The 113,012-nt window shown below is 71.0% G+C and carries 98 protein-coding genes and 7 pseudogenes (1 of these 105 running past the window's edge); 51 read left to right on the top strand and 54 right to left on the bottom strand.

Annotation, left to right across the window (positions count from 1 at the left end; genetic code table 11):
• On the top strand, positions 1-824 hold the 3' portion of the coding sequence (locus tag ACL02O_RS05140; protein ID WP_412816778.1) for an acetyltransferase. Its footprint begins 148 nt before the window's first position; 824 of the gene's 972 nt are visible here — the last part of the coding sequence; the start codon falls outside the window, past its left edge; its stop codon occupies positions 822-824.
• Here the strand turns inward: ACL02O_RS05140 and ACL02O_RS05135 are convergent.
• Complete coding sequence (locus ACL02O_RS05135) at positions 803-2,332, bottom strand: RNA-guided endonuclease InsQ/TnpB family protein (protein WP_412816777.1); 1,530 nt, start codon at positions 2,330-2,332, stop codon at positions 803-805. The genes ACL02O_RS05140 and ACL02O_RS05135 overlap by 22 nt on opposite strands.
• A 66-nt stretch (positions 2,333-2,398) precedes the next feature.
• Here ACL02O_RS05135 and ACL02O_RS05130 point away from each other — a divergent pair, with 66 nt between their 5' ends.
• Both ACL02O_RS05130 and ACL02O_RS05125 read left to right on the top strand, forming a co-directional pair.
• Positions 2,399-2,614: a hypothetical protein gene (locus ACL02O_RS05130; RefSeq protein ID WP_412816776.1), complete on the top strand. Its 216-nt coding sequence runs from the start codon at positions 2,399-2,401 to the stop codon at positions 2,612-2,614.
• A gap of 38 nt (positions 2,615-2,652) precedes the next feature.
• Positions 2,653-2,852: pseudogene (locus tag ACL02O_RS05125) on the top strand (helix-turn-helix domain-containing protein); the annotation flags it as partial.
• 160 nt (positions 2,853-3,012) lie between these two features.
• Here the strand turns inward: ACL02O_RS05125 and ACL02O_RS05120 are convergent.
• Positions 3,013-3,516 (bottom strand): P-loop nucleotide/nucleoside kinase family protein, encoded by a 504-nt coding sequence (locus ACL02O_RS05120; protein ID WP_412816775.1) that lies wholly within the window; start codon positions 3,514-3,516, stop codon positions 3,013-3,015.
• A gap of 334 nt (positions 3,517-3,850) precedes the next feature.
• Here ACL02O_RS05120 and ACL02O_RS05115 point away from each other — a divergent pair, with 334 nt between their 5' ends.
• Complete coding sequence (locus ACL02O_RS05115; RefSeq protein WP_412816774.1) at positions 3,851-4,690, top strand: alpha/beta fold hydrolase; 840 nt, start codon at positions 3,851-3,853, stop codon at positions 4,688-4,690.
• A 343-nt stretch (positions 4,691-5,033) separates the two neighbouring features.
• On the opposite strand, the gene ACL02O_RS05110 is transcribed toward ACL02O_RS05115, so the two are convergent.
• Positions 5,034-5,780, bottom strand: a complete 747-nt coding sequence (locus ACL02O_RS05110) for an N-acetyltransferase (RefSeq protein WP_412816773.1) — start codon at positions 5,778-5,780, stop codon at positions 5,034-5,036.
• A gap of 102 nt (positions 5,781-5,882) precedes the next feature.
• Positions 5,883-6,842 carry a helix-turn-helix transcriptional regulator gene (locus ACL02O_RS05105; protein ID WP_412816772.1) on the bottom strand — a complete coding sequence of 320 codons (960 nt, stop codon included), beginning with the start codon at positions 6,840-6,842 and terminating at the stop codon, positions 5,883-5,885.
• 167 nt (positions 6,843-7,009) lie between these two features.
• On the opposite strand from ACL02O_RS05105, the gene ACL02O_RS05100 reads away from it, so the two are divergent.
• Entirely contained in the window at positions 7,010-7,447 is a 438-nt protein-coding gene (locus ACL02O_RS05100; RefSeq protein WP_412816771.1) for a VOC family protein, read from the top strand.
• A 20-nt stretch (positions 7,448-7,467) separates the two neighbouring features.
• Here the strand turns inward: ACL02O_RS05100 and sthA are convergent, their stop codons facing one another.
• Positions 7,468-8,871, bottom strand: a complete 1,404-nt coding sequence (gene sthA / locus ACL02O_RS05095) for a Si-specific NAD(P)(+) transhydrogenase (RefSeq protein WP_412816770.1) — start codon at positions 8,869-8,871, stop codon at positions 7,468-7,470.
• A gap of 59 nt (positions 8,872-8,930) precedes the next feature.
• Here sthA and ACL02O_RS05090 point away from each other — a divergent pair, with 59 nt between their 5' ends.
• Positions 8,931-9,353 carry an acyl-CoA thioesterase gene (locus ACL02O_RS05090; protein WP_412816769.1) on the top strand — a complete coding sequence of 141 codons (423 nt, stop codon included), beginning with the start codon at positions 8,931-8,933 and terminating at the stop codon, positions 9,351-9,353.
• Positions 9,354-9,368: 15 nt separating this feature from the next.
• Here the strand turns inward: ACL02O_RS05090 and ACL02O_RS05085 are convergent, their stop codons facing one another.
• Both ACL02O_RS05085 and ACL02O_RS05080 read right to left on the bottom strand, forming a co-directional pair.
• Positions 9,369-9,836, bottom strand: a complete 468-nt coding sequence (locus ACL02O_RS05085; RefSeq protein ID WP_412816768.1) for a hypothetical protein — start codon at positions 9,834-9,836, stop codon at positions 9,369-9,371.
• A 91-nt stretch (positions 9,837-9,927) separates the two neighbouring features.
• Positions 9,928-10,128, bottom strand: a pseudogene (locus ACL02O_RS05080) (DNA-binding response regulator); the annotation flags it as partial.
• Here ACL02O_RS05080 and ACL02O_RS05075 point away from each other — a divergent pair.
• Positions 10,129-10,416 (top strand): DUF1905 domain-containing protein, encoded by a 288-nt coding sequence (locus ACL02O_RS05075; RefSeq protein WP_412816767.1) that lies wholly within the window; start codon positions 10,129-10,131, stop codon positions 10,414-10,416. It abuts the pseudogene before it with no gap.
• Between the two features lie 37 nt (positions 10,417-10,453).
• On the opposite strand, the gene ACL02O_RS05070 is transcribed toward ACL02O_RS05075, so the two are convergent.
• The 3 genes from ACL02O_RS05070 to ACL02O_RS05060 all read right to left on the bottom strand — a co-directional run bounded on the left by ACL02O_RS05070 (position 10,454) and on the right by ACL02O_RS05060 (position 13,590).
• A complete protein-coding gene (locus ACL02O_RS05070) occupies positions 10,454-11,314 on the bottom strand; it encodes an SAM-dependent methyltransferase (RefSeq protein WP_412816766.1) in 861 nt (286 codons plus the stop codon).
• Between the two features lie 75 nt (positions 11,315-11,389).
• Positions 11,390-13,018, bottom strand: a complete 1,629-nt coding sequence (locus ACL02O_RS05065; RefSeq protein WP_412816765.1) for an isovaleryl-CoA dehydrogenase — start codon at positions 13,016-13,018, stop codon at positions 11,390-11,392.
• Positions 13,015-13,590, bottom strand: a complete 576-nt coding sequence (locus ACL02O_RS05060) for a TetR/AcrR family transcriptional regulator (RefSeq protein WP_412816764.1) — start codon at positions 13,588-13,590, stop codon at positions 13,015-13,017. The genes ACL02O_RS05065 and ACL02O_RS05060 overlap by 4 nt, the downstream gene beginning before the upstream one ends.
• A 269-nt stretch (positions 13,591-13,859) precedes the next feature.
• On the opposite strand from ACL02O_RS05060, the gene ACL02O_RS05055 reads away from it, so the two are divergent.
• The 4 genes from ACL02O_RS05055 (at position 13,860) to ACL02O_RS05040 (ending at position 18,121) form a co-directional block, all read left to right on the top strand.
• Positions 13,860-14,678, top strand: a complete 819-nt coding sequence (locus tag ACL02O_RS05055; RefSeq protein ID WP_412816763.1) for a basic amino acid ABC transporter substrate-binding protein — start codon at positions 13,860-13,862, stop codon at positions 14,676-14,678.
• An 81-nt stretch (positions 14,679-14,759) separates the two neighbouring features.
• Positions 14,760-15,554 (top strand): amino acid ABC transporter permease, encoded by a 795-nt coding sequence (locus ACL02O_RS05050; RefSeq protein WP_412816762.1) that lies wholly within the window; start codon positions 14,760-14,762, stop codon positions 15,552-15,554.
• Between the two features lie 5 nt (positions 15,555-15,559).
• A complete protein-coding gene (locus ACL02O_RS05045) occupies positions 15,560-16,399 on the top strand; it encodes an amino acid ABC transporter ATP-binding protein (RefSeq protein ID WP_412816761.1) in 840 nt (279 codons plus the stop codon).
• Between the two features lie 105 nt (positions 16,400-16,504).
• Positions 16,505-18,121 (top strand): FAD-dependent monooxygenase, encoded by a 1,617-nt coding sequence (locus tag ACL02O_RS05040; protein ID WP_412816760.1) that lies wholly within the window; start codon positions 16,505-16,507, stop codon positions 18,119-18,121.
• Between the two features lie 37 nt (positions 18,122-18,158).
• On the opposite strand, the gene ACL02O_RS05035 is transcribed toward ACL02O_RS05040, so the two are convergent.
• From ACL02O_RS05035 to ACL02O_RS05025, 3 genes are all read right to left on the bottom strand, one after another.
• A complete protein-coding gene (locus ACL02O_RS05035) occupies positions 18,159-20,402 on the bottom strand; it encodes a hypothetical protein (RefSeq protein ID WP_412816759.1) in 2,244 nt (747 codons plus the stop codon).
• A gap of 108 nt (positions 20,403-20,510) precedes the next feature.
• Complete coding sequence (locus tag ACL02O_RS05030) at positions 20,511-21,407, bottom strand: universal stress protein (RefSeq protein ID WP_412816758.1); 897 nt, start codon at positions 21,405-21,407, stop codon at positions 20,511-20,513.
• Complete coding sequence (locus tag ACL02O_RS05025; RefSeq protein WP_412816757.1) at positions 21,404-24,106, bottom strand: cation-translocating P-type ATPase; 2,703 nt, start codon at positions 24,104-24,106, stop codon at positions 21,404-21,406. The genes ACL02O_RS05030 and ACL02O_RS05025 overlap by 4 nt, the downstream gene beginning before the upstream one ends.
• Positions 24,107-24,432: 326 nt before the next feature.
• Between ACL02O_RS05025 and ACL02O_RS05020 the strand changes: the two genes are divergently transcribed.
• A complete protein-coding gene (locus ACL02O_RS05020) occupies positions 24,433-25,197 on the top strand; it encodes an alpha/beta hydrolase family protein (protein WP_412816756.1) in 765 nt (254 codons plus the stop codon).
• 78 nt (positions 25,198-25,275) lie between these two features.
• On the opposite strand, the pseudogene ACL02O_RS05015 reads toward ACL02O_RS05020, so the two are convergent.
• Positions 25,276-25,390 (bottom strand): annotated as a pseudogene (locus tag ACL02O_RS05015) (IS5/IS1182 family transposase); the annotation flags it as partial.
• Positions 25,391-25,464: 74 nt separating this feature from the next.
• On the opposite strand from ACL02O_RS05015, the gene ACL02O_RS05010 reads away from it, so the two are divergent.
• Positions 25,465-26,211: a hypothetical protein gene (locus tag ACL02O_RS05010; RefSeq protein ID WP_412816755.1), complete on the top strand. Its 747-nt coding sequence runs from the start codon at positions 25,465-25,467 to the stop codon at positions 26,209-26,211.
• Here the strand turns inward: ACL02O_RS05010 and ACL02O_RS05005 are convergent.
• Positions 26,192-27,439 carry an ROK family protein gene (locus ACL02O_RS05005; RefSeq protein ID WP_412816754.1) on the bottom strand — a complete coding sequence of 416 codons (1,248 nt, stop codon included), beginning with the start codon at positions 27,437-27,439 and terminating at the stop codon, positions 26,192-26,194. The two genes, ACL02O_RS05010 and ACL02O_RS05005, sit on opposite strands and share 20 nt — an antisense overlap.
• 68 nt (positions 27,440-27,507) lie before the next feature.
• Positions 27,508-28,320 (bottom strand): helix-turn-helix domain-containing protein, encoded by an 813-nt coding sequence (locus tag ACL02O_RS05000; RefSeq protein ID WP_412816753.1) that lies wholly within the window; start codon positions 28,318-28,320, stop codon positions 27,508-27,510.
• A 133-nt stretch (positions 28,321-28,453) separates the two neighbouring features.
• Here ACL02O_RS05000 and ACL02O_RS04995 point away from each other — a divergent pair, with 133 nt between their 5' ends.
• Complete coding sequence (locus tag ACL02O_RS04995) at positions 28,454-29,371, top strand: SDR family NAD(P)-dependent oxidoreductase (protein ID WP_412816752.1); 918 nt, start codon at positions 28,454-28,456, stop codon at positions 29,369-29,371.
• A gap of 35 nt (positions 29,372-29,406) precedes the next feature.
• On the opposite strand, the gene ACL02O_RS04990 is transcribed toward ACL02O_RS04995, so the two are convergent.
• Positions 29,407-30,372, bottom strand: a complete 966-nt coding sequence (locus ACL02O_RS04990) for an SDR family NAD(P)-dependent oxidoreductase (RefSeq protein ID WP_412816751.1) — start codon at positions 30,370-30,372, stop codon at positions 29,407-29,409.
• An 84-nt stretch (positions 30,373-30,456) separates the two neighbouring features.
• Between ACL02O_RS04990 and ACL02O_RS04985 the strand changes: the two genes are divergently transcribed.
• On the top strand, positions 30,457-31,362 hold the full coding sequence (locus ACL02O_RS04985) for an AraC family transcriptional regulator (RefSeq protein WP_412816750.1): 906 nt from the start codon (positions 30,457-30,459) through the stop codon (positions 31,360-31,362).
• 56 nt (positions 31,363-31,418) lie between these two features.
• Here the strand turns inward: ACL02O_RS04985 and ACL02O_RS04980 are convergent, their stop codons facing one another.
• A complete protein-coding gene (locus ACL02O_RS04980) occupies positions 31,419-32,459 on the bottom strand; it encodes a LacI family DNA-binding transcriptional regulator (RefSeq protein ID WP_412816749.1) in 1,041 nt (346 codons plus the stop codon).
• Positions 32,460-32,726: 267 nt separating this feature from the next.
• On the opposite strand from ACL02O_RS04980, the gene ACL02O_RS04975 reads away from it, so the two are divergent.
• Entirely contained in the window at positions 32,727-33,677 is a 951-nt protein-coding gene (locus tag ACL02O_RS04975) for a LamG-like jellyroll fold domain-containing protein (protein WP_412816748.1), read from the top strand.
• A gap of 38 nt (positions 33,678-33,715) precedes the next feature.
• Positions 33,716-35,821: a PQQ-dependent sugar dehydrogenase gene (locus ACL02O_RS04970; RefSeq protein WP_412816747.1), complete on the top strand. Its 2,106-nt coding sequence runs from the start codon at positions 33,716-33,718 to the stop codon at positions 35,819-35,821.
• Positions 35,822-36,022: 201 nt separating this feature from the next.
• On the opposite strand, the gene ACL02O_RS04965 is transcribed toward ACL02O_RS04970, so the two are convergent.
• A complete protein-coding gene (locus ACL02O_RS04965) occupies positions 36,023-36,313 on the bottom strand; it encodes a glycosyltransferase family protein (RefSeq protein ID WP_412816746.1) in 291 nt (96 codons plus the stop codon).
• A gap of 152 nt (positions 36,314-36,465) precedes the next feature.
• Here ACL02O_RS04965 and ACL02O_RS04960 point away from each other — a divergent pair, with 152 nt between their 5' ends.
• Positions 36,466-37,119, top strand: coding sequence for an ATP-binding protein (locus ACL02O_RS04960; RefSeq protein WP_412816745.1), 654 nt, complete (start codon positions 36,466-36,468; stop codon positions 37,117-37,119).
• 75 nt (positions 37,120-37,194) lie between these two features.
• Here the strand turns inward: ACL02O_RS04960 and ACL02O_RS04955 are convergent, their stop codons facing one another.
• Complete coding sequence (locus ACL02O_RS04955) at positions 37,195-39,255, bottom strand: amylo-alpha-1,6-glucosidase (RefSeq protein WP_412816744.1); 2,061 nt, start codon at positions 39,253-39,255, stop codon at positions 37,195-37,197.
• Positions 39,252-39,650 carry an SCP2 sterol-binding domain-containing protein gene (locus ACL02O_RS04950; RefSeq protein WP_412816743.1) on the bottom strand — a complete coding sequence of 133 codons (399 nt, stop codon included), beginning with the start codon at positions 39,648-39,650 and terminating at the stop codon, positions 39,252-39,254. The genes ACL02O_RS04955 and ACL02O_RS04950 overlap by 4 nt, the downstream gene beginning before the upstream one ends.
• A 358-nt stretch (positions 39,651-40,008) precedes the next feature.
• Here ACL02O_RS04950 and ACL02O_RS04945 point away from each other — a divergent pair, with 358 nt between their 5' ends.
• Positions 40,009-41,472, top strand: a complete 1,464-nt coding sequence (locus ACL02O_RS04945) for an amino acid permease (protein ID WP_412816742.1) — start codon at positions 40,009-40,011, stop codon at positions 41,470-41,472.
• A gap of 406 nt (positions 41,473-41,878) precedes the next feature.
• A complete protein-coding gene (locus ACL02O_RS04940) occupies positions 41,879-43,255 on the top strand; it encodes a hypothetical protein (RefSeq protein ID WP_412816741.1) in 1,377 nt (458 codons plus the stop codon).
• 174 nt (positions 43,256-43,429) lie between these two features.
• Here the strand turns inward: ACL02O_RS04940 and ACL02O_RS04935 are convergent, their stop codons facing one another.
• Both ACL02O_RS04935 and ACL02O_RS04930 read right to left on the bottom strand, forming a co-directional pair.
• Complete coding sequence (locus ACL02O_RS04935; RefSeq protein ID WP_412816740.1) at positions 43,430-44,608, bottom strand: GDSL-type esterase/lipase family protein; 1,179 nt, start codon at positions 44,606-44,608, stop codon at positions 43,430-43,432.
• A gap of 234 nt (positions 44,609-44,842) precedes the next feature.
• Positions 44,843-45,121, bottom strand: coding sequence for a hypothetical protein (locus ACL02O_RS04930; protein WP_412816739.1), 279 nt, complete (start codon positions 45,119-45,121; stop codon positions 44,843-44,845).
• A gap of 105 nt (positions 45,122-45,226) precedes the next feature.
• On the opposite strand from ACL02O_RS04930, the gene ACL02O_RS04925 reads away from it, so the two are divergent.
• On the top strand, positions 45,227-46,189 hold the full coding sequence (locus tag ACL02O_RS04925) for a hypothetical protein (protein ID WP_412816738.1): 963 nt from the start codon (positions 45,227-45,229) through the stop codon (positions 46,187-46,189).
• A gap of 105 nt (positions 46,190-46,294) precedes the next feature.
• Here the strand turns inward: ACL02O_RS04925 and ACL02O_RS04920 are convergent, their stop codons facing one another.
• Both ACL02O_RS04920 and ACL02O_RS04915 read right to left on the bottom strand, forming a co-directional pair.
• Positions 46,295-46,936, bottom strand: coding sequence for a GNAT family N-acetyltransferase (locus ACL02O_RS04920; protein WP_412816737.1), 642 nt, complete (start codon positions 46,934-46,936; stop codon positions 46,295-46,297).
• A gap of 193 nt (positions 46,937-47,129) precedes the next feature.
• Complete coding sequence (locus ACL02O_RS04915; protein WP_412816736.1) at positions 47,130-48,113, bottom strand: PucR family transcriptional regulator; 984 nt, start codon at positions 48,111-48,113, stop codon at positions 47,130-47,132.
• A gap of 146 nt (positions 48,114-48,259) precedes the next feature.
• Between ACL02O_RS04915 and ACL02O_RS04910 the strand changes: the two genes are divergently transcribed.
• Both ACL02O_RS04910 and ACL02O_RS04905 read left to right on the top strand, forming a co-directional pair.
• Entirely contained in the window at positions 48,260-49,153 is an 894-nt protein-coding gene (locus ACL02O_RS04910) for an alpha/beta hydrolase (protein WP_412816735.1), read from the top strand.
• A gap of 17 nt (positions 49,154-49,170) precedes the next feature.
• Positions 49,171-49,698, top strand: coding sequence for a hemerythrin domain-containing protein (locus ACL02O_RS04905; RefSeq protein ID WP_412816734.1), 528 nt, complete (start codon positions 49,171-49,173; stop codon positions 49,696-49,698).
• An 89-nt stretch (positions 49,699-49,787) separates the two neighbouring features.
• Here ACL02O_RS04905 and ACL02O_RS04900 read toward each other — a convergent pair whose 3' ends face one another.
• Genes ACL02O_RS04900 through ACL02O_RS04870 form a run of 7 tightly spaced genes read right to left on the bottom strand, consistent with a single transcriptional unit; the run spans position 49,788 to position 56,796 of the window.
• Entirely contained in the window at positions 49,788-50,882 is a 1,095-nt protein-coding gene (locus ACL02O_RS04900; RefSeq protein ID WP_412816733.1) for a glycerate kinase, read from the bottom strand.
• Positions 50,882-51,721: a sugar phosphate isomerase/epimerase family protein gene (locus ACL02O_RS04895; RefSeq protein ID WP_412816732.1), complete on the bottom strand. Its 840-nt coding sequence runs from the start codon at positions 51,719-51,721 to the stop codon at positions 50,882-50,884. The genes ACL02O_RS04900 and ACL02O_RS04895 overlap by 1 nt, the downstream gene beginning before the upstream one ends.
• Positions 51,718-52,881, bottom strand: coding sequence for a dihydrodipicolinate synthase family protein (locus ACL02O_RS04890; RefSeq protein ID WP_412816731.1), 1,164 nt, complete (start codon positions 52,879-52,881; stop codon positions 51,718-51,720). Before ACL02O_RS04890 ends, ACL02O_RS04895 begins: the two co-directional genes overlap by 4 nt.
• Positions 52,878-54,029 carry a Gfo/Idh/MocA family protein gene (locus tag ACL02O_RS04885; RefSeq protein ID WP_412816730.1) on the bottom strand — a complete coding sequence of 384 codons (1,152 nt, stop codon included), beginning with the start codon at positions 54,027-54,029 and terminating at the stop codon, positions 52,878-52,880. Before ACL02O_RS04885 ends, ACL02O_RS04890 begins: the two co-directional genes overlap by 4 nt.
• A gap of 28 nt (positions 54,030-54,057) precedes the next feature.
• A complete protein-coding gene (locus tag ACL02O_RS04880; protein ID WP_412816729.1) occupies positions 54,058-54,879 on the bottom strand; it encodes an ABC transporter ATP-binding protein in 822 nt (273 codons plus the stop codon).
• 4 nt (positions 54,880-54,883) lie between these two features.
• The gene (locus ACL02O_RS04875; protein WP_412816728.1) at positions 54,884-55,900 is read right to left on the bottom strand and encodes an ABC transporter substrate-binding protein; all 1,017 of its coding nucleotides are present in this window, start codon (positions 55,898-55,900) and stop codon (positions 54,884-54,886) included.
• 17 nt (positions 55,901-55,917) lie between these two features.
• The gene (locus ACL02O_RS04870) at positions 55,918-56,796 is read right to left on the bottom strand and encodes an ABC transporter permease (RefSeq protein WP_412816727.1); all 879 of its coding nucleotides are present in this window, start codon (positions 56,794-56,796) and stop codon (positions 55,918-55,920) included.
• Positions 56,797-56,991: 195 nt separating this feature from the next.
• Between ACL02O_RS04870 and ACL02O_RS04865 the strand changes: the two genes are divergently transcribed.
• Both ACL02O_RS04865 and ACL02O_RS04860 read left to right on the top strand, forming a co-directional pair.
• Positions 56,992-58,023, top strand: a complete 1,032-nt coding sequence (locus tag ACL02O_RS04865; RefSeq protein ID WP_412816726.1) for a LacI family DNA-binding transcriptional regulator — start codon at positions 56,992-56,994, stop codon at positions 58,021-58,023.
• On the top strand, positions 58,020-59,186 hold the full coding sequence (locus ACL02O_RS04860; RefSeq protein WP_412816725.1) for a mandelate racemase/muconate lactonizing enzyme family protein: 1,167 nt from the start codon (positions 58,020-58,022) through the stop codon (positions 59,184-59,186). Before ACL02O_RS04865 ends, ACL02O_RS04860 begins: the two co-directional genes overlap by 4 nt.
• 59 nt (positions 59,187-59,245) lie before the next feature.
• Here ACL02O_RS04860 and ACL02O_RS04855 read toward each other — a convergent pair.
• Positions 59,246-59,356: pseudogene (locus ACL02O_RS04855) on the bottom strand (phosphotransferase); the annotation flags it as partial.
• 28 nt (positions 59,357-59,384) lie between these two features.
• On the opposite strand from ACL02O_RS04855, the gene ACL02O_RS04850 reads away from it, so the two are divergent.
• The gene (locus ACL02O_RS04850) at positions 59,385-59,627 is read left to right on the top strand and encodes a hypothetical protein (protein WP_412816724.1); all 243 of its coding nucleotides are present in this window, start codon (positions 59,385-59,387) and stop codon (positions 59,625-59,627) included.
• On the opposite strand, the pseudogene ACL02O_RS34510 reads toward ACL02O_RS04850, so the two are convergent.
• Positions 59,614-59,751 (bottom strand): annotated as a pseudogene (locus tag ACL02O_RS34510) (ISL3 family transposase); the annotation flags it as partial. The gene ACL02O_RS04850 and the pseudogene ACL02O_RS34510 sit on opposite strands and share 14 nt — an antisense overlap.
• Positions 59,752-60,290: 539 nt before the next feature.
• Between ACL02O_RS34510 and ACL02O_RS04845 the strand changes: the two are divergent.
• Positions 60,291-61,487 (top strand): epoxide hydrolase family protein, encoded by a 1,197-nt coding sequence (locus ACL02O_RS04845; protein ID WP_412816723.1) that lies wholly within the window; start codon positions 60,291-60,293, stop codon positions 61,485-61,487.
• 353 nt (positions 61,488-61,840) lie between these two features.
• Here the strand turns inward: ACL02O_RS04845 and ACL02O_RS04840 are convergent.
• A pseudogene (locus tag ACL02O_RS04840) lies at positions 61,841-62,486 on the bottom strand (HAD family hydrolase).
• An 823-nt stretch (positions 62,487-63,309) separates the two neighbouring features.
• Between ACL02O_RS04840 and ACL02O_RS04835 the strand changes: the two are divergent.
• Complete coding sequence (locus ACL02O_RS04835) at positions 63,310-64,200, top strand: phosphatidylinositol mannoside acyltransferase (RefSeq protein ID WP_412816722.1); 891 nt, start codon at positions 63,310-63,312, stop codon at positions 64,198-64,200.
• A gap of 84 nt (positions 64,201-64,284) precedes the next feature.
• Here the strand turns inward: ACL02O_RS04835 and ACL02O_RS04830 are convergent, their stop codons facing one another.
• Positions 64,285-65,181, bottom strand: a complete 897-nt coding sequence (locus ACL02O_RS04830; RefSeq protein ID WP_412816721.1) for a hypothetical protein — start codon at positions 65,179-65,181, stop codon at positions 64,285-64,287.
• Positions 65,182-65,413: 232 nt separating this feature from the next.
• Between ACL02O_RS04830 and ACL02O_RS04825 the strand changes: the two genes are divergently transcribed.
• Together ACL02O_RS04825 and ACL02O_RS04820 are read left to right on the top strand one after the other, a co-directional pair.
• The gene (locus ACL02O_RS04825; RefSeq protein ID WP_412816720.1) at positions 65,414-66,253 is read left to right on the top strand and encodes a hypothetical protein; all 840 of its coding nucleotides are present in this window, start codon (positions 65,414-65,416) and stop codon (positions 66,251-66,253) included.
• Between the two features lie 332 nt (positions 66,254-66,585).
• Complete coding sequence (locus tag ACL02O_RS04820) at positions 66,586-67,479, top strand: GNAT family N-acetyltransferase (protein WP_412816719.1); 894 nt, start codon at positions 66,586-66,588, stop codon at positions 67,477-67,479.
• Positions 67,480-67,545: 66 nt separating this feature from the next.
• On the opposite strand, the gene ACL02O_RS04815 is transcribed toward ACL02O_RS04820, so the two are convergent.
• Positions 67,546-68,652, bottom strand: coding sequence for a questin oxidase family protein (locus ACL02O_RS04815; RefSeq protein WP_412816718.1), 1,107 nt, complete (start codon positions 68,650-68,652; stop codon positions 67,546-67,548).
• 120 nt (positions 68,653-68,772) lie between these two features.
• Between ACL02O_RS04815 and ACL02O_RS04810 the strand changes: the two genes are divergently transcribed.
• A complete protein-coding gene (locus ACL02O_RS04810) occupies positions 68,773-69,858 on the top strand; it encodes an ArsR/SmtB family transcription factor (RefSeq protein WP_412816717.1) in 1,086 nt (361 codons plus the stop codon).
• Here ACL02O_RS04810 and ACL02O_RS04805 read toward each other — a convergent pair.
• From ACL02O_RS04805 to ACL02O_RS04795, 3 genes are read right to left on the bottom strand one after another with little or no spacing between them, the layout of a single operon-like run.
• The gene (locus ACL02O_RS04805; RefSeq protein ID WP_412816716.1) at positions 69,824-70,396 is read right to left on the bottom strand and encodes a TIGR03086 family metal-binding protein; all 573 of its coding nucleotides are present in this window, start codon (positions 70,394-70,396) and stop codon (positions 69,824-69,826) included. The two genes, ACL02O_RS04810 and ACL02O_RS04805, sit on opposite strands and share 35 nt — an antisense overlap.
• Entirely contained in the window at positions 70,383-70,808 is a 426-nt protein-coding gene (locus tag ACL02O_RS04800) for an SRPBCC family protein (protein ID WP_412816715.1), read from the bottom strand. The genes ACL02O_RS04805 and ACL02O_RS04800 overlap by 14 nt, the downstream gene beginning before the upstream one ends.
• Positions 70,798-71,193: an ArsR/SmtB family transcription factor gene (locus ACL02O_RS04795; RefSeq protein ID WP_412816714.1), complete on the bottom strand. Its 396-nt coding sequence runs from the start codon at positions 71,191-71,193 to the stop codon at positions 70,798-70,800. The genes ACL02O_RS04800 and ACL02O_RS04795 overlap by 11 nt, the downstream gene beginning before the upstream one ends.
• A 110-nt stretch (positions 71,194-71,303) precedes the next feature.
• Between ACL02O_RS04795 and ACL02O_RS04790 the strand changes: the two genes are divergently transcribed.
• Entirely contained in the window at positions 71,304-71,696 is a 393-nt protein-coding gene (locus tag ACL02O_RS04790; protein ID WP_412816713.1) for an STAS domain-containing protein, read from the top strand.
• Here the strand turns inward: ACL02O_RS04790 and ACL02O_RS04785 are convergent.
• Complete coding sequence (locus ACL02O_RS04785) at positions 71,610-72,587, bottom strand: sigma-70 family RNA polymerase sigma factor (protein WP_412816712.1); 978 nt, start codon at positions 72,585-72,587, stop codon at positions 71,610-71,612. The genes ACL02O_RS04790 and ACL02O_RS04785 overlap by 87 nt on opposite strands.
• A 132-nt stretch (positions 72,588-72,719) precedes the next feature.
• Here ACL02O_RS04785 and ACL02O_RS04780 point away from each other — a divergent pair, with 132 nt between their 5' ends.
• Entirely contained in the window at positions 72,720-73,541 is an 822-nt protein-coding gene (locus ACL02O_RS04780; protein ID WP_412816711.1) for an alpha/beta fold hydrolase, read from the top strand.
• A gap of 147 nt (positions 73,542-73,688) precedes the next feature.
• On the opposite strand, the gene ACL02O_RS04775 is transcribed toward ACL02O_RS04780, so the two are convergent.
• The 3 genes from ACL02O_RS04775 to ACL02O_RS04765 all read right to left on the bottom strand — a co-directional run bounded on the left by ACL02O_RS04775 (position 73,689) and on the right by ACL02O_RS04765 (position 77,838).
• On the bottom strand, positions 73,689-74,561 hold the full coding sequence (locus ACL02O_RS04775; RefSeq protein WP_412816710.1) for an LLM class F420-dependent oxidoreductase: 873 nt from the start codon (positions 74,559-74,561) through the stop codon (positions 73,689-73,691).
• Positions 74,562-74,760: 199 nt separating this feature from the next.
• A complete protein-coding gene (locus ACL02O_RS04770) occupies positions 74,761-75,705 on the bottom strand; it encodes a sugar phosphate isomerase/epimerase family protein (RefSeq protein ID WP_412816709.1) in 945 nt (314 codons plus the stop codon).
• A gap of 21 nt (positions 75,706-75,726) precedes the next feature.
• Complete coding sequence (locus ACL02O_RS04765; protein ID WP_412816708.1) at positions 75,727-77,838, bottom strand: PQQ-dependent sugar dehydrogenase; 2,112 nt, start codon at positions 77,836-77,838, stop codon at positions 75,727-75,729.
• Between the two features lie 778 nt (positions 77,839-78,616).
• On the opposite strand from ACL02O_RS04765, the gene ACL02O_RS04760 reads away from it, so the two are divergent.
• The 3 genes from ACL02O_RS04760 to ACL02O_RS04750 all read left to right on the top strand — a co-directional run bounded on the left by ACL02O_RS04760 (position 78,617) and on the right by ACL02O_RS04750 (position 82,081).
• On the top strand, positions 78,617-80,101 hold the full coding sequence (locus ACL02O_RS04760; RefSeq protein WP_412816707.1) for a S1 family peptidase: 1,485 nt from the start codon (positions 78,617-78,619) through the stop codon (positions 80,099-80,101).
• A gap of 169 nt (positions 80,102-80,270) precedes the next feature.
• Positions 80,271-80,438, top strand: a complete 168-nt coding sequence (locus tag ACL02O_RS04755; protein ID WP_412816706.1) for a hypothetical protein — start codon at positions 80,271-80,273, stop codon at positions 80,436-80,438.
• 419 nt (positions 80,439-80,857) lie between these two features.
• Positions 80,858-82,081, top strand: a complete 1,224-nt coding sequence (locus tag ACL02O_RS04750; RefSeq protein WP_412816705.1) for a PP2C family protein-serine/threonine phosphatase — start codon at positions 80,858-80,860, stop codon at positions 82,079-82,081.
• Between the two features lie 425 nt (positions 82,082-82,506).
• On the opposite strand, the gene ACL02O_RS04745 is transcribed toward ACL02O_RS04750, so the two are convergent.
• From ACL02O_RS04745 to ACL02O_RS04720, 6 genes are all read right to left on the bottom strand, one after another.
• A complete protein-coding gene (locus ACL02O_RS04745; RefSeq protein ID WP_412816704.1) occupies positions 82,507-84,156 on the bottom strand; it encodes a glycoside hydrolase family 13 protein in 1,650 nt (549 codons plus the stop codon).
• A gap of 68 nt (positions 84,157-84,224) precedes the next feature.
• On the bottom strand, positions 84,225-85,805 hold the full coding sequence (locus ACL02O_RS04740; RefSeq protein WP_412816703.1) for a glycoside hydrolase family 66 protein: 1,581 nt from the start codon (positions 85,803-85,805) through the stop codon (positions 84,225-84,227).
• 11 nt (positions 85,806-85,816) lie between these two features.
• Positions 85,817-86,662 (bottom strand): carbohydrate ABC transporter permease, encoded by an 846-nt coding sequence (locus ACL02O_RS04735; RefSeq protein ID WP_412816702.1) that lies wholly within the window; start codon positions 86,660-86,662, stop codon positions 85,817-85,819.
• On the bottom strand, positions 86,659-87,612 hold the full coding sequence (locus ACL02O_RS04730) for a carbohydrate ABC transporter permease (protein ID WP_412816701.1): 954 nt from the start codon (positions 87,610-87,612) through the stop codon (positions 86,659-86,661). The genes ACL02O_RS04735 and ACL02O_RS04730 overlap by 4 nt, the downstream gene beginning before the upstream one ends.
• On the bottom strand, positions 87,609-88,880 hold the full coding sequence (locus ACL02O_RS04725) for an extracellular solute-binding protein (RefSeq protein ID WP_412816700.1): 1,272 nt from the start codon (positions 88,878-88,880) through the stop codon (positions 87,609-87,611). Before ACL02O_RS04725 ends, ACL02O_RS04730 begins: the two co-directional genes overlap by 4 nt.
• A 54-nt stretch (positions 88,881-88,934) precedes the next feature.
• Positions 88,935-90,110 (bottom strand): ROK family protein, encoded by a 1,176-nt coding sequence (locus ACL02O_RS04720; protein WP_412816699.1) that lies wholly within the window; start codon positions 90,108-90,110, stop codon positions 88,935-88,937.
• Between the two features lie 291 nt (positions 90,111-90,401).
• On the opposite strand from ACL02O_RS04720, the gene ACL02O_RS04715 reads away from it, so the two are divergent.
• The 3 genes from ACL02O_RS04715 to ACL02O_RS04705 are packed head-to-tail and all read left to right on the top strand — an operon-like array spanning position 90,402 to position 93,623.
• A complete protein-coding gene (locus tag ACL02O_RS04715; protein WP_412816698.1) occupies positions 90,402-91,367 on the top strand; it encodes a carbohydrate ABC transporter permease in 966 nt (321 codons plus the stop codon).
• Positions 91,364-92,194 carry a carbohydrate ABC transporter permease gene (locus tag ACL02O_RS04710; protein WP_412816697.1) on the top strand — a complete coding sequence of 277 codons (831 nt, stop codon included), beginning with the start codon at positions 91,364-91,366 and terminating at the stop codon, positions 92,192-92,194. Before ACL02O_RS04715 ends, ACL02O_RS04710 begins: the two co-directional genes overlap by 4 nt.
• Before the next feature lie 46 nt (positions 92,195-92,240).
• Positions 92,241-93,623 carry an ABC transporter substrate-binding protein gene (locus ACL02O_RS04705; RefSeq protein ID WP_412816696.1) on the top strand — a complete coding sequence of 461 codons (1,383 nt, stop codon included), beginning with the start codon at positions 92,241-92,243 and terminating at the stop codon, positions 93,621-93,623.
• Between the two features lie 112 nt (positions 93,624-93,735).
• On the opposite strand, the gene ACL02O_RS04700 is transcribed toward ACL02O_RS04705, so the two are convergent.
• Positions 93,736-94,974, bottom strand: coding sequence for a glycerophosphodiester phosphodiesterase family protein (locus tag ACL02O_RS04700; protein ID WP_412816695.1), 1,239 nt, complete (start codon positions 94,972-94,974; stop codon positions 93,736-93,738).
• Positions 94,975-95,223: 249 nt separating this feature from the next.
• On the opposite strand from ACL02O_RS04700, the gene ACL02O_RS04695 reads away from it, so the two are divergent.
• Positions 95,224-97,227, top strand: coding sequence for a beta-propeller domain-containing protein (locus ACL02O_RS04695; RefSeq protein WP_412816798.1), 2,004 nt, complete (start codon positions 95,224-95,226; stop codon positions 97,225-97,227).
• A 217-nt stretch (positions 97,228-97,444) separates the two neighbouring features.
• On the opposite strand, the gene ACL02O_RS04690 is transcribed toward ACL02O_RS04695, so the two are convergent.
• Positions 97,445-97,942 (bottom strand): hypothetical protein, encoded by a 498-nt coding sequence (locus tag ACL02O_RS04690; RefSeq protein ID WP_412816694.1) that lies wholly within the window; start codon positions 97,940-97,942, stop codon positions 97,445-97,447.
• A gap of 207 nt (positions 97,943-98,149) precedes the next feature.
• Between ACL02O_RS04690 and ACL02O_RS04685 the strand changes: the two genes are divergently transcribed.
• Positions 98,150-98,320 (top strand): hypothetical protein, encoded by a 171-nt coding sequence (locus ACL02O_RS04685; RefSeq protein WP_412816693.1) that lies wholly within the window; start codon positions 98,150-98,152, stop codon positions 98,318-98,320.
• A gap of 3 nt (positions 98,321-98,323) precedes the next feature.
• Here the strand turns inward: ACL02O_RS04685 and ACL02O_RS04680 are convergent, their stop codons facing one another.
• Positions 98,324-99,550 carry an IS110 family RNA-guided transposase gene (locus ACL02O_RS04680; protein WP_412816692.1) on the bottom strand — a complete coding sequence of 409 codons (1,227 nt, stop codon included), beginning with the start codon at positions 99,548-99,550 and terminating at the stop codon, positions 98,324-98,326.
• Positions 99,551-100,204: 654 nt separating this feature from the next.
• Here ACL02O_RS04680 and ltrA (ACL02O_RS04675) point away from each other — a divergent pair.
• Together ltrA (ACL02O_RS04675) and ACL02O_RS04670 are read left to right on the top strand one after the other, a co-directional pair.
• Positions 100,205-101,581 (top strand): group II intron reverse transcriptase/maturase, encoded by a 1,377-nt coding sequence (gene ltrA / locus ACL02O_RS04675; protein ID WP_412816691.1) that lies wholly within the window; start codon positions 100,205-100,207, stop codon positions 101,579-101,581.
• Positions 101,582-101,865: 284 nt separating this feature from the next.
• Complete coding sequence (locus ACL02O_RS04670) at positions 101,866-102,669, top strand: maleylpyruvate isomerase N-terminal domain-containing protein (RefSeq protein WP_412816690.1); 804 nt, start codon at positions 101,866-101,868, stop codon at positions 102,667-102,669.
• Between the two features lie 104 nt (positions 102,670-102,773).
• Here the strand turns inward: ACL02O_RS04670 and ACL02O_RS04665 are convergent.
• Positions 102,774-103,247 (bottom strand): annotated as a pseudogene (locus ACL02O_RS04665) (transposase family protein); the annotation flags it as partial.
• Positions 103,248-103,794: 547 nt separating this feature from the next.
• Here ACL02O_RS04665 and ACL02O_RS04660 point away from each other — a divergent pair.
• From ACL02O_RS04660 to ACL02O_RS04625, 8 genes are all read left to right on the top strand, one after another.
• Entirely contained in the window at positions 103,795-103,956 is a 162-nt protein-coding gene (locus tag ACL02O_RS04660; RefSeq protein ID WP_412816689.1) for a hypothetical protein, read from the top strand.
• Positions 103,957-104,538: 582 nt separating this feature from the next.
• Positions 104,539-104,955, top strand: coding sequence for a hypothetical protein (locus tag ACL02O_RS04655; protein ID WP_412816688.1), 417 nt, complete (start codon positions 104,539-104,541; stop codon positions 104,953-104,955).
• The gene (locus ACL02O_RS04650) at positions 104,939-105,970 is read left to right on the top strand and encodes a reverse transcriptase domain-containing protein (RefSeq protein ID WP_412816687.1); all 1,032 of its coding nucleotides are present in this window, start codon (positions 104,939-104,941) and stop codon (positions 105,968-105,970) included. The genes ACL02O_RS04655 and ACL02O_RS04650 overlap by 17 nt, the downstream gene beginning before the upstream one ends.
• Before the next feature lie 976 nt (positions 105,971-106,946).
• Positions 106,947-107,405 carry a DUF4396 domain-containing protein gene (locus ACL02O_RS04645; RefSeq protein ID WP_412816686.1) on the top strand — a complete coding sequence of 153 codons (459 nt, stop codon included), beginning with the start codon at positions 106,947-106,949 and terminating at the stop codon, positions 107,403-107,405.
• Positions 107,406-107,523: 118 nt separating this feature from the next.
• Entirely contained in the window at positions 107,524-108,000 is a 477-nt protein-coding gene (locus tag ACL02O_RS04640; RefSeq protein WP_412816685.1) for a transposase family protein, read from the top strand.
• Positions 108,001-108,593: 593 nt separating this feature from the next.
• The gene (gene ltrA / locus ACL02O_RS04635; protein ID WP_412816797.1) at positions 108,594-110,174 is read left to right on the top strand and encodes a group II intron reverse transcriptase/maturase; all 1,581 of its coding nucleotides are present in this window, start codon (positions 108,594-108,596) and stop codon (positions 110,172-110,174) included.
• Positions 110,175-110,310: 136 nt separating this feature from the next.
• Positions 110,311-111,000, top strand: coding sequence for an ISAs1 family transposase (locus ACL02O_RS04630; protein ID WP_412816684.1), 690 nt, complete (start codon positions 110,311-110,313; stop codon positions 110,998-111,000).
• A 291-nt stretch (positions 111,001-111,291) separates the two neighbouring features.
• Positions 111,292-112,674: an IS1380 family transposase gene (locus ACL02O_RS04625; protein WP_412816683.1), complete on the top strand. Its 1,383-nt coding sequence runs from the start codon at positions 111,292-111,294 to the stop codon at positions 112,672-112,674.
• Positions 112,675-113,012: the final 338 nt, after the last annotated feature.

The raw sequence follows: 113,012 nt of genomic DNA, 5'->3' as shown, positions 1-113,012 counted from the left end.
TGCGCGCCGGCCGCGTCGTCGGCCGGGCCGCCTGGCTGCTCCCGCCGGGCGCCGTCGCTCCCTGGCTGGAGCGGTTCGACCTGGACGCCGAACCGGAGATCGGTGCGGAGCTGCTGCGTGCCGCCCACGAGGCGCTCGGCGGGCCGCAGCGGTACTACGCCGCCATGCCGGCGCACTGGCGGCGCCGGCCGGAGGTGCTGGCCGTGATGGAGGCACCGCTGGCGGCTGCCCGGCTCGCCGGGTTGGTCGAGCACCGGGAGCGGGTGCGGTGCTCCTGGGCCGGTACGCCGTTGCCGGCGCCCTCCGGGCGGTACACCTTTCGCCCCGCGGTCGACGCGGCCGAGATCAACGCCATGGTCGCCCGCGTCGCCGAGCCCGACGTGCTGACCGGCATGGAGTTGGCACGGGCGGTCGGCGGCGTGGACCTGGCCACCGACCCGTTGGCCTGGCTGACCGGCCCGGCCGGCGACTGGCGGATCGCGATGGACGCCGGGAAACCGGTCGGTCTGGCGGGAACGGCCGGTGACGCCTGCTACCCGCTGCTCGCCTACCTCGGCCTGCTCGACGAGGCTGCCCGCGGTGAACTGATCGCCGAGGCGGTGCGGGTACTGGCCGCCGGCGGGGCGCGGGAGGTGGTGGCCGACGTGGACGCTCACCGCGTGGCAGTGGTGGCGGAGCTGGAACGGACCGGCTTCCGCCAGTTGCGGGCCCGCGTCCTGTTCGAACCGGTCGCCGCCGCGCCGGCCGACCCGCCCGCCACGGTGCCCGCTGCCGGGGCCGAGCGGACCGGCTACGGCCTGTTTCATAACTTGGTGGAGTTGTGAGACAGCGCCCTTCTCGGGCGTCCGCGCCTGGCCCCGGGTGGGGTGGGTGCGGTTCCTGCGTCATCGGGGCTGGTTTCGGCCCGCGCGTGTGCGCGGGCCAGGGCCTTCCCCTCGGCCGGCGTTGGTGACCGGGCCCCTGCGGGGAGGTCCCGGGTCTGGGCGTGGTGCTGCTCGGCCCAGACAGCGAGGTTGACTGCGGCATTGTGGTCCCGGTCGGCGTGATGCCCGCACGCCTGGCAGGTGAGCGTGCGTTGGTGCAGAGGCATCGCGGGGGCCACGGTCCGGCATGCGGAGCAGGTTTTGGTCGAGGGGTACCAGCGGTCGACCAGGGCCAGTTGGCCGCCGCGCCACTGCTGCTTGTAGGCCAGTTGGCGGGCCAGTTCGTCCCATGCCGCGTCGGCGACCGCCGAGGCCAGGCGCCGGTTGCTGAGCATGCCGGTGATGGTGAGGGTCTCGATGGCGAGCCGGTCGTGGGTATTGACCAGCTGGTTGGAGACCTGGTGCAGGAAACGGCGGCGGGTCGCGGCCACCCGGGCGTGGTGGCGGCCCAGCCGGGCCGCGGCCTTGGCGCGGTTGTTGGAGCCGCGCTGTTTGCCGGTGACCTTCCGGGACAGGCGACGCTGGCGCGCCATCGCGGCCCGGGCGGGCCGTGGCCAGCCGTCGACCCGCAGGACCTGCGTGCCGTCGGCGCGCGCTGCGGCGACGAACGTCGACAGGCCCCGGTCGACGCCCACCCACCCTGCGGCGCTGGTGTTCGGCTGGTGGCGGCGGGCATCGTGCAGGTCGGCGGCTTCGCAGGTCAGTGACACCGCCCACCGGCCGGCCCGGTGGCTGACCGTCGCGGACACGACCTTCGCCCGCCCGTTGGCCAGCATGCGCCGCAGCCGGCGGGTGTCCTGCCGTACCGCCAGGGCGCCGATGCCGGGCAGGGTCACCGTACGCGGCGCGTGCTCACCGACCCGGATACCCGCCCGGCCTGCGGCAGAGGTCCTGCTGCGGATGCGAAACGACAGCGGTGCGCGTTTCTTGGACTTGAACCTCGGAAAACCGACCCGCCGACCCCGCCGGTGACCGGCACGCGATGCCGCGTACGCCGACAGACCGCGGCCGAGATCGACCGCGGCTTCTTCAAAGACCTGCTGACATACCTCGCCCCGCCATGCCAGACCGGTTACCTGCACCGTGACGGTCCCGTCACCCGCGGCGACCATCACCCGGCCCGCGTCACCCGAGCGTTTCCACCCGTTGAACGCGTTGATCAGGTCGAAGCCCGACCACGGCACCTTGCCGACCGTCCCACCACGCTTGCCGTCCAACGCGTCCTTGACCAGCCGCAGGCACTGGTTGTAGCCGAATCGGGCCGCACCCGCATGCCGACGCAGCACAATCTCCTGCTCGGCGGTCGGGTTCAGACAAAACCGGAACGTGGTGAAACGGGCCACGGCAGCACACCATGCCACACACCACCGACAAACAGCCCACCACCCGCCCAGACCCAGAAACCCCACGAGCCGACGGACAACAATGGCTCACAACGCCCAGCCGCTCACTTATGAAACACGCCGTAGGAGCGGATGGTCGCTGGTGCGCCGGTTCTGCCGGCGTACCGGCGACCGCCCGGTCAGCTCGTCGCCACCGGGATTCAGCATCTCCGACGCCCGAGCGCCGGCAAGCCGCGCCGCCCGCAGCAGGACCTGTCCCGCAAGCAGCGGGGCAGCAACAACCGCAAGAAAGCCGTCGTCAAGGTCGCCGAGGCGCACGCCAAGGTGGCCGACAGTCGGCGGGACTGACCACATAGGTTCGCCGGGCTGGTGGTCCGAGCGGTCGGATGTGCGGTGACGAGGACCCTGCCCGGGACGTGATCCACAAGTTCAACGAGATCGGCCTGGCCTGCCTGGACCCTCGGTGGGCGGGGGGCATCGCCGCGTGCTCAGCCGTGACGACGAGGACTTCGTCATCCAGACGGCCACCACCCGCCCGACCGAGCTCGGCCAGCCCTTCATCCGCTGGTCCATCCGCAAACTCGCCGCCTGGACACGTGGACCCGCGCCCTGCACGGCTACCTGCGTTGGCGCAACGCCAACGCCCGCGACCCCGACGTGCCGGCCGCCCAACGCCGTGAGCGCGCCCGCAGCGAGAAAGGCATCCGCTGGGGCGGACGTCCTCTCCCGCGGGCGGCCTCAGGTCCTCAACTCCAGGACTGCATGACGACCTGCTCACCATCTCCGTTCGGTTCCTCGAAGTTGGCCAGGTAACGGTTGAACAGTGTCCTGTCCACGGTGACGGAGTTGGCACCTTCCTCGCCGTTGCGCACTTCGAGGCGACGCTCCAGCGTGGTCCGATCGGCCTTGAGGTGGACCAGTTCCCAACGGCAGCCGTGGTTCTCGATCAGCGCCTTGTAATCATCGCGGGCAGCACGACTCCAGAAGCTGTAGTCCACCACCACATCACGCCCGGCCAGCATCAGCTCGACCAGTTGCTGCCGCTGCTCGCGGCGGACCTCTTCCTTGAGCTGGTCGAACGCCTCCGCCTCCAGCACTAGGCCGGCGTCGCGCTGCCCGAGCCTCTGCCAGACCACCTCATCAATCGAGAGCCGAACGAAGCCGCTTCGCACCAGCTCCATCGCGTAGGTGGTCTTGCCCGCTCCCGGAAGACCGCACATCAGCACCACCGTGCTCGATTGCTGCGTCACGGAGCCAGGTTAGACCCGAACGTCACGCCCTCCTCCATAGTGACAAGGGCCCCACTGGAAGCGGGCCCACCGTAGCCGACCGACCCGGCGAACCTATGCGGTCACGGCACTTGCGGACAGGGTCCCGATGAGTTTCCGCCCCACCAGTGGTCCATCTCTGAGCGCCAACCCCAGTCGCGTACGTTCGACGCGACGCGTACCACCGGCGGGGACGCGTAGCTTGTGCCGCCGTCCCCCCGCCACCGGTCACGACGCCACCCTGGAGGTTCATGATGTATCCGACGGTCCACTCGTTCCGCACGTCCGGCGGCATCAACGCGACGGCGGAGGCGTGATGACGACGGTCGAGGCGCACGGCGTCACTCTCGGGGTCGAGCACTTCGGCGACGCGGCGGCGCCGCTCGTGCTACTCGCGGGCGGCACGACCATGCTCTCCTGGCCCGACGCGCTCTGCGAGGCGCTCGCGCGCGGCGGGCGCCACGTTGTGCGGTACGACCTGCGCGATTCCGGCGCGTCGACCACCCTCGATCCCGAGGCTCCGGCGTACACCCTGCGCGATCTTGCCGCCGACGCCGCGGCGCTCGCCCGCGAACTCGACGACCGGCCGGCGCACCTGGCGGGCATCGGCGTTGGCGGGATGGTCGCCCAGGTCGCCGCCCTCGACCACCCGGACGCGTTCTCGGCCCTCACCCTCGTCGGAACGCGGCCCGTCGCTCCAGGCCCGGTCGACGACGACCTGCCTGACCATGACGCGGCGACGATGGACCGGCTGTTCTCGCGTTCGATGCCCGACTGGTCCGACCGCGCCGCGGTGGCCGAGTTTGCCGCCCGAGGCGCGGAGATCCTCGGTGACGACCCCGTCGCCGCGCGCGCGACCGCCGAGCGCAGGTGGGACCGCACGCCGGGCACGGAGCCCGCGGTGCAGATGGCCAACCATCTGGGCATGGTGTTCGCCAAGCTCGACTGCAAGCCGCGCTGGCGCGAGCGCCTGCCCGAGCTCGCGATCCCGCCGCTGGTGGTGCACGGTCGCCGCGACCCGTTCTTCCCGGTCGGCAACGGCGAAGCGCTCGCGCGCGAGATCCCCGGTGCGCGGCTGCTCGTGCTCGAACAGGCCGCGACGGCGATCCCCGATGCGGCCGCCGGTGAGGTCGCGGCGGCGATGCTCGCGCTATAGGTGTACCCGGCCATCACGTTGGTCGGTGACAGGCGGCTGATCGGTCATCGTTGGTGGTGAAGACCTGCCGGTAGGCCACTCAGTGGCCAGGGTGCGGTTGAACCGACCTTGCCGTTCTGTCAGGGGCGGGGCGGGCGGATGAACTTGTCCGGCCGTCCACGACCGGCACGTCAACGCGGCCATCAACGTGCTCGCGGCGGGACGCGCCGAGAGCCTGAACGTGGAGCGCAGGTAAGACCGCCCTGTGCCGGCGCAGCGCCGTGAAACAGGAATCCACTCGGGCGCTGCGCGCTGCTCCGCACGCAGCGCGCAGGGAAGCCCCGCCCTTAGTGCGGGGAGAACGTCAAAGGCGGTGCCGCACCCAGACGTTCGGCTCGACGTACACCGCGTAGTCGTGCGCCACGTCGCACAGCACCGGCACCAGCGCGCCCGGCACGTGCACCGGCCCGCTGGTGTCGAACGGCAGCCCAGTCCAGCGGCGCCACTCCGCGAGGCTGCCGCTGATGGTCATCGACCGGGTCGCCACCCGCTCGATCCGCCCACCGGCCCGTACGTGCACCCGCAGCCACGGGTCCACCGGCAGGCCGTCCGCACGGACCTGCTGCGCGTACTCGGCCGTGGACAGGTCCGGCCGGGTGTGCTTGCCGCTCGGGCGGACCGGGGCGACCAGGGTGTCGAAGCCCCGCTTCGCGACCGCCTCCCGCATCGCGTCCAGCATCAACGCGGACACACCGCCACCACGCCGGTCGGGGCGGATGCAGATCTCCAACGCCGACACCATCGTCGGCTCGGCGCCGGTGTGCCGGTTCACGGTGGCCCGCTGGATCATCTTGTCCCACCCGCCGTCGGGCAGCTCCGGCTCGGTCCAGCGCACCGGCACGGCGTACCCGCGGGCGACGGCCCGCCCCGAGTCGGCGGGGTCGATCGCGGCGAACACCAGATCCGGGTAGAGGTCGTCGGCGACCGCGTAGTACACCGGGCTGATCATGTCCTGGATCATGAAGGTCGGCCAGGCGCCGTCGAAGTCGTCGTTGCTCAGCAGCGGGGCGAGGTCGGGGCGGTCGGCCAGGCTCACGATCTCGAGGGTCATGGGCGGGACCGTAGCCCGCCGCAGGCCGGCACCGCACGTCATATCCGACGCATCCCGGCGCGCCGGCTGCTCGGCGCCGGCGACGACTGAGCTGTCGCGGGGTCAGCCGGTCCCGGCCATCCCCGCGAGGCGGCGGGCGAGCCGGGCGACGGCCTCCCGCAGCTCCGGAGGCTCCAGCACCTCCGCCTCGAAGCTCAGCCGGGCCACGTGCACGGCGAGCCAGTCCAGGCTCTCCCCGCCGACGACGAGCACGCACCAACCGTCGCGATCGTCCTCGACGCGCCCCACCTGGGGCGGCACCAGCTCCCGCAGCCGGTCCGGCCGGGCGTGCACCCGGACCCGCGCGAGATACCGGTACGGTGACCCGGTCACGGACCGCTGCACATAGGCGACCGGGTCCGGATGCTCCCTCGCCCGGAAGCGCCAGGTCGTCGCCACCACCTCGCGCATCCGGTCCAGCCGGAAGGTACGCCAGTCGTCGCGGTCGACGTCCCGGGCCATCAGGTACCAGCGGCGGCCCGTGGTGACCATCCGCACCGGTTCGACCGTGCGCTCCCGCTCGCCGCCGTCGCGGCCGACGTACCGGAACCGCACCCGCACGGTGTCGCGGCAGGCCCGCGCGAGCGTCACCAACAGCTCCGCGTCGATCTCGACCCCGGGACCGACCAGGGTCTCGGTGGCGTCGTGCACCGCCCGCACCTCGGCGCGCAGCCGGGACGGCATCACCTGGTCGAGCTTGGTGAGCGCGCGCAGCGCCGCCTCGCCCGCCCCGGCGACCGTGCCGGCCGACGCCAGCCGCAGGGAAACCGCCGTCGCGATCGCCTCCTCGTCGTCGAGGAGCAGCGGCGGCAGCCGGGTGCCCGCGCCGAGCTGGTAGCCGCCGCCGACGCCCGCCGTCGCGTGCACGGGGTAGCCGAGCGAGCGCAGCCGTTCCACGTCGCGGCGCACCGAGCGGTCGGTGACTCCCAGCTCGGCGGCGAGCTCGGCGGCGGTCCAGGACGGCCGCCGCTGCAACAGCGCCAGCAACCGCAGCACCCGTTCGGTCGTCGCCTCGACGGTCACCCGCCCATCTTCCTACGGATAGCGGACCGAAACTGTCCGCTATCCGGGGGAGGCTGGCGCCATGACCGAACAGACCTGCAACCCGCTGGGCGGAGACCGGCTCGCCCGGCACCGGACCAACCCTCACCTGCACACCCACCGGCAGACCCGGCGAAAGGCGAGTTGAGATGGCCCACGACGTCCAGATCACTTTCGACTGCTCGGACCCGGCCGGGTTGGCGGCGTTCTGGGCCGAGGTCCTCGGCTACCGGCTGCAGGACCCGCCCGCAGGCTTCGAGTCGTGGGAGCGGGCCCTGGCGGCGATGGGCGTGCCGCCCCAGCGCCGCAACGACGCCTCGGCGCTGGTCGACCCCGAGGGCTCCGGGCCGCGGCTGTTCTTCCAGCGGGTGCCGGAGCCAAAGCAGGCCAAGAATCGCGTGCACCTCGATGTGCGAGCCGCGCCCGGGCGTACCGGCGAGGCGCGGATGGCGGCCCTGGAGGCGGAGGCTGAGCGGCTCGTCGCCCACGGCGCGACCCGGCTCCAGCGCCACGAGCCCGCTCCTCCGCTCGGCGCCGGTCACCTCGTGCTGGCCGACCCGGAGGGCAACGAGTTCTGCCTCGACTGATCGGCCGCGCGGCTTTCGGGTCAGCCGTCGATCCGGGTGATGTTGCGGATCTTGTTGGAGGCGTCCAGGGCGGCCACCTTGTACGCCTCCGCCAGGGTCGGGTAGTTGAACACCGTGTCGACCAGGTAGTCGACGGTGCCACCGCAGCCCATCACCGTCTGCCCGATGTGGACGATCTCGGTGGCGCCGGTGCCGAACACGTGCACGCCGAGCAGCCGGCCGTCGTCCGGCGAGACGAGCAGTTTCAGCATGCCGTAGGAGTCGCCCACGATCTGGCCGCGGGCCAGTTCGCGGTAGCGCGCGATGCCGACCTCGAACGGTGTCGAGCTGTTGGTCAACTCCTCCTCGGTCCTCCCGACGAAGCTGATCTCCGGGATGGTGTAGATGCCGATCGGCTGCAGTTCGGGCAGTTCGCGGACGGGCTCGCCGCAGGCGTGCTGCGCGGCGAGCCGGCCCTGCTCCATCGAGGTGGACGCCAGCGCCGGGAAGCCGATCACGTCGCCGACGGCGTAGATGTTGTCCACGGCGGTGCGGTAGCTCGCGTCGACCGTGATCCGGCCGCGCCTGTCCGCCGTCAGCCCGGCCGCGTCCAGCGCCAGGTCGTCGGTCTGGCCCTGGCGGCCGGCCGAGTACATGACCGTGTCCGCGACGATCTTCTTGCCGCTCTTCAGGATGCACAGCGCGGCGGTCTGGTGCTTCTCCACCGCCGCGACCTCTTCGCCGAAGCGGAACGTCACCGACAGGTCGCGCAGGTGGTACTTGAGCGACTCGACGACCTCCTCGTCGCAGAAGTCGAGCATCCGGTCGCGGCGTTCCACCACGGTCACCTTGGTGCCGAGCGCGGCGAACATGGAGGCGTACTCCATGCCGATCACGCCGGCGCCCACCACGACCATGCTGCGGGGCACGGCCTGCAGGTTGATGACGCCGTCCGAGTCCACGATCGTCCGGTCGTCGAAGTCGACGCTGTCCGGACGGGCCGGGCGGGTGCCGGCGGCGATGATGATCTTGTCAAAGGTGACCTTGGACTCGCGCCCGGAGCCACCGTCGACCCAGACCGCGTGCGCGTCCGCGAACCGTCCGGTGCCGGTGATCATCGCGACCCGGTTACGCGCCAGCTGGTTGCGGATGACATCGGTCTGCCGGCTGATCACGTGCTGGGTCCGCGCGGCCAGGTCGCTGACCGTGATCTCCTCCTTGACCCGGTAGCTGCTGCCGTACAGGTCCCGCTGGCTCAGGCCGGTCAGGTAGAGCACCGCCTCGCGCAGGGTCTTGGACGGGACGGTGCCGGTGTTGATGCACACCCCGCCGATCATGTCGCGCCGGTCCACGATGCCAACCCGCCTGCCGAGCTTGGCCGCGGCGATCGCGGCCTTCTGACCGCTGGGCCCCGAGCCCAGCACCAACAGGTCGTAGTCATACACAGTCCACAGCGTCGCAAGATGTCGCGGCCCGCGCCAGGGCCGCCGCTAGGCTGCCCGGCATGGGAGATCCGTTCCGGGTACGTGTCACGGTCCGCGGCTACGAGCTCGACACCCAGGGCCACCTGAACCAGGCCGTGTACCTCCAGTACAGCGAGCACGCCCGCTGGGAGTGCCTGCGCGCCGCCGGCATCTCGCAGGACCGGCTCATCGGCAGCGGCGTGGGACCGGTCGCCCTGGAGGTCACCGTCCGGTACCTGCGGGAGCTGCGCGGTGGCGACGAGGTGGACGTGACCTGCGAGTTCCGCTGGGGTGACGGCAAGACCTTCCAGATCGTGCAGGACCTCACCCGGCCCGACGGCACCCAGGTCGCCACGGTGACCGGGGTGGGCGGCCTGCTCGACCTGTCCGCCCGCCGGTTGGTGCCCGACCCGCGCGAGCGGTTCCGGGAACTGGCGACCGACCCCGCGCCGCTGAACCTCTGACCGGCGACCCTGCCCTCAGCCGAGGCGCAGGGTCACCACCGTGCTCTTGAGTTCCTGTTCGGTGAACTGGCGGGGGTCCTGGCCCGCGACCATGAGCAGGTAGGTGTCCTGGCCGGCCGGGACCCCCCGCACGGCGAACCAGAACCGGCACGTGCCGTCGGTGAGCGTCCGCCCGTCGGTCAGCCGCCCGCCGGCCATTGCCGCGCCGGTGGTGAGGAGCACCGGGGTGCCGTCCTTGATGTCGGCGTGGCCGCCCGTGCCGGCGCAGCCGCCGTGGTCGTCGGGGATGAAGGACGTGCCGCCGTCGAGCACCACCGCGCCGGTGACCACGAAGTTCTCCGCCGGCGGCCGGCTCGGCGCGGCGGCGGGGTGCGCGTGCCGGGCCCCCAGAAAGGAGGTGACGGCGAGCCCGAACCCGGCGGCGGCGCCCGCCCACATCCAGACGTTGCGCCGTTGGGTCGGGGCCGGGTACGACGGCTGCATGCGGGATTCCTCGCCGGGTCGGGTCCGCCGGTGGCCGGCGGGACGGTCAAGGCATCCTGGTCGAAGATCGTTTATCTCCGCAACCCCGTTCTCAGGGTGCCGCGGGGCGGGCCCCCAGGTAGGTGAGGACCGCCAGCACCCGTCGGTTGGTGTGGTCGCGGGGCGGCGGGTCCAGTTCGGTCAGGATGTCGCCGGCGTGCTTGCCGGCGGTCGCCTCGGTGACGTGCAGCCGCGCCGCGATCGCGCCGTTGGAGCGCCGCTCGGCGAGCAGCGCGACTCCTATCCTGGACCGATGAACATGGAGTTCACCGGCGAGATGTGGTTCTGGCGGGGGCCCGCGCCGTGGCACTTCGTCACCGTTCCCGACGAGCAGTGCGGTGAACTGGAGGCGGCCGCCGCGCTGGTGACCTACGGCTGGGGCATGATCCCGGTGACGGCACGGATCGGCGGCACCGGCTGGGCGACGTCGCTGTGGCCGAAGGACGGCCGCTACATCGTGCCGGTGAAGGCGTCGGTGCGGAAGGCCGAAGGGCTGGAGGTCGGCGACCCGGTCACGGTCCGCCTGACCGTCGACGCCTGACCCGTAGCTCAGGTCGGTGGCGCCAGTTTCCGCCGGATCAGGGCTTGCGGGCCACCGCCGCGTACATGGACGCCTGCGCCGCCGGCCGGCGCTGCTCGGGCGCGTCGTCCGGTCGCCACTCGGTGACCGGGCTGATGCCCGGCTCGACCAGTTCGAGGCCGGCGAAGAACGCGGCGAACTGGTCCCTGCTGCGGAACGCCATGTCGATCATGCTGCTGGTGGTGACCGGCGCCGCGGTCGCCGCGATGTCGCGGGGGACGAGGTCCGTGGTGGCGTGGGAGATCACCAGGAAGCTGCCCGACGGGAGCGCCTCGACCAGCCGGCGGGTGATCGCGTACGGGTCGTCGGCGTCGGTGAGGAAGTGCAGGACCGCCACCAGCATCAACCCGACCGGCCGGTCGAAGTCGATCGTGGCCCGCACCTCGGGGTGGGCGAGGATCTTCTCCGGCTCGCGCAGGTCCGCGTCGACGTAGGCGGTGGCCCCCTCCGGCGTGCTGCTGAGCAGGGCGCGTGCGTGCGCGAGCACGATCGGGTCGTTGTCGACGTACGCGATCCGCGCTTCGGGGGCGATGCCCTGGGCGACCTCGTGCAGGTTCGGGCTGGTGGGGATGCCGGTGCCGATGTCCAGGAACTGCCGGATCCCGGCCGTGCCGGCCAGGTGGCGGGTGGCCCGGTGCAGGAACCGCCGGTTCTCGATCACCGTGGTCCGGATCGCCGGGTACGCCTCGGCGACGGCGTCCCCGGAGCGGCGGTCGACCGCGAAGTTGTCCTTGCCGCCGAGCCAGTAGTCGTAGCGGCGGGCCGGGTGCGGCACGGACGGGTCGATCCGCGACGACGGCTGCTCGGGCACGGGGCGTACGCCTGACGTCGTGTCGGCCACCGCGACCTCCCTGTCCATAGTGGGCGTTGTCCGCCGATCGTAGCGGCCGGGACCGTCGTGGTGGGGTCGGGCGGAGGCCCCCGGTGCTGCGGGTCAGTCCACCTTGGGGGTGGCGCGGGAGATGATCGTGGCGAAGTCGATGCCGCTGGGCAGGGTGCCGAACGCCTGGCCGTGGTCGCCGCCGAGGCGGGAGGCGCAGAAGGCGTCGGCGACGGCGGGGTGCCCGTGCCGGACCAGTAGCGATCCCTGCAGGACCAGGGCGAGCCGTTCGACGACGCGGCGGGCCCGCAGTTCGAGGTCGTCGTGGTCGGACAGGTCGGCCTGCACCTGGCGCAGCGCGGCGTCGAGCCGGGCGTCGGCGCCGGCGGCGGCGGTCACCTCGACCCGGAACGCCTCCATGACCTGGGACTCCCGGGTGAGGGCGCGCAGCACGTCCAGCGCGGCGACGTTGCCGGAGCCCTCCCAGATCGAGTTCAGGGGGGATTCGCGGAACAGCCGGGGCATGCCTGACTCCTCGACGTAGCCGTTGCCGCCCAGGCATTCGAGGGCCTCGGCGGCGTGCGCCGGCCAGCGCTTGCAGACCCAGTACTTGCCGACGGCGAGGGCGAGCCGCTTGAAGGCGGTTTCGTCGGCGTCGCCGCGCGCGGACCGGTCGGTCGCTCCGGCGAGGCGCATCATGAGGACGGTGGCGGCCTCGGACTCGACCGCGAGGTCGGCGAGCACGTTGCGCATCAGCGGCTGGTCGACCAGGTAGCGGCCGAAGGTCTGCCGGTGGGTGGCGTGGTGGGCGGCGGTGATCACCCCTTGGCGCATGCCGGCCGCCGCGCCGATGACGCAGTCGAGGCGGGTCAGGTTGACCATGTCGATGATGGTGCGTACGCCTCGGCCCTCGTCGCCGACGCGCCAGGCGGTCGCGTGCTCGTACTCGATCTCCGCCGAGGCGTTGGACCGGTTGCCGAGCTTGTCCTTGAGGCGCATCAGGCGCATCGGGTTGCGCGTGCCGTCCGGCAGGATCCGCGGGACGAGGAAGCAGGTGAGCCCGCCGGGCGCCTGGGCGAGGGTGAGGAAGATGTCGCACATCGGCGCGGAGGTGAACCACTTGTGCCCGACGAGCCGGTAGCTGCCGTCCGGCTCGGGGTGGGCGGTGGTGGTGTTCGCGCGTACGTCCGAGCCGCCTTGTTTCTCCGTCATGGACATGCCGGCCAGCAGCCCCTGCTTGCCCAGCGGCGCGCGCAGGCCGAAGTCGTACGCCGTCGCGGTGAGCAGCGGTTCGTACCGTCCGGACAGTTCCGGGCTGTGCCGCAGCGCCGGCACGGCCGCGTAGGTCATCGAGATCGGGCAGCCGTGGCCGGCGTCGGGGCGCCAGGTGTAGAACTTGGCCGCCCGGGCCACGTGCGCGCCCGGCCGGTCGTCGGCCCAGGGCGCGGCGTGCAGGCCGTGGGTGACCGCGGTGCGCATCAGTTCGTGCCAGGCCGGGTGGAACTCCACCTCGTCGATCCGGTGGCCGTAGCGGTCGTGGGTGCGCAGCACCGGCGGGTGTTCGTTGGCCAGCCGCCCGTACTCGATCGCCTGCTCGGTGCCGCCGAGGCGGCCGAGCTCGTGCAGTTCGGCGGCGGCCCAGCCGGCGCCCTCGCGGTCGAGTCCGTCGAGCAGTGCCGGGTCGTCCGCCGCGTCGTAGCCGGCCAGCGGGGGTACCTGGTTGAGGACCTGGTGTGTCGTCACGGCGTTACTCCCAGCGCGCGGTGGATGAAGGTGACCAGGTTGGGGATGGTGTCCGGACCGGCGACGCCGGCGGCCAGCGGACCGACCATGGCCTCGGCCAGGGCGCCGACCAGCGCGGTCGCGGTCAGGTCCGGGTCCTGCGGGGGTAGTTCGCCGCGCGCCACCCCCGCCGCGACGTGGCCGGCGATCAGTTCGGCGTAGGCCCGGCGGAAGACCAGCCGCTCGGCGTCGACGGCCGGGTCGACCGGTTCGGCGAGCAGTGCGTACGCCAGCCGCGGGGACTGCAGGGCGCGGCCGGAGAACGTCTCGACGACGGCTGACATCTGCTCGGCGACGGTGGCCCGCAGCGCCGCGGCCCGCGCGACGGCGTCCACCTCGCGCTGCGAGGCGGTGCGGAACACCTCGGCGAACAGGTCGGACTTGGTGGGGAAGTGGCGGTAGACGCTGCCGGTTGCCACGCCGGCCCGTTCGGCCACCGCGGCGACGGAACATCCGGCGTAGCCGTGCCCGGCCATGATCTCCAGCGCGGCGGTGATGATCCGCTGCCGGGAGGCGCTCAGCCGAGCTCTCACCCGCTCGGTGCTCCGGTAGGCCACGCAAGAAGTGAACCACCGTTCAATCCTTGCTGGCAAGGTGGCGATCGCTTAATCCGGACATGCGCCTTGCGCGAGGCTATGAGGCAAATGCCGGCTTTGCCTGAGCGGAAACGGTCACATCTTGGACGCGGAGCCCAGTCGTGATCTTGGTGCGACTCCTCGGATCGGGTAGCGTCGCCTGTCACACCGTCTTTGCACCAGCCCTGGCTGCCCGTCATACCGGGGTCGAACGGAGGGACACAGCCGTGAAGTTCCAGAGCGCCGCCCGCAAGGCTGGCCTCGTCGTGGCGATCGCCGCCCTCGCGGTGAGCGCCGGATGCGCCAAGAAGGAGAACGGCGAGGTCCAGGCGAACGGGGTCAAGCTCGTCGAGAAGGGCAAGTTGACCGTCTGCACCCACCTGCCCTACGCGCCGTTCCAGTCCAAGGACGCCAACGGCAAGGTGATCGGTTTCGACGTGGACGTCATGGACCTGGTCGCCAAGGACCTGGGCGTCGAGCAGAAGATCGTCGACACGCCGTTCGAGGGGATCAAGTCCGGCCAGGACCTGAACACCGGCAAGTGCGACGCGGCCGCCGCCGGCATGACCATCACCGAAGAACGGCAGAAGGTGATGGACTTCTCCGACCCGTACTTCGACGCGACCCAGGCCATGCTGGTCAAGACCGGCAAGACCTACAAGTCGCTCGACGACCTCAAGGGCAAGAAGGTCGGCGTCCAGGCCGCGACCACCGGCCGCGACTACGCCAAGAAGTTCGAGCAGGAGAAGGGGCTGCAGCTCGTCGAGTTCGAGGACCTCGCCGCCGAGCAGCAGGCCCTGGCCAACGGCCAGATCGAGGCCGCGATCAACGACCTGCCGGTCTGGACCGAGTACATCAAGGAGCACCAGGGCGGGTTCGAGGTGGCCGCCGAGTTCGACACCGGCGAGCAGTACGGCTTCTCGGTGAAGAAGGACGCCAACCCGGAGCTGCTCAAGAAGATCAACGACGTGCTGGCCAAGGCCAAGCAGGACGGCACGTACGACACGATCTACGAGAAGTGGATCGGCAAGAAGCCGAACGCCTGACCCACCCTCTCGGTCGGAGGGCGCGCCCCAGCGGCGCGCCCTCCGCGTCGGTAACCCCCGCACAGTCAGGAGCGTCGAACCGTGAAGCTGCGACGCCGCCAGCGCGAGCGGCTGTCCCTCTGGCTCCAGTACCTGGCCTTCGTCGCCGTCATCGCCGTGGTGGCCCTCGCCGCGGACTGGGGCCGGCTGAGGGAAGCGTTCTTCCGCGTCGACATCATCGAGTCGATGTTCCCGACGGTCATCACCGTCGCGCTGCGCAACACGATCCTCTACACCCTCGGCGCGTTCGCCTTCGGCCTGGTGTTCGGCACCGTTCTCGCGCTGATGCGACTGTCCCGGGTGGCCCCGTACCGCTGGGTGGCGACCGGGTACATCGAGCTGTTCCGGGGGCTGCCCGCGCTGCTGGTGCTCTTCCTCGTCGGGTACGGCATCCCCATCGCGTTTCCAGAGCGGGAGATTCCGGGCGGAGTGTTCGGGTCGATCACGATCGGTCTCGGCCTGACCGCCGCGGCGTACATGGCCGAGACCATCCGGGCCGGCATCCAGGCCGTGCCGAAGGGACAGATGGAGGCGGCGCGCACCCTCGGCATGTCGCACTTCACCGCGATGCGCACCATCGTCATCCCGCAGGCGTTCCGGATCGTGATCCCGCCGCTGACCAACGAGCTGATCCTGCTCACCAAGGACTCGTCGCTGGCGTACGTGCTCGGCGTGACGGCGCAGACCATCGAGGTCACCAAGTTCGGCCGCGACACGCTGAACGACCGGGTCAACGCCACCCCGCTGCTGGTGGCCGGCCTCACCTACCTGATCATCACCCTGCCCCTGTCCCAGGTGGTACGACGCCTCGAACTCCGCTACGCCAAGGCTCGGTGACCCACATGACGACCAACCAACCCCGTCCCGCCGTCGAGATCCGCGACCTGCACAAGTCCTTCGGGTCGCTCGAAGTGCTCAAGGGCATCGACTTCGAGGTCGGTCACGGCGAGGTGGTGTGCGTCATCGGACCGTCCGGGTCCGGCAAGTCGACGCTGCTGCGCTGCGTCAACCTCCTGGAGGAGCCGACCGCCGGCAAGATCTGGGTCGGCGGGACCGAGATGACCGACCCCGATGTCGAGATCGACGCGGTGCGCCGCGGCATCGGCATGGTCTTCCAGTCGTTCAACCTCTTCCCGCACCTGACCGTGCTGAAAAACCTCACCATCGCCCAGCGCCGGGTGCTGCGGCGCGGTCGCGCCGAGGCCGAACGGGTCGCGCGGCACAACCTGGAGCGGGTCGGCCTGACCGACAAGGCCGGCGCGTTCCCGGCCCAGCTCTCCGGCGGCCAGCAGCAGCGCGTCGCGATCGCCCGCTCGCTGTCGATGGACCCCAAGCTGATGCTCTTCGACGAGCCGACCTCCGCGCTCGACCCCGAACTGGTCGGCGACGTGCTCACCGTGATGCGCGAGCTGGCCGAGGACGGCATGACGATGATGGTGGTGACCCACGAGATGGCGTTCGCCCGCGACGTCGCCGACCGGGTCGTCTTCATGGACGGCGGCGTGGTGGTCGAGCAGGGGCCGCCGCAGGAGGTGCTCGGCGCGCCGCGGCACGAGCGGACCCGCTCCTTCCTCTCCCGGGTCCTCGACCCGACCCACGTCGCCCAGCTCGGTCAGCCCGGCCAGGCCGCCGAGCCGGCCACCCCGCCGAGCCTGCCGGCCGACGACCGTCACGACGCCTGACAGCCGCACCCGCGAGCCGGGCGGTCCCGCTGCCGTGTCGCGTCGTGGACGGCTCACCGTCGGTGCCACCATGAGGGGTGACACCGACGAGTCGGGGGAGCCGGGATGGCCGATCATCAGGAAGCAGCTCCGCCCGGCACGGTCGGGCTCGATGTCCTGGTGGTCGGAGCGGGGCCGACCGGACTGACGCTGGCCGCCCAACTGGCGGCCCTCGGGGTACGGGTCCGCCTGATCGACCGCGCCGCGGACCGGGTCCACGAGTCCCGAGCGCTGGCGATCCAGCCCCGCACGCTGGAGGTGCTCGCCGGTCTCGGCGCGACGGGCGAGCTGGTGGCCGCCGGCAACACCGCGGTCCGGCTGTGCCTGCACGCGCGGGGCCGGGCACGCTCGGTGCCGCTGTTCGACCTCGGTCTCAAGGACACCGCGTACCCGTATCTGCTGCTCCTGTCGCAGGCCGAGACCGAGCGGATCCTGGGTGAGCACGTGGCCGCAGCCGGCGCCCGGGTGGAGCGCGGCGTCGAGCTGGCCGGACTGGACCGGAGCGGTGACGGCGTACGGGCCACCCTGCGCCACGCGGACGGCCGGACGGAGCCGGTACCGGCCCGGTACGTGGTGGGCTGCGACGGCGCGCACAGCACCGTCCGGCGCCTCGCCGGGATCGAGTTCGCCGGCGGCGCGTACCCGCAGACGTTCGTCCTGGCCGACCTCGACGCCGACGGCATCGAGCCGGGCATGGCGCACGCGTTCCTGTCGGAGCGCGGGATGCTGTTCTTCTTCCCCCTCGGCCACCCGGCCGGCTGGCGGCTGCTGGTCATGCGGCCGCCCACCGACGTGGTCCCGCCGGACGCTCCGGTGACGCTGGCGGAGGTCCAGGCGTTCGCCGACGCCTACACCCGCGGAACCGTACGGCTGCGCCGGCCGGTCTGGATGACCAACTTCCGGCTGCACCACCGCGCCGCGACCCGCTACCGCAGCGGGCCGATCTTCCTGGCCGGCGACGCCGCCCACATCCATAGCCCGGCCGGCGCGCAGGGCATGAACACCGGCATCCAGGACGCCGTCAACCTGGGCTGGAAGATCGCGCAGACGGTGCGCGGCGGGGCCGACCCGAGCCTGCTGGACACCTACGAGACGGAACGGGCGCCGGTGGGTCGGCTGGTGCTGCGTTTCACCGACCGGGCGTTCAACGTCGCCACCTCCACGAACCCCGTCGTCCGGTTCATGCGTACCCGGATCGCCCCCGCCCTCATCCCGCTCGTGCTGGCGCCCCGGTTCGTCCGCTCCACCGCCTTCCGCACCGTCTCCCAGCTCGGCATCACCTACCGCGACAGCCCGCTGTCGGCGGAGGGACCACGCGCGCCGGCCACCGGCCCCCGCGCCGGCGACCGGCTGCCCGACGCCCCGCTCCCGGACGGCGGCACACTCCACGGGCTGACGGCCGCGCCGAGGTGGCACCTGCTGCTGTGCGGGCCGCCCGCAGCATGGTCGAGCGCCGGGACCGCGGCGTTGACCCGGCGGTACGCCGGCCGGCTCGACGTGCACCGGCTGTCCGAACCCGACGCCACGCAGGTGTCGGCCGCGCGGCTGTGGCGACGCCTCGGGCTCACCGCCGGCGTCGGTGGCCTGTATCTGATCCGCCCCGACGGTCACATCGGCTACCGGGCCGGTGGCGCGGAGCTGACCGGAGTGCTGACCTATCTGGAACGCTGGCTGCACGGGTAGGGGCGGCTCGGGCGGGACCGAGCTCCGCGCCGGCGCGTCAGCTGTTCGGTGACGTCGTGCCCCGTAACCGGTCGGCGAGCTCGCGGACGGCGTCGGCGAAGCGCGGGTCGGTCTCGCCGGGCCAGTGCCCGACGATCGGGGGCGGCACCGTGTCGCTGGGCGCAGCCACCACGCCCGGCGGGTCCGGCAGCCGCCGGTCGACCGACGCCGGCGGCCCGGTGACGGTGGCCGGCTCGCCCGGCCGGTGCGGCGAGAAGATCCAGCCGCCGATCGGGTCGGTGTCCCGCCACAGGTTGATCCACCGCCAGCCGACCCGCTGTCCCACCTCGCGGAGCACCTCGTCGTGGACGTACGCGGGGAACCACCGCGCGTACAGCCGGCGCATGGGGGAGCCGTACGTCAGCAGGGCCACCCGGTCGACGGTGTGCGCCGGTAGTTGCAGCACCGCCGCGGTGAGCAGCACCGAGCCGTGGCTGTGCCCGGTCAGCAGCACCGCCCGGCCCTGCCCGGTGAGGTAGGCGATCCGGCGGCTGAGCTCCGGCACGGCCCGTTCGGCGTAGCAGGGGGGCGCGAACGGGTGCGCGGCGCGGGGCCAGAAGGTGCCCACGTCCCACAGCACGCCGACGTAGCGGCGGAACTCCGGGGTCCGGTACGCGAAGAGCCCGCCGACGATCAGACCGACGACGACGGCGGCGATGGCGTAACTGCCGGCGCCGAGGGCGAAGTTGACCAGATCCGCCGGGATCGGTGTCCAGCGGTCGATCAGGTCGCCGGGATACTGCCGGACCATCCCCAGCGTGCTGGTGGCCATGCCGAGTCCGGCGAGCGAGGCGTAGATGAGGGCCAGCGGGGTCAGCCGTTCGGTGAACCGGGCCCGGGCGATCACCTTCTGCACCTGCCGCAGCCGGGGTCCGGACCCGGGCGGCGCATCGGGGAAGTCGCGGGCGAGGATCTCCGCCGCCGCGCGTCGGCGGGCCGGTCCGGACAGCACCGCCACCGTCGCCGCGGCCACCGAGGCGACCGCGACCGCGAGGAAGAAGCCGAAGATCGCCCACTTGTAGGCCAGCGGTGGGCTGCTGGCCAGCCGCTCGGCGGTCGGCGCGTTGCGGTCCAGGAGGTCCGCCACCCGGTACACGAGTTCGGCGGAGAAGGCGACCGCCAGCCCGGTGGCGACCGCGCCGATCACCGGGGCGCCGAGCGCCCGTAGCCGGGAGCCGCCCCGGGCCCTGCCCCGCGCCCAGAGCACCGCCAGCCCGAGCACGACCAGCAGGGCGGTCTGCGTCAGGAAGAGCGCGCCGACGATCCTGCCGTACCCGGGCAGGCTCGTTACGGCGGGCCACGAGGCCGGGTCGACGGCGACCGCGACCAGCACCACGACGGTGAGCAGGCCCGTCCCGGCCCGCAGGCGAAGAAGGCTCCGGTCGATGGCCGGGCTCCGCTCCGTCCGGTCGATCACCGGGTGCGCACAGACCAGCGCGACACAGGCGGCGAGGACGACCCCGGTGAGCACGGCCAGGGCCACGGCCCAGGCGCCTGCCGCGCCTCCCGCGGTTCGCGCGCTGAGCAACACGCCGTCCAGGGTGGCCAGCGCGGCGGCGACGTGGATCGCACGCAGCCGCGCGACCAGCGGTGCGGCGTCCCACTGGCCCACCGCCGTGAGCTGGTGCACGCTGGCCATCGTCGACGGGCCGCGGAACTCCGCCAACGGCCACCCCGGCCGGGTGCCGAGCCGCCAGACCAACGCGATCGCGGCGGTCGGCACGAGCGCCAGCAGTGCCAGCCGCATCCCGACCGGGCGCCCACCCAGCCAGGACAGCCAACTCCGCCCGGACAGGCACCGGGAGACCGCCATGCACTTCCAGGCGACCAGGTCCAGCGCCACCCCGGCCACGGCGACCACGTACAACGCGGTGAGGGTCAGCGCGAGCAGCCGGCACAGGCCCTTCACGGTGACGCCCGGCAACCCGAAGCCGCCCGGGCGCATCCAGATCGCCATGTTGCAGAGCATGAACGGCAGCAGGAACACCAGCGACAGCGTGCGCATGGCCGTCCCGGACGGCAGGTCCCGCCACCGGTACGCCTCCAGCGTCACCCCACCCGCGCCGGTGGTGTCCGGATAGCCGGGACGCGTGCGGTAGAAGCCGCCGCTACGGTCCCCGGCGACCTGCCGGACGTTCGGCCGGTCCAGCACCTGCTCCGCCCCGGCGCCCGAGACGCCGTGCACCCGCAGCTCGACGACCTCCTTCGGCGGCCGCTCCGACCGGGCTGGCGCGTCCGACATCAATCCCCCGAGTTGTGGTGACACCGGTGCCGTCGACCGGCATGTCCGGTCGCACGGCGCGGCGGTCTACCCGTTCCGCGCCCGATCACACGCCGGTCGCGGACGGGCTCAGGACCGTGAGGCGGTTCGCGGGTGCCGCACGATGACCACCGGGGAGTGCGCGTGGTGCAGCACGGCATGGCTGACCGAACCGAGCAGCAGCCCGGCGAGGGCCCCTCGGCCGTGCGCGCCGACGACCACGAGCTGGGCGGCCTTCGACTCCTCGACCAGGGCTCCGGCCGCGGAGCCGCGCACCAACCGGTGCTGGACCGACACGTCGGGGTACCGCTCGGCGAAGCCGGCGACGGACTCGGCGAGAACTCGTTCCTCCTCCGCCGCGAGCGCGTCCAGGTCGTAGACGAGCGGCAGCATGTCGCCCGGGGCGACCGGCGTCGGGTGGAGCCAGGCGTGCACCGCGACCAGCGCGGCGCCGCGCCAGGCCGCCTCGTCGAAGGCAAACCCGACCGCCTCGGTGGAGCACTCGGAGCCGTCCACGCCGACCACCACCGGACCGTCCGCGTGCGGCTCGCCCCGCACGACCAGCACCGGGCACTGCGCGCGGGCGGACACCTGTACGGTGACCGATCCGATCAGCAGGCCGGCGAAGCCGCCGAGCCCCCGGTTGCCGAGCACCAGCAGCGCGGCGTCGCGGGCCTCGTCGAGCAGCACCGGGACCGGCGCACCGTCGACCACCGCGCCGGTGACCGGTACGTCCGGCGCCACCTTGCCGGCCTCGGCCACCGCCTCGGCGACGTACCGCTCGGCCTGGTGACGCAGGCCGCCAGTGGGCGGGCCGCTCGGGTCCGGGCCGACCGGTACGCCCATCAGCGGCCAGATGAACGCGTGCACGATCCGCAGCGGCCGCCGCCGCAGCGCCGCGCTCCGGGCGGCGCTGCGGACCGCGTCCAACGCGATCGCCGAACCGTCGACGCCCACCAGGACCGGGGCCCCGCTGTCGCTGGTCATGCCACCTCACCCCCACTGGTTGTGGCTTTCCTGGTATCCATCCTGGCCTCCTTGCCACCGGTGGCGGGCGCGGTCGCCCCACCGGGGCCGCCCGACGTCGACCGTCCCGAGGCGCCGGCCGTCCCGTTGCGGGTCAGCCGCAGCACCAGTGCGGGCAGCGTGCTCACCACGGCGCAGGCCAGCAGCTCCGCCACGCCCAGCGGCCGGGTACCGAGCAGGCCCCGCAGCGGCGGCAGCAGCACACCGGCCAACTGCAGCAGCGCTGAGACCGCCACCGCGGCCAGCAGGGCGCCGTTGCGGTGCCGCGCGCCGCGCGTGCGGGGCGCCCGTACCGCGAGCGCGACGCCGAGCTGTGCCAGGCCCAGCACCACGAACACCACCGACTGCCAGGGGCGGTCCCACCGGGCGGCGAGCAGCCCTGCGCCGAGCACCACGGCCGCGATCAGTCCACCGGTGAGCAGCACGTCGCGGCCGAGCCCCGCGCCGAGCACCGATTCCTGCGGGGAACGGGGCGCGCGGCGCAGGATGCCGGGCTCCGCCGGCTCCGCGCCCAGGGCCACCCCCGGCACCCCGTGGGTGAGCAGGTTGACCCAGAGAATCTGCGCCGGCAGCAGCGGCACAGCCAGCCCGAACAGCGGGCCGAGCAGCATCACCGCGATCTCGGCGACCCCGCCGGACAGGGCGTAGCGCAGGAACCTGCGGATGTTGGCGTAGATCCGGCGACCCTCACCGATCGCCGTCGCCACCGTGGACAGGTCGTCGTCGACCAGCACCAGGTCGGCGGCCTGCCGGGCCACCTCGGTGCCGCCGCCCATGGCCACTCCGATGTCGGCCCGGCGCAGCGCCGGGGCGTCGTTGACGCCGTCGCCGGTCATCGCCACCACGTGCCCCTGGGACTGCAACCCGGCGATGATGTCGAGCTTCTGCTCCGGCTGCGTACGGGCGTACACCCGGGTCCGCGGGTGCGCCCGCGCCAGGTCGCCGTCGTCACCGCAGGCCAGCGGGTCACCCTCGCGCCAGAGGCCGAGCTGCCCGCCGATCGCGGCGGCGGTCGCCGGATGGTCGCCGGTGATCAGCAGCAGGCGTACGCCGGCCGCGTCGAAGCTGCCGGCGATGTCGGTGGCGCCGGCGCGCAGCGGGTCACCGACCGCCACCAGCCCCGCAGGGTGCAGCCCGGTCGGCCGGGCCGGGTCGGCCGGCGGGGCGTCCACGACGGCGGAGGCGACCGCGAGCACCCGCAGGCCCGCACCGGCCAGCCGGCGCGCGGCGGCGGTCAGCTCGGCGATCTCCACCGTGGTGGCGTCGACCAGCGGCGCGGTCAGGACGCTCTCCGGCGCCCCCTTGCAGGCCACCAGGTACCGGCCGTCGCACGCCCGGTGCACGGTGGTCATCCGGCGCAGGTCCTGGTCGAACGGGTGCTCGGCGATCCGCGGCCAGGCGGCTCGGGTGCGCTCCGGGTCCAGCCCGCAGCGGGCGGCGAACGCGACCAGCGCCGCCTCGAGCGGGTCGCCGACGGCGGCCCAGTCCGGCCGTTGCGCGGTGGGCGGGCCCAGCGTCGCGTCGTTGCACAGCAGCCCGGCCCGCGCCAGCCGGCGCAGTTCGTCCGGGACGGTCACCGGTCGCCCGCGGTGGTGCACCGCGCCGTCCGGCGCGTACCCCCGGCCGGTGACCCCGTACCGGGACCCGTCCCGGGTGACGGCGTGCTGCACCGCCATCCGGCCCTCGGTGAGCGTCCCGGTCTTGTCGGAGGCGATCACCGTGACCGAGCCGAGGGTCTCCACGGCGTGCAGCCGGCGGGGGATCGCCCGCGCCCCCGCCATCCGCCGGGCGCCGAGCGCGAGGGCGAGGGTGACCACGGCCGGTAGCGACTCGGGCACCGCCGCGACCACCAGGCTCACCGCGGTGACCGCCATGTCCACCACCGGCCGGCCGCCGAGCACGCCGATGATGAACACCAGACCGGACAGCACCACCGCCGCGAAGCCGAGGACGCGGCCGAGGGAGGCCAGCCGGCGTTGCAGCGGGGTGGCGGCGGGTCGGGTGGCGGAGACCAGAGCGGTGATCCGGCCCAGCGCGCTCGCTGCGCCGGTACGCGCGACCGTGCCGGTGGCCCGGCCGGTGGTGACCACCGTGCCCGCGCTGACCTCGTCGCCGACACCCTGCGCGACCGGCACCGACTCGCCGGTCAGCGCCGACTCGTCGAGGTGCAGCCGGGCGGCGTCGGCGAGCAGCAGATCGGCGGGAACCACGTCGCCGGCCTCGACCCGGACCAGGTCACCCCGGACCAGCTCCGCAGCGGGCAGGATGAGATCCCGGCCGTCGCGGACCGCCCGCGCGGTCGGCGCGGCGAGCCGGTCCAACGCGGCGATCGCCCGGTCCGCCCGAACCTCCTGCACCACCCCGATCGCGGTGTTGACCAGCACCACCAGCACGATCACCGCGGTGTCCGGGTAGTCCCGCAGCGCCGTGGTGACCACCGCGGCGGCCAGCAGCAGTGCGACGAGGGGGTCGGTGAGCTGGCGCAGGATCCGGGTGGCCAGGTGCCGGCGGGGCGGCGTGGTCGCGCTGTTCGGCCCGTCGACGCTCAGCCGGGCCGCCGCCTCGGCCGAGCTGAGGCCGGTCACGGTCCTCGGCTCGGCGCGACGATCGGTGGGCGTGGGGATGACCTTGGCCGCACCGGTCGCCGGCTGTCCCGCCATCGCGCTCCACCCTCCCCGGGACGCGCCGCCGCAGCATGCCCTCACCTTCACGTTCGTTCATCCAGCCCGGGCCCGCCAGTGAAGATCGGCTCTGCCGACCGGGACCTAGGGCCTGTCTGGAGTCGTGATCACGTGGCCGGGAAAAGCCTTGGAGGGATGAGCATCGGGCTAGTAGCGTGCGGCTCAACGTGACACCGCCCGAGGAGGTGAGACCCATGAACGCTGTACCGACGTGGGTGCTCCCCCTTCCCGTCACGGCCGTGCGACTGACGTAGACGTCGCCGGGAGCGCCTCAACAACAAGGCACTCCCGAAAGGCAACACCCTATGCACTCTGTGCAGTTCAGCGCCGAGTCGTCGTCGAACGGCATGATCGAACGCGACTTCACCGTGGGCGAGGTCCCCGGCGTCCTCTGGTCCCCGGCCTCCGGCGCCGAGTGGGCACCCCTGGTGCTGATGGGGCACGGTGGCGGCAACCACAAGAAGCACCCGGCCATGGCGGGCCGCGCCCACCTCCTCGTGACCGGCTGCGGCTTCCACGTCGCCGTCATCGACGCACCCGGCCACGGGGACCGGCCGCGCACGGCATACGACGAGCAGGAAATCGCCGAGCTGTACCGGGCGAGGGCGGCGGGCGAGCCGGAAGGCCCGATCGTCGTCCGCTACAACGCCCACCTGGCGGAGCTCGCCGTGCCCGAGTGGCAGGCGGCCCTGGACGCCCTCCAGGAACTTCCGGAGATCGGCACCGACGGGCCGGTCGGCTACTTCGGCATCAACATGGGCACCGCAATCGGGGTACCGCTCGTGGCGAGCGAACCCAGGATCACGGCCGCGGTCTTCGGCCAGCACTGGCCCGATGTCCTGGCCGAGCACGCGAAGCAGATCACCATCCCGATCGAGTTCGATCTCCAGTGGGACGACGAGCACATCCCGCGCGAGGCCGGTCTCGCCCTGTTCGACGCCTTCGCCTCGAAGGAGAAGACGTTGCACGCCAACGCGGGCAGACACAAGGAACTGCCCAGGTTCGAGGCCGACAGCGCGGTCCGGTTCTTCGCCCGGCACCTCGGCCGAGCGGCCAACTCGCCGGCCTGACGTGCACGGTGGTGGCGTCCGGCATGCCAGCCGGACGCCGCTACCGCGGGCCCGGGTTGAGGCTGCGCATCCAGATGGGGATCCGCGTAGCTGGAGCCCCGCCATGTAGCTCGCGGGCGTCTTGTCGTAGCGGGTGGCCAGGCCCCGCCATGCCCGGATCTTGCTGATGCAGCGCGCTCACCGTGTTGCGGCCCGGCCACACCCGCCGCCCTCTCCAGGTCATGTCCGAGGGCGTTGATCGGCGGCCGGACCGGGTACGCGGGGCGAATGGCCGAGCTGCTCGAGGACGGTGACATCTACTTCCTCTACCGTCCCCGCGTCGAGGAGGAGCACGTCGATTCCCTGGCCGAGGTCCAGCGGCTGCTGGTGGTGCTGCACCCCTGGCACGGGCGGCATCTGCGGCTGCTCGTGGTCGGGCGCAAGCGGCTGCCCGACATCGGGGAGCACGACCGCTTCTGGGCGTTCGTCGACGCGGTGGTGGACCGGCCGGAGCAGTTGCACAAGGCCCTGCAGGCGCGCCGGTACCGGACCCGGACGCGCGGCGGGCGGGAGCAGCCGCCGGCCCGGCCCGCGGCGGAGGGGGCATACGTGATCGCCCGGCACGACGACCACACCCACCTCGCGTACGAGCTCGAACTGCCGCCGCGTCCCGGCGAGGCGCAGCGCGAGCTCGCCATCGAGCCGGAGGCGAGCTACATCGTCACCGTGAAGAACCCCCGGGCGCCCTCCCCGCCCGGCGTCGGTCTCGGCGCGGCCCGGAAGGCCGCACTGCCCGCCGCGTTGCAGGAGAAGTTCCACGGGCGCCGTTTCGCCCCGCTCGATCCGCCCGCCTTCCTCGACCACCCGGGAACCGAGCTGGTGCTCATCGGCGCCGCCCACGACGCCTCCGCGGAGCTGCGGATCGACCTGGACGCGGAGGTCGAGCAGGCGGCGCGAAGCACGATCTTCGGGGACCTGCGGATCGGGCGCCGGGATCGCCCGGTCGCCCCGCTGTTCACGGGGGAGTGGGCCTGAGTCGACGCTCAGGGCCACCGGCCGCGGTGACGGGTGGCGCCGCCGCGCGGGTGAGCACGCCCAGCGGGTCGGCCATCAGCGCGGAGAAGCCCAGTTCGGCGGCGCCGACCAGGGTGGCGTCGTCGCCGAGCACGGAGGTGCGTAGCCGTACCCGCTCCTTGGCGACCGGCAGGACGTTGGCGGCGATGCGGGCGCGCACCGGTTCGGCCATGCCAGGGTACGTGTCGCGCAGCATCCCGCCGAAGATCACGATGCCCGGGTTGAAGAGGTTGATCAGGTTCGCCACGCCGATGCCCAGCCAGTCGCCGATGCGGCGCAGCGCGTCGCGGGCGACCGGCTCGCCGCGGTCGGCGTCGGTCACCACGTCACGCAGGGCGTCGCGGCCGGTCAGCCCGGCGGGTCGTCGGGCGGCGTCGAGCAGGGCGCGCTCGCCGACCTCCGCCTCCAGGCAGCCGCGCGAGCCGCACCCGCAGGGCCGACCGTCGTTGGGGTTCACCAGCATGTGCCCCAGCTCGCAGCCGTATCCGCCGTCGCCGTTGAGCAGTTTCCCGCCGACGATGATCCCGCCGCCCACACCGACGTCGCCGTGCAGGTAGATCAGGTTCTGGAAGCCGACGCCCGCGCCGCGCTGCTGCTCGGCCTGCGCCCCGAGGTGGGCCTCGTTGCCCACCGACACCGGCAGGCCGAGTCCCAGCCGGTGGCCGAGTTCGGCGCCGAACGCCTGGTCCACCCAGCCCAGTTCCGGTCCGTAGCGGACCATGCCGTCGCCGGGCCGGATCATTCCGCAGTACGACGCGCCGACCCCGACGCACACGGAGTCGGGCGGTGCCGCGTCGTGCAGCCGGCGGCCGAACTCGGCGAGCACCCTGGCCACCCGGTCGAGGTCGGCGCCGGCCCGCGGGCGCGGTGCCTGCCGGCGGTCGAGGATGGCGCCACCGAGGCCGACCCGGGCGGCGACCAGCCAGTCCACGGCGACGTCGAACGCCAGCACGTACGCCCGGGCGGCGTCGGGCCGGACCACGAGCGACGGCCGGCCCGCGCGGCCGGTGTCGGCCGGCATCTTTTCGTGGACCAGGCCCGCGGCGGTGAGTTCCCCGGTCAGCGCCATGACGGTGCTGCGGTTCACGCCCATCCGCTCCGCCAGCACGGCGCGGGAGACCGAACCGCCCAGGTGGACGTGTCGGAGCAGCCGGCCGAGATTGCGCCGACGGATCTCCTCCTGCACCACCCCACCACCTCCGCGCGTCGTCCGGTGTCGCGCTTGTGGATCCAATTATCCCGATGCGCGGGATGGCTTCAGGGGACCGGGCGGGTCAGCTCCCGGAGGGCCCGGGCGGACGGGCTGTCCGGGTCGGCGTGGTACACCACCAGGGTCTGGCTGGTGCCGCTGATCAGCAGCTTTTCGTACCGGAGTCGGAGTTCTCCGACGCGCGGGTGCCGCAGGGTCCGCACGCCACCGCCGGTGCGGGCCGCGACGTCGTAGCGCGCCCAGAGCCGCCGGAACCGGTCGCTGCCCGACGACAACTCCTCGACCAGCGCGGCCAACCGCGGGTCGTCCGGGTCGACGCCGACGAGGGTGCGCAGGCCGGCCACCGCGTTCGCGGCGATCGCTTCGGTGACCGGGTAGGCGTGCAGGGCGGCCGGATCGAGGAAGACGGCGCGCAGTACGTTCACCCCTTCGGTGAAGACCGGGGAGAGCGCGTTGGCCGCCGCGTTGGCGTACAGCACGTCGGCGTACCGGCCGTGCACGAACGCCGGCGTGGCGGTCCAGGAGGCGACGAGCTGCCGGATGCCGACCGGCACCCGCTCGGGGCGCTGAGGCGGCCGGGGTGGCGCGGAGCGGGCGAGCCGGTGCAGGTGCGCGGCGGCGTCGTCGTCCAGCCGCAGGGCCCGGGCCAGCGCGTCGAGGACCTGCGCCGAGGGATGCCGGTCGCGGCCCTGCTCCAGCCGGAGGTAGTAGTCGGCGCTGATCCCGGCGAGCAGCGCCACCTCCTCGCGGCGCAGCCCGGGGACTCGGCGTCGCCCGTGCGGCGGGAGCCCCACGTCCGCCGGACCGACCAGCTCGCGACGGGCGCGCAGGTAGTCGCCGAGCGGTCCGGACCTGCTCATCCGCTCATCGTAGGGGCGCGTCCGCGGGGGCAGCCTGGTCCTCCCGCTACCAGGAGAACCGGGACTCCGGCTACCGCCGTCACGGCCGGGCACGGTGGTGGGGACCAACCGCACGATCGACAGATGGAGTGACATGACCGAGCTGATCACCACCCCGTTCGGCTTCGCCTCGACCGCCGCCGAGGTGCTCGCGGACGTGGACCTCACCGGCCGCCGGGCCGTGGTGACCGGCGGCGGCGCGGGCATCGGCATCGAGACCGCGCGGGCGCTCGCCGGTGCCGGCGCGGAGGTGGTGCTGGCCGTCCGCCGGGTGGAGGCCGGCGCACGGGCGGCCGCCGACATCACCGCCGCCACCGGCAACCCGCAGGTCACCGTCCGCGAGCTGGACGTGGCCGACCTGCACTCGGTACGCCGTTTCGTGGCCGGCTGGGACCAGCCGCTGCACATCCTGGTCAACAACGCCGGGATCATGGCGCTGCCGGAGCTGGCGCGCACCGCGCAGGGCTGGGAACTGCAGTTCGCCACCAACTACCTGGGGCACTTCGCCCTGACCGTCGGGCTGCACGGCGCCCTCGCCGCCGCCCGCGGCGCCCGGGTGGTCTTGGTGGCCTCCGCCGGCCACCTCTTCTCCCCGGTGATCTTCGACGACCCGCACTACGCGTTCCGGCCGTACGATCCGGTGTCGGCGTACGCCCAGTCGAAGACCGCGGACATCCTGCTCGCCGTGGCGGTCAGCCGCCGCTGGTCGGACGACGGCATCCTGGCCAACGCGCTGAACCCGGGTGCCATCGCCACCGGTCTGCAGAAGCACACCGGCGGGCTGCGTACCCCGCCGGAGCGGCGCAAGAGCCCGCAGCAGGGGGCGGCCACCTCGGTGCTGCTCGCCGCATCGCCGCTGTTGGAGGGCGTCGGCGGCCGGTACTTCGATGACGGCGCCGAAGCGCCCGTCGTCACCGAGCGCCCGGCGGACTTCCGGGGGGTGGCCGGGTACGCGCTCGACCTGGGCCACGCCGAGCGGCTGTGGGAGGAGTCGCTGACGCTGATCGGCTGACCGCAGAGCCGGCGGCTGCCCCCCGCGCCGCCGGCTCAGCGGGACGGTAGGGTCTGCTCCGCGTACGCCCAGAGCCGGTCGGCGGCGGCGACGTCCACGGCGTGGGCGGCCACCCCGCCGGTGGCCTCGGGACCACCCGCCACCACCTCGGCCTCCTGGTTGTCGTCGAAGTACCGGCCGGTGACCCCGTCCAGCAGCGGCGACGCGGCGAGCAGCACGGAGGTCGCCGCACCCCGGGCGGGCGTCTTGAAGTACGGCTGCTCGATGCGGTTACCCGCCTCGTCCATCGCCCCGAACGCGCGCAGCGTCGCGTCGTCCATGTGGCGTTGCAGGTTGGTGGTGATGAAGCCCGGGTTGAGCGCGTTGGCGGTGATCCCGTCGCCCGCCCAACGCCGGGCGATGCCCACGGCGAGCAGGACGGATGCGGTCTTGGACCGGCCGTACGCCGCCCACGGGTCGTACGGCTGCCGCGCGAACTGCGGATCGTCGAAGTCGAACGCCTCACGCAGGTGCGCCCCGGAGCTGACCACCACCACCCGGGCGGAGCCGGCGGCGCGCAGGTTGTCGTGCAAGCCGCGGGCGAGCGCGAAGTGGCCGAGGTAGTTGGTGGCCAGTTGCAGCTCCCAGCCCGCGTCGGTGAGCTGACGGTTCGGCAGTGCCATGATCCCGGCGTTGGCGACCAGCGCGTGCAGCGGGCCCTGCCAGCCGGCGACGAAGGCCTCGACCGAGGCCAGGTCGGCCAGGTCGAGGGCGGCCGCGCGGACGCCCGCGGGGCCGGGATCGGCGAACTCGGCCACCAGGTCCGCGGCCTGTGCCGGGTCGCGCGTGGCCACGGTGACCTCGGCGCCCGCCCCGGCCAGGGCGCGGACGGTCTCCCGACCGATGCCGGAGGCGCCACCGGTGACGATCATGCGGCGTCCGGTGAGGTCGACCCCGGCCAGGATCTCGGCAGCCGTGGTCCCGGCGTGGAAGGGCGTGGTCAGGCGTGCGGTGTCTGTCATGCCACCCACGCTACGGAGCGTGGCACTGGACTGCCTGTAGTTTGACGTCCACGATTCTTTAGCAACCGTCCATCGGGAGGTGCCGTGGATCCCTTGGAGGACGTGCTCGCGCTGCTCGGCGTGACCGGTCACGTCTCCGCCGCCCTGGCGGCCGGCGGCCGGTGGTCCGTCCGGTTCCCTCCGCCCGCCGGGGTCAAGTTCAACGCCGTGCGGCGGGGCCGCTGCCTGCTGCGGGTGGACGGGGTGGCCGAGCCCGTCGAGCTGGCCGAGGGCGACTGCTACCTGCTGACCCGGCCGGCGTCGTACCTCCTCGCCGGTGACCCCGACGTGCCGCCGGAGCCGGCCGGGCCGATCTTCGCCGCTGCGGCCGACGGGGTGGCCCGTGCCGGCACCGGCGACGAGGTGTTCCTCATCGGCGGCGCGTTCACCTTCACCGGACGCGCCCGCGCCCTCCTGCTCGACGACCTCCCGCCGGTCATCCACGTGCCCGCCGCCCTCCCCGAGGCGACGGCCCTGCACCGGGCTGTGGTCGAGATCGACGCCGAGCTGCGGCAGGCCCGTCCCGGGGCGACCCTCGTCGCCGAGCACCTCGCCCTGGTCATGCTGATCCGGATCCTGCGCCTGCACCTCGACCGGGGGCGCCCCGAGGGCTGGCTGGCCGGCCTGGCGGATCCGGTGGTCGCCCCGGCGCTCCGGGCGATGCACGCGCGCCCGGCGCACCGGTGGACCGTGGCGCAGCTGGCGCGTACCGCCGCGGTGTCCCGCTCCACCCTGGCCGCGCGGTTCCGGGCGGTCGTGGGCCGGGGGCCGATGGACTATCTGACCGCCTGGCGGGTCGAGCTGGCCGCCGCTCGGATCCGGCGCGGCGGGGACACCCTCGCCGCCATCGCCCGCGACGTCGGGTACGGCTCGGAGAGCGCGCTCAGCGTCGCCTTCAAGCGCGTCACCGGCCGCACCCCGGCCGCCTACGGGCGGGGTGCGACGGGCTGACGGACCGGTCGACGGGCAGGCCACGTCACCGCGGCCGCCCCGCGGCGGGGCCGGGTTCAGCCGCCGGACGTGGGCGCGGGGCCGGTCGAGTCGCGGACGATCAGGGTGTGGCCGGTGGACCGGCGTCGTGGGCGGGTCGACCTGGGCTTGAGCGCGAGCTGGAGCGCCATCCGCCCCATCTCGGTCATCGGCAGCCGCACGGTGGTGAGGCTGGGCGCCAGGTCGGCGGCGACCGAGACGTCGTCGAAGCCGACCACGGAGAGGCAGTCCGGTACCGCGATGCGCCGGCCGCGCAGGATGGACAGCACGCCGATCGCCATCGCGTCGTTGAGCGCGATGATCGCCGTGCTGTCCGGGTGGTGGTGCAGGATCCGCTCGGCCGCCACCCGGCCGCCGTCGCGGGTGAAGTCGGAGTGCACGATGGGCAGCTCGTCGAGGGAGCGGCCGTGGGCGGTGAGTGCGGCGGCGACGCCGGCGAGCCGGTCGGCCACCGTGGTCAGTCCGGGAGTGCCGGCGGCGACGGCGATCCGCCGGTGGCCGAGGGCCAGCAGGTGCTCGCCGACGGCGCGGCCGCCGGCCTCGTTGTCGGGTACCACGGCGTCGACGCCGAGGGCGTGCCGGCCGATGACGGCCACCCGGCCGCCGGCCCGCTGGAAGTCGGCGAGTTCCGTGCGCGCCTCGGCCTCCACCCGGGGGTCGTCGTAGCCGGAGCCGGCGATCAGGATGATCCCGACCCGCTGCGCGATGAGGTGGCGGAGCTGGCGCAGTTCGTGCTGCGGGTCGCGGCCGGAGTGGGCGATCTGGACCAGCAGCCCTTCGGCGGCGGCGACCTCGATGACGCCGCTGGCGATCTCGGAGAAGTACGGGTCGTCGATCTGGTGCACGATCAGGCCGACGGTCGAGCTGGCGCCGCCGGCCAGGTTGCGGGCGTAGGGGTTGGCCACGTACCCGAGCTCGCGGGAGACCTGCCGGACGTGGTTGGCGAGTTCCTCGCTGACGCCCTCGCGGCCGGCCAGGGCGCGGGAGGCGGTCGCCAGCGAGACGCCGGCGCGTTCCGCCACGTCGGCGAGGCGTAGCCGGGGGCCGGGTCTGGGCATCGGTAACTCCTGGGAAACATTGATCCGCGCCGCGCTCTTGCCTGTGGCGTGAGGCACAGCATAGGCTACGTAAGCGCTTACGTAAGCGCTTACGTAGCGCGGTACCGAACACCGGCCCCCCGTCCGGCGAGCCTCACCCTCGGCCGTTCGGCGGCCCGCGGTCCGGTCCGGACACCCCCGACCCCAGCGACTCCCGGGACAGCTCACGACCGTCCTGAAAGCGCTTTCGTCAGCCCATCGCCCACCGACGAAGGGAGCACCACCACCATGAGAAGACCCGGACGAGCCGCCGTCGCGGCCACCGGCCTGCTGGCCCTCGCGCTCACCGCGGGGGCGACTCCCGCCCGGGCCGACCGGCCCGGACCGCACGACGTCCACCCGGCGCTGTGGTCACATCTGGTCGCCATGTACGACTTCGACCACCCGGTGCCCGGCGACGCCGCCCTCGAGCAGGACCAGGGCCGCTCCGGTACCGAGATCGAGCTGGTCAACGGCGGCGCGGACATGCGGGTGCCCGACCAGGCGTACAAGGGCAGCGGCAACGCCCTGCAGACCCGCCAGGTCAACCCCGACGTCGCCGGCAACGACGACTGGAAGGCCGGCACCTGGTCGTCCAGCGGCGTACGGACGCTGCGGGCGTTCAGCGGCGCCGAGGGCGCCACCGTCATGGGCTGGTTCAAGCGCGACATGGACGGCCCGGCGCTCAACTCCACCACGACCAACCCGACCGACCGGTTCAACGCGATCGGCCTGGCCGGCGTGCTCACCGGCGACTCCGACGGCCACAACGTGCGCGCCCTGCTCGAGCTCATCGACGTCGGCGGCGAACTGCACCTGGTCGCCCTCGGCCGGCGGGTCGACGGCGGGTCGTCGCAGACCTTCGCCGCGAGCGAGGACTGGCGGACCCTGCTGCCGAAGGGGGAGTGGGTCCACCTCGCCGCCACCTACGACTTCACCACCGGCACGATGGCGCTCTACCGCAACGGCGAGCCGGTGGACGGCTTCTACACCAACGCCGGCGACCCGTGGCAGGTGTCCGGGCCGGGCCCGCACGTCACCAGCGCCACCGACCCGCGCGGCATCAAGATCGGCGGCAGCTTCCCGCAGAACAACCTCGAGCGCAACCCGTGCGACTGCCGCATGGACGGCCTCATGTTCCTCGACGGCGTCGTCCCGGCGACCGACATCGCCAAGCAGTACCGCTACATGGCCCGCTGACCATCCCTCGGCACCGTCCCACCGAGAAGGAGAACCGCGTGTTCATTCGCGCTGGCAGCACCGGCCGGCTCCGCAGAGCCGCGCTGACCGCCGGAGTCACTGCCGCCACCCTCGTCCTGTCCACCCTGGTCGCCGGCCCCGCCCGGGCCGCCGGAGCCGTCTACGACCCGATCCCCGAGACCCCGATCCAGTCCGAGCTCGGGCTGGTCCTGCAGGAGTACGCGAGCTTCCCGCAGTCGACGCCCACGCCGGCGCCGGTCGACCAGCGGCTGATGCGCAAGGCCCGGATCAACACGATCAACGAGCTGCCCGACGGCTCCGGCCGCCGCGCCGTGCCGGACCTCAACGGCAACCTGTACCTCGTCGAGAACGGCGTGCCGCACGTCTACCTCGACGTGGCGGCGACGTTCGCGCCCCAGTTCTTCTCCGGCCGCGGGCTGGGCCAAGGCTTCGGCTACGTCGCGTTCCACCCGGACTTCGCGCACAACGGCCGCTTCTACACCATCCACACCGAACAGGCGTCGCTGGCCACACGGACGCCGGACTACGCCCAGCCGAACACCATCTACCAGGGCGTCATCACCGAGTGGACGGCCACCGACCCGGCCGCCGACACCTTCTCCGGCAGCCACCGGGAGCTGCTGCGCATCGGCTTCGCCGGCCAGATCCACGGCATCCAGGAGATCAACTTCAACCCGACGGCGAAGCCGCACGAGCGTGACTACGGGATGCTCTACCTCGCGGTCGGCGACGGCGGGCAGGGCTACCGCAACGGCGACCCGCAGAACATGGGCATGCCGCACGGCAAGCTGCTGCGCATCGACCCGCGCGGCACCGACTCGTCCAACGGCCGCTACGGCATCCCGGCGGACAACCCGTTCGTCGGCACGGCCGGCGCGCTCGGCGAGATCTACGCGGTGGGCTTCCGCGACCCGCACCGGTTCAGCTGGGACCGGGCCACCGGCCGGATGTTCCTCGGCCACATCGGCGAGCACGCCGTCGAGTCGATCTACGAGGTCGAGGCCGGGGACAACTTCGGCTGGAGCGAGCGCGAGGGCTCCTGGGTCTTCGACAAGACCGCGACCAACCCCTGCGACAAGCTCGACCCGCTGCCGGCCGACGACGCGAAGTACGGCTACACCTACCCGGTCGCCGCGTACGACCACGACCCGGCCCCGGGCTGGAACTGCACCTCCGACGTCGGGGTGGCGGTGGCCGGCGGGTTCGTCTACCGCGGACACACCCTCCCGGCGCTGATCGGCAAGTACGTCTTCGGCGACCTCGTCGACGGCCGGGTCCTCTACACCGAGGCGAACGAGATGCGCCGCGGCGCCGGCCTCGCCCCGATCCACCGGCTCGCCCTGTACACCACCGCCGGTGACCTGGTACGCATGCAGAACCTCTCCAGCCCGGGCGCGCCCGGCGACCCGAACCGCGTCGACCTGCGCTTCGGCACCGACGCGGCCGGCGAGATCTACATCGTGGCCAAGGCCAACGGCAAGATCTGGAAGGTGGTCGGCACGAGGACCGTGGCGGAGGGCGACGTGGGCGACACCAAGGTGCTGCACACCGGGGGAGTCGAGAACTGGACGCCGGTGACCCCGTCGAAGTGGCAGTTCGACGGCGACGAGGTGATCCTCGCCGAGGCCGGCGTGAGCCGCCCCGGCCCGCGCCGCCCGTTCGAGTACGCCATCCTCGACAAGGGCCCGGCCTGGTCCTCGGTGCAGATCGACGCCCGGGTACGCCTCGACACGCCCGTGGAGATCACCAACCGGGACGTGATCATCGTCTTCGGCTGGCGGTCGGACACGCAGTACTACTACGCGCACCTGTCCACCGACAACACGATCTACCCGCACAACGGCATCTTCAAGGTCGACAACGCCGACCGGGAACGCATCGACCACCAGTGGAACGGCCGCTCCCGCGGCGCCAACCCGGCGATCACGGACGCCGACTGGCACAAGGTACGGGTCGTGCACCTGCCCGCCACCGGTGAGATCGCCGTCTACGTCGACGGGCACCGGGACCCGCTGATGACCGCGAAGGACATCACCTTCACCTCGGGCCGGGTGGGCTTCGGCTCGTTCGACAACATCGGCCGTACCCGCCTGTTCACGGTGACCGGCACGCCGGCGGCCTGACCGACGCGCAGCACCGGGGGCGGCGGCCGGTCGGCCGCCGCCCCGCCGCGTCCCGAGGGCTCACGGGCGCGGCCGGGCCCGCGCGTACTTCCAGCAGCCACCGCTCACCACGACGCCGCCTCCTGACCAGGGGCTCAGCCGGCGGTCAACTCCAGGATGAGGTCGGCTGCCCGGCGCGCCCCACCGGCCTGCCGCAACCGGTCACTCCAGTAGCGGCTGCCGCTGGGCGAAGGTGCCGTCGGCGAGCAGGCGGCGCAGCTTGGTGGTGATCTCGCCCGGTCCGAAGTGCGGCGGCCGGTCGACGGCGAGCCCGACGCCGGCATCCACGCCCCGTGCGGCGAGGTCGTAACAGTCCAGCCAGAACGGCATCACGAGCAGCGGCTTGCCGAAGTAGATGCCCTCGTGGAAGCCGTTCGCGCCGCCGTGGGTGACGAAGGCCCGCACGTGCGGGTGGGCCAGCACCTCGGACTGGGACGGCAGCCACTCCGTCAACCGTACGTGCGCGGGCAGCGGGGTGCTCGGGTTGGTGATCGTGGCGCTTCCCCCCGGTTTGGTTGCTGTATGGAAGGCTTCTGCTGCTCAGTGTGCGGGTAGCGGCTGTGGCCGTCAGGAGGGACAGACCTCGGGAGACGGGACCAACGGCCGTGAGTGAACTGACCGGGCGCCTGGAGCTGCCCGTGAACCTCGATGCCCCCGCTGCGGCGCGGCAGGCCGTGACGACCGCGCTGACCGCGTGGGGGTTCCCCGATGGTGAGTGGGTGGACGACGCGGTGCTCATCGCCGACGAGATGGTCGTCAACGCCGTGCGGCACGGGGGTGGCTGCCTGGTGCTGCAGATCCGCGCCGACCGGGATCAGGTGAGCATCGCGGTGGTGGACGGCTCGGCGGTCGTCCCCTGCCGCCGCGCGCCCGACGGCGACGGTGGGCGGGGCCCGGGCATCATCGAGGCCCTGTCGCAGGCGTGGGGCGTGGAGGACCATCACGGTGGCAAGCGCTTGTGGGTTGCGCCTGCTGCCGCCACCCTCGCGCTGCGGTTAACCTCCGGCGCGGTCGGTCCTCGGGTCGGGCTGGACTTGCTGCGGCAGCGGCGGGGGCGAGGAGACGTCCGGTGCGAGCGGTGGCACGGCTGCCGCAGGGTCGGAGGCGGCGAGCAGGCCGAGCAACCCGGCGGCGAAGAGTTGCCGGCGGAGCGGGGGTGGGATGTTGACCAGGCGCAGGTCTCCGCCGCGCACGTCCAGGGCCAGTGGCAGGCCACAAGGCGCTGGTGGCGGCGGGGTCCAGGCGGGCCACGCTGGTGAGGTCGAGGTCGATGTCCCCGCGTCGATTCGCAGCGCGGCGAGCACCTCGTCGTGCACGAGACCAGCCAAAGATCGCTAGCGACGGAAGTGTCGTGGTTGGTGGGTGTTGGTTCGGAGCCCGAATGCGTTGGATCGTCCCCAGCGGCCGGGGATGTTGAGCAGTTCGATGCGGTTGATGGAGGGTGGTAGGACGGGGTCGGTTGCGAGGTGGTCCTCGTGGGGGTTGAGGCCGAGCATGGTACGCAGGAACAGCAGGGGAGCTCCAGAGGACCAGCCTTGCGGGCTGCACGCTGTGGGGTATTCGACCGGATAGTTGGTCAACGCTCGCTCGTAGCCGGCGAAGGCTTCGGGTAGCCGGCCGTTGAAGTACTGTGACGCGCCGATGATGGCTTCGGCGATCTGGCCAGCCTCGGATCGGAAGCCGTAGCGCCATAGCCCCCAGGCGATGATCGAGTTGTCGAACGGCCAGACGGTGCCGACGTGGTAGCCGACTGGGTTGTATCGTGCCGCGCTGTCGGCCAGGGTGCGTACGCCCCATCCGGAGAACATGCTCGGACCGAGCAGATGTCGAACCACCTTCCGGGCTCGGGCCGGTTCGGCGATGCCGCTCCAGAGCAGGTGGCCCATATTGGACGACATGGCGTCGACCGGCTTGCCGTCGGTGTCGAGGGCGAGCGCGTAGTACTGGCCGTCCTCGATCCAGAAGTCGCGGTTGAAGCGCTGCTTGAGGTCGGCGGCCTCGTCTTCCAGCCGGTCGGCGTAGGCGGGGTCGTTCCAGAACTCGCGGGCCAGTCGGGCGCCGCGCAGCTTCGCGTCGTAGGCGTAGCCCTGCAGTTCGCAAGTCGCGCGGGGTAGTCGGGGCAGTCGGCCGTCGCGGTAGGAGATGGAGTCCCACGAGTCTTTCCAGCACTGGTTTTCCAGGCCGTTCACGATGTTCCGCCGCCGGTACGATATGTAGTCGTTACCGAGGATGTCACCGTACTCGTCGATCCAGTGGAGCGCGGCGCGAGCTTCAAACTCCAGCTGTCGTACCAGGTTGGCGTCCCCGGTCCATCGCTCGTACTCGTCGAGCAGGATTACGTACAGCGGCGTGGAGTCCGCCGATCCGTAGTAGGGGCTGTGCGGCTGCTCCTCGAAGGCCGCCGATTCTCCGTAGCGGAACTCATGCGCGATCTTTCCGGGTTCCTCATCCCGGAAGTCGTCCAGCTTGCTGCCCTGCTGGAAGGCGAGGTCGCGCAGCACCGCCGACGCCAACTCCGGCGCGAACGGGAGTGTCTGCAGGCTGATGAAGATGCTGTCCCGGCCGAAGATGGTCATGAACCAGGGCAGACCCGCGGTCGGCAACCGCCGGGGAAACGCGAGTGGTGAGTATCGCATCGCGGCCAGGTCGACCAGGCTGCGTTCGTATGCGTTCTGGAGTGGCTCGTAGTCGCACGCAAGCTGTGGTGTCCCGGCGAGAAAGTCGTCGAGATCGTTGCGCAGCTGCGGCTTCGCCCGTCCTCGGTGGGCGTCCAGGCTGGCCCGGATGTCGAGGCCGCGTGCGCCGCGAACGATCGGGTAGACATGCAGTTGGGTGCTCCACCTGCCGCGCGGTTCGATCCGGAGCTCGAAGGTCATCCCTCTTTCGTCGGCTCGCGCCGGTTCGGTGCTCGAAATGATCGTCTCCCGCAGGAAGGTGCCTCTTTCATAGCGAAACCGCAGGTTGTTGTCCTCGATACTCATGGAGGCTCGGCCGGTTTTCTGTCGTACGTCCTTGATCTCGAACAGGTCGGCGAAGTCGGTGGCCATCTCCACCCGCAACGTGAGGCGGCGCTCTTCGGTGTCGTGGTTGAGGACCGTCAGCTGCTCGCAGAAGTCCCGACAGATCTGCTGCTGCCGGATGACCGAGACCTTCGCGTCGACGTAGTGAGTCGGCTTGCCGGGCACCAGGAAGTAGCGTGTTTCGAAGTACTGCAAGTCGTCCCGGGAAAGGGCTCTGAGTGGTTCGCCGTCGATGGTCAGCAGCCAGGTTGACAGGAACCGCGTATCGAACGAGAAGAGTCCGGTGGGAAAGTCCGGCGAGGGGTGAAGGTCGCCACGTCCGTCGCTGACCAAGAATGTGTTGCCGTCCAGGATGCTGACGCCCTGCCCGTTCATGACCCCGATTCTCCCTCCTGCGTGAAGACGCGCGGGTGGTGCGCGCCTTCGGGTCCGGGGAGCAGCCGCTCGAAACACGACAACAGCGCTAAGTTCCCCTCGACGTTGATCTCGTTGCGCAACAGCGACGCGTAGAGTTGCGCCTGACCTTGGACCAGCCGGTCGAAGAGCGCCCGGTGACCCCGAATCACCAGGTCCGGCTGCTGCCGTGATGTCGGAGCCTGGTCCTGCTGTGACACTTGTGCCGTTCCGCGTCGGAGCGTTACGAACCAGGAATCGGTCCCGGCATCGCCTTCGACGTCCAGCTGGATGGTGCCTCGGGCCTTAGAGACAATGGTTGGTAAGTGCTCGTGCTGACCCAGTCGGATAAGAAAATCGGCGGTCGAGTTCGTCATCAGAACTTCCTTCCAACCAGCCGTGAATCACCCTGCGGACAGCCTCGCTTACTTCATGGCGGTCGGTCATCACCCGAAGCGAGTGAACTTGCCGAGTTGAGCATAGGCGGCGCATCGGATCAGACGAGAAGGTCACTGCCACCCGACACCCGCGAGCAACACACAGTGCTTTCCGTGCTGTCCCGAGTAACCCGATGCGGGCTTTGGCATCGCCTTGAACGAGGATGGTGCTGGCTGGCCGTCCTGCGCACGATCTTCGATCAATCTGCCGAGCGGTACGCGCAGACCGTCGGCGGCCCGCCCGGCAGAACCGCCGATACGGGTAGTTTCTTCCTGCTGCTGCCGGGTACATGCCCGCATGCTGCGGAGTCTGCTACGCACGAAGTCGGTCGAACAGTCTATCGCGGAGGCCGATGAACCGATATATCGGCTGAAGAGAAGGTTGGGTGCGCGGGACCTCACCGTGTTCGGCGTCGGGATCATCGTCGGCACCGGTATCTTCGTGCTGACAGGGCAGCAGGCGGCCCGCAACGCCGGTCCGGCGGTCGTCCTGTCGTTCCTCCTGGCAGGAGCGGTGTGTGCGCTCGTCGCGCTCTGCTACGCGGAGTTCGCCTCCACTCTTCCGGTGGCCGGGGCGGCGTACACCTTCTCCTACGCCACGCTCGGCGAGCTGATCGCCTGGATCATCGGCTGGGACCTGATGCTGGAGTTAGGGCTCGCGGCCGGCGTGGTGGCCCGAGGGTGGTCGGCCTATTTGCATGACCTGCTCAACCTGCCCGACTCGGTGGCCGGCGACACCGCCCGCCCCGATTGGGCCGCCATCTTCATCGTCGTCGTGCTCGGCGTCCTGGCCCTGCTCGGAACCAAATTGTCCGGCCGCGTAACCACCGTGCTCGTCGCGGTCAAAGTCGCGGTGCTGCTGCTCGTCATCGCGCTGGGCACCTTCCTCATCAAGGCGGCCAACTACACGCCGTTCGTCCCACCCGCCCAGCCGGCGGAGAAACAGAGCGGCGGCAGCGCACCGCTGCTGCAGGTGCTGCTTGGCGTGACCCCGCAACACTTCGGCGTCTTCGGAATCCTTGCCGCGGCGTCGATCGTGTTCTTCGCCTACATCGGCTTCGACGTGGTCGCAACGACCGCCGAGGAAACCCGCAACCCTCAGCGCGACATGCCCCGCGGCATCCTCGCATCGCTGGTGATCTGCGGGGTGCTCTACATGACGGTGTCGTTCATCATTACCGGCATGGCGCACTACACCCGGCTCGACACGGGCGCCCCATTGGCCCACGCGTTTAACGAGGCCGGCGTCCCATGGGTAGCCAAGATCGTCGATGTTGGAGCACTGTCCGGGATCACAACGGTGATCCTGGTGCTGCTACTCGGCCAGACACGAGTGCTGTTCGCGATGTCGCGGGACGGGCTGTTGCCGCCCGCGCTGGCCGCGGTGCATCCACGGTTCCGTACCCCATGGCTCATCACGCTGGTGACGACCGTGGCCGTGTCGGTGCTGGCCGGGTTGGTGCCGCTGTCCGCACTCGCCGAGTTGGTGAACATCGGCACCCTGTTCGCGTTCGTGGTGGTGTGCGCCGGCGTGATCGTGCTCCGACGCACCCGACCCGACCTGCATCGCGCATTCCGGGCGCCCGGCGTGCCCTGGCTGCCGGCACTCGCCGTTCTCGCCTGCCTGTGGCTGATGGTGAACCTGCCGGTAGTGACATGGCTGCGGTTCCTGATCTGGATGGCGATCGGATCAGTCATCTACCTCGGATACGGACGACGCCACAGCCACCTCGGCAAAAGCCTGCGCACCGCCAGGCGGTGAACCGGCAGGGCCCACGCCTCTGCGCACCCCTCCGACATCTTCTGCGAATGGTCGGCCCAGGCAGCGGCGCTGGTTCCGCGGCCGGGTCTGCGGTCGCTCCCGGTGATCCGCCGGCCCGCCGACCCGACACTTGCCCGTGTGCCTTGCGCCGTCCTCGATGTCAAATCGCGCGTGGTCGATTGGCCGAAGGCGGACACCAGTCGGGCGACCAGGGTCACCAGGAAGATCTGCCCGGTCAATGCGTTGAGTGTACGGTGAGCGTCTACTTACGCCGATCAACGATGGGCTGACGGAAACCCTCTGGCTTCTTCCGACGCCCGACTACCGTCAAGAGCCAGACCTCGTACGCCGTCGCGGCGCTGCGCCGCCTGCTGCCCAACTACGTGCCGGGAGGGTCGGACCCGAGATGAGGGACCTGTTCGCCGCCCTGCCGGACGATCCGCCGCCGCCCGGCTACCTGGACGCCGTGCTCGCCCGGGGCCGCCGCTCGGTCCGGCGCCAGCGGATCGGCGCCGCCGCTGCCTGGGCGGCCGTCGTGCTCGTCGTGGCCGTCCTGGTCGTACCCGGCGTCCGGCTTCCGGTCCGCCCGGCGACCCCGTCGGCGAAGCCGAGCCTGCCGGACCGTTTCGCCGGCTACTCGATCCTCACCAGCAGCGTCGAGAAGGCACCGGCCGGCCGCGCGATCGCCCTCTACGGCTACGGCAACGGCGAGCTGTTCAACATGTTCCAGCCGCTGGTCGTCGGAGCCGACGGGGACACCTACCGGCGCGTCGACGCCATGGAGCAGCGCCACAGCCCGTCGGCGCTGCTCGCCCCGGACGGTACCCGCGTGCTGCTCGGCGACGACCGCGGCGCGACCGGCGACCTGATCCTCGTCGACCTGACCACGGGCAAACGGCGCTCGATCCCGCTCGGCGACCCGGTCGGCGTACGGCTGCTGGCCTGGTCTCCCGACGGCCGCCACGTCGCGTACAGCGCCGCGCCGCTGACCGACTCGGGTGAGTTCGGCAGCGTCAACTTCGTCGAAGCCGAGGTGGCCCGCAAGGGCACGCTGCGGCTGCTCGACCTGTCGACCGGACGCAGCACCGAGCTGCCGGCGATCAAGCCGGCGTGGGCGGCGGCGTTCGCGCCGGACAGCCGTCGGCTCGCCGTGCAGGTCGGCCAGACGGCCCACCTCGTTGACGTCGACGGCCGCGAGTACGGCAGCGTCCCCGTCCCGACCGGACGCGAGGTGGCCGCCGACGTCGGCTGGTCGCCCGACGGCACGTTCCTCGCCACCGTGCCCTGGCTCTCGGACGGGCCGTCCACCGGCACCTCCGGCGGCGACACCGGCCACGGCACCTTCCTGTGGAAGGTCGGCGACGTCGAGTTCGTGCCCTTCCCGGGCGGCGGCACGGCACCCGCGCGGGTCCCGGACGTGGCGCAACTGCTCGGCTGGCGCTCGGCGGACAGCGTGATCGTCGCGACCCTCGACGCCGGCGGTCACGCCTCGCTGGCCGAGGTGCGGCTCGGCACCGGCACCCGCCGGACCCTGTCCCGTTTCGACACCGGCCGAACCTGCGAGCTGGGCACCCAGAGCTGCCAGCTCGTCGACCTGCACCTGGCCACCGGCCTGCTGCCCGACCTGACTGTCCGGAACGCGGGCCGGCCGCAGCGCGGCCCGTGGCCGAGGGTCGTGAACGCCGTCGTCGCCGTCGGCGTCCTCGGCGCCGCGTTCCTGCTGTGGCGCCGGATACGTCTGTCGGCTCGTGGCCGACGACCACGAATGGATCAGACGGTGTGAGTAGCTGGTTGACCGCGCCGGGGAGCGAAGCCATGACACCAGCCGGACCCCGGTGACCGTCACAGCGGCGCGACATCGCGGTCTACAGCCCGCTGGCCCGCGAGGGGCACAACGCGAACTCGCCATCCCGGCAAGCGGCGGCAGCGCTGCCGGTGCCGAGGACGAGCCGGTCTCTCAGGAGACCGCCGGCGCGGCGAAGGGCCGCTCTGGGCCGAACGCGAACTCGGCGAACCGCTCGCCGATCCGCCGGTCGGCAGCCGGGTCCGGGTGGAGCTGGTCGGGCAGCGGCAGCTCGGCGAAGTCGGCCTCGCCGTAGAGCTCCCGCCCGTCCAGGTAGTACAGGTGCCGATCGTCAGCCGCCCGGGCGGCGACGATCCGGGCCAGCTCCGCGCGGATGACGGTCAGCGTCAGCTTTCCGGCGGCCCGCTCGGCCGGGTCGCCGGTCGCCTTGAACTGCAGCTTCCCGGTGCTGAAGTCGGCGGCGCCCGGGCCCGGCGTGTCCTCCTGGATCGGGCAGAGGATGGCCGACACCACCAGCAGTGGTGTATCCGGGTGCCCCTCCCGGATGGTGTCGAGGAAGCCGTGCACCGCCGGGGTGAACGCCCGCAACCGCATCGCGTCGCTGTTCACCAGGTTGATTCCGATCTTCACGCTGATCAGGTCCGCCGGGGTGTCCCGCATCGCGCGGGCGGTGAACGGGTCGAGCTGCGCGCTGCCACTGAACCCCAGGTTGATCAGCTCCACCCCGCCGAGCGCGGCGGCGATCGCCGGCCACGTCTCCGTCGGGCTCTCCGCGTCGGAGCCGTGGCTGATCGAACTGCCGTGGTGCAGCCAGACTCGGCGGCCCCAGTCACCGACCGCCTCGACCGGCGCGTCCGTACGCAGCGCCACCAGCTCGGTGATCTCCCGCTGGGGCAGCCAGATCTCCACATCCTTCTCGCGGTCCGGCAGATCCGTGAACCGGATCGTGCCGACCGGGCCAGGCTGGCTGGCCGCCGTGCCGGTGGTCATGTCTATGGTCAGCGTCCTGCCGCCGCGCACCGTGGCCTGGCCGGCCAGCCGGCCGTCGACCAGCAGGTCGTACCGGCCGTCGGGGCGAGGCGGGGCGCCCTGGTAGACCATCTTCGTCGCCAGGACGCCCAGCTCGATCCGGGTGGCCCGGGTACGGAAGACCAACCTGACGCCGGACGGCATGGCCTCGGCCATCGCGACCTGCGGGTCGACGTTCTGCGCGCGGGCCCGGGCCGGCAGCCGGTGCGGCAGCACGCCGTGCTCGGTGCGCTCCAGGTCGAGCGCGCCGCGCAGCAGCTCCGCGGTGATCGGGGTGGTGAGCCAGTCGGCGGTCGGTGCCATGATCCTCACCCTGCCAAATCCCGGCGCCGGTCGGTGTGCCGGGGCCTCGGCACGCTGCGGCGGGCAGCCTGGTCACGACGGCCGTCCGCCGACCGGCCAGTTGTGCACCTCGATGTCGGCGTACCGGTCCGGAGTGAGCACGCTGCGCGCGGCGTCCGGTTCCGGGGCGTGGGCGCAGCGCCGCCGTGCCCAAGAAAGCCGCACCGTCGTCGGACAGCAGCGGTCTGTACGCGATCAGCTCACCTCTTCTTCGCCGCCGGAGCCTGTCACGTCCTCGCCTGGGTGTGCCGGGATGCCTACCCGGAGCGGTCGATCGGCATGGCCGGGGTGCGCTTCGCGGGCGAGCGGCAGGTCTTCCACGTCCACGCAGTCTGGGATGGCTGGGCGTTCGACCATTCGGGGTGGAATCCCGAGCCGCACCTGCTGGTGGTCAACACCGAGTTCGAAGGCGCCCGCCGTAGCGTATTGCCAGTCACCGAAGATCTCGTCGAGTTGTGTGAGCAGGAGCGGCACCGCCCACCCTGGACGTAGCGCCTTCGACAGGTGAGGACAGCCCTACCCACAAGTGCAGGGTTTACCCGGTCGATTTGGATCGGCCGCGCTGCGAGCGTGTACGCCATGACGAACGAGGCGCTGATCGCGCATCCTTCCACCGGCGTGCGCCTGCACCGGCCGCTGGTGTTGCTCGCCGTGCTCATGACGGTCCTGGCGCTGGTGTCCCTTGCCGGGCTCCTCGTCGACGGTCGTACCGTCAACGGCAGTCCGGTCTGGTTGAAGCCGTTCAAGTTCGCGGTGTCGTTCGCGTTGTACGGTGCGACGCTCGCCTGGATGCTCCGCCTGGTCCGGCGTGGCCAGTGGATCGCCTGGTGGAGCGCCACCGTCGCCGCGGTGGCGACCGCCGCCGAGGTGGGCGCGATCGTGTCGCAGGCCGCGCGCGGGCGGGCAAGCCACTTCAATGTCGCGACACCTTACGACACGGCGGTGTACGACCTCATGGGCCAGCTCGCCCTGGTGATCTGGCTGTCGACGTTCGTCCTCGCCGTGGTGGTCTTCGTTCAGCGGCACGCCGACCGCGCCGCGCTGTGGGCGATGCGGTGGGGCATGCTCGTGTCCCTGACGGGCATGCTGGTGGGAGTCAAGATGGCGCAGCCGACGGCCGCGCAGCAGCGCGTCATCGATGCCGGTGGCGTGCTCACGGTCAGCGGCGCGCATGCCGTCGGCGCGCCCGATGACGGCCCGTCGATGCCGCTCACCGGCTGGGCGGCGACGGGCGGGGACCTGCGCATCGCGCACTTCGTCGGCCTGCACGCGCTCCAGGCGCTGCCCCTGCTGGCGTGGCTGCTCACGAATCTGGCCCGACGGTACTCCCGGCTCGCTGTGCCGGCCGTGCGGCTACGGCTGGTCGCCGTGGGCGCGTTCGGGTACGTCGGGCTGGTCGCGCTGCTGGTGTGGCAGGCGTTGCGCGGTCAGGCGCTGCTGCAGCCGGACGTCCGGACGGTGCTGGCGGCGGCGGGTCTGATCGCGGTGGTGGGCCTGGCCGCGGCGGCGGTCCTCCGCCGCCCGTCCACTGCCACGGCGTGACGATGGACCGGACCCGCTCCAGGTAGGCCCACTGCACGTCCAGGGCGGGTACGTCTGATCAGCCCTGCGGGCCGTCGGCCAACCCGGGAGAGACGCTCCACCTCGTCAGAGGCCGAACATCGGGCGGCAGGCTGCCAACCCGTCGACCCTCACTGCGGGGCGCTGCTGCTGAGTCCATCTCCGACCGGTGAGCCGCAGGCGGTCGGACACGACGGCCTCGTCGCCGCGGGCGTCGACCGAGATGCCGTCGGCCTCGTAGCCGAGCTTGCGGGACACCCGTTGTGAGGCGTGGTTGTCCTGAAACACCTCGGTCAGCGCCGCCCTGGCGTCGAGGTGGTCGAACGCCAGGGTGAGCAGTCCGATGCGCGCCTCGGTTCCGTAACCTCTGCCCTGGTGGGCGATCCCCAGCCAGGAGGAGGTGGTGACCTCGCGGACGACCGCGAAGTCGCGGGCGCAGAGGGTGACCATGCCGACCGGGTTCCCGTCGTGGAAGACCGCCAGCCCGAGGCGCCAGGCTGCCCCGTTCCATCCGGCGAGTTGGCCCCAGTGGTCCTGCAGGACGAACCGTGCCCGATCCTCGGGGCCGCCGTCGGTCCACGGGGTCAGGAACGGACGGTCGCCCGCTCGGTGCACGCCCTCGGCGGCCAGGCGAGCGAGTGCCGCGAGTTCGTCCTCGTGCGGTAGGCGGAGGCGCAGTCGTGGCGTGACGATGGTCAGGCCGTACAGGGGCCACAGGGCAGCGAGCACGGTCCGATCCTGACGGCAGGGCGGGCGCCGCGCCACCGAGTTGTCGGCGAGCGTTGCCCGGCGAGGATCGGTCGCGCCGGCGGCGGTCGCGGCCCGTCCCGCGCGCTGACCAGCCCAGGACGCGGGACGGCGGCCTCCGTCCTCGGCGGCGCACCGGGCGGGCGGCCGGGTCGGGGCGCCGCGACGCTCTGCCTCAGTTGTCGAGCAACCGTCGGGCGGTGAGCGCGATCCGTGCCCGTACCAGGCCGGTGGGCTCGGTGAGTTCGATGCCCAGGGTCCTGCCGATCTGTTCGAGCCGGCGGGCGACGCTGCTGTGGTGCAGGTGGAGAAGGTCAGCGGCCCCGCGTAGGGAGCCGGTCTCGCAGTAGGCTTCCAGCGTCTTCAGGCCTTCCGGGTTGCCGACCAGGCGGCCGATCGCGGCCACGTCGGCGTTGTCCCGTGCCGCGTCCTCGGGTACCTGTGCGAGCAGCGCCAGCGCGCCCAGGCTGTCGTAGTGCACGACCGGCTGGCGTGGGGTGGCGAAACGCAGGGCAGTCCGGGCTTCGCGCCACGAGCGCTCGGGGCTGTTGGCGCTGCCGACGCCCGCGTGCACACCTGCCGGGAAGCACGCCGTATCAACGGTGGTGGCCAGCAGCACGCCCACGCCGGCCAGCGGCGCCGCCTTCACCGGACGAGCCGGGCAGACGAGCCTGCCGACCTGGTCGAGCGGAAGCCGCGACCGTACGGCGAGGACGCGGATCGACAACCCGGGGGCGAAGCCCAGCAGGCGTAGCGCCCGGGCTCTGGCCGCCTCGTCGCTGTCGGAGCTGATCACGAGTTCAACCAGGGCGGGGTCGGCCATGGTGGTGTTGGCCGGGCCGTACCGTTCGGCGATCGCGGCGGCGGCGATGGCGAACCGGTCCAGCAGCGCCTCGTCGAGCGGCTCGGGTGGACCTGGACGTTCCAGCCACACCGTGCCGATCTCCTCCTCATCAAGGATGACCGGCGCCGTGCCGGACGCCGGAGGCGGCGGGTCGGATGCTTGCCTGCCATCGGGCGAGCAGCGGATGAACTGCCCGGTGCCGTGCAGCCGGAGCCCGACGACGCACTCCGCCAGACCCGCGGAGGCGCGGGTGAGCGCTGGGAGGTCCACCCGTCGTTGCATCAGCGTGTCGTAGAACATCACTACGTGGATCATGCCTTTGACCTGTGAGTCCATGTGTGACAGTCGTTCGGCCAAAGCTTCCATGCCACCAGCGTAGGGCGACGATCGGCGCGGGATCCGGCGGGATGCGCGACGGTTGGCGGACGATCTCGGGCGCGGCCGTTGTGAGGATGGTCGACATGAATCCTGAACTGGAACCATTCCTTCCGCTGGTCCCCCGGGTCGATCTGATCGACCCGGTCACGGACCGCAGGAACTTCGCCGCGCGGGCCGCGGCGGCGCCGGCGCCGGATACCGCCAACCTGGGCGTCGAGGACCGCGTGGTGCCGGGTGATCCGGGTGTGCCGGTGCGGATCTATCGTCCGCACCAGTCGCAGGGCGGCATCGTCTGGCTGCACGGCGGCTCGTGGGTCATGGGTGACCTGGACAGCGAACACCCGTGGGCCGCCCGGATCGCCGCCGCGTCCGGCGCCGTGGTGATCTCGGTGGGCTACCGCCTGGCGCCGGAGCATCGGTTCCCGGCCGCCCTCGACGACGCGTACGCCGCGCTGACCTGGGCGGTCGAGCACGCGGGCGAACTCGGCATCGACCCGGCGCGGATCGCGGTCGGAGGTCACAGCGCCGGCGGGTCCATCGCGGCCGCGACGGCGCTGCGGGCGCGTGACGAGCAGGGGCCGCCGATCCACTTCCAGTTACTCAACGAGCCCGGGCTGGACGACCGGCAGGAGATGTGGTCGACGGGGCACGTCATCGACACGCTTCGGGGTCGTGAGCACTGCTCCGCCGCGTGGCGGCACTACCTGGGTGCGACCCCGGCGACGCCCTACGCCGCCCCGGCCCGTGCCACCGATCTGTCCGGTCTGCCCCCGGCTTACATCGCCAGCGCCGAATTCTGTCCGTACCGCGACGTCGACATCACCTACGCGCTGCGCCTGCTGCGCGCGGGCGTGTCCGTCGAGCTGCACCAGTGGCCCGGCACGTTCCACGGGTCGCAGGCGATCCTGTCCGCCGACGTGTCGCAGCGGCAGTTCGCCGCGCTCGGCGCCGCCCTGCGCCGTGCCCTGGCCGGGTAGATCCCGCTGGCCGGCCAGTGACCGAAACCGCCGCACTCGTAGAGGAAGGAAACTTTCTGATGCCCGACCGCCCGTACACCGTCGTCGACGCCGACCGCGACCGGCTGACCGCCTTCGGCGACCACTTGGTCGCCCTCCACGACGAACTCCGCCGCGACATCGCCGCCCTGCGGGAGGAGGCGGCTCAGTTGCCCGCCCGCGGCGAGGTCGGCGACCCGCTGGTCCTGCCTCACCGGCTCCACGGCCACTGCCTCTCCTTCTGCGAGGCGCTGGACGCCCATCACACCACCGAGGACCGGTCGATCTTCCCGTTCCTGGCCCAGCATCATCCCGAACTGTCCGAGGTGCTGGACCGTCTGGCCGCCGATCACCGCATCATGGCGGCGCTCCTGGCCGACCTCCGCACGGTCGCCGCAACCCCCTCCGTTCCCGACTTCCATGCGGATCTGGAACGACTGTCGGTCGAACTCCTCACGCACCTCGACCGCGAGGAGCACTACCTGGTGCCCGTTCTCAACTCCCTGACGCACCTGCCGGAACACTGAGGCGCGGCAGAGGCGGATGCCTGCCGTGGGCGGGTGGTGGCGGACGAGGCGGCTGCCGCAGGCCCTCGAAGCAGTGACCGGGCGCAGGACTAGTCGGCGCTGAGCTGGCCGGCCAGCATGCCGCCGGCCTCCCTCAGCAAGGGTTCCGGGTTGTTCAGCGCCGCTTCGACGGACCCGGCGAGCTCCACCAGCGACACGGCGGCCGACACCGACGCGGGTACGGGCCCGCCGACCTGCCCGGCGGCCACCCCGACCCGTACGCCGGTGGACGTCGCCGCCTCCAGCATCGACCCGACCACTTTGCCGGTCAGGGAGGTCTCGTCGAAGCGTCCCTCGCCGGTGAGCAGCACGTCCGCGTCGGCGAGCGCGTCGGCGAGCCCGACCAGGTCGGCGATGGTGGTCGCCCCGGGCACGATCTGCGCGCCCCACAGCGCGGCCAGCCCGTACGCGGTGCCGCCCGCCGCACCGGCGCCCGGCTCGTCGGGGTTTCCGCCGGCCAGGTCGGCGAGCCGGCGCAGCGCGGCGTCCAGCAGGGTGACGTCGGCCGGTCCGGCGCCCTTCTGCGGGCCGAACACGGCGGCGGCGCCGGCCGGTCCGGTCAGCGGCGCGGTGACGTCGACCAGCAGCTGCACCCCGCCGGGCGGGGCGGGCAACAGTTCGCTGGTGTCGAGGTGGGCCAGGTCGGTGAGGGCAGCGCCGCCGAGCGGCAGGTCCCGGCCCTGGCTGTCGCGCAGCCGCAGTCCGAGTGCGCGCAGCGCCCCGGTGCCGCCGTCGGTGGATGCGGAGCCGCCAAGGCCGATGACGAGGCGGGTGGCTCCGGCGTCCAGCGCGGCCCGGGCGACCGCGCCGAGCCCGTAGGTGTGGGCGCCGCGCGGGTTCGGGGTGGCCATCAGCGGCAGGCCGCTGGACTGGGCGAGTTCCAGCACCGCTTCGCCGTCGGGGAGCAGCAGCCAGGCGGCGGTGACCGGCCGGCCGTCGGGTCCGGGCACGGTCCCGGTGCGGCGCTGCGTGTCGGGCAGGGCGGCGGCGAAGGCGTCGACCGTGCCTTCGCCGCCGTCGGCCAGGGGGAGCAGCCGTACGTCGTCGTCGGGCCGGTGGGCGAGCCAGCCGCGGGCGAGGGCGCGGGCGGCGTGCTCGGCGGTGATGCTGCCCTTGTAGGAGTCCGGTGCGACGACGACGCGCATCAGTCGGCCAGGACGAGGTGCAGGTAGCGGTCCTTCATGGTGGCGAGGACCTCGTCCGGGTCGGTGGCCCAGACCTCGGCGTTGAAGATCTCCACCTCGGTGTCGCCGGCGTAGCCGGCCCGCTCGACCGCCCGGCGCAACGGCGGGAAGTCGATGTGCCCGTCGCCCATCATGCCCCGGCCCAGCAGCACGTCGGCCGGGAGTGGGGTGAGGAAGTCGCAGACCTGGAAGCTGGCGATCCGGCCGCCGGCCCGGGCGATCTGCCGCCGCACATCCGGGTCCCACCAGATGTGGAAGGTGTCGACCACGACGCCCACCTGCTCGACCGGGAACGGTTCGGCGAGGTCGAGCGCCTGCCCGAGGGTGGACAGCACGGCCCGGTCGGCGCAGTACATCGGGTGCAGCGGCTCCAGGGCCAGCCGGACGCCGCGTTCGCCCGCGTACGGGGCCAGTTCGGCGAGCGCGTCGGCGACCCGCTGCCGGGCGCCGCGCAGGTCGCGGGAGCCGGGCGGCAGCCCGCCGACCACCATGACCAGGCAGTCGGTGCCCAGGCCGGCGGCCTCGTCGACGGCGCGCCGGTTGTCGGCCAGCGCGGCGCGGCCGGCCTCGCCGTCGGCGGTGAGGAAACCGCCGCGGCACAGCGACGACACCCGCAGCCCGGCGTCGGCGACGAGCTTCGCGGCGGCGGCCACCCCGATCTCGGCGACCGGTTCGCGCCACAGCCCGATGGCCGGGATGCCGGCCCGGACGCAGCCCTCGACGGCCTCGCGGACCGACCACCGCTGGGTGGTGCGCTGGTTGAGTGACAGTCGCGCCAGGCGCGGGTCGACGGCGGTCATGCGCTCACCCCGGCCACCGACAGGAATCGCCGCATCCGGTCGGCGGCCAGGTCCGGGTCGAGCAGCAGGCCGGCGGCGTCGGCGAGGCGGAACGCCCGCACCAGGTGCGGGACGCTACGCCCGCTGTGCAGCCCGCCGACCATGGTGAAGCCGGGCTGGAGGCCGTTGAGCCAGGACAGGAACGCGATGCCGGTCTTGTAGAACCGGGTGGGCGGGGCGAAGACGTGCCGGGACAGCGGCACGGTGGGGTCCAGGACGTCCCGGAACCCGGTGGTGTCCCCGGCGTCGAGGCGTTGCAGCGCGGCCGAGGCGGCCGGGGCGATGGCGGCGAACGCGCCGAGCAGGGCGTGGCTGAACCGGCCGCCGTCACCGGCGATCAGCTCGGGGTAGTGGTAGTCGTCGCCGGTGTAGACCTTGACGGTGAGCGGCAGCAGCTCGCGCAGCCGGACCTCCCGGTCGGCGTCCAGCAGCGACACCTTCACCCCGTCGATGACGTCGGCGTGGGCGTGGACGAGCGAGACGAACGTCTTGGTCGCCTCGTCGAGGTCGGTCGACCCCCAGTAGCCGGCCAGGGCCGGGTCGAACATGTCGCCGAGCCAGTGCAGCACCACCGGCGTGGTGGTCTCCCGCAGCACCTGCTCGTAGACCCGCAGGTAGTCGTCCGGCCCGGTGGCGAGCGCGGCGAGCTGCCGGCTGGCCATGATCACCGCGGTCGCCCCGCACTCCTGCACGTAGGTGACCTGCTCGGCGTAGGCAGAGACGACCTCGTCGAGGGTGTCGGGCACCCCGGTCAGCTGGTCGGTGGCCGCGCCGGCCACGATCCGCCCGCCGCAGGCGGCCGCCTCGGCGGCGCTGCGGCGGACCAGCTCGCGGGTGGCGGCCCAGTCCAGCCCCATGCCGCGTTGGGCGGTGTCCATCGCCTCGGCGACGCCGAGCCCCCACGACCAGAGGTTGCGCCGCACCGCGAGGGTGGCGTCCCAGTCCAGCCGGGCGGGCTGGCCGGGGGCGTTGTCGGCATACGGGTCGGCGACCACGTGCGCCGCCGCGTACGCGATCCGGCTGGCCGGCGGGGCGGCCGGCCGCGACCAGCCGGCCGGCTCCCGCAGGCTCAGGGTCTCGGTGCCGCCGCCGGGGGCGGGCAGGGTGATCCGGGCGGTCACAGGGTGATCTCCTCGATCTCCACCCGGCGTCCCTCCCGCGCCGAGCGCAGCCCGGCCTCGGCGAGCTGCACGCCGCGCACGCCGGCGAGGAAGTCCCACGGGAACGGCTCGTCGTCGACCACGTGCCGCAGGAACGCCTCCCACTGGACCTTGAACCCGTTGTCGAAGTCCTCGTTGTCGGGGACGGTCTGCCACTGGGCGCGGAAGTTCTCGGTGACCGGCAGGTCCGGGTTCCACACCGGCATCGGGGTGGCGCCCCGGTGCTGGATGCGGCATTCGCGCAGCCCCGCCACGGCGCTGCCGTGCGTGCCGTCGACCTGGAACTCGACCAGCTCGTCCCGGTACACCCGCACCGCCCACGACGAGTTGATCTGCGCGGTGATGCCGCCGGCCAGCTCGAAGATGCCGTACGCGGCGTCGTCGGCGGTGGCCCGGTAGGTCTGGCCGTTCTCGTCGACCCGCTCGGGGATGTGGGTGGCGATGTGCGCGGTCACCGCGGTCACCGGGGCGAAGATCTGCTCCAGCACGTAGTGCCAGTGCGGGAACATGTCCACGGTGATGCCGCCGCCGTCCTCGGCGCGGTAGTTCCAGCTCGGCCGCTGGGCGTCCTGCCAGTCGCCCTCGAACACCCAGTAGCCGAACTCGCCGCGCACCGACAGGATCCGGCCGAAGAACCCGCCGTCGACCAGCCGCTTGAGCTTGCGCAGCCCGGGCAGGAACAGCTTGTCCTGCACCACGCCGTTCTTGATGCCCTTGGCCGCGGCGAGCCGGGCCAGCTCCAGCGAACCGGTCAGCCCTTCCGCGAGGGGCTTCTCGGTGTAGACGTGCTTGCCGGCCTCGATCGCCGCCCGGATCGCCTTCTCCCGCTGCGCGGTGACCTGCGCGTCGAAGTAGATCTGGTGGGAGTCCTTGGCGAGCGCGGCGTCCAGGTCCGTCGTGTACGACGTCAGCCCGTGCCGGGCGGCGATCTCGGCGAGCCGGGCCTCGTTGCGGCCCACCAGGGTCAGCTCCGGCCAGATGCGGCTGCCGTCGCGGGCCGGCAGTCCGCCCTGCTCGCGGATGGCGAGCAGGGACCGGACGAGGTGCTGGCGGTAGCCCATCCGCCCGGTCACGCCGTTGAGGATGATCCCGATAGACGTGCGCTCCACGTGTGTTTCCCTTCCCAGGTCCGATGGGTTATTCGGCGGTCGTCGTCGCACCCAGCAGGTCCCGGATGCGTCCCGTCGCGCGCGCGAACTCCGGCTCGGACATGGTCTGGCCGTAGTCACGCTCGACGGGGAGGTCGACGTCGATGACCTCGGCGACGGTGCCGGGTCGAGGGGTCATGACGATCACCCGGTTGCCCAGGTAGACCGCCTCGGCGATGGAGTGCGTGACGAGCAGGACGGTGGTGCCGGTCTCCCGCCAGATCCGCCGTAGCTCCACGTTCATCTGCTCCCGGGTCAGGGCGTCCAGGGCCCCGAACGGTTCGTCCATGAGCAGGACCGGGGGGCGGTGCAGCAACGCGCGGCACAGGGCCACGCGCTGCTGCATCCCGCCGGACAGTTCGTTCGGGTACGCGTCCTCGAAGCCGGTCAGCCCGGTCATCGCGATCAGTTCGTCGACGCGCTGGCGCACCTGCGCCTTCGGCAGCCGCCGCATCTCGGCCTGGAGCAGGATGTTGCGCCGGGCCGTGCGCCACTCCAGCAGCGCGGCGCGCTGGAAGACGTACCCGATGTCGCGTCGCGGCCCCCGCACTTCCTCGCCGTGCAGGCGAACCTCGCCGGACGAGGGCCGCAGCAGGCCGGACACCAGCTTCAGCAGCGTCGACTTGCCGCAGCCGGAGGCGCCGACGATCGAGACGAACTCGCCCGGGGCGATCCGCAGCGAGACGTCGCGCAGCGCGGTGACGTCCTTCTTCTTGGTACGGAAGCGGACCGCGACCTGGTCGATCTCGACGGCGGCGCCGGTGGTCGTGGCGTCGTCGGGCCGCTGCGTGGTGGTGTTGCCGACCGTCATCGGATCAACCCTTCGGTGCGAAGCTCGCGTCCCAGTACTTCGACGGCGACTCGGCCTTGGTGATCACACCCGCGTCGGCGAAGACGGTGATGGTCTTCTGCCAGTCGGCTTCGTCGTTGATGCCCGGGGCCTGGCCCTTGGTGGCGTCGGTGTGCAGCAGTTGCAGCGTGGCGTTGAACTGGTCGGTGAGCACCTTCTCCGAGGGCAGCTGCTGGGAGGCGCCGGCCATCGCGGCGACCGCGCCGGCCGTGTCCTTCTCGGCGGCGGACCAGGCCTCGCTGCTGGCCGCGACCATCCGCTTCACCAGGTCCTGCTTGTTCTTGACGGTGTCGGACGACGCGATCAGCCCGTTGCTGTAGAAGTTCAGCCCGTGCTCGGCGAACTTCAGGTAGGAGACCTGCTTGCCGGCCTTCTCCTGCATCGTCGGGCCCTGGTCGGTGGCGAAGCCGAGCAGCGCGTCGGTCTTGCCCGACATGACGGCGGCCATCTTGCCGGCCGGGTCGGTGTTCTGCAGGGTCACGTCGGTCGGGGCGAGGCCGTTGGCCTTCAGGAAGGCCGGGAAGGTCTTGCTCAGCGCGTCACCGGCGGTGGAGGCGATGGTCTTGCCCTTGAGTTCGGCGGGGGAGTTGATGTTCTTGTCGCTGAAGAACTGCACCGACGACGGGGTGGTCTGCAGGAACACGCCGACGCTCTTGACCTCCATGCCCTGCCCGACGGCCGCCAGCAGGGCCGGGGTGTCGGCCCAGCCGAAGTCGGTCTGCCCGGCGGCGGTGGCCTGCACGGTCTTCTGCGAGCCCTGACCGGCCTGGATGGTCAGGTCGATGCCGTGCTTTTCGAAGATGCCCTGCTTCTTGCCGAAGTAGAACGGGGCGTGCTCGCCGTAGGGGTACCAGTTGAGGGTGAGGGTGACCTTGTCCAGGCCCTGCGCGTTCTTGGCCTGCTCGTCGGAGGACGAGCCGCAGCCGGCGGCGGCCAGTATGAGCGCCGGCGCGAGGGCGGCGACGAGGGTACGCAACTTCATGGGACGGGTTCTCCTATTCAGAGCGACGTCGTAGCGGCGTCGGTACGGCGACTCGCGTGCCAGGGAAGGACGAAGTACTCGAGCAGTTCCACGACCACGAACAGGACGACGCCGAGCAGCGACATGATGAGCAGCCCGGCGAACAGCGTCGGGGTGTCGAGGTTGCCGTTGGCCTGCAGGATCACGTAGCCGAGGCCCTCGTTTGCGCCGACGAACTCGCCCACCACGGCGCCGGTGACGGCCATCGTGGCGGCGACCTTGAGGCCGGCGAACAGGTGCGGCAGGGCGGCCGGGAAGCGGATCTTGGTGAAGGTCCGGCCCGGGCCGGCGCCCATGGTCGCCGACAGTTGCAGCATCTCCGGGTCGATCGACTTCAGGCCGGTGACCGTGGAGATGACGATCGGGAAGAAGGCCATCAGGACCGCGACGACGACCTTCGGGGTGAGTCCGAAGCCGAGCCACACGATGAACAGCGGCGCGATGGCGATCTTCGGGATGACCTGGGCGAACAGCAGCAGCGGGTAGAGGCTCTTCTCGACCGTCGGGGAGTACACCATGACGACGGCGGAGACGACGCCGACCGCGATCGCGATCGCGAAGCCCAGGATGGTTTCGTAGGTGGTGATCCAGGTGTGGTGCGCGAAGTAGCCGGTCTGGGCGAGCACGACGTCGAGCGTCGTGCCCGGTGAGGGAACCAGATACGGCTTGACCAGGTTCGCCGCGGTGATCGCCCACCAGACGACCAGGATGGCCGCGAGGACCGCGGCCGGACGCCAGGTGCTGCGGGCGAACCGGACCACGCCGGTGCCGGCACCGGACGGGCGGCGCGCGGCCGGCGCGGCGGTGCGGGCGGGAGCGCTCGACTCCCGGTGCTCGATGGTGCTCTGCGCGGCCATGACCCTCCGTTCTCCCTGGCTGGCCGGCGATTCCGGGTGCTCAGCCGCTGGGTAGGCGCGTGCCGTCGGCAGGGCCGGACGACCCCGGTGAGGGCGGGGAAGCGGCCCTGAATGCGCTTTCAGTAAGCGCTTTCAGGGTGCTACGGTAACCACGCCGAAATAATCCGGTCAAGAAGTTCCGCAGGAGGAAAGTCCATGCAGCCACGGACCCACGTGACGCTGGAAGACGTGGCCAAAGCGGCCGACGTCTCCCTCGCCACGGCCTCCCGCGCACTCAACGGCATGCGGGTCACCCCGCAACTGCGCGACCGGGTCCTGGCCGCCGCCGAGAAGCTCGCGTACGCCCCCAACGCGCACGCCCGCGCTCTGGCCGGCGCCTCCCACCGCACCGTCGGCGTCATCTGCCACGACGTCAGCGACCCCTACTTCGCCGCCGTCGCCGGCGGCGTCATGCGCGTCGCCGGCGACAACGGCCTGCTGGTCATGCTCGCCAGCACCTTCCGCGACCCCGAACGCGAGATCGCGTACGTGTCGATGCTGCGCGCCGAACGCGCCCCCGCCATCCTGCTCACCGGCTCCGGATTCGAGGACCCCCGCTGGGAGAAGGCCATGGAGGCCGAACTCAAGCCCTACCTCGAAGGCGGCGGGCGCGTCGCCGTCGTCAGCCGCCATCGCAGCCTCAAGGTCGACAGCGTGCTGCCGGAGAACCGGGCCGGTGCCGCCGCCATGGCCCGCGCTCTGCTCGACCTCGGCCACCGCCGCTTCGCCGTGCTCGCCGGCCCACCCGCCCTGACCACCGTCGCCGACCGGCTCGGCGGCTTCCGCGACGAACTCGCCAAGGCCGGGGTGCCCCTCGCCGCGACCGACGTCGTCGAGGCGCCTTTCACTCGCGACGGCGGCTACGGCGCGATGACGGAACTGATCGAGCGCGGCCTGACCGCCACCTGCGTGTTCGCGCTGACCGACGTGATGGCCATCGGCGCCTGCGCGGCGCTGCGCGACCACGGGCTGTCCGTGCCCGACGACGTCTCCGTCGCCGGCTTCGACGACATCCCCATCGTCCGCGACCTCACCCCGCCGCTGACCACCGTCGCGCTGCCGCTGCAACGGCTCGGCGAGCAGGCGATGCAGATGGCGCTCACCGAGAACACCGGCCGGCGCCGCCGCATCGTGCGCCTCGGCGGCGAGGTGGTCATCCGGGCCAGCACCGCCAAGGTGACCTCGTGACCCCGCCCGCCGCCGGGCTGGCCGGGCTGACCGTCGACACCGTTGACACGTACGCCGTCGCGCTGCCCACCGTCCGCTCGTTCGGGGTGTCCGGCGGCTCGGTCGCCGTCGCCGGCACCCCCAGCATCCGCGTCCTGGTCAAGGTCACCGCCGACGGGATCACCGGCTGGGGCGAGGCCACCCCCATCCCGGCCTGGACCTACGAGACCGCCGAATCCATCGTCACCACCATCGACCGCTACCTCGCCCCGGCCGTGCTCGGCCGCCCCGCCTGGGACCTCGACGGCGTCACCAGCGCCTTCGACCGAGCCGTCAACCGCGGCTTCACCATCGGATCGCCGCTGGCCAAGAGCGCCGTTGACGTCGCCCTGCACGACCTGCTCGGCCGCGCGCTCGGCGTACCGGTCGGAATGCTGTGGGGCCAGCGGCGCCGGGAGAGCATCCAGCTCGGCTGGATCGTCTCCGGGCAGAGCGCCGGGGAGGTCGCCGACGCGGTGGCCGAGGGCCAGGATCTCGGCTACCGGGCGTTCAAGGTGAAGGTCGGCCTGCACAGCGAGGCCGAGGACGCCGCCGTGGTGCGGGCGGTCCGCGAGGCCGCGCCGGACGCCGCGCTGTGGGTGGACGCCAACCAGGCGTACACCGTCGACGGGGCGCTGCGGATGGCCCGCCGGCTCGCCGACCTCGACGTCACCGCGTTCGAGCAGCCGCTGCCCGCCAACGACGTCGCCGGGCAGCGCCGGCTGCGGGACACCTCCCCGATTCCGGTCGCGCTCGACGAGAGCCTGCGCCACCCGAGCGACCTGGCGACGTTTGTGAAGCTGGGCGCGGTGGACGTGGCCATCGCCAAGGTGCAGCGCAGCGGCGGGCTGACGCTGTCGCGGCGGCTCTGCGCCCTGGCCGAGGACTCCGGCGTGCGGCTGATGGGCTCCGGGCTGACTGACTCCGACCTGGGCCTGGCGGCGTCGCTGCACCTGTTCGCCGCGTACGGGATCGACACGCCCGTCGACCTGAACGGGCGGCAGTTCCTCACCTCGTCGTACGCCACGGGGGCGACCGTCGAGGTCAAGGACGGCGTCGCGCGGGTGCCGACCGGGCCGGGGCTCGGCGTGGACGTGGACGAGTCGGTGGTGCGCGAACTCGCCGTCGACGTGCTCGCCCGGTAGCTGTCGGTTCTCTCTGCTCTTTTCAGTGACCGTGCAGCCGGGTTTCGGCCGCTCAACTCGAGGTCACATGCCGGTTCGCCCGCGCAGAGGTCGCCGAAGTCGATCACGCCGCGGGAGGTGCCGTCGGCGGTGAGGACGTTGGCCGGGCGCAGGTCGGCGTGGAGCCATAGCGTCGCCGACATCCTTGCCCGGGGCGCCGTGGGGGCCCCGCAGGGCCGCCACCGCGACATCGCCGGACCCGAGCCGCAGGACCTGATCGACATGGCTCGCCGCACGCTCGCTGTCCAGGGCAGAAGCATGCGGATCGTGCCGACCTGGCATGGCGACATCTTCGACGAGACCGCTGCAGGCGACGCCCTGATGCCCGCTGCCGACGCCGAGATAGCTCCCACGACCTTCGATGAGTGGCTGGCGGCTCAACGTGAAGTCAGCGGGGGTTGAGGTGGCCGCGATGGCGCCGCGACGTGGCGCAGCGGGTGCGTAGTTGCTGGTTGGCGGAGTTACGGAACCCGTAGGCGTCGCCGGCCACGGTCTTGATCACGCGGTTGGCGCCCTCCGAGCCAGACCGGCCTGCCGGAGCGCTACCGGCCTGTTGGCGATCTCGGAGCCGGCTGCGGCATGAGACAGGGGTAAAATCTTCGGCCTAGCCGTCGACGACATCGACCCCGACGCGGGTTGGCTGGACAACGCACCTCCTGCCGTTCTTCGGCGACCGCCAGCTCTCGGCAACCAAGCCCGGCCACATCCGCGAGCGGGATCGCAGCCTGGTCGGTGTCCATGTCGCCCGCAGCTCAACCCCGTGCTGCATTCAGAATCCGGCGTACAGCTCGACTCGTATGCCAGTCGGGCACCGTCATATGGTGGATGACCTGCCGCTTCTCTGCGCGCTGGTGGGTGTTGTCGGACGTCTCTGGTCGTCGTTTGACGGCCCGGCGACGGCCCAGACGGCCCGGCGACGGCCCAGGCTGACCCCTAGCTGTAAGGCCGGACCCAGGTGCGAAGTCGCGTTTCAGTCCGCCGGTCGCCGGGCCGCTGCGAGACTGGGCGGGTGACAGCCCTGCCGGTGCCCCGGCGCCGGTCGATCCGAAGCGGCAGGTGGAGGACATGTCCAACGACGAGGAAATCCGTCCCTTCCGGCTCGATGCGCCGGAAGAAGCGATTGCCGACCTGCGTCGCCGGATCACGGCCACGCGCTGGCCCACGCGAGAGCTGGTCGCCGATCGCGCCCAGGGCGTGCAGCTGGCGACGGTCCAGGAGCTGGCCCGCTACTGGACGACCGATTACGACTGGCGCGCGTGCGAGGCGAAGCTGAATGCCCTGCCGCAGTACACGACCTACATTGACGGCGTCGAGATCCATTTCATCCACGTGCGGTCGCAGCACGAGAACGCCCTGCCGCTGATCATGACGCACGGCTGGCCGGGCTCGGTCGTCGAGCTGCTCGGGGTCATCGGCCCGCTCACCGACCCGACCGCACACGGCGGACGGGCCGAGGACGCCTTCCACCTGGTGCTGCCGTCCTTGCCTGGCTACGGCTTCTCGGGCGAGCCGACCGAGCTCGGCTGGGAGAACGGCCGCATCGCACGCGCGTGGGCGGAGCTGATGGGCCGCCTCGGCTACACGCGCTACGTCGCCCAGGGGGGCGACGTGGGCGCCTCCGTCACGGACGCGATGGGCCGCCAAGGACCCGAGGGGTTGCTCGGCATCCACGTCAACCTGCTCGCCGGGGCGCTCGGTCTCAAGGACCAACTGCCGGCGAAGTCCGGGCAGGAACGCGCGGCGCTCGACGCGCTCAACACGTTCATGACGGACGGCTACGGCTACTTCCTGGAGCAGTCCACCCGGCCGCAGACGATCGGCTACTCCCTGCTGGATTCACCCGTCGGACTGGCGGCCTGGATGCTCGACCACGACACGGACAGCTACTACAAGATCTCCCGCGCGTTCGTCGACGGCAAGCCCGTGGGCGGCCTCACCCGGGACACCATCGTCGACAACATCACGCTGTACTGGCTGACGGGCACCGGCACCTCGGCCGCCCGCTGGTACTGGGAGTCTGGACGGTTCCTGGCCGCAGCCGCTGCCGCCGGCCAGGCTCCTCCGCCGGTCACGGTTCCGGTCGGCTTCACCACGTTCCCCGGCGAGATCTTCGCTGCCCCGCGCAGCTGGGCCGAGACCGTCTACCCCGGCCTCGCGTACTTCAACGAGGTCGACAAGGGTGGCCACTTCGCCGCCTGGGAAGAGCCCGACCTGTTCGCGACCGAAATGCGGGCCGCGTTCCAGCCGCTGCAGAAATCCTGAGCCCGCTCCGGTTCGGTTGACGTTACACGTTGACTCCGCTTGATGGGCTGCGCGATCCCCTGGCTCGCCGGCTACCGACTGTGAACCCCGGTGGTCTAGGACGCGGATGCGGCAACATCCGCTTCTGGCCGATGAGCGTGCGCGTGATCTTGCGCAGGTTCCCGCTCCGGAATGCCTCAACCAGGTCGGCGGCCACCGACGCGGTCACACCCGGCCCGCGAAGGCTCGTCGGCTCGGGCCAGGGGCCGGCGATATGGCCAATCGACGTGGTTATTCGACGGTCGTGTCATCGTTCATGAGTGCCAAGGCTCCGCCGTCCGTGCTGCGGTTGATGCTGTGGCCATCGCGCGTGGTCAGGCTGCATTCAGCAGAGCCGGGAGTTTGCGCATGTCGTCGAAGACCACCGTGTCGGGGCCTGCCAGCCGATGCGCGGGGGTCAATCCGCCCGCATAGCCGAAGCAGCGCATCCCGGCGGCGCGGGCCGCTTGGACTCCGTAGTGGCTGTCCTCGACCACCACGCACGCCACGGGCGGGACACCCATCGCCGCCGCCGCGTGCAGGAACAGGTCGGGGGCGGGCTTGCCGTGGGCGACCTCGGTGAAAGGTGCGGCCCTCCAAGCGGGGATACAGGCCGGTGCGGCCCAGGGTGTGGCGCATCTTCTCGTGAGTACCGCTGGAAGCCACGCACGTCGGCTGGGTGATTTCATCGAGCGCGTCGTTGATTCCGTCGACGGCGGTCAGTCCGACGTCCACCGCTTGGCGGTGGGCTAGGTCGAACCGGTCCGCCCATGTGGCATCCACGCCGTGTCCGAGGCGGGCCGCGATCTGTTCACCGACGGACGTGCTGGACCGGCCGATGAAGCGCTCGATGACCTCTGCCTCGGTCAGTGGCCAGCCCAGTTCCGCACCCAGTGCAATGTTGACGCGGACCGCGATGCGCTCGCTGTCGACCAGCACCCCGTCGCAGTCGAAGATGACAAGCCCGATCGGATGGATCATCTGGACAGGCTAGTCGAGTGGGTAGGGCTGACCTGCTGGCACACACGGTCCCCTGAAGGCGCCGGATCGCCGTTACCGCCGGCGTGGCGGCAACTCGGACAGGTCGACCACGTTGCGAGGCAGCACCAGCGGCCGGTGCACGACCGGGCTGGGAAGGACGCACGCTTCTGCCGCTGAGCCTCGATCCACCGATGAAGGTCGGATCGGTGGGGCGACCCTGGAAATATAAAATGCCCCCTGAACTGGAAGGATAGGAGTTGCGACGCTTCTATCACTCGGCTCGACAGGGCACCTGACAGGTGAGATTGCGCTATGCCACGCCGGTCACGGCCGTGACGTTCGGTGATCCGAATCTGGTGTCGTCCGCGGGCCTGGTGCCGGTGATGCGGCTGGCCCAGCAAGCCGGTCTGCACGACGCGGTCGCCGACCGGGTCAGCCTGCCGAGCGACAAGGGCGCCAACCCGGCCGCGAAGGTTGCCACGATCGTCGCTGGGATGCTCGCCGGCGCGGACAGCATCGACGACCTCGGCATCGCCCGGCACGGTGGCATGAAATCTCTGTTCAGCAGCGTTTACGCACCGTCGACGCTCGGCTCGTTCCTGCGAACCTTCACCCACGGGCACGTGCGGCAGTTGCGGGCCGCCGCCCGCGACACGCTGATCGGCCTGGCCACGCGGACACCGATTTTGGCCGGCGCAGACGTGCTGACCTTCGTAGACATCGACTCGATGCTGCGACGCGTCTACGGCAAACAGAAACAGGGAACCCGCTATCGATGCGCCCGCAACCACCGGACCCGGCCGGCGACCGTTACCATCCCGGGGTGGGAGAGGACCTGGCCAGCCGGCTCTACGGACTTGCCTGGCGGGTCACGCCGCAGTTGCCGGGCCCGGTCGCCGCGCTCGTCTTCGACTCCGTCGCCGCCGGGATGCGCTGGTCCGGCGCGGGCGGGGTGCACCAGCTGCGGGTCAACCTGGCCCAGGTGCTCGGCCATGCCGCGGACAGTCCCGCCGTGACCGCCGCGGCCGCTCGGGGTGTGCACTCCTATCTGCGTTATTGGCGGGAGTTCTTCGGGCTCGCCGGATGGAGCCGGGACCGGATCCGCGACGCCGTGGTCTTCGAGTCGCTGGACCGGGTGGCTGCCGCCCGTGACGCTGGCCGCGGAGTGGTGCTGGCGCTGCCGCACAGCGGCAACTGGGACCTGGCCGGAGCCGCGCTGGTGCTGAGCGGGCACCGGTTCACCACGGTCGCGCAACGCCTGCGCCCGGAGCGGCTCTACCAGCGGTTCGTGAGCCACCGTGCGGCGCTCGGCATCGAGGTGCTCCCCGCCGACGAGACCCGGCGGGCGGTCACCACGCTCACCCGGCGGCTGCGTGCCGGCGAGGTGGTGTGCCTGGTCGCTGACCGGGACACGTCCGCGGCTGGCATCGGCGTGCGGTTCTGCGGCGCGCCGACGACGTTCCCGGCCGGGCCCGCGCAGCTGGCGCTGCGCACCGGGGCCGCGCTGCTGCCCGTATCGCTCTGGTACGACGGTCCGCGGCTGCGGATTCGGATCCACCCGGAGATCGTCCCGGGCCGTGACGGCGCCACCCGGGCCCGGGTGGCGGCGATGACGCAGGAGCTGGCCGACGTCTTCACGGGCGCCGTCCGCCGGCATCCACACGACTGGCACGTGCTGCAACCGGTCTGGCAGGCCCCCGCCGGCCAGGGCTGAGCTGAGTGTTCGCTCATGCCGAATTGAGTGTGCGTTGGCGCACTCGTCGGTCAGGGCATAGCCCCCGCGGCGCGCCGACCGGAGTCAGTCCGTTCGCTCCGCGCCGTATCCATGGCGCATCCGGAACTTCATTGGATTGGTCCCGGTCGCCGTCACGTGCGCGATCAGCACAGACCTCAGCGATTCGGGAATGTCGGCGCGCTGTGAACCAGTCCACTCAAGGGACGTGAACAGCTCTGCAGCACCGTCGAGCTGGCTCGGAGTCAACGATGCCGACGTCAACGCGTTGAAGATCGACTCGGTTGGCTCGGCCACCAGCATGCGCTCGGGCGCCAGCTCGTACCACGGCGTGCCACCCATCGTGGTCGTGTGACGAGGCGGGAAGCCAGCCCACGCCACCAGCGTACGGATGCGCTCGATGGGGTCGGGGTATCGCCGGGCTACGAGGTCGGCAAGCCTTTCCTCCGCGCCGTCTTTTCGGCGCGACGCCGCCTCGGCGGCCTCGGCGAGGGCCGGCGGCGCGGCCTTTACCCACTGGACGCGACGCGCCTCTACCTCAGCCGCTTGACGGGCCAGCATCTGCTGGACCTCGCGCGATCCGGTCAGGCCTCGGTCAGCCAGCCAGTCGGTGAGGCCAGGGCCATCACGGAGCTGCGCGTCGCAACTTCCGAGGCCTCTGATACCAGTCTGGTGGTGCAGCGTGAACCGGGCGATCTCTCGGCCGACAGCGTCTGACACGAGGATTGTCGGCCATCCCATGCACCGACAGTGGTCTCCGGTGCCGCCGTCATCGATAGCCAGCAGGGGAGTCAGCTCAGCAATCTCCTTGCCCGACACCACGATCCGAGCCGCGTCGGGCCTCTCGAGTTCGTCAACGGACGCCTCGATGATCAGCACTTCAGCAGCCTCGGCCAGCACCCGTTCCACCAGCCTTGTGCTGGGAGCCTCGTCACCACTGCCGGTTGTTGGCGCGTCAGTCACAGCGGCGAGCGTACCGCCCGTTCGACAGCCAGGAACGCCCAAGCGCGTTTGCGGCGGCTCTACGTAAGTCCTGCACGATCGGCCAAACCTCTCACCGCGACGCCCTGATCTGGCGCCGACCGGGCAGCACGGTACGTGAAGGGGTAGCAGCAGTGCACGGTTGGCGGTCGTGCCGATAAGCAGACGTGGCTGTGGCGCTTCAGGCAGTAGATGGTCAAGTAACCTGCTTCGAATGACAGGCCCGACCAATGTCCACCCGGTTCGTACCGTCCGGGTTGGTGACCGGAGCGCCGATATCGACGAGATGCTGGCGCCGCTGGTCGAGGCGCTCTGGCGCAACGGGTTCGATACGTTCACCAGTTGCCAGGACGCCGGTGAGAGCAACGCAGACTGGGTGGACCTGTTGCCCCACATGGCCGCGTACGTACAGTCCCGCAAAGGATGGGCCTTCATTGATTTCCCCATCCAAGACGGTCTCCGGTTCCTCACTGCCATCGCGCAGGCCGGCCCGCGTGACGCGTTCTACGTGAGGACGACGCACTGGGCTGCCCCACACGCCTGGGACGTCAAGGTCAAACCGATGGATCTGGCGATGTTCGACGAGACCCTACCGTCGAGCTTCGCGCTGCGGCTGCTACAGGTCTGCTTCCCTGCCTCGGACCTGCCCGAGATCCTTCACCGGCTCGACCGCTACGAAGCCGGTGAACTCGTCCCACCCGCAGCCACCGACTGGACGACGGTTGGACGGCCGCGACCGGTGACCACTGTCCGGGCGGAGGTACGTGCCTTCGCGGACTTGGGCCCACTGCCGGCCGAGGAGACGGCCGAGCAGGACGATATCGAAGAACGGGAGCGACGCCTGCACCAGATTGCCGGACCGGTCACCGACGATGAGGCACGGCTGCTGGTTGCCTGCTTCGGGGTCGACAACTGCTACGGCTTGGCGTGGAAGCTGCTACATCTGGTCGAGACCGCGCCAACATCCCGCATCGGCACCGAGCCGCCGGCCGGCGCCAACGAATGGGTCGTGCGCCTGTGGCGGCGACACCGCAACGCGGGTCACGAGGCATAGGCACGAGATGTCCGCTCCAACGGCGGCGCGGGGAAGCTGGGCCGGGATTTGGCGGCATCCGGATCTGCCGCCGACCGGGCGCCACAGCGTGTGACGGAGGAACGGTAGCGACCGGCGCGGTTGTGCCGACGAGAGTGCGTCGCGCCGGGCGTTCTCCTTCGCCGGCCGTGGATGGCACGCAAGGTCAGGGTCGCGCCGCGCTGTTCGGCGATTATCGGCCGATGGGTGGAGGGCTGGAGAAGGTGAAGGACGGCTTCCATGCCGGCCTCGACGGTAGCGAGGGCCGGCCCTTCACCTGGCGCAGGCTCATAAGCCTGACTAAAGTCAGGCTTATGAGCTCGGACCTCGTCGCCACCGTACGGCGGTTCAACCGGACCGTCACCCAGCGGGTGGGCGCGCTCGACGACCAGTACATGTCCCGCGACCGGCCCCTCGCGCAGGCGCGGCTGCTGTGGGAGATCGGTCCCGACGGCGCCGAGGTCGCCGCGCTGCGGGCCCGCCTCGGCCTGGACTCCGGCTACCTCAGCCGGCTCCTGCGCACCCTGGAAGCCGACGGGCTCGTCACGGTCGGCCCGGCCGATCGGGCTGGCGACGGACGGGTACGCACCGCCGCGCTCACCGAAGCCGGCCGGGCGGAGTGGGCCGAGTTGGACCGGCGTTCCGACGAGTACGCCCGGTCCATCCTCGAACCGCTCAGCGAGCAGCGCCGCGCGCGTCTCGTCGCGGCGATGGCCGAGGTGGAGCGGCTGCTGGTCAGCTCGATGGTGGTCATCGAGCCCTGCCCGCCGGCTGATCCCCGCGCCCGCGCCTGCGTGCGCGCCTACGCCCGCGAGGTCGGGCAGCGGTTCGACGAGGGGTTCGACCCGGCGCTGAGCAACCCGGTCCGCGACGAGGAACTTCTCCCGCCCGCCGGCCTGTTCCTGCTCGCCGCCCTCAACGGCGAACCCGTGGGCTGCGGCGCGCTCAAACTGCACCCCGGCGCGCCCGCGGAGATCAAGCGGGTCTGGGTGGCCGACAGCGTGCGCGGGCTCGGCATCGGGCGACGGCTGCTGGACCACCTGGAGCGGTACGCCGCCGAGCACGGCTGGGCGGCGGTCCGGCTGGACACCAACCGCAACCTCACCGAGGCGATCGCCATGTACCGCGCCGCCGGCTACCGGGAGATCGAGCCGTACAACACCGAGCGTTACGCGCACCACTGGTTCGAGAAGCCGCTCGCGCCGTGACGTAGCCCCGGCCCTCCCGCCGGCCGGCGGCGCTCGCGGGAGACCCGCGGATCGCGGCGTCGCGGCTCAACCGGTGATGAGTTCGCCGGCGCGCAGGGCCGCGGCGAGCAGGTCGGGGTCGTGGGCGCGTTCGTACGCCTCGACGGCGGTGTCGGTGAACTTGATGACGTGTTCGTCGCCGTGGTCGGCGGCGCGGTGCAGAACCTCGGTCACCGGGTCGTCGCCGGCTGGGGCGGGCGTGACGTCGGGGCGGGGTGCCCGCCGGGTGGGGGCGTATGTGGCGGTGATCGCGGCGGCGGCGGCCCATGCGGCGTCGAAGCTGGGCACCCAGAGCGGCTCGGGGAGCACCGGGAGGGTGTGCAGCACGGCGTTCGGGGCGGTTGCGGTGTGGACCAGCAGCACCGGGGAGCCGTGTCCCCGGACCAGGTAGCTACGGGTCGCGGCATCGACGAGTTCGGCGAGGCGTGCGGGTACGTCGACGGTGCGCGCGGGGCGGATGGCGCGGAGGCTGTGCGGCCAGCCCGGTGTGGTCGCCAGCCGGCCGACCCGGTGGGCGATGAATCCGTCCTGCGTCGCCAGGCGTGGTACGGCGTCCAGCGCGTCGGCCGCGGACAGGTGTCCGGCGGGCCGGCGCTGTCCGGGCAGCGGCCGGTACCGGGCGGCCCAGAAGGCCAGGCCGTGGGCCAGTTCCCGCAGAGCCGGACCGGCCGTCCCGCTGGGGCCGGTGGCGCGCAGAGCCCGGACGGCATGGCCGACGCGGATGACGCCGTGGGTGGAGCCGGCCACGATGCCCGGCAGCAACCGGGGCCACCACTCGGCGAGAAGCTCCGCCCACGGGCGGTCGCGGAGCTGGTCGGCGAACCACAGCGTCCAGTCGGGCAGCCGGTGGTGGTCGCCGAGCGCGTGGCCCCAGGTGCCCTCGGTGATCGGTCGGGTGCCGCGGGGGAGTTCGGCGAGGCGGCGGACGTAGCGGTCGAGCCAGCAGTCCACGTCGACGTCGAGACCCCGGCGCAGGAGCACCTCGACCGCCATCGGCCCGTGGTTCGTCAGGCCGTGGTTGCCTTCCTCGTCCCCGCCGAACTCCGGCCCGTACCGGTGCAGGCGGGCGTACGCCTCGTGCAGCTGTTGCTGCGCGGCGTTCGGGGGGCCGGGAATGGACGGCGTGACGGGCATCGAATAGCTCCTTCCAGGACGGCGCGGCCGGGCCCGGCGGAACGTCGGACGAGCGCCCGACCACCGTCGCAGCGCCCCGGCGTGGGACGCCACCATTCGTTCCTGGCCTAATCTGCGAGGGTGATCCACCTGCACTTCGCGGCCGAGGACCTCAGCCGGATCCGGTTCGCGTCGTCGCCGTTGTGGGAGACGGTGCTGAGCCTGCGAACGCTGACCGGGCCGCACCCGGGTGCCCAGCTGCACGCGCCGTGGCGCCGCCAGGTCGCGGGCAGCCTGACCGGCGTGGACATGGAGCTGCTGACGGCGCTGGTCCGCCCGGCCGGCTACCTTCCCGACTTCCTGGTGCCGTCGCCGCAGCGCCGGTCCGTGGCGATCGCCACCGCCCTCGCGCAGGTGGCCGCCGCCGATCCGGGCGAGGTCGCCCGACAACTGCGGCATCTGGCCGGTCATCGCCTCGCGCAGCAGGGGCCCGGCCGCACCGAGCGCTCCCGGCTGCTGCACCGGCTCGCCGACGAGCCCGCGACGGCCCTCGGCACGATCGTGCGCGAACTCGACGCCTACTGGCGCGCGGTGGTGGCCCCGTTCTGGCCGCGCGTCTCCGCCCTGCTGCGCGCCGACCTCGCGTACCGCCTCGAAGCGCTCGCCGACGGGGGAGCGAACCAGTTGCTGCGTACGCTGCACCCGTCGGTCAGCTTCGACCGCGACACCCTCCGGGTGGTGAAGTACCACGAGGGCCACGCCGACCTCGGCGGTCGGGGCCTGCTGCTCGTACCCTGCGCGTTCGCCTGGCCGGACGTCGTCGTGCTCACCGCCCACCCGCACGTGCCGACCGTCTCGTACTCGCCGCGCGGGCTCGGGCGGCTGTGGGAGCACCCGGCATTGCCCCGCCCGGCACTGGCCGACGTCCTCGGACGCACCAGGGCGGCGCTGCTGGCGCAGCTGGACCTGCCCATGTCGACCACCCAGATCGCCGCGCTGCTCGGCCTTTCGGCACCGACACTGAACGTCCACCTGCACGCGCTGCGGGCCGCCGGGATCCTGGCCTCCCGGCGGGAGGGTCGCCATGTCCTGTTCTCCCGCACCGCCCTGGGCGACCAGCTCCTCGCCGGCGGCACCGGCTCGAACCCGGGTGAGGCCGATCAGCGTGGAGCCAGGTCGGGCGGGATGCCGCTCACCGCTGCGACCAGAACGGGTCCCGGCCGATGAAACCCAGCAGTCTGGTCTGGGTGTCCGCACCGTCGGGCACCTCGACCCGGGCGCCGAACTGGCCGGAGGAGCGGATGACCTCCTCCATCTGCTCCATCCCACCGAGGAGTTGAGTGCAGAAGTCGGGATCCAGCCGGTCGTCCTGGTCGGTGGCCCGGGAGAGATCCCAGGTGTGCATGAACACGTCGCTGGTGTAGAACTGGTCGATCGCGGCCGTCAGCGGCAGGCGGCCGATGTGCGGGTTGGTGAATTCCCGGTGCGCCGCCTCCGGATCGTCCAGCACCGCCTGCACCCCGTCGCAGTGCACCTGCCACGCGGCGGCCGGGTCTTCGTCGACCGACGGCCCGTGGGGCAGTTCGATGCCGGCGCCGGAGGCGAGAAACCCGGGGAACCACTCGGTCAGGTGACGCACGACGTCCCGGGCGGCCCAGCCGGCGACGGGGGACGGCGCGTTCCACGATCGGGTGCCGCGGACCCGGTCGGTGAACAGCCCGGCAACCTCGCGGTGCCGCTCGGCCGGGCGGTCAGACAGTGCCATCGGCCAGCATCCTGTCCAGCTTCGCGTAACCCTCGTCGACACCGACCTCCATGCCGCTGCGCAGCCACGCGTCGCGGCCCTCGAAGCTGTCGACCAGGGACTGTGTCCGCAGCCGCGTACGGCCGTCGCCCAGGTCCTCGAACCACAACGTCTCCAGCGCGACCCCGTCGGGATCGCCCTCGAACGTGAAGGTCTGCACGATACGGTCCGGCCGCACCTCGTGGAAGGAGCCGTGGAACCCGTACTCCGTGCCGTCGTGGACCGAGACGTACCGCCAGCTGCCGCCGGTGGACGCGTCCCAGCGCTCGACCCGGGTGGCCCCGGCGTCGGGTCCGACCCACCGGGCGAACAGTGCGGGATCGGTGTGGGCGCGGAACAGTTGCTCGGGCGTTGCCGCGAAGTCACGAGTCATCCGGATGGCCGGCAGCCTCGGATCGGCCTCGATGACTGTCTCCGTGATTTTGTCCATGCTTGTTCCCCTTCATCTCGGCCAGGACGGCGTCAAGGCGCCGGTAGCGCTGCTCGACGCGGTCCCGGTGGCGCTCGATCCAGGTGTCCACCAGGTCCAGGGCCTGGACCTCCAGGCGCACCGGCCGGGGCTGCGGCCCGCGCGGTCGGCTGACGAGCCCGGCGTCCTCGAGCACCCGCAGGTGCTTGTAGACGGCCTGCAGCGTGATCCGGTACGGCTCGGCCAGCTGGCTCACGGTCGCGTCGCCCTCGGAGAGCCGGGCGACCATGTCGCGCCGGGTCGGATCCGCGAGGGCGGCGAAGACCCGGGACAGCGTGTCCGCGGTCATCGATCCCCCTGCCTTCAACCTGATGGTTGAAAGTACCGTAGGTCGCCGCTCGCCCGTCCGTCAACCCTCTGGTTGAAAGAGCTGCTTGAGGCGGTACGTCGGCGCGGGCGATGAGTTCCGCGCCGGCCGCCGGTCCGATCCAGGTGGCGACCCCCGGGATCTCCTTCGCAGTCGGCGCCGCGGTCACCCGCGCGGACATCCCCGCCCTCTGCGCCGAGCTCGCCGAACTGCTGCGTGGCCGTGGCCCCGGCATCGTCGACTGCGACGTGGCCGGCGTGGCCTCGCCCGACGTGGTGACGGTCGAGGCGCTGGCCCGGCTGCGGTTGACCGCGCGGCGGCACGGCTGGCAGCTGGTCGTGCGGGGCAGCGGCCCGGGTCTGCTGCGACTGGTCGGCCTGCTCGGCCTGACCGGCGTGCTACCCGAGTCGGGCGGGCAGCCCGAAAATCGGGAAGAGCCGGGCGGTGTCGAGGAAGCTGGTGATCCCGCAGATCCGCCCGGCTGACAGCTCCAGCACGATCAGAGCCCACGGGTCGTGGCCCGAGCCGGTGCGGCCGGGCCGGTACTGCCCGAACGCCGGCATGCCGTTGGCCACCACCGGCACCAGGCGGGATCCGCGGCACCCGCTGCCGGTACCGGCCATCCAGGCCCGGATGTCGCCGTGGCCACGCAACCACAGCGGCACCGGAGGCATCGACAGGGTGACGTCCTCGTGCAGCAGCGTCGTGAGCGCCTCGAGGTCGTACGCCTCGAACGCCCGCACGTAGCGCGCGAGCAGCGCCTTCTGTTCGTCGTCCATCGGCTGGTACACGTCGGCGGTGGTGTCGGCGACTGCGAGCGTGGCACGGGCCCGCTGCAGGGCGCTGTTGACGCTCGCCGTCGAGGTGTCGAGCAGTTCGGCCACCTCCTGGGCCGACCAGGCCAGCACCTCGCGCAGGATCAGCACGGCCCGCTGCCGTGGCGGCAGGTGCTGCAGCGCCGCGACGAACGCCAGCCGGACCGATTCGCGGGCGGTGACCACGTCGGCCGGGTCGCTGTGCTCCGGCAGGACCCGGCCGTCGGGCGCCGGGCCCACCCAGACCTCGTCGGGGCGCGGCTCACCCGGGTCGGTGGCGCGACCGGAGCCGGCCGGGCCGAGGTCCATCGGCACGATCCGCCGTTGGGCGCCGGTGAGCATGGTCAGGCACACATTGGTCGCGATCCGGTACAGCCAGGTCCGCAGCGCGGCCCGCCCCTCGAACCGGTCGAACCCGCGCCAGGCCCGCACGAAGGTGTCCTGCACGGCGTCCTCGGCCTCGAAGACGGACCCCAGCATGCGGTAGCAGTAGCCGGTCAGTTCCGACCGGTACGCCTCCAGCTGTGACTCGACCGACGCGCCGGTCGCCACCTCACTCACCCCGACCACGGTAGTCGAGCGTCCGCCGCCAGGAGCGTCCGGCGAAATTCGCCGCGCCGGCAGCGATGAGTCCCCCGGGTCCGGCTGGTCAGAACCGGCGTCAGTTCGACGACACGACCCGAGGAGCACAGCATGACCGCGACTCAACACAACGCCGGCACCGGGCGGTACGCCGACGTCAACGGCATCAGCCTCTACTACGAGACGCACGGTGCGGGACGCCCACTGATCCTGCTGCACGGCGGTCTGTGCGCGGGCGAGATGTTCGCGCCGATCCTGCCCGCGCTGGCCGACCACCACCAGGTCATCCTGGTCGACCTGCAGGGACACGGCCGCACCGCCGACGTCGACCGGCCGCTCGACGTCACGCTGATGGCCGACGACATCGCCGCGCTCATCGATCACCTCGGGCTGCGCAAGCCGGACGTCGTCGGCTACTCCCTCGGCGGCGGGGTCGCGCTGCAGACCGCGATCCGGCACCCGCACCTGGTGGGCCGGCTGGTCGCAGCCTCGGCGAACATCCGCCGCGACGCCATCTACCCCGAGATGCTGCAGCAGCAGGCCCAGGTCGGCGCGGCGGCCGTCGAGTTCCTGAAGGAAACCCCGATGTACGAGCTCTACCAGCGGGTGGCCCCGCGTCCCGAGGACTTCCCGCGGCTGCTGGACAAGATCGGTGCGGCAATGGCGAAGGATTTCGACTATACCGAGGAGGTCCGCGGGCTGCAGGTGCCGACGCTGATCGTGGCCGCCGACGCGGACATGGCGCCGCCGAGTCACTACGTCGAGGTGTTCAAGCTGCTCGACGGCGGGCTGCGCGACGGTGGCTGGATGGGCGAGAGCCGGCCGAAGGGCGGCCACGCGTTGGCCATCCTGCCCGGGCTGACGCACTACGACATCGGGGTCTCCCCGCTGTTCGCCGCGGTCACGCTCGCCTTCCTCGACAAGCAGGACTGAACTGCTGTCGCCCCCGCCCGGCGGCCCCGGCCGCCGGGGTGGCGACTCGGGCTGCGTGAGCCGCCACCGGGGCTCCTCGCCGCGCGGGTGCCCGCGGGACCCCACTGGATGCTCGGCCGGTCGCCGGGTTTCGGCCGAGTGTCGGGATCAGGCGAGTTCGGCCAACCGCGCCACCACCCGCTGGTCGGCCAGTTCCTGCGCGAACTGCACCGGGTGGCGGTCGGGCATCGTCTGCACCTCGGTCACGCCGAGCGCCGCGTACTCGGCCACCTCGGCCACGAACGCGTCGACGTCGGGCAGGGGCGGCCGCATCACCAGCACGGTCTTTGCGACGCTGTCGTAGTCCCGGCCCTCGGCGGCGCAGTGTTCCCGCAGGACGTCGAGCTTGTGCGCGACCTCCGCCGGGGTGGTGCCGAACAGGTTGCAGGCGTCGGCGTAGCGGGCCACGAGCCGCAGGGTCTTCTTCTCGCCGCCGCCGCCGATCATGATCGGGGGGTGCGGTCGGCTGATCGGCGCCGGCACGTTCAACGTCTCGGCCAGCTGGTAGTGCCGGCCGTCGAAGCGGCCGTTGTCGTCGCTCCACATCTGCCGGCAGATCTGCAACGCTTCCTCGAGCCGTTCGAAGCGTTCCTTGACCGGGACGTCCGGTACGCCGAGGCCGCGCTGCTCGCGGTCGTACCACGACGCGCCGATGCCGAGCCGCGCCCGCCCGCCGGAGAGCACGTCGAGCGTGGTGACGATCTTGGCGAGCAGGCCCGGATAGCGGTACATCACCCCGGTGACGAGGACGCCGAGCGTCATCTTTTCGGTCCTGGCCGCCACGTAGCCCAGGGTCGTGTACGCCTCCAGCATCGGCTCCTCGGCCGAGGTGCTGAACTCCATCTGGAAGTAATGGTCCATGACCGTGAACGCGGACATCCCGGCCTGCTCCGCGACCCGGGCGGTCTCCGCCAGGGTCCCGGCCATCTGCGAGGGGTCGGCGGGCGTGGAGAAGTTCCAGTAATGCAGACCGAGCCTCATCGCCCATCCTTTCCCGTCCCAGGGCCAACTGCCATTGTGCCGGGCGCGGCGCATTCGCACCGCCCAACAGCCTGGTGACGGGCGCCCCCGTCGGCGGCCGGGACACCAGGGCCGGCTGTTTCTGCTGGTCGGCGGGGAGTGTGTCGCCGCGAACCGCCCGCCGGCCCTGGTGTCCGTCAGTGCCGCTCTGCGCGGTCGATCAGAACCGCAGCTTGCGCAGGTAGCGGTAGCCGATTTCGGCCGTCTGCTGCGGCGTCACGTCCGGGGTGTCGTTCTCGACGATGTACTCCAGCACCGAGTGCTCCCGGAAGATCCGGGCGAAGTCGATCATCCCGGTGCCCAGGTCCGCCATGTCGCCGGTGGCCGCGTCCCGGTCCTTGACGTGGAACTGCAGCACCCGCTGCGGCGCGGAACGGATCACGTCCAGCGCGAAACCTTCCGGGTCCGCGACGCCGTCACCGGAGTTGATGCCCCCGGTGACCGCCCAATAGAGGTCCACCTCCAGGTGCACAAGCCCGGGGTCGAGCTCCGCGGTCAGCACGTCCCACGGCCGCTTGCCACCACCGAGGTCGATGGTGAACTCGTGCGCGTGGTTGTGGTACCCGTAGCGCAGGCCGGCCGCCCGCGCCGCGGCGGCCTCGGCGTTCATCTGCTCCGCCCAGCGCTTCCAGTCGTCCTCCCGCTCGGAGTTCAGGTACGGCACCACCATGAACTGCTGGCCCAGGGTGAGCGCGTTCTGGATTTTCGCCTCCAGCCCGGCGGCATCGGCGCTGATCCCGTCGTGGCTCGAGCTGGCCTCGATGCCGATGCCGTCGAGGAACTGGCGCAGCTGGGCAGCCGTGCGGCCGAAGTACCCGAGCGCCAGCTCCACGCGCGGGTAACCGATCCGGGCGAGGTGGGTGAGGGTGGCGTCGTAGCCGGGCGAGCCCCACAACGCGTCGCGCACCGTCCACAGCTGGATGCTGATCAGGCCCGGGGGCACGTGGTGCCGTCCGGTGTCGTGGGCGGTGGCCGACGCGGCCGTCGCGCCGATGCCGGAGGACACCAGCCCGAGGCCGGCCAGGGCGGCCAGTGACCCCCGCAGCAGGCTGCGCCGGTCAACGGAGTGCCGCAGCGCGGCTGTCCCGTCGTATCCGTAACACATGCTTGTCTCCTTGTCGGAAAGTTAGGCGGTGGGGACCAGGACGACCTGGTCGGTGCCGGTCAGCGACGGCAGGCCGTCGCCGCCGGGGTCGGTGTAGGACGCGACGAACACGGCGGTCAGGTGGTCGGTCTCCGGGTCGTGGCCGGTCGGCACCGTCGTCTGGATCGAGCCGATGCAGCCGTTGGCGGTGGTCTGCGGGTGGCCGTGCTGGTCGTGGCCGAGGATGTACGTGACGCTGACCCGGGCGCAGTCCACCGGCTGGTCGTCGGTCACCCGTACCTCGAACTCCACCGTGTCGCCGAACTGGAAGGGCTGGCCTTCGACCGGCTTGACCAGCTCGACGACGGGCGCGGCGTTGCCGACGACGACCCGGACCGACGCGGATGCGGAGAGCCCGCCCGGGTCGGTCACGTTGAGGGTGGCGTCGTAGAGGCCGTTCTCCTGGTACGTGAAGGTCGGGTTCGCCGCCCGCGAGTCGACCTTGCCGTCGTTGTCGAAGTCCCACGCGTACCGCAGCCGGTCGCCGTCGTAGTCGGTGGTGCCCTCGCTGGAGAACGTGACGGTCAGCGGCGTGAGCCCGTTGGTGGGCGTGGCCGAGACCTGCGGCACCGGGGTGTGGTTGCCCGTCCAGCCGGTGTAGTCGATCCGGGCCAGCTGCGCGTCCGGGTTCTCACGGAAATAGCCGTCGCCGTACTCGAGCACGTAGAGCGCGCCGTCCGGGCCGAACTCCAGGTCCATCGGATTGTCGAAGGTGATCGACGGGAGCACCGACTCGATCCCGGTCAGGTCGCCGCCGGAGTCCAGCCGGAAGCCCTTCACGTAGTCCCGGGTCCATTCGTGGAACAGCGGCATGCCGTCGTAGTACGCCGGCCACGCCACCGGCGCGCGTCCGTGCGTCGTCGGGCGGGCGAACTGGTACGCCGGCCCGGCCATCGGGCCGATGCCGCCGGTGCCCAGCTCGGGGAACTGCGCCGAGGTGCCGTAGGTGTACCACATCTGTGGCTGCTGCACCGGGGGCAACTCGCGCAGTCCCGTGTTGTGCGGTGACTCGTTGACCGGCGCGGCGCAGTTGAACGGCTCACCCGACTGGCCGGTGGCGAAGTCGTAGTCCACGTACGGCAGTTGTGCGGTGGCGCAGTACGGCCACCCGTAGTTGCCGGCCTCGCGGGCGGCGAACCACTTGCCGTGCCCGGCCGGCCCGCGCAGCGGATCCGCCTGGCGGGCGTCCGGCGAGTAGTCACCGACGTACAGGTCGCCGGTTTCGCGGTTCAGCTCGATCCGGAACGGGTTGCGCAGGCCCATCAGATAGATCTCGGGCCGGGTGCCGGCCGTACCCTCCGGGAAGAGGTTTCCGTCCGGGATGCTGTAGCCGCCGTTCTCGCCGACCTTCATGCGCAGGATCTTGCCGCGCAGGTCGTTGGTGTTGGCCGCGGTGCGTTGCGCGTCATACGCCGGGTTGCGGCCCGGGCGCTCGTCGAGGGGCGCGTAGCCGCCGGACTCGAACGGGTTGGTGTCGTCGCCGGTGGACAGGTACAGGTTGCCCTTGGCGTCGAAGACGATGTCCCCGCCGACGTGGCAGCAGATGCCCCGATCGACCGGTACGTCGATGATCTGCTGCTCGGTGGACAGGTCCAGCTTGTCCTTCACGAGGCGGAACCGGGACAGCCGGATCGCGCCCTTGAACTTCGCGAAGTCCGCGTCGGTGCCCCAGGCCGGCGCGTCGCCCTCGTTGACGGTCGGGGTCGACGGGTCGTCCACCGGCGTGTCCAGCGGCGGCGAGTAGTACAGGTAGATCCAGTTGTTGCCGGCCCTGCCGAAGTTCGGGTCGATCGCGACGTTCTGCAGGCCCTCCTCGTCGTGCCGGTAGACGTCCAGCGTCGCGGCGATCGAGTTGCGGCCGGTGGTCGGATCGTGCAGCCAGACATCGCCGGCGCGGGTCACGTGCAGCACCCGGCTGTCGGGCAGCACCGCGAGGTCCATCGGCTCGCCCGGGCTGTCGTTGAGGGTGACCTTCTGGAAGTCGCTGTCCGGCGGCGTGCTGGTCGCGTCGGGTGCGGCGAGCGCGCCGGTCGGGGTGGCGACGAGCGCCATGGTCGTCAGGCCCGCTACGGCGAGCGTGAGTCGTCTCTTCATCTGCCTCTCCTTGCGCTGGGGGACTGGTCGGGCAGGTCAAAGGGGGTGTAGCCAACTGCTCCTTTATGGACGGGGACGGGTTTGTGGGCATGGCGGAGCGGCCCGGCACGCGGCACCCGGCGGTCACGGCGTCGAGCAGGTCGGCGCCGCGTCGCGGTGGGCATTCGGTGACGGGCGAAGGACTCGGGTGAAAGGCGAGTGGCGGTCAGGTGTCGGCCGGCTGCCGACAGCCGTGTGACGGCTACGCCGAGGAGCCGCTGATCGGGCGGTTAACTACGACGTAACACCTTCACCTCGCCGACGCTATAAAAGACATGCCGACATGTCCATAGCTTTCATCTGGATCCATCAAACTTTTGTCTGCCATGGACGAAAGTGTTCGTCGGGTGCGGTGACAGGTGCGGCATCAGCCTCCCGGCATCCTCCACTCGCGGGGAGGGCGCCCCAGGTGGCCCACGGGCGCCGGCGGTGATGAGGTCATGGGCCCGACGGACGGCGGCCGCCGGCAGGCAGGCGCGCTGGGATCAACGTTCTTCGACATCTAGCCAAGTCGATTTAATGTCTGTTAAGTTCGACCGCGTCCTGGTCGTCCCGTGCCGAACCAGCCGAGACGGATCGACGGGTGGTGGCGTGGCGCCGGGCCAGGGGCAGGGCAAAGGACCCCTGCCTTCAGGCCGCCGACCCGGGCGGGTCCCACCGGACCGCGAGCACTCTCCGTGTCTCCTGCGGCGCTGACAACAGCACCGGCGTCGTAGCCATCCCCCGAAGGAGAAACCGGATGAAACGAAGCCTCGCCGCGGCAGCGGCATTGATCCTGCTGCCCGTCTGGGCCGCCACCGCGGTGGCCTCGCCCGCCCTGGCCAGCGCCGGCGACACCGGCGCCCGGGCCCAGAAGCTGGCCGAGGCCGCATCGCCCGCGATGCTCGCCGCCATGCAGCGCGACCTGGGGCTCGCCGCCGATCAGGCGCGGGCTCGGATCGCCCGCGACGACAAGGGCAGCCACCTCGACGCCCGGCTGCGCAAGACCCTCGGTAGCGCGTATGCCGGGGGCTGGCTGACCGACGACGCGAACACCCTGGTCGTCGCCGTCACCACCAAGGCAGCCGCCGGCCGGGTCAAGGCCGCCGGCGCTCAGGCCAAGCTGGTCGCTCGCAGCGGCGCAGAGCTCGACGCCGCCAAGGCGGATCTGGACCGCGCCGCCGCCAAGGCCCCGGCCGCCTCGGTACCCGGCTGGTACGTCGACGTGACCACCAACAGTGTCGTGGTCCTGGCCAAGGGCGGCACCAGCGCGGCCCGGACGTTCGTGCGAGCCAGCGGCGCCGACGCCTCGGCTGTCCGGGTGGTCAGCACCACCGAGTCGCCGCGCACCCTCTACGACGTACGCGGCGGCGACGCCTTCTACATGGGCGGCGGTCGCTGCTCGGTCGGTTTCTCGGTGAGCGGCGGATTCGTCACCGCCGGCCACTGCGGCACCGCCGGCACCTCGACCCAGGGCTACAACCAGGTGTCGCAGGGCACCTTCCAGGCGTCCTCGTTCCCCGGCAACGACTACGCCTGGGTCGCCACCAACTCCAACTGGACGCCCCAACCCTGGGTGAACAACTACTCCGGTGGCAACGTGACCGTCACCGGCTCCTCCGAGGCCGCGGTCGGCGCGTCGATCTGCCGCTCCGGATCGACCACCGGCTGGCACTGCGGCAGCATCCAGGCCAAGAACCAGACCGTCAACTACTCGCAGGGCTCGGTCAGCGGCCTGACCCGGACCAACGTCTGCGCCGAGCCCGGTGACTCGGGCGGCTCCTGGCTCTCCGGGCAGCAGGCGCAGGGCGTGACCTCCGGCGGGTCGGGCAACTGCACCTCCGGCGGCACCACCTACTTCCAGCCGGTCAACGAGATCCTCTCGGCGTACGGGCTGACGCTGCGCACCGACAGTGGTGGCGGTGGCGGCGGCAGCTGCTCCGGCTACGAGTCCACCTACAACGGCTCGGTGTCCTACCACAGCAGCTCGTACCAGCCCAACGGCAGCTACTACTACTCGTCGAGCTCCGGCACCCACCGGGCCTGCCTGCACGGCCCGTCCGGCACCGACTTCGACCTGTACCTGCAGAAGTGGAACGGCAGCTCCTGGGTGGACGTGGCCGGCTCGTACAGCTCCAGCTCGGACGAGTCGATTACCTACAGCGGGACCTCTGGCTACTACCGCTACGACGTCTACGCCTACAGCGGCTCCGGTAGCTACACGCTCGGCATGACGACCCCGTAATCGCACCATGGCACCGGGATGCCGGCCCGCCGCCGGCACCCCGTCCATGATCCTGTCTTGACCCAGAGGTCCCGCCGGTCTGCCGGCGGGACCTCTGGCTGCCGTTCTGGCAAGCTGGGCTGCCTCCGATCCGGCTGCACGACCTGCGCGCCAACCCGGCGCCGCCAACGTGGCCCGCGATGGCGGTGTCGAGATCAAGGTCCTGGCCGAACAACTCGGCCGACTCCACTGCCACCCTCACCGAGACACCCACCAGAGCGTCACCAAGGAATTGCAGAGCAGTGCCGCCGATGCGGTGGCCAACACGATCGACCGGCGTCGTCCGAAGACCGCGTGAGGGAAGCCCTGAGTGATCGATGGCCGAGATTTGCGGGGCGGTGGCGCCAGGGGTGCCCGCCGCTCCCCGCACGGGAGAGCGGCAGCCCTGGCCGATCCGCCTGCTCGTCGTAGTCGTACGGATCCTCGGCATCGTTCCTGGGCTGGCGGCCTCTTGCGCCCGGTCGTCGAAGCCGCTGGTCGCGGTTGGCGAGTGGGGGGGGGGGGCGGCCGGCGGCGATGCCGGTGCGGGACTGGAGCTGGGACTCGCCCCCGTCGCACTTGCCGTTCCTGCACGCAATCGGCCCCGGCCGTAAGGCAGTCTCGATCAGCGCCTGCACGCTGCGGCATACTGACCAGGTCGGTGAATGGTGGGGGCGGGGCGATGGGCGACACAACGCTGACCGAGCACGCGGCAACCCGCTCACGACCGGAGCTGCGATGACCGGTGTCGACCGCCGGACACCCGCACCTCAGCACCACGCGGTGGCGACGTCGCACGCGGATGGCACCGACCAACTCTCGGCCGGCTACACCCTACTGCTCATCGAGGACGACCCCGGCGACGCGCTGCTGGTCCGCGAGTACCTGACGGACAGCGATGTTGCAGCTCACCTCGATGTGGCCTCGACCCTCGCTCATGCGATCAACTCCGACCACTCTCCGGACGGGGTACTGCTCGATCTGCACCTGCCCGACGGCCAGGGATTGGACGCGTTGCGGCGGGTTCTCGACCGGTGGCCGCGGACCGCAGTGCTGGTGCTGACCGGCCTCGACGATAACGCCACCGCCGCTGCGGCGGTCGCCGCCGGCGCCCAGGACTACCTGGTCAAGGGCCAGATCGACGCAGCCCTGCTCGGCCGTACGATCCGGTACGCGATTCACCGCAAACGAGGGCAGAACGCCGAACGCGGCCTGCGCGACAGTCGGCTGCTGGCCAACGAGAACGTTCGCCTGCAGCGCGGCCTGCTCCCCAAACCCATCCTCGCCGACCCCGCCGTCCGGCTGGTCAGCCGTTATGTGCCTGGCCGGCAACGAGCCCTGCTCGGCGGTGACTTCTACGACGTCGTGCAAACCGCCCCCGGCGCGGTGCACGCGGTGATCGGCGACGTGTGTGGCAGCGGCCCCGACGAGGCCGCGATGGGCGTCGCCCTCCGCGTCGGCTGGCGCACCCTGACCCTGGCCGGTGTCCCGAAGACGCAGCGGATGCGGCTGCTCGAGGACGTCCTGGTCGCCGAGCGCCCGCACGACGGCATGTTCGCCACGGTGTGCGGCGTACGCATCGACGCCGACCGCCGCCAGGCCATCATCACCGCCGCCGGACACCCGCCGCCGTTGATCGTCACCCCGGACGGCGCCCGGCCGGTCGACGTGCGGAACGGCCTGAGCCTGGGCATGTTCCCCGGCCGCGGTCGCTGGCACGAGACCGCCGTCGCCCTGCCACCCGGGGCCGGGCTGCTGCTCTACACCGACGGCGCCTTCGAAGGCTTCTCCGCCGACGGAACCCGCCTGGGTGAGGAACGCTTCATCGACCTCGCCGGCCGGCTGGCCACCATCACGGACCCGGTCGCCTACATCGATGCGCTTCTCGCCGCCGTCCAACAGGACGACGGCCGGCACAACGACGACACCGCACTGCTCTACATCACCCACGGTGGCAGCTGACCGGAAACCTGGACACCGGAAACCAGACACCGGACTCGGGCCTTAGCATGCTCGTCATGCCCGAACTGTCGGACGACCTGCTACGGCTGGAACCCGGTCAGCCTCCCGGTTTCATCCGGCAAGGCGTTCCGCATCCGGCAGCAGCCCTTCCACGAACTGCCCGGCGTGGCTCCGCCCGTGCGAACCGGTCAGCGACACGCGTCACCGCCTCGTCGAGGATGACCCGCCATCCGGCGGGGTCTACGCTGTGGCACGCGGCCACCGCACGATCTTCGGTTGTCCTCACAAACCATCGATGATCAACGCGGTGGCCGTCCTCATGCCCGCGCCACGCCCAACGCCAAAGCCAAGTGACGTTGAAGTACTAACCGCCTAGTGGCGGCTCGTGAGCGGGCCGCAATCGTGCCGGGCCTGCTCCACAACGGTCAGTCCGGCAGCAGCCACATCGTCGCCGAGCCGGGCACCGCGCCGTCCACCAGCGGCGCCGAGGCGCACACCGCGCGTCCCCATGCGGCTGGCGGCCTGAACGGCTCGTCGCCGAAGACGGTCACGCAGGTCAGCGCGCCGTGGCGGTACGCCAGGACGTCGTCGCGGCCGGACGCGTCGAGCCACGAGAGCTCGCCGTTGCGACGCTTCCCCAGCTCCCGGCGTACCCGCAGCGCCTCGACGTGCAGGCGCAGGGTGGAGCCGGGGGTGTCCCACTGCGTCTGCGCGGCGTACCGGGCGAATGACTCGGGCTGCGGCAGCCACGCCTGGCCGGTCTGGCTGAACCCGAACGCGGGCAGTTCGGCCTGCCACGGCAGCGGTACCCGGCAGCCGTCGCGGCCGTGCTCGGTGAAGCCGGAGCGGAACCAGGTTGGGTCCTGGCGCAGGTCGTCCGGCAGGTCCTGCACCTCGGGCAGGCCGAGTTCCTCACCCTGATAGAGATAGACCGAGCCGGGCAATCCGAGCAGGAGCAGCAGCGCGGCGCGGGCGCGGGCTTCGCCGAGGTCGTTGTCGACCGGGCCGCGCAGCCGGGCTGGGTTGCGCACCGCCGTCGGGTCGACGGCGGTGAGGCCGTAGCGGGTGACCGCGCGGTGCACGTCGTGGTTTGCAAGCGTCCAGGTGATGACGGCGCCGGTGGCGGTGATCTGCTGCAGGCCCCGGGTGATGGAGTCCGCGAACGCGCTGGCGTCCCAGCCGGTGACGAGCAGATCGAAGTAGAACGCCTGGGGCAGTTCGTCCGGGCGCAGGAACGCGGCGAGATCCTCGACGGTCGGCACCCAGATCTCACCGATGAGAGTGAGGTCCCGGCCGTACGAGTCGGCCAGCGCCCGCCAGCGGCGGTAGATCTCGTGCACCTCGGGCCGATTTTGCTGATAGCCGTTGTAGTGGCTGAGGTCGGGCCAGTCGGGCAGCTCGGGGTGCTTGAACAGCATGTGCGCGACGTCGATGCGGAACCCGTCGACCCCCCGGTCGAACCACAGCCGCAGCACCTCCTCGAAGTGCTTGGCGACGTCAGGGTGGTCCCAGTTGAAGTCGGGCTGGCTGGAGTCGAAGCTGTGCAGGTACCACTGGCCGTCGGCGACGCGGGTCCAGGCTGGGCCGCCGAAGACCGAGGTCCAGTTGTTGGGTGGCAGGCTGCCGCCGGGGCCGGTGCCGTCGCGGAAGTGGAAGCGCTCGCGGGCGGGTGAGCCGGCCGGCGCGGCCAGCGCCTCGGCGAACCAGGCGTGGTCAACGGAGCAGTGGTTGGGCACGACGTCCATCAGCACCTTGAGGCCGCGCTTATGGGCTGCGGCGAGGAATTTCTCGAACGCCGGCATGCCGCCGTAGCGGACGTCAATGGTGGTGTAGTCGGCGACGTCGTAGCCGTGGTCCGCACCGGGTGACGGGTAGCAGGGATTGAGCCAGATGCCGTCCACGCCGAGGCGGCTCAGGTGGTCGAGGCGGGCGGTGAGGCCGGGCAGGTCCCCCACGCCGTCCCCGTCGGAGTCGGCGAAGGACCGTAGGTACACCTGGTAGATGACGGCGTCACGCCACCAGGGCTGGAGTCCGGTGTCGGTGGTCGCGGCGGGTGCCGCGGCGGCCGTGGTCATGGTGCTGGCTCCTTGTCGGGTGGTGCGGGTCGGTGTGGTCGGCGGGTGGCCGGCCGCACCGGGCAGGGTCACTGGTCGGAGATGAGGACGATCTGCCAGGCGTGTAGCGGCGGCAGCGCAGCGGTGGCGTGATTGCCGTCGGCGCTGACGTCCACGGTGGTGAATGTGGGCCCGCGGTCGGGGTCGGCGACGCGGACGATCGGCAGGCTGTCGCCGGTGCGGCGGATGCGCAGGGACAGGCCGGTGACCGGCGGCAGCGGCTCCTTCGCGGTGTCCCACCCGGCCTCGGCCTGGCCGGTGAGGTTGATCAGGTGGACGGCCTGGCCGTGCGGGGTGTCCACCACGCGGCGCCAGACCGCGCCCGGGACGGCGTCGTGCCGGATCGGGACGACGTCGGCGTGCACGTCGATCTCGTCGTTGAGGGTGCCGGTGACGGAGCGGGTGATGTCGGCCAGGCCCGGTGCGAGCAGGATGTCGCCGGCGGCGACGAGCAGGTCGTACCAGCGGGCCAGCAGGTCCAGCGTGGAGGGCTCGGCGGTGTGGTTGCGCACGTAGTACGGGTCGACCAGCACGTTGCCGGCCTCCCCGGCCAGCAGCTGAGTGGCGCCGTGGGAGAACAGCGTGGCCATGGTGAGACGGTTGGTGGTCTCGGCGGCGGCGGCCGGCAGCTTGTCGTAGGCGGTCTGGTAGGCGGCGAGCACGGCCGGGCGCCGCGGCGCGAGGAGCCGGGCGCGGGTGGCGATCGCGGCGAGGTCGGCGAGGTCGTCGTGGGGCTGCCACGGTTCGGTGTAGGTGACGTCCTGCGGCGCGGTGGTGGTGGCCCAGGCCGGGAAGTCGTTGACGTTGTTGAAGATCAGCGTGGCGTCGGGCAGGGCGTTGCGTACGGCCGCCAGCAGGGTGCCGAAGGCGGCGGCGACGTTGACGCGGGTGCCGTCGTGGCGCACGGCCCGGCGGGGGAAGCCGTACTGGTCGAGGTGGAAGCCGGCGAATCCGGCCGCGTCGGCGGCCTCGCGCAGGTCGGCGGTGAAGTGTGCAAGCCAGCCGGGGTCGGCGGGGTCGACGATGCGCAGGAAGTCGGCGAGGCTGTACGGCTGGCCGTCGGGTTGCAGCAGCGCGGCGTGCTCCCAGGCGGGCCACTCGTCGTGACCGACGGCGTACACGGCGGCGTACCCGAGCGGGGCGGTGCCCGTGGCGCGCAGCCGCGCGGCCATGCGGATCACCGTGTCGAGGGATACGGGCTGGCCCAGCGGGTCGCGGTAGACGGCCGGGCCGACGAGGTTGGCGTGGCGGTAGGCCCAGTCGTAGAACTGGCAGGCGCTCAGATGCAGCCTCCGGAACAGTCGGGCGACCGGTTCCACGTCACGGTCGGGGGCGTAGGAGGCGACGAACCCGTAGCGCAGCCGCTCGGTCGGGTTGGCCAGCACCTCGACCGCGCTGTGCAGGTCGTCACCGTGTCCGGTGAGGGTGAGGCTGTATCCGCCCTCGGCCAGCGCGGGCAGTTCGGCCTCGCTCTGCCCGGCGGCGACGTCGACCTCGGCGGCGAGGCGGCCGAGGTGCTCGACGGCGAGGCGCCGCGGCGCCGGGGCGGGGGGCAGCTCCACCCGGATCGTCTCGCCCGGGGTGTAGGTCGCCTTGTCCGGCAGCAGCATGCGGGTTCCTCTCACGACTTGACGGCACCGGCGGCGAGGCCGGAGATGAAGTGGCGCTGGCCGATCAGGTAGATCAGGACGACCGGGATGAGGGCGATGACCGAGGCGGCGAAGACCAGCCCCCAGCTGGTGGCGTGCTGGCCCTGGAAGCGGGCGATCGCCAGCGGCAGGGTCTGCTTGTCGGGATCGCTGATGGTGGTGAGTGCCCAGGAGTACTCGTCCCAGGCGCCCAAGAACCCGAACACCGCGGAGGTGGCCAGCGCCGGGCGGGACAGCGGCAGGTAGAGGGCGGCGAAGCGGCGGATACTGCCCGCGCCGTCGATGATCATGGCCTCGTCGAGTTCGTGCGGAAGTTGCTCGAAGAAGCCGCGCAGCAGGAAGGTGTTGAATGCGATGCCGCCACCGACGTAGAAGACGACCAGGCCGGAGAGCGAGTCGGTCAGGTGGAGGCTGCGGGCCAGCACGAACTGCGGGATCAGGATGACCACGCCGGGCACCATCAGCCCCAGCATCATGATCCAGAAGGTGAGGGTGCGGCCGGGAAAGCGGAAGCGGGCGAAGGCATAGGCGGCCATCGCCGACAGCAGTGTGGTGGACACCGTGGTGACCGTGGCGACCAGCAGCGAGTTGCCAAAGTAGCGGGCGAAGTCGTTACCGGCCCACGCGGTGACGTAGTTGTCGAGCGTGAACGGGTCGGGCAAAAACTGCGGCGGCCACTCGAACGCGAGCCGGTTGGGTTTGAACGAGGTGGCGAGCATGTACGCGAACGGCGCGATCATCAGCACGGCGAGCATGCTGAGCACGGCCAGTCGGGCTCCGACCCGGAGGCGGTGCAGGCCCTGCGGGTGGTGGATCATCGTGACTCCTTGTCGGCGCGGCCGAAGGCGACGGTCTGGATCACGGACAGGACCAGCACCAGCACCGTCATGATCAAGGCGATCGCGGAGGCGTAGCCGAAGTCGAGGTACTCGAAGGCCTGCCGGTACAGGTAGGTCAGCGGCATGTCGGTCTGCCCGCCTGGGCCGCCGCCGGTCATCAGCAGCACGGAGATGAACACGTTGAAGCTGCCGATGACGAGCAGGACGCTGACGAACATCAGATTGCGACGCAGCGAGGGCAGGGTCACGTGCCAGGTGCGGCGCAGGTAGCCGGCGCCGTCCACGGAGGCCGCCTCGTACAGCTCACCGGGCACGCCTTGGAGGCCGGCCAGCAGGATGATCGCGGTCCAGCCGATGCCCTTCCAGATGCCGAGGGCGCACAGCGCGAACAGGGCGGTCCAGCGTGAGCCCAGCCATCCGGGCGGGGTGTCGCTGAGGCCCAGCACGTCGACGATGACCCAGTTGAGGACGCCCTCGTCGGCGAACAGGTAGCGGAACAGCAGCGACACGACCACCCAGCTGGTGACCACCGGCAGGTAGAACAGCACCCGGAACAGGGCGCGCCCGGGCAGTTTCGTGTGCAGCAGCAGCGCGAGTGCGAGCCCGATGACGATCTGGGCGGGCACGGTGACGAGCATGTAGATGCCGGCGTTGACGAATCCGAGCCGCAGATCCGGGTCGGTCAGCGCGTGGCGGTAGTGCTCCAGCCCGACGAACAGGTTGTCCGCGCCGGGAATCGGGCTCCAGTCGTACAGGCTGATCTGCGCGGCCCTGCCGATCGGCCACAGCATGACCAGGACGAACAGCGCGAAGCCCGGGGCGAGGAAGAGGTACGGCGTCGCCGCGATCCGCCGGCGTCGCCGCGACGGAACCCGGGGCGGTGCCCCGGCGCGCTCGCGCCGGGGCACCGTCAGGAGTTCGCTGCTCATGCCAGCAGCTTGTCGATCTCGGCGGCGGCGGAGTCGAGCGCCTGCTGCAGTGTCATCTCGCCGCGGAAGGCGGCCTGCAGCTTCTTCTGCAGCAGGTCGTCGATCTTCGGCCAGGCCGGCACGACCGGCCGCGGCTTGGCGGTCTTGAGCTGCTCGACGAACGGAGCGTAGTTCGGGTCGACGGAGGTGACGTCAAGGTTCTTCAGCACCGACATCTGGCCGACCTTGGCCATGGCGAGCTGGGCCTCGTCCGACAGCAGATAGCGGGTGAACTCCAGGGCGAGCGCCTTGTTGGCGGAGCTCTTCATGACCACGACGTCCTCGCCGCCGACGACGCTGATGCTGCCGCCCGGACCCGCGGGCACGGGCGAGGTCCGCAGCTTGAAGTCCGGGAACGTCGAGGCGAAGATCGGGAACATCCACGGGCCGTCCATGATCGTGGCGTACTGCCCCTTGACCAGTCCTTGGTCGTTGGGAACGGCACCGGTGCCACCGAGCACGCCCTTGCCGAGCTGGCCCTTGCCGTACAGGTCGAACAGCAGCTGCACGCCCGCCAGCGTCTGCGGCGAGTTCAGGTAGCCGGTGGCCTTGGTGTAATCGGGGTCGGTGATGTCGCCACCGGCCGACCAGATCCAGGGCAGGACGTTCCAGCCGCTGAGGCCGTTGTCGGTGAAGGCGGCGGTCTTCGACCCGGCGAGCTTGTCACCCAGCGCCTTGAGCTCGTCGAACGTCTTGGGCGGGCCGGCGACACCGGCCTTGGCCAGGGTGTCGGCGTTGTACATCAGCACCCGTGTGTTGGTGTCCAACGGCAAGCCGTAGTAGCCACCCTTGTAGCGGTTGGTGGTCAGGGCGCCGGGGAAGACCTTGTCGGCGAAGCTCTGGTAGTCGGGCATGGCCTTGTCGAGGCGCTCCAGCACGCCGAGCTTGGCGAGTTCGGGCACCCAGCCGATGTCGGAGCGGACCACGTCGGGCAGGGTGCCGCCGGCCGCAGCGGTGATCAGCTTCTGGTGCAACGTGTCGTAGGGCACGGCGACCTCGACGACCTCGGTGCCCGGGTGCTTGGCCTTGAAGCCCGGGATGATGACCTCGCGCAGCGCCTTGACCTCCTGGGAGTCGGCGCTGTACGCGTGCCAGAACGTGATCTTGCCGGATACCGGGCCGTCGGCGGCGGCCGGCTTGGCGTCCTCGCCGCAGGCGGACATGCCGACCAGGGCGACGGTGGCGATACCCGCCGCGAGCAGGCGCCGGCGGGACAGGACCGTGTGCATCGTGGATCTCCTTGGGGGTGGGGTGTGGGGGAGCGGATGCGGGCAGGTGGAGGATCAGCGGCCGGGAGCCCGTGCGACGAACAGGTGCTGGATGGCGACGGCCGCTGCGCCGCGCGCCCAGGTGTCGTCGGGCAGCGGCCGGGTCAGCAGCTCGCAGTCGCCGGCCGAGCCGTAGGCGTGGGTGTAAAAGGCCTGCCGGGCGGCGGTTTCGAACAGGTCGCTGGCGGCCAGGCCCTCGCCGGACAGGATGATCCGGTTCGGGTTGAGCAGGTTGGCGACGGTGGCAAGGGCCCGGCCGAGCACTTGCCCGGCGGCGGTGAACGCGGCCGCCGCCGCGGCGTCGCCGGTGCGAGCCAGCTGCGCTGCGGCCAGGATGTCCAGGCCGTCGCGGCCGCTCGCCTGCGTGATGCGGCCGACGATGGCCGAGTCGGCGACGGCCGCCTCGACGCATCCGGTGTTGCCGCAGCGCGGGCAGGGCGGGCCCGCCGGGTCGAGCGGTATGTGGCCGAGCTCGCCGGCGAGACCGCTGGCACCGTGCACGAGGCCCCCGTTGAGCACCAGCCCGCAGCCGACGCCGGCACCAATGGTGACCACGGCGAACGACGGTACGTCGATGCCGGCACCGAACCACTGCTCGGCCACGGTCAACGCGTTGACATCGTTTTCGACGACGACCGGCAGGCCGGTGGCGGCGGACAGGATCCTGGCCAGCGGCACATCGCGCCAGTCCAGGAACGGCGCGTAGCGCACCGTCCCGGCGGCGGGGTCGACGTGTCCGCCCAGGCCCACGCCCAGCCGGGTGATCGGGCCGTCGACGGCGAGTCGCAACTGGGCGACCAGCCCGGCGAGAGCGGCCACGACTGAGTCGACGTCGGTGGCGGTCAGCGACACCTCGCGGCTGGCCCGGACGTTGGCCAACAGGTCGACGACGACGCCGACCAGGTGGTCGCCGGTCAGCTTGACGCCGATGACGAACTCGCGCTCGGCGACGACCCGCAGCGGCATGGTCGGCCGGCCGGGGCGGGAGTTGTCCGCCGCGCCGTCCTCGATCAGGTATCCCGCCTCGAGTAGCGGCTTGGTCGAGCGGGAGATGGTTCCGGCAGACAGCCCGAGGGTGTAGGCGATCTCGGACCGGGCGATCGGGCCGCGGGTCAGCACCGTCATGAAGACGTTGGCTGCGGTGGCGTCCCCCACCGGGGGTAGCAGCGGCGTCTGCTGCGTTCGCGTCATGCCGGAGAGCGTCGCCCTGTTATTTTTTTGCGTCAAGAAACAATCTTGTAACGCCTTGACCTCGGGTTTGTCTGATTACTTTGCGTACACAAGAAACTGCTCCCAGAGTGAGGTAGCGCATCGCCCCAAAGGACGGAGCACTGGCCCGCATCCTGGTGGCACTGGCTGATCACACCGTGCTCGAGAGGGCGGTCGAAGTGGGGGAGGCCGCCCACTTCTGGAAAGAACTTCCAGCCGCGGGTCCTGCATGGAAGGATTTCTTTCGGTCCATACCGTTGGTACTGTGCTGCCGTGCCACCCCCTCGCACCGTCAGCGCCCCACGGGATGACCGCGCCCCGACCACAGAGTCCACACGCTCCACCGTCCGACGTGGGCAGCCGGGGCGCTTCTCCGAATCCGGTCTCGGGTGGCTGCTGCTGCTGCCGTCGGTCGTGGTCTTCGCGCTGTTCATGTTCTGGCCGCTGGGGCGGACCCTGTACCTGTCCGTGCACGGCAACGACCTCTTCGGCGCGCCGTCGGTCTACGTCGGTGCGGAGCACTACCGGGAGATGCTGTCGCCCGAGTTCGGCAAGGTGCTGGCCACGACGGGCCTGTTCACGCTGTTCTCGGTGGTGCCGGCCGTCCTGGGCGCGCTCTTCGTGGTGCTGCTGCTGGAGGCGCGTATCCGCGGCGTACGGGTGTTGCGCACCGCGTTCGCGCTGCCGTTCGCGTTCTCGGTGGCGACCGCGTCGGTCGTCTTCGCCGTCATCTACAACCCGGCGATCGGCGTGGCGAACGGCCTGCTCGGATCCCTCGGGATCGACCGGGTCAACTGGCTCACCGACCCGTCGATCGCACTGCCCGCCGTCTGCGCCGCGACGGTGTGGATGAACCTCGGCTACAACGTCCTCGTGCTCTCCGCCGGCGTCGCGGCGATCTCGCCCGAGGTGGTCGAGGCGGCGCGGCTGGACGGCGCGACGGGCTGGCGGCTGGCGTCCCGGATCACCGTGCCGTTGCTCTCCCCACAACTGTTCTTCCTCGTCGTGGTGTCCACGATTCACGCGTTGCAGAGCTTCGGGCAGATCCACATCCTGACCAAGGGCGGCCCGGACCAGGCCACGACGACGCTGGTCTACTCGATCTACGAGAAGGCGTTCGCCTTCGGGTCCTCCGACTTCGGATCAGCCAGCGCTCAGGCCGTCGTGCTGCTGGTCGTCATGCTCGGCTGCACGGCTGTCCAGTTCGGCATCCTCGAGCGGCGGGTCCACTATCGATGAAGAAGCTCAGTCTGGGGCAGGCCGCCGTCTACGTCGTGCTCGGCCTGGCCGCCATCCCGGTCCTGTTCCCCATCTACTACGGCTTCGTCGGCGCCGTGATGGGCCCCGGTGACCTGGCGACCTATCCGCCCGCGCTGGTGCCGCACGAGCTCTACTGGCAGAACATCAGCGACGTCTTCCGCTCGGTGCCGCTCGGTCGCTTCTACGTCAACTCCGCCATCCAGGCGGGGGCCATCACGGCGGCCCAGATCGTCACCAGCATCCTGGCCGCGTACGCCTTCGCGTTCCTTCGCCTGCCGGCGAAGGCGGTGACATTCGGTCTGTTCCTCGCCACCCTCATGGTGCCGTGGGAAGCGATCATCATCCCCAACTACCTGGCCATCTCCGGCTGGGGTCTGGCGCGGGGTGGACTGACCTATCTCGGTCTCGTGCTGCCGTTCCTCGCCTCGGCGTTCGGCACGTTCCTGCTGCGACAGGCCTTCCTGCAGTTCCCGACCGAGTTGCGGGACGCCGCGGTGATCGACGGGTGCGGTCACTGGCGCCTGTTGTGGCGAGTCATCGTGCCCCTGTCCAAGCCCTCGATCGCGGCGGTCGGGGTCTACGTCTTCCTCTCGGCGTGGAACCAGTACTTCTGGCCGCTGATCCTGATCCGCGACTCCGAGTACCAGACGCTCCAGATCGGCATCTCCCAACTCAACGACGCCGAGGTGGCGCAACCGGGCCTCGTCCTCGCGGGCGTCGCGCTGTCCCTGCTTCCCACGCTGGCCGTCGTGCTCTTCGGTCAGCGCTACATCGTCCGCGGCCTCACCGCCGGCGCGCTGCGTTAACTCGTGAAGAGGAGAACTTGTGAGACAACCTAGGTTCCGCCGGAGCATGAGCGCATTCGTCGCCCTGGTAGCCGCCGCCGCGCTGACGGCGTGCGGTGGTTCCGGGTCCGGCAACGACTCCGGCAAGGACGCGCTCGACGCGCCGGGCGCGGAGGTGCTCGAGAAGGCCACCGACAAGACCACCATCGAGTTCTGGCACGGGATGAAGGGCGCCAACGCCGCGGCGATCGACCAGCTGGTCGCCGACTTCAACGCCCAGAGCGGTGGCAAGGTCGAGGTCAAGGCCATCTTCCAGGGCAACTACGACGAGACGATCGCCAAGTACAAGGCCTCGGTGCAGCAGAAGAACACTCCCGCGCTGGTGCAGATCTACGACATCGGCTCCCGCTTCATGGTCGACTCCAAGCAGACCGTGCCGATGTACAAGTTCATCGACAAGGACAAGTTCAACGCGGGCGACATCGAACCGAACATCGCCAACTACTACTCGATCGACGGCAAGCTGCAGTCCATGCCGTTCAACACCTCCACCCCGCTGCTGTACCTGAACAAGGAGGCCTTCGTAAAGGCCGGCCTCGACCCGACGAAGCCGCCGCAGAACCTCGACGAGATCGGGGAGATGGCCAAGAAGCTGACCGTCAAGGACGCCAGCGGCAAGACCATCCAGTACGGCTTCGGCGCCGCCATCTACGGCTGGCTGCTGGAGCAGCTGATCGCCACCGACGGCAAGGAGTACTGCGACAACGGCAACGGCCGCAAGGGCCTTGCCACGAAGGTGCAGTTCGACCAGGAGACCGGCGTGCGCGTCGCGCAGTGGTGGACGGACCTGGTCAAGGGCGGCTACGCGACGAACACCGGCCGCAAGACCGACGACGCCCAGGCCGCCTTCAAGGCCGGCACGGTCGCGATGCATCTGGAGTCCACCGGTGCCATGCGCGGCTACGTCGAGGCGGCCAAGGGCAAGTTCACCGTGCTCACCGCCCCGTACCCGAAGGCGAGCAGCTCGGCGACGGGCGGGCCGATCATCGGTGGCGCCTCGCTGTGGATCAACGGCGTCGGACACAGCGACAAGGAGAAGCGGGCCGCCTGGGAGTTCGTGAAGTTCGCCGTGAGCCCGACCCAGCAGGCCAAGTGGCACACCGGCACCGGCTACGTGCCGGTCAACGCCAAGGCCCTGGACGAGCAGATCGACAAGGACTGGGTGGCCCAGTACCCGCAGTTCAAGACCGCCGTGGACCAGCTGCACTCGCTGCCGCCGTCGGTCGCGTCGGCCGGCTGCCTGCTCGGCGTGATGCCGCAGGCCCGCAAGGCCTCCGAGGACGGCCTGGAGGCGGCGATCGTCGGTAGCAAGCCGGCCGACCAGGCCATGAAGGACGCCGCGGCGAGCGTGCAGGCCGCGATCGACAGTTACAACAAATCTGTCGGCTGACCACCACGCCACCGCCGAGGGGACACCTCAGCGAGCGGGGCCGGCTCCGTCGGAGCCGGCCCCGCTTCGTCGATGCTCAACCGGGCCGCACGGGCTCGGAGTGCCCGTCGGCTCAGACGACGTAGGCGTACAGGTCGACGATCGTGCCGTCGGCGCGGTGCAACCCGGCGGAGTCGCCGTTCCTGTCGTTCCAGACAGCGGTGGTGCGCCCGTTGTGGTGGGTGGCCGCGTCGTCGATACCCGGACCGGTGTGCACCCGCAGCAGCCCGCCCGGCGGGATGACGTAGCCGTCGCCCACCACGATCCGGTCGGACGCCTGGTTACGCAGGTACCAGCCGCTGACGTCCACCGGCTGGTCGGAGACGTTGCGTAGTACGACGTGCTCGCCGGCCCGCCGCGGCTCGTCGCCGGGGGAGTGGTACACGACGTCCTCGATGACCACGCCCGCCGCACCGGGCACCGGGTCGCGGCCGTGCAGCATGTTCTTCAGGTCGTACGGGTAGTTGGTGATCATGCCGTCGACGCCGAGGTCCAGGGCCCACCGCCAGAGCTCCGGCGAGTCGACCGTCCAGGGCACGAGGGCCATGCCTGCCTCGATGACGCGGGCAGCGTCGTCGGGCCGCAGCCGGCGTACGTCCGGGTTGACCGAAAAAATCCACCCGGCGAGCTCCGTGAGCATTTCGCCCGTCGGCACGTCGTAGCTGATCAGCGCGACCGGGACATCGGGCAGCTGCGCATGGAAGTCCCGGAGGGCCTGCTCGTCGAAGGACCCGACGATCAGCGGCTGCGGCCGGGCGCCCGACTCGATCCAGTCGCCACGCCGGCGCAGCCGAGCGACGACCGCGTGCGCCAGCCCTGGATTCAACGCGGGCGACTTCAGCTCAAGGTTCAGGCCGACCCGACCCCCGAGCAGATCGAGCAGTTCGTCGAAGGTGAGGATGTGCTGGCCGGTGAATCCGGCGTCGTACCACCCCCCGGCGTCCAGCTTTCTCAGCTCGGCGAGGGTGAAGTCGTGCACGTTCCAGGGTGCGCGGTCCGGAAACGCCAGCCTGGCGTCGGTGGTGCGGGCGAGCGTCACATCGTGGATGATCACCAGCTCCCCGTCGGCGCTGAGCTGCACATCGGTCTCGACGTAGTCGGCGCCCTCGGCGATCGCGAGCTCGAAGGCGGCTGCGGTGTTCTCCGGCGCCATCCCGGACGACCCGCGGTGCGCATACGTCGCGGCGCGCCTGCCGCTACGGCTGACCGGCGGTGTCGCACCTGCCCGGGGAACCGGCACCACCACCGGCCCCGCATCGCCGGCAGGTATGCCAGCGACAAGGCCGGGACTCGATGACGGGCTCGTGCTCATCCAAGAACTCCCTGGGAAGGGGACCGATGCCTCCGGCGACTGCCTGACCCTAACCGAGGTCCGTACAGCGGAAGCCAACTGCCCGCCCACGGCGGCGCGGCAGCTGCCCCGGGCCGGGAACCAGGCCGAAGGCTGACACGTCGTAGGACCATGACAGGTAGGAGCATCCGTCAGCCGGCCGCCGGGCGCCTCCCCCGAGTCGTGACTCCAGCTCGGGTCACGGGTCTGGCCGTGGTCGCCGGCCTGGCCATGGTCGCTGGCTGTACGGCGAAGCCGGTTCCCGACCCAGCACGTGATCGGCACGTGTCCGCCGGCGGGTTCCGGCTCGTCGCGTTCGACTCCTGTGCCGAGGCGCTGCAGCAGCTGAAGACGGCCGCCAAGGCCTACGTCGGGCCGTGGGGGTTCGGGCCGAACGGGCGCAGCAACTTCGGCTGGGCGGAAGAAGCCGGAGCGATGCGGGCGAATGCGGCGTCCGGTCCCAGCGTGGCAGTCCCGCCCGGCGCGGCGCCCAAGGCTGCCGACTCCGGCTACTCGGGCACCAACACCCACGAGGCCGGGGTCGACGAGCCGGACCTGGTCAAGACCGACGGCAGGCGGATCGTCACCGTCAACCACGGCAAGCTGTACGTGATCGACCCGGCTACCCGCCGGTTGACCGGGGAACTGAACCTGACACCCGGTGCCGAAGAGTTCGGCGGGGCCGCCGACAGCCTGCTGCTGCAGGGTGACCGGGCGCTGGTGCTGCTCCGCCAGGGGTGGGCCGGGATCGCGAAACCCGCCGTCCCCGAGGGAGGGCGTCCCGTGCCGGCAGACGGGGGCTCCGTACCGCCGGACGACGACATCGCCGGCCCTCGTCTGATCATGGTCGACCTCTCCGGCCCGCCGAAGATCGTCGATGAATACCGGATCGACGGCAATCTGGTGGACGCCCGCCAGGTGGGCACGACCGTCCGCGTCGTGATCCGCTCCTCGCCCCGGTTGAACTTCCCGGACCGGCAACGGGCCACCGACGAGCAGCGCACCGCCGCCAACCGCGAGATCATCGACAATGCCACCGCCGACGACTGGCTGCCCCGGTACGAGGTCACCTCCGGTGGACGGACCAGCACGGGACGGGTCGGCTGCGAACGGGTGAGCCGGCCCGCCAGCTACTCCGGCACCTCGCTGCTGACCGTGCTCAGCTTCGACCTCGGCGCGGCCACGCTCGGCGCCGGCGACCCGGTCACCGTGCTCGCCGACGGCGACACCGTCTACAGCAACGGACCCCGGCTGTACGTCGCCAACGACCAGCGCTGGCGGGTGCTGCCCATGCTGACCGCGCGCAACGCCGCACCCGACCCCAAGGACGAGACCACCGAGATCTACCAGTTCGACACCTCGGGCCCGGGCGCCCCGCGGTACGTCGCCGCCGCGTCCGTACCCGGTTGGCTGATCAACCAGTACGCCATGTCGGAGTGGGACGGGCACCTGCGCGTGGCCACCACCAGCGGTCGTACCTGGGGCCCCAAGCCCGCCTCGACGTCCAGCGTGTACGCCCTGCGCGCCGACGGCACGACGCTGACCCAGGTCGGCAAGGTCACCGGACTGGGGAAGGGGGAGCGGATCCACGCCGTACGGTTCGTCGGCGCTACCGGGTACGTCGTCACCTTCCGCCAGACCGACCCGCTCTACACCCTCGACCTGCGTGACCCGACCGCGCCGAAGGTCAGCGGCGAACTGAAGATCAACGGATATTCGGCGTACCTGCACCCGGCCGGCGAAGGACGACTGCTCGGCGTCGGGCAGGAAGCGTCCGACCAGGGCCGGGTCCAGGGCACCCAACTGTCGCTCTTCGACGTCTCCGATCCGGCCAAGCCGACCCGTATCGCCCGGTACCACGTCAAGCAGGGGCACTCCGAGGCGGAGTTCGACCCGCACGCGTTCCTCTACTGGCCGGCCGAACGCCTGGTCGTGGTCCCACTGACCGTCTACGGCACCGGCGCCGTGAGCCGCCCCGGTGCGGTGAACGACCGGAACGTCGCGGGCCGCCCCGGCCTGCCGAGCAACGTGGCGCTGGCTCTGCGGGTCGACGACGACGGGTTCACCGAGGTCGGCACGGTCGACCACGCGCAGGGCACGGGACGGCCCGGTGAGCTGGCGCAGATCCGCCGGTCACTGGTGGTGGACGGAGTGCTCTGGACGGTCTCCGACGCCGGTCTCAAGGCGACCAGCCTCGCCACCATGAAGACCCTCGGCTGGCTGCGTACCATCTGATCCGCACCCGACAAGCGGGCAGATCCGCCGGCACTCGAGGTCGCTGGGACCGCGCAGGCCAGATGCTGCGTAGCGGATGACGGCCCCGCTCGGTCGGTGATGGCGGTCGAGCCGGCGGTCGGTGCGCCAACGGGCCGTGACCTGGCGGCACCGACTGTGGCAGCGGTTCCAGCAGATGCCGTGTCTCAAGTGTCGTCCCCGCTCGGGGGAGTGGCGGTCAGTCTGAGGGGAGCGGCAGTTCGACCGGCTCGACGGCCGTGCTGGCTGGCGCTGAATGGTGTGGCGCCGGGCGGGTCGGCAGTCGCGAGTGCCGGTGGTGGCGCACGGTGACCTCGCAGGTGACGAGGCGGACCGGCGCGGGCGGCGCGGCGAACGGTCCCGGCCCCCAGCGCACCCAGAGCGCGACCCGGCCGGCGTCAGCCTCGGCGAGCAGCTTCTCCACAGTGCGCCGGCGGTCGGTGCGGTCCACCTCGATCACCACGGGACGACCGGCGCGACGGGCGCAGGCGACGTCCACGACCGAGTGCCGGTTCTGGTACGGCGCGGGCAGCGGCACGACACTCGCGGCGCGCCGGTACACCCGGAAGCCCTGGGCCTCGCCCCACGCGGCGACCGCGTCGACGAGGAGCGCGGTGACCTCGTCGATCGACCGGTCCACGAAGGTGAGTCGGTCCAGGTGGGCCGCCAAGGAGGCGGCGAGCTCGTCGTCATTCACGGTGCCTCCTCCTGCTTGGTGCGCGGGCCGCACCCCGTGGCTTGGTGCATGCCGGCAGTCTCGCAGGAGAAGAAGCTGCCGCGTCTCATGGGTGAAGAGACCCGGGGCGGCCGGACGTTTCACACCGGGTCGTCGGGTGCGGGCCGGCCACCAGGGCGTTTGACGGTTTGGTCCGCCGTTCAAGATCACGGTGGCAGGATCTGCCGCATGTTCGAAGAGAGGCTCGACGCGCTGTCGCAGATGATGGCCGAGCACATGGCCATGCCATTCCCGCCGGGCTTCCGCGGCCTGGACATCGAGGGCCAGGACATGGTGCTGCTCGATGCGGACGCCTACGGCTACGCTTCCAGCGCCCTCAAAGACATCCCAGGAGCTTGAATGTCAAGCGGCAGCTTCGTTGAGGTGGTGAGACCAGGCGGTGGTCTCGTCGTAGGGGGTGCCGGTTTTGAGGCATCCGTGCAGGATGCCGACGAGTCGGTTGGCGAGCTGGCGCAGCGCGGCGCTGTGGTTGGCGCCGCGGGCGCGTTGCCGGTCGTAGTAGGCCCGAGCGCCGGGCGATGCTTTCAGCGCTGAGAACGCCTGGGTTATCAGCGCGTCGACGAGTCGGTCGTTGTGCACGAACCGAGCCATGACGGCCTTCTTCTTCCCGGACGCGCGGGTGATCGGGCTGGTGCCGGCGTAGTTCTTTCGGGCCTTCGCCGAGGCGTAACGGTCGTGGTCGTCACCGAACTCCGCGAGCACCCGGGCGCCGAGGATCACACCGAGTCCCGGCTGGGACAGGATGATCTCAGCGGCCGGGTGCCGACCAAAATGGTCCTCCACCTGCCCGTGCAGGGCGTTGACCTGCTCGTTGAGGGTGACCAGCAGCGCGGCCAGGGCGCGTACGGTCGCGGCGTAGGCGGCGGTGACCACGGCCGGCTGGCCGAGTTGCTCGGCACGCACGGCGGCCTGGATCGCCGCGGCCTTGGCCGGGATGCCGCGGCGGCGGGCGCGTTTGAGAGCCGCGCTGATCTGGCTGATGCTCAACTCGGCAGCGGTGGCGGGGTCGGGTGCCTTGGCCAGCAGTTCCAGGGTGTCGGCGGCGTCGAGGTCCTCGAAGGCTTCCAGGGCGGCCGGGAAGTACTCCCGCAGCGCGTGCCGCAGCCGCTGGGTAGCGCGGGTGCGTTCCCAGATCAGGGTCTTGTGCATCCGGGTGACGACCTTGACCGCCTCGGCCTCGGCGCTGTCGCCGGCGATCGGGCGCAGCTGGTGCGAGTCGGTACGCACCATGTCGGCCAGCATGTGCGCGTCCGCCGCGTCGCTCTTGGCCCCCGACAACGCCAGACGTTCCCGATAGCGGGCCGCCTGCAACGGGTTCACCGGATACACCGTGTACCCAGCGGCGACCAGCGCCTGCACCCACGGGCCGCGGTCCGTCTCGATGCCAATCTCCACCTGGACGGCGTCGTCCTCGACGTCGTCGCCGAGCGCCTGCCCGATTATCGTGTGCAGCCGCGTGATCCCCGCTATGCCCTCGGGTAGCCGGGCCTTGGCCAGCCGGCGGCCGGACGCGTCCATCACCTCAACGTCGTGGTGGTCCTCCGCCCAGTCATCTCCTACGTACAGCAACGCCTCTCCCGCCTGTCGAGCCGATCACCGCAGGTAGCCAGGCGGAGAACTATCAGCGACCTAATGAGGTGATCTCGTGCGCCCAGCAGAGTGGAGGTTGATCGTGTAGGTGGTTGATCTTCGTTCGTAAGCTCGTCGTCGCTTGCCGGTGGGAGTCCGGTCCGGGTAGCTGCCAGGAGGCCCGGTAGCAGACTGGCGGCTCGGTCTGGAGACGGGTCGGGTCGAAGCCCAGTGTCGAAAGCCCTGTTGGGGGAGCGACTGAGCGGTCCGTAGCGTGAAGCGAAGCCTGCGGCGTCGTTACTCAGCTGCCCGTGAGGGTGGCACAGGGGAGTGCCGAGCCCTTCGAAATCGGGGTGAAGGCCATGGAAGCGGTGTAGCACCTGGATTGCAGCCGTGACGGACTCCCCGGCGTATGGGGCGCGGAACGTTCAGATAGTGGCGGCGGGAACTGGGGAGGCCCTCCCCGGCCCGGTGACCTGCGCGTATGTCACCGGAAGCCTGGCGTTCTATAACCGATGATCTCGGGAAGTGAACGACCGGCCGGGAGGGCGTCGGAGGCGGTCGTAGTACTGATCGAGCCGTGCGGACAACACAACCGCCGGTGAGGGAAGGGCCGCTGCTTCGTCGATGCGTGTGGTGTTGAGGAGGGGCCCGGTGAGTGCCGTTTCGGCTAGTCCCGCCGCTGGTGGATCGATCGTTGATCCGGTCCGCGCCTTGCAGCGTGCGCTGTACCGGGCGGCCAAGGCCGATCCCGGACGTCGGTTCCACGCGCTGCGAGACAAAGTCTTGCGCAGGGACGTCTTGTGGCGGGCGTGGGTTGCGGTGCGTCGTAACGACGGCGCGCCGGGCATCGACAAGACCAGCCTGGACCAGGTCGAGCAGGACGGCGTTGGCCGGCTGCTGGATGACCTGGCGCGCGAGCTCAGGGACGGCAGCTATCGGCCGTTGCCGGCGCGGCGGGTGTTCATCCCCAAGCCCGGCAGCAGCGAGTTGAGGCCGTTGTCGATCCCGTCGGTTCGTGACCGGATCGTGCAGGCCGCGGTGAAGATCGTGCTCGAGCCGGTCTTCGAAGCGGACATGCTGCCGTGCAGTTTCGGGTTCCGCCCGAAACGTTCGGCGCACGACGCCCTGCAGGTGCTCATCGAGGAGTCCGCGCGGGGTAGGCGGTGGGTGGTCGAGACGGATATCGCCAACTGTTTCTCGGCGATTCCGCATCAGGAGTTGATGCGCGCGGTTGAGGAACGCGTCTGCGACCAGCCGCTGTTGAAGCTGCTGCGGGTGATGTTGCGCGCAGGAGTGATGGAACAGGGTCTGGTCCGTCGGGAAGTGACCGGCACCCCGCAGGGCGGGGTGATTTCCCCGTTGCTCTGTAACGTCTACCTGCACCGCCTCGATCGGGCGTGGTCGACGCGGGAGCACGGGGTGCTGGTTCGGTATGCCGACGACGTGTTGGTGATGTGTAAGTCCAGCGAGCAAGCCGACGCCGCCCTGCAGCGGCTGCGGCAGTTGCTGGCCGAACTCGGCTTGGAGCCGAAGGAGGCCAAGACCAGGATCGTGCACCTGCAGGTCGGTGGGGAGGGCGTGGACTTCCTCGGCTTCCACCACCGCCTGGTGCGGTCCCGGCCCCGCGACGGGCGACGCCCGTTCACGTTCCTCGCCCGCTGGCCCGCGGACAAGGCCATGCAGCATGCCCGCGACCGGATCCGGGACCTGACCGCCCGGCGAAGGCTGCTGCTACCTGTTGAAGCAATCGTGCAGGACGTCAACCAGTTCCTGCGCGGCTGGACCGGCTACTTCAAGTACGGTCACTCAGCCGAGCGCTTCAGCAAGATCAGGTACTACGTGCGGATGCGGATCGCGTTGTGGTTGAGCAAACGCTATCGCCGCAGCCGACACTACGGCCGTTGGGCGCTGCTGAACTTCACGCCCAACGAGTTCGGCCTGATCAGGCTCTACGGAATCGTCGTGCAACCCAGGGCCGGCAAGCCCTGGCGGGACAAGCCGAATGCCGGCGGTGAACGACGTCGGTAAGCCGTGTGCGGGAGAACCGCACGCACGGTTTGACGGGCGGGAGCTGGAAACGGAGCACGCCAAGGCCAGGGTCACAGCAGTGGGACAACCTCGCGGGAAACCGCAGGAACTCGACGGCTGCTGGACCTACCGCAATGGCACGCCACCGCGCCAGCTCCCGACCCTCCATCGTGAGGGTGCAGGTCACGGCAGGTGGGATCCTGGCGCGCCAGTGCCGCAGCGCCCGCCGCGTCGGCTGCGAAAATCGCTGTCCGGTTGTCGGAGCACACTGGTAGAAAGCCGGAGTGCAGAAGATTTTGACGTTCTCTGATCATCTGCGGCTCATTGACGAACGGTCGACCGCCTTCCGCGCTGCGGTCGCCGCAGCGCCCAGCCTCGACGTGCCGGTTCTGACCAGCGATCCGCATGCCTCTCCCGGGCGGACGCTGTTCGAGCTCGTGCAACACGTGGGCATGGCCCGCCGCAAATCAGCCGCCGTCGTCGCCGCAGGGCCTGCAGACGCGCCCCCAGAAAAGTCGGCTTGGGACGACGGCATGGGTGCGCCTCGGGAACGCGAGGCACTGCTGGCCTGGTGGACCGAGTCCATCGAGCAACTGACGAGCACGCTGCGCGAGGCCGGCCCGGACCGCGCTTGTTGGACGTGGTGGGACGACTCGCCGTCACCACAAACCTCCGGCGCATGGGCGCGACGCCAGGTCCCCGAGATCGCGGTGTACACGTACGACGCCCAGCTCACCGTGGGTGCCCCGCAGCCGCTACCAGACGAGGTCGCCCTCGACGGTTTCGACGACTGCCAGTTCACCCTCTGCGCAACGACAGTCGCCTGGCCACACCAGCCCGCCGTCGTCGATTACCACGCCACCGAGGGCCGCTCCTGGCGCCTCCGGCTGTCGGACGACGGGGCACGGGTCACCCGCCTCGGCGAGCCCGCTGCCGGCGAGGCCGCGGACACGGCCGACGCCTCCGCCCAGGGCACGGCCAGTGACCTCGTCCTGATGTTCTACGGCCGCATACCGCTGGATTCCCTGAAGCTCGAAGGCGACCGTCACATCTTCGATCAGCTCATCGCCTGGGACCCGTCCCTGTAACAACGATCCCATTTATCCTGCGTAGGCCGGTTCTCGATGTGGTGCAGAACCAGGATCGCCTGCAGGATCGCGGCCGGGCGGTGTCGGCGAGGGACCGAGCCCTTTCATCCTGAGTAGCGGCTGGTCTCGACGCGGTGCAGGACGAGGATGGCCTGCACGATCGCGGTCGCGCGGCGGGGACAGCATCGCAGCTTGGTCAGGAGTTTCCAGGTCTTGAGCGTGGCGATGGCGCGCTCGCCGCGGGCGCGGACACGGGCATGTGTGCGGTTGACGGCCTTCTGCCGGCGGGACAGCTTCGGCCGGTAGCGGTGGCGCTTGAACGGCGTGCGCACACTCCCGCCGGCTCCTTGGTAGCCCTTGTCCGCGAACGTCATCACGTCGGCGCTGCTCAGCGCGTCGATGATGCCGTGTACGCGGGCGGCGCTCAGGTCATGAATGGCGCCGGGCAGCGCAGCCGATGCCCAGACCAGGCGACCCGCAGCGTCCGCGATGACCTGCACGTTCACGCCGTGCCGCTTGTGCTTTCCCGAGTGTGCGCCGTGAGGCGCTTGTTGTTCGAGTGGAGGTGAGAGACCGCCGCCGTCGTCCTGTCGCAGCAGGGCGGCCGAAGCTGGGGGCAGCCCGAGCCGGGAGGTGCCGGGGAGGGTGGAAGCGGCCCCGACGAAGCCGGGACGTGTCAGCACTGCCAGATGGCGCGGGCTCGGCGAGCGAGATGGAGAGGAGTACGCAAGGAACCGGCGTTTACGCCTCCTTAAGGCACGCCAGCTCGAACCTGGTGGATCTGGGCTGGATGCGGCGCGTCCCCGTGGATTACTCGGTCGGCGGGGAACTCGTCACGTGCCTTACTTCGGTCGCGTGGGGAGGCCACGGTGAAGTGCTGCGGGGTAGCCGTGGCGAGGCCGCGGGGGCATAGTCGGGCTCCTCCTTCGTCGATCGAACAGCAGGTGAACACGGGAACCGTCCCGGTCCTGCCTCGGCACCGCGTAGCCGGCGCTGCGTCGGGGCTGGGTCCACTGTCGGCCGAGCGGTCCGGGGCGGGGCGGAGCCGTCGTAGTACTCCGAGCCGGGGAGAGCCCGGCACATGGGGAAGGTCGGCAGCGGTATCGAGAAGGGAAGGAGGCTGCAATGCCGAAAGACGCGCTGCTGAACAGCAGTGCACCGTTGGCGGCCCAGGTGGGTCCCCACCAGCGGGTATCGGGGATGCAGGCCAAGCTTCACTGTTGGGCGGCGGCCGATCCCGGTCGCAGGTTCGACGACTTGTTCGTGCGCCACGAGGCGTCACTGTGACCGAGTTGGGGTGGAAGGCCCTGGCCGCTGGGCTGTCGCAGCAGCCTGGTTGAAGCTGAGGACAGCCTGACCTGGGAGACGCCGGGGAGGGTGGGAAGCAGTCCTGACAACGACGGGACGTCCTGGTACTGCCAGACGGGGCGGGCTCGGCAAGCGAGACGAGAAGGTGCACGAGAGGAACCAGTGGTTGAAGCTCCATAAGCGTCGAGCCGACTCTAATCTGGCGGATCTGGGTCGGTATGCCGTGCGCGCCCGTCATGAACACGAGGCGGGCGACTCCGTAGCCGGAATGAATAGGCCGGTGGGGAGGCCATGGGGAATGCCTGCGGCGTACCCGTGGCGAGGGGGCCGGGGTATAGCTGGGCATCTCCCTCGTCGATCGGTTCGTGGTGAACGTGGGAACCACCCGCGGTCGCCCTCCCTGCGACCCGGACAGGGCGTAGGTGGGCAGGCTCGTCGTCGGCTGAGGGCCGTCGGGTGGGGCGGAGGCCTCGTAGTAGTCCGAGGGCGGGAAAGCCGCCCACATGGCGAAGGGGGCCAGCAAGCTGGCAGTGCGGTTGCTGGAATGTCTGTAGGCCGCTGGTGAATACCGGCGCGCCGCCGCTGGAATGGCCCTTGCTCGGGTCGGCTGAGCTGCGGGTACAGAAGATCCAGGCCAAGCTGCACCGATGGGCGACCGACGATCCAGATCGCCGGTTCCACGGTGTGTTCAACCTCGTTCATGACCCCGCGTTCCTGCTGGTCGCATGGCAGCGGGTGCGGGGCAACCGGGGTGCCCGCTCGGCCGGCGTGGACGGCCATACCGCGTTCTTCATCGAAGCGCGCCGAGGCGTGGAGCCATTCCTCGCCGAGATCCGCGACCAGCTGAAGACGCGCCAGTTCCGTCCCTTGCCTGTCCGCGAACGGATGATTCCGAAACCGGGCGGCAAGCGACGCCGACTGGGCATCGGCACGGTGCGAGACCGCGTCGTGCAGGCGGCTTTTGAAGCTGGTCCTTGAACCGATCTTCGAGGCTGACTTCTTGCCCTGCTCATACGGCTTCCGGCCGAGGCGCAGGGCGCACGACGCGGTCGCTGAGGTCCGCACCTTCGCCGGTCCACCCCACCGTTACGAGTGGGTGTTGGAGGGCGACATCACGGCCTGCTTCGACGAGATCGACCACACCGCCCTGATGGGGCTCGTGCGGCGGCGGATCACGGACAAGCAGGTCTTGGCGCTGGTCAAGGCGTTCCTGAAGGCCGGGATCTTCAGCAAGGAGACCGGCCTGCGGGAGTCGCGCGAGGGCGCACCCCAGGGTGGCATCCTGTCGCCTTTGCTGTCCAACATCGCGTTGAGCGTGCTCGACGAGCACTTCGACCGCATCACCCGACACCGACGAAGCCTTCCCCGTCGTCAGCAACGCGAGCTGCCGGTGTTCCGGCTGTCGCGTTACGCCGACGACTGGGTCCTTCTGGTGAAGGGCGAACGGGACGAGGTCGAGGCGCTGCGCGACGAGGCAACGGCGGTGCTGGACACGGTCGGACTGCGCCTGTCGCAGGCCAAAACCGTGATCACCCACATAGACGAGGGCCTGGACTTCCTCGGTTGGCGCATCCAGCGTCACCGCAAGCCAGGCACGGCCAAGAGCTACATCTACACCTACCCGAGCAAGAAGGCCGTCAAGGCGGTCACGGGCAAGGTGCGAACGCTCAGCCGGTTGAACCGGAACCAGCCGCTCGAAGTATTGCTGCACAACCTGAATCCGGTGCTACGAGGCTGGTGCACCTACTTCCAGCCCGGGGTGTCCAGCGCGACGTTCGCCTACCTGCGCGGTTTCACCTGGCGCAGAGTGATGGGCTGGCTGCGCCGTAAACACCCCGGGATGACGTGGAAGCAACTGCGCCGCCGCTACTGCCAGGGCGGCTGGTGGCCGTCCGACGGTGACGTAGTGCTGTTCAACCCGACGCGGACGCGCACGACACGCTACCGCTATCGGGGTGCCGCGATCCCCACGCCGTGGGCGAGCACGAACTGATCACCGGGCACCTCTCGGGGCTTGTGGAGAGCCGGATGCCCGGCCAACGGGCACGTCCGGTTCGGGAGGCGGGCCGCAGAAACGGCCCAGTCGAAAGACCGGCACCGCGCTGCGGTCCGACGTCACAACCTCGTATGCGACCCGGCGACGCTCCTTATCGCTTTCGAACGGGTCGCGGGCAACCAGGGGGCTCGAACTGCGGGTGTCGACGGTCTCACAGTCGAGAACGTCGAGCGGGAACTCGGCCTCCCGGGCAGGGCCCCGGCGAAGTCATCAGGTGATGTCGAGTAGTGCCAGGGGCGGGTGCTGTCGCGGGCGTGATGCCGGTTGGCGGCGGCGATGTTGGTGATGCCGGCGGTGCGTAGCGCGCCGATGGCGGCGTTGCGTAGAGCGGCCATGAGTTGGGGGCCGGTGCCGGTGCGGATCTGGCTGCGGTCTTCGTCGTAGGTGACGTCGCGAACCCAGTGGATCTTGTTCTCGATCGACCAGTGGCCGCGGATTCAGCCGGCCAGTTGTGCAGGTTTGGCTTGGCGCTTCTACTCCAAACCCCACAAGGCGACACGGTCACGACTTTGCAGGAGCCCTGGGGTGGCAGCCGATCAGGATGGGTAAGCAGCAGGGCTGCCGTGGAGTGGGGCGCCGGGACCGGACGCGGTGCAGGTGACCTAATGCCCCATCTATCCCCAGCCGGATCGACTGGAGTGAAGGGAGATGATTCTTGCAGCCAACGTGGCTTGTGATGCTCTCGTGGGCGACGCTCGTGTTGGGGCTAGCCAGCGCCGCCATTATCGTTTTCGACTCATTCGTTTGTGCGTATCGTCAGCCGTTTAAGCTCATGGAGTTAGTGTGGCCGGTCACCGCCCTGTACTTCGGCCCAGCAGCCATCGTGGCATACAGGAAGTGGGGTAGGCCTCAGTCTCCCCGGTGGCGGCAGCGGTACGGCAACCCGCCCAAAAGGCCGCGACATGCTGCTGTTATGTTCGGGCTCTGGCACTGTCTTGCCCACTGCACCCTGGGTGCCATCATTGCTACGGTGATTGTCGCCGGCGTCGGCATTGATGTCGCCGGCGAGACATTGCGGCCCTTGTACATCGGCGACTTCCTAGGCGCGTTGACCGTAGGCGTCGCATTCCGCTACGCCGCCGGGGCTCACATTGGCGGCCGAAAAGTGTGGGCCGCAATAAGGAGCGTTGCCAGAGAGGACTTGCTGACCGTTTCCGTGGTCGAGCTCAGCCTCTTTATTTGGATAGGGCTAGTGGAACACCTTTTTTTCTCGGAGGCCCTGCGGCCCACCAATCCGGCGTTTTGGCTCATTCACCAGGTCGGGTTGATCATTGGTTACTTTGCCGCTTGGCCGGCAACCTCATGGCTGGTCCAACGCGGCATCAGAGGGGAAACGCCGGGCATGCCTACCAGGGCCCCGGCAACGTCGTGACGGTGTCTGACTTGAGTGGACTGGAGTAGAAGCGCCGCTGTTGGTGGCGGCAAGACGGGCATGACTGGTTCAGAAGATCATCAAGGTTCCTACGCCGTGTTGATCGCCGAAGTGAGTCATGCCCGCCCTGTCATCATCGCTGATCTCGTCGGTGTCGTGTGCACCGGCTCTGACCGTGTCCGAAGCCGCTGGTGGACTGCTCGCTGCGCTGGCCGATCTGCCTGATCCGCGGGCCCGCCGCGGCATCCGACACCGGCTGACGGTGGTGGTGACTGCTGCGGTGTGCGCGGTGGTGGCCGGCAACCGGTCGTACAGCGCGATCGCGGAGTGGGTCGCCGACGTGCCGGCGACGACCGCGCTCGCGCTGGGCATGGCCCCGGATCGACGTCCGTCCGAGGCGATGATCCGCCGGCTGTTGCAGGCCATGGACCCGCAGGTCCTGACCGCGGCGGTCGGCGTTTGGCTTGCCGGTCGGGCTGCTGCCGGCACGTCGGCGTCCCGGCGAGCGATCGCCGTGGACGGCAAGACCCTGCGCGTGCGACACGAGGTCGCATGTGTTGAGTGGATCACGGTGGAGGAGGTGCCCGTGTGGTGACGTGATCCCCGGTCCGTGCTCGGTGGCCGGTCTCCTCCTTGGCGTGCGTCGCGGGTAACTGCGGGGTGCGGAGCCCAGGGTTCAAGCCGAAGGGTCCTCGTTCCTTCCGGGGGCTACGGGTGAGGAGAAGGACGGGCGGGCGAACGCGAGTGAACCCTTGGTTGATGCCTCGTCATTTTGAAGGTCCGGGTGGGGGGAAGCGGGACCGGGCCGAGATCAGGGACTGGCCGTTGAGAAGCGGCGGATGCCGGTAGCGGAACGTAGCGCTGTCGGGTGAGCACCATCGTCCCCGGGGTACAGAGGGCGCCCAATCCGTGCGTGTCTCATACATGCGGAACGTGGAAACCCCGTCCGGGTCCAGCCTCAGCGGCTGGTAGGCCGACCGTGAGGGAGGCGGAAGCCCTGGCCGGGAACAGGATGACCCGAGAAGCGAAGGCCGGTGTGCCGAAAGGCGACGGGAAGGGCATCAAGAGAACGGCCACCTCCTGGCTGTGTGGTGTCGAACCGACCGGATACGGGCAGCGCCGCGAAGCGGTGCGGTGGTGGTGCCCGGCCCGAGAGGGAGCCCACGCGGGTCAGGTGAGTCTGTGGAGATGGCGATGGACATGACGTCAGCGCCTGCGGAGACGTTGGACGCCGCTGCTTCAGCGGTGAACGGACTGCAGGGCTTTCCCGACGACTGGGATCAGGTGGACTGGACCGGGGTCGAGGAGGAAGTACGGCGGCTGCGCCAGCGGATCTTCACGGCGTCACGGGCAGGAGCCCACCGCAAGGTGCGCAACCTGCAGCGGTTGATGCTGCGGTCCCGGGCGAACGCGTTGCTCAGCACACGCCGGGTCGCGCAGGTCAACCAGGGGCGAGGGACGGCAGGGGTTGACGGCCGGACCGCGTTGACCGGACCCGAGCGGGTGGATTTGGCCCGCTGGGTCCAGCAGCGCGGGTGTCGGCCGGTGGCCCGGCCCGTCCGTCGGATCTACATTCCGAAGGCCAACGGCAAACGGCGTCCGCTCGGCATCCCCGTGATCGCCGATCGCGCGTCGCAAGCCGTGGTGCTGAATGCGCTGGAGCCTGAATGGGAGGCCCGGTTCGAGTCGAGGAGCTACGGTTTCCGGCCCGGCCGGGGCTGTCATGACGCGATCGAGGCGATCTTCGCCGTCTGCAAGGGCAAGAACCCGAAGCGGGCGTGGATCCTCGACGCGGATCTGACAGCGGCGTTCGACCGGATCGATCACCACCGACTCTTGGACCACCTGCACGGATTCCCCGCCAGGGAACCTGTCGCCCGGTGGCTGAAGGCAGGCGTGATCGAGAACCGGCAATACGCCCCCACCGAGGAGGGCACACCTCAGGGCGGGGTGATCAGCCCGTTGCTGATGAACATCGCCCTGCACGGGATCGAGACAGCAGCCGGGGCCCGGCAGCAGATCACCCCGTCGCGATGGGGCTGGTCGGTGCCCGGTACCCCGGTCGTGGTCAGATACGCCGACGACCTGGTCGCGCTCTGCTCCACCCGGGAGCAGGCAGAGCAGGTCCGGCAACGCCTGGCCCAGTGGCTGGCACCGCGAGGACTGACGTTCAACGAGGACAAGACGCGTATCGTGCACCTGTCCGAAGGGTTTGACTTCCTCGGCTTTACCGTCCGCCACTACCGCAGCCCGGGCAAGCTGCTGATCACACCATCGAAAGCGGCCGTCAAACGGTTCCGCGCCCGGCTGCGGTCCGAGGTCCGCAGTCTCCACGGCGCGAACGCGCTGGCCGTGATCAGCAGGCTCAACCCGATCCTGCGTGGCTGGGCCGCGTACTACCGCACGGTCGTGTCCAAGAAGGTCTTCAACGACATCGATTCCACGCTCGTGTGGACGATGCTCAAGTGGGCCAGACACCGGCACGAGACGAAGTCCTACCGATGGATCGTGAACCGCTACTTCGGGCGGTTCCACCCGACCAGGCAAGACCGATGGCTCTTCGGCGACCGGGACACCGGCGCCTGCCTGACCCGCTTGTCCTGGACATCCATCCGCCGACGCCAGATGGTCAACGCCGACGCGTCTCCGGACGACCCGGCTCTGACCTACTACTGGCGACAGCGACGACGACGCCGACTGCCACCGGACACGCCCACAGCACCAGGCCCCACGCCCTACACCCTGCGACGCCCCACGGGACTTGCTTGAGCCGGATGCGGTGAAAATCGCACGTCCGGTTCTGAGGGGGCCCCGGCGCAGCAATGCGCCGGGGCTACCCGACGGCTCCCGCACCACCGACACCCCGGCTCGGCACGTCCTCGCTGCCTGCGATCAGGCAGTCGGCGTGGTCCTGGCCAGTACCGACGTCGACGGCAAGACCAATGAGATCACCCGATTCGCACCGCTGCTCGACCAGATCGGCGACCTGCGCGACACCGTGATCACCGCCGACGCGCTGCACTGCCAGCGTGAGCACGTCGACTACCTCGCCGAACGCGGCGCGCACTGGATCCTGACCGTCAAGGCCAATCAGCCGAGCCTGCACCGCCAACTCACCGGTCTGCCCTGGCAAGCGGTCCCGGACGCCACCCGCGACACCGACCGCGGGCACGGCCGCCGCGAGATCCGCACCCTGAAGGCCCTGACGATCTCCACCGGCATCGACTTCCCCCAGGCCGCCCAAGCGCTGCGGATCCGCCGCCGCAGACGACGCCTGGACCAGCCGCAACGCTTCACCACCGAGACCGTCTACGCCATCACCGACCTGCGCGTGCACCAAGCGAAACCGGCACAACTGGCCGCGCGGATCCGCGGCCACTGGAACATCGAAAACAAGATCCACTGGGTGCGAGATGTCACCTACGACGAAGACCGATCCCAGATTCGCACCGGAACCGGGCCCGAGGTCATGGCCGCCCTCCGCAACGCAGCCATCGGCGCCCTACGCCTGACCGGGGTCACCAACATCGCCGCCGCCAACCGGCATCACGCCCGCGACAGCACTCGCCCGCTGGCCCTACTCGGCATCACCTGACGACTTTGCCGAGGCCCTGCCCTCACCGGCCACCAGCACCTGCCCGAGTGGATAGACAACGTCCGCGGCACGACTTGCCCCACCTGCGGCAGTTCGCCGACGAGACTGCGAACTGACTACGACGCCCTCCTCGCCGGCCTCTCGACGACCTGGCGCTCTAGCCTGGGTGATTCGCAGTGATCGCCGGGATGCGCTGTTCGTCGGCGTGTAGAGGAGCGGAAGTGCCTGCCCTGCAACGGAAACTTGTGATTGCGACATCTACAGGTTTCTCTCTGAGGAGGCACTTCCAAGGTGCAGCTTACGGCGTGGTCGAGGGATCTGCGGGTCACCGCGGGTGGTTCGGGTGTGGTGTCGCACGTCGGTGCGGCGCTGCTGCGGTTGCTGGCTGATCGGGCCGGGTTGACCGCAGGATTGTCGGCGGGGCTGGCCCGGGCCGGCTGGTGGCCGGTGCATGATCGGGGTCGGGTGCTGGTCGACCTCGCGGTGATGATCGCTGACGGCGGGGACGCGATCGCGGACATCGACGTGCTGCGCCACCAGCAGGAGGTGTTCGGGGCGGTGGCCTCGGACACCACGGTGTGGCGGGCCCTGGATGAGATCGGCGCGGTGCAGCTGCGGCGCATCGCCAAGGCCAGGGCGAAGGTCCGCGCCCGGATGTGGCAGCTGTTCGGCGGTCCACCGGCGGCACGGGCGGCCGGGCGGGACATCGGCACCGGCGTGGTGGTCCTGGATGTGGATTCCACGATCGTGATCGCGCACAGCGACAAGGAAGGCGCCGCCGCCACCTACAAGCACAGCTACGGGTTCCATCCGATCCTGGTGACCTGCGACAACACCGCCGAACTGCTCGCCCTGAAGCTGCGCCCGGGCAACGCCGGCGCGAACACGGCCGCCGACCACCTCGACGTGCTCGCCCAAGCCATCGCGCAGGTCCCCGCACCGCACCGCCGGCACCTACTCATCCGCGGTGACTCCGCCGCATCCACCCACGCCGTGCTCGACTGGCTCCACGAGCAGGACAGCAAACGCGGCCGGCGGGTGGAGTACTCCCTCGGCTGGTCGATCGGCGAACCCGAACGCGCCGCCATCACCGCCCTGCCCGCCCAAGCGTGGTCGCCGGCGATCGACGCCGACGGTGGTGTCCGCGACGGCGCCACCGTCGCCGAACTGACCGGCCTGCTGCACCTACCCGGCTGGCCGACCGGGATGCGGGTCATCGTCCGGCGGGAACGCCCCCACCCCGGCGCCCAACTGACACTGTTCGAGCACCGCGACGGCTGGCGCTACACCGCCTTCGTCACCAACACCCCGACAGGGGCCTTGCAGTGGCTGGAGGCCCGCCACCGGGCCCACGCCCGCGTCGAGGACCGGATCCGCTGCGCCAAGGACACCGGCCTGCGCCGGCTCCCCTCCCGCGAGTTCGCCATCAACGCCGCCTGGTGCACCGCCGCCGCGATCGCCATCGACCTGATCGCCTGGTTGCAGCTCATCGGCCTCGACGGCGACCTGGCCAAAGCCGAACCGAAACGACTGCGCTACCGGATCCTGCACACCGCCGCCCGCCTCGTGCATGGCCAACGCCGCCGCTGGCTGCGTATCCCCGCTACCTGGCCCTGGACCGAACAGATCACCGCCGCGTTCACCCGGATCGCGGCCATCCCCGACCCCGGCTGACCAGCACAACCGCTGCCCCAACAACCCGGAGGACCCCAGGAGACCACGCCCGCCGCCGCGACAGACGGCCCACCACCATGCCCGGAACCAGCCACATCGACCAACAGCGATCAGACGTGCCGGGCCGAAGGAGCCAGCGCCAGGCGCGAATCATCGAGGCTAGGCAGGTCGAAGGCCAAAACACCAGAGCCAACTGGTCAAACGCCTCGGCTACGGCCGCGCCAACTTCGACCTGCTCCGCAAACGCATCCTGATCCAACCGTGAGACACCGTCACAAGATCAGCGACAGAGCCCATTCACCCGTACGCAGCTCTGCGCTCCATGCCGTACCCCGACA

The organism is Micromonospora mangrovicola, from assembly GCF_047200535.1.
Classification (GTDB): domain Bacteria; phylum Actinomycetota; class Actinomycetes; order Mycobacteriales; family Micromonosporaceae; genus Micromonospora.
This window is presented reverse-complemented; position numbering and strand designations above follow the sequence as displayed.

Bases quoted from the DNA above. Each gene is read 5' to 3' on its own strand.
- ACL02O_RS05035 (WP_412816759.1), bottom strand. From the start codon at position 20,402: ATGTCGGACGCGCCAGCCCGGTCGGAGCGGCCGCCGAAGGAGGTCGTC.
- ACL02O_RS05020 (WP_412816756.1), top strand. From the start codon at position 24,433: ATGCACTCTGTGCAGTTCAGCGCCGAGTCGTCGTCGAACGGCATGATC.
- ACL02O_RS05070 (WP_412816766.1), bottom strand. From the start codon at position 11,314: ATGGACAGGGAGGTCGCGGTGGCCGACACGACGTCAGGCGTACGCCCC.
- ACL02O_RS04685 (WP_412816693.1), top strand. From the start codon at position 98,150: ATGTTCGAAGAGAGGCTCGACGCGCTGTCGCAGATGATGGCCGAGCAC.
- ACL02O_RS04815 (WP_412816718.1), bottom strand. From the start codon at position 68,652: ATGCCCGTCACGCCGTCCATTCCCGGCCCCCCGAACGCCGCGCAGCAA.
- ACL02O_RS04825 (WP_412816720.1), top strand. From the start codon at position 65,414: ATGACAGGCCCGACCAATGTCCACCCGGTTCGTACCGTCCGGGTTGGT.
- ACL02O_RS04640 (WP_412816685.1), top strand. From the start codon at position 107,524: ATGCCCGCCCTGTCATCATCGCTGATCTCGTCGGTGTCGTGTGCACCG.
- ACL02O_RS04910 (WP_412816735.1), top strand. From the start codon at position 48,260: ATGAATCCTGAACTGGAACCATTCCTTCCGCTGGTCCCCCGGGTCGAT.
- ACL02O_RS04865 (WP_412816726.1), top strand. From the start codon at position 56,992: ATGCAGCCACGGACCCACGTGACGCTGGAAGACGTGGCCAAAGCGGCC.
- ACL02O_RS04945 (WP_412816742.1), top strand. From the start codon at position 40,009: ATGCTGCGGAGTCTGCTACGCACGAAGTCGGTCGAACAGTCTATCGCG.
- ACL02O_RS04935 (WP_412816740.1), bottom strand. From the start codon at position 44,608: ATGGCACCGACCGCCGACTGGCTCACCACCCCGATCACCGCGGAGCTG.
- ACL02O_RS04820 (WP_412816719.1), top strand. From the start codon at position 66,586: ATGAGCTCGGACCTCGTCGCCACCGTACGGCGGTTCAACCGGACCGTC.
- ACL02O_RS05130 (WP_412816776.1), top strand. From the start codon at position 2,399: ATGGTCGCTGGTGCGCCGGTTCTGCCGGCGTACCGGCGACCGCCCGGT.
- ACL02O_RS05025 (WP_412816757.1), bottom strand. From the start codon at position 24,106: ATGGCGGGACAGCCGGCGACCGGTGCGGCCAAGGTCATCCCCACGCCC.
- ACL02O_RS04725 (WP_412816700.1), bottom strand. From the start codon at position 88,880: ATGCACACGGTCCTGTCCCGCCGGCGCCTGCTCGCGGCGGGTATCGCC.
- ACL02O_RS04700 (WP_412816695.1), bottom strand. From the start codon at position 94,974: ATGAGCACGAGCCCGTCATCGAGTCCCGGCCTTGTCGCTGGCATACCT.
- ACL02O_RS04645 (WP_412816686.1), top strand. From the start codon at position 106,947: ATGTTCGGGCTCTGGCACTGTCTTGCCCACTGCACCCTGGGTGCCATC.
- ACL02O_RS04845 (WP_412816723.1), top strand. From the start codon at position 60,291: ATGTCCAACGACGAGGAAATCCGTCCCTTCCGGCTCGATGCGCCGGAA.
- ACL02O_RS05110 (WP_412816773.1), bottom strand. From the start codon at position 5,780: ATGACCCTCGAGATCGTGAGCCTGGCCGACCGCCCCGACCTCGCCCCG.
- ACL02O_RS04660 (WP_412816689.1), top strand. From the start codon at position 103,795: ATGCCGAAAGACGCGCTGCTGAACAGCAGTGCACCGTTGGCGGCCCAG.
- ACL02O_RS04875 (WP_412816728.1), bottom strand. From the start codon at position 55,900: ATGAAGTTGCGTACCCTCGTCGCCGCCCTCGCGCCGGCGCTCATACTG.
- ACL02O_RS04880 (WP_412816729.1), bottom strand. From the start codon at position 54,879: ATGACGGTCGGCAACACCACCACGCAGCGGCCCGACGACGCCACGACC.
- ACL02O_RS04955 (WP_412816744.1), bottom strand. From the start codon at position 39,255: ATGAACGGGCAGGGCGTCAGCATCCTGGACGGCAACACATTCTTGGTC.
- ACL02O_RS04870 (WP_412816727.1), bottom strand. From the start codon at position 56,796: ATGGCCGCGCAGAGCACCATCGAGCACCGGGAGTCGAGCGCTCCCGCC.
- ACL02O_RS04980 (WP_412816749.1), bottom strand. From the start codon at position 32,459: ATGCCCAGACCCGGCCCCCGGCTACGCCTCGCCGACGTGGCGGAACGC.
- ACL02O_RS04780 (WP_412816711.1), top strand. From the start codon at position 72,720: ATGACCGCGACTCAACACAACGCCGGCACCGGGCGGTACGCCGACGTC.
- ACL02O_RS05115 (WP_412816774.1), top strand. From the start codon at position 3,851: ATGACGACGGTCGAGGCGCACGGCGTCACTCTCGGGGTCGAGCACTTC.
- ACL02O_RS05040 (WP_412816760.1), top strand. From the start codon at position 16,505: ATGGCCGATCATCAGGAAGCAGCTCCGCCCGGCACGGTCGGGCTCGAT.
- ACL02O_RS04775 (WP_412816710.1), bottom strand. From the start codon at position 74,561: ATGAGGCTCGGTCTGCATTACTGGAACTTCTCCACGCCCGCCGACCCC.
- ACL02O_RS04990 (WP_412816751.1), bottom strand. From the start codon at position 30,372: ATGACAGACACCGCACGCCTGACCACGCCCTTCCACGCCGGGACCACG.
- ACL02O_RS04900 (WP_412816733.1), bottom strand. From the start codon at position 50,882: ATGCGCGTCGTCGTCGCACCGGACTCCTACAAGGGCAGCATCACCGCC.
- ACL02O_RS04925 (WP_412816738.1), top strand. From the start codon at position 45,227: ATGACGAACGAGGCGCTGATCGCGCATCCTTCCACCGGCGTGCGCCTG.
- ACL02O_RS05010 (WP_412816755.1), top strand. From the start codon at position 25,465: ATGGCCGAGCTGCTCGAGGACGGTGACATCTACTTCCTCTACCGTCCC.
- ACL02O_RS04730 (WP_412816701.1), bottom strand. From the start codon at position 87,612: ATGAGCAGCGAACTCCTGACGGTGCCCCGGCGCGAGCGCGCCGGGGCA.
- ACL02O_RS04790 (WP_412816713.1), top strand. From the start codon at position 71,304: ATGAGTTCCGCGCCGGCCGCCGGTCCGATCCAGGTGGCGACCCCCGGG.
- ltrA (WP_412816797.1), top strand. From the start codon at position 108,594: ATGGCGATGGACATGACGTCAGCGCCTGCGGAGACGTTGGACGCCGCT.
- ACL02O_RS04770 (WP_412816709.1), bottom strand. From the start codon at position 75,705: ATGTGTTACGGATACGACGGGACAGCCGCGCTGCGGCACTCCGTTGAC.
- ACL02O_RS04800 (WP_412816715.1), bottom strand. From the start codon at position 70,808: ATGACTCGTGACTTCGCGGCAACGCCCGAGCAACTGTTCCGCGCCCAC.
- ACL02O_RS04760 (WP_412816707.1), top strand. From the start codon at position 78,617: ATGAAACGAAGCCTCGCCGCGGCAGCGGCATTGATCCTGCTGCCCGTC.
- ACL02O_RS04740 (WP_412816703.1), bottom strand. From the start codon at position 85,805: ATGCTGCTGCCGGACAAGGCGACCTACACCCCGGGCGAGACGATCCGG.
- ACL02O_RS04940 (WP_412816741.1), top strand. From the start codon at position 41,879: ATGAGGGACCTGTTCGCCGCCCTGCCGGACGATCCGCCGCCGCCCGGC.
- ACL02O_RS04975 (WP_412816748.1), top strand. From the start codon at position 32,727: ATGAGAAGACCCGGACGAGCCGCCGTCGCGGCCACCGGCCTGCTGGCC.
- ACL02O_RS05090 (WP_412816769.1), top strand. From the start codon at position 8,931: ATGGGAGATCCGTTCCGGGTACGTGTCACGGTCCGCGGCTACGAGCTC.
- ACL02O_RS04795 (WP_412816714.1), bottom strand. From the start codon at position 71,193: ATGACCGCGGACACGCTGTCCCGGGTCTTCGCCGCCCTCGCGGATCCG.
- ACL02O_RS04735 (WP_412816702.1), bottom strand. From the start codon at position 86,662: ATGATCCACCACCCGCAGGGCCTGCACCGCCTCCGGGTCGGAGCCCGA.
- ACL02O_RS05000 (WP_412816753.1), bottom strand. From the start codon at position 28,320: ATGAGCAGGTCCGGACCGCTCGGCGACTACCTGCGCGCCCGTCGCGAG.
- ACL02O_RS04805 (WP_412816716.1), bottom strand. From the start codon at position 70,396: ATGGCACTGTCTGACCGCCCGGCCGAGCGGCACCGCGAGGTTGCCGGG.
- ACL02O_RS04720 (WP_412816699.1), bottom strand. From the start codon at position 90,110: ATGACGCGAACGCAGCAGACGCCGCTGCTACCCCCGGTGGGGGACGCC.
- ACL02O_RS04950 (WP_412816743.1), bottom strand. From the start codon at position 39,650: ATGACGAACTCGACCGCCGATTTTCTTATCCGACTGGGTCAGCACGAG.
- ACL02O_RS04765 (WP_412816708.1), bottom strand. From the start codon at position 77,838: ATGAAGAGACGACTCACGCTCGCCGTAGCGGGCCTGACGACCATGGCG.
- ACL02O_RS05100 (WP_412816771.1), top strand. From the start codon at position 7,010: ATGGCCCACGACGTCCAGATCACTTTCGACTGCTCGGACCCGGCCGGG.
- ACL02O_RS05085 (WP_412816768.1), bottom strand. From the start codon at position 9,836: ATGCAGCCGTCGTACCCGGCCCCGACCCAACGGCGCAACGTCTGGATG.
- ACL02O_RS05045 (WP_412816761.1), top strand. From the start codon at position 15,560: ATGACGACCAACCAACCCCGTCCCGCCGTCGAGATCCGCGACCTGCAC.
- ACL02O_RS05030 (WP_412816758.1), bottom strand. From the start codon at position 21,407: ATGACCAGCGACAGCGGGGCCCCGGTCCTGGTGGGCGTCGACGGTTCG.
- ACL02O_RS04750 (WP_412816705.1), top strand. From the start codon at position 80,858: ATGACCGGTGTCGACCGCCGGACACCCGCACCTCAGCACCACGCGGTG.
- ACL02O_RS04710 (WP_412816697.1), top strand. From the start codon at position 91,364: ATGAAGAAGCTCAGTCTGGGGCAGGCCGCCGTCTACGTCGTGCTCGGC.
- ACL02O_RS04895 (WP_412816732.1), bottom strand. From the start codon at position 51,721: ATGACCGCCGTCGACCCGCGCCTGGCGCGACTGTCACTCAACCAGCGC.
- ACL02O_RS04915 (WP_412816736.1), bottom strand. From the start codon at position 48,113: ATGATCCACGTAGTGATGTTCTACGACACGCTGATGCAACGACGGGTG.
- ACL02O_RS04695 (WP_412816798.1), top strand. From the start codon at position 95,224: ATGGTCGCTGGCTGTACGGCGAAGCCGGTTCCCGACCCAGCACGTGAT.
- ACL02O_RS04745 (WP_412816704.1), bottom strand. From the start codon at position 84,156: ATGACCACGGCCGCCGCGGCACCCGCCGCGACCACCGACACCGGACTC.
- ACL02O_RS05075 (WP_412816767.1), top strand. From the start codon at position 10,129: ATGAACATGGAGTTCACCGGCGAGATGTGGTTCTGGCGGGGGCCCGCG.
- ACL02O_RS04705 (WP_412816696.1), top strand. From the start codon at position 92,241: ATGAGCGCATTCGTCGCCCTGGTAGCCGCCGCCGCGCTGACGGCGTGC.
- ACL02O_RS04995 (WP_412816752.1), top strand. From the start codon at position 28,454: ATGACCGAGCTGATCACCACCCCGTTCGGCTTCGCCTCGACCGCCGCC.